This window comes from Marmoricola sp. URHA0025 HA25 (assembly GCF_054059435.1).
Genome location: NZ_JBSSCD010000001.1, coordinates 1,967,384 through 2,079,136, shown reverse-complemented (window position 1 = coordinate 2,079,136; position 111,753 = coordinate 1,967,384). Strand labels below are relative to the sequence as shown.

Here is a 111,753-nt window from a genome sequence, read left to right as displayed (position 1 = left end):
AGGCACCCTGACGTCCGAACCGTCGACCGACAACCGGGCGATGGCCCCTGCCGGGCAGCTCTGGAGCACGGTCGCTGACCTTGCCGTGTTTCTCCGGTTCCTCGCACAGGGGCATCCGCAGGTGCTCTCCGCGGAGACGTTGCGGGAGATGGCGGTGCCGCAACGACCGGCCGAGGCATATGCGCTCGGCATGCGGACCGGTCCGGTCGCCGGGCTGCAGCTGGTCGGTCACCTCGGCTCGATGCCCGGCTTCCAGGCGGTCGCGTTCGTCGACCAGGACCACGGAAGTGGCCTGGTCGCCCTGACGAACGGGACCACCGGGTTCTCCGGTGTCGAGCTCGCCCAGCGGATGTTCAGCGGTGACACCCCGCCGGTCGTGAAGCCGTGGGTCCCCTCAGCGGCTGTGCCCGAGTGGGTCGAGGAGCTGCTCGGGCAGTGGTTCTGGGGCAACTCGGCCTTCGAGCTCCGCTGGCACAACGAGCGGCTGGAGTTCCACGACGTCGCCCGGGGCGCGCTGGCGGAGCAGTTCCGCAGGACCGACTCCGGCGACCGGATCGTGGGGACCGCGGGCTACCACCACGGCGAGACGCTGCACGTCGTACGCCGTCGTGACGGGTCCGTCGGCCACCTCGAGTGCGCGACCTTCGTGTACACGCGCATCCCGTACGACCCGGCGGCGCCGATCCCCGGCCGCTAGAGGGCCTGCGACACCGAGCTCATGTTGAAGTCCGGGACCCGCAGTGCCGGCGTGGCGGTGCGCGAGAAGTAGTCGTCGCCCCACTCGCGGGAGAAGCTCGGGACGGTGGCCCCGGCCGCCGTGAACCGGCGCAGCAGGTCGACGGGGCTCTCGTTGAACCGGAAGTTGTTGACCGCGCCGGTGATCTCGCCGCCCTCGACCCGGTAGACGCCGTCGCGGGTCAGGCCGGTGAGCAACAGGGTCTGCGGGTCGACCTCGCGGATGTACCACAGGCAGGTGAGCAGCAGCCCGTCGTCGAGCCCCGCGACGAGGTCCAGGTCGGAGCCGGCGCCGCCGGCGACGTCCAGCACCAGGTTGTCGATGCCCGGTGTGCACGGCTGCCCGGTCAGCCCGGCGGTCTGCCGCGTCTGGATCAGCGACGTCAGGGTGCCCGCCTCGATCCACGGGGTGCGGCTCAGCGGCAGCCCGTTGTCGTAGACGCTGCTGGAGTTCGACGAGCCGCTCGCCATCACGAACGGCGCACACTCCAGGCCGGCGTACGCCGGGTCGGAGAACAGAGTGACCGCCGGGTCGACGATCCGCTCGCCGATCCGGGTCCCTCCGCCCGGCCTGGAGTACACCGACTGACCCTCGTGGGCCACCCGGGCACCTGCGCTCCAGTAGGCGTCGATCATCAGGTCCGCGAGGGCCGTCGGCGGGAGCACCGTGTCGTACCGCCCCGCCGGCAGCGCGATCCGCCGGCTTGCCCATCCGAGACGGGTGGCCACGTCGGCGGCGAAACGGTGGGCGTCGACATCGGTGAAGTCGCGGGTCGCGCCGCCGACCCAGGCGCTGCCGGACAGGTCGGCGGTCTTGCCGGTGCACCCGTAGTGACCGGTCGGCTGGACGTGGCGCAACCTCAGCCCCGTGCTGGAGCCGAGGTAGGTCGTGGTCATCTCGTGGTTGACGAACCCGTAGAGGATCCGGCTCTCGCCTTCAGCCCGCTCGAGCTCCTCGCCCAGCGCTGTCGCGAACGAGCGGTAGACCTCGACGGACGTGTCCACCGGTGCCTCGGCCCAGTCAGCGGATGCGGTGGCGGTGGCGAGGTCGGCGCGGTCCTCCGCGGCGTGGGCCACCCGCGCACCCGCGTCAGCCCGCTCGACCAGGGCGGTGACCTGCTCGATCGACGCGGCGGTGGCGCTCACCGAGGCGTTGCCGGTGCCCTGGAACGCGATCACGGTGACGTCCACGCTGTGCATCACGCCGTTGGTGGTCAGGGTGTTGTTGGCCCACCTCAGGTTGGCGCTGGTGGAGTCCTCCACCATCACGATGCACTGCTCGGAGGTGCTGGCCGCGAGCGCGTGCTCGACGAGCTGTTGCGGGGTCGTCGTGGTCATCAGCGCTCGTCTCCCTCGACGTCGGGCTGTTCGCCCGCCTCGTCCGCCACGTTGAGCACCCTGACGTCACGGAACAGTGCGCTGGGACAGCCGTGGCTGACCGCGGCCACCTGGCCGGGCTGTGCCTTCCCGCAGTTGAACGCTCCGCCCAGCACGTAGGTCTGCGGACCGCCGACGTCGCTCATCGACCTCCAGAAGTCCGTCGTGGTCGCCTGGTAGGCGACGTCGCGGACCTGCCCCTTGAGCTCACCACCCTCGATCGCGTAGAAGCGCTGGCCGGTGAACTGGAAGTTGAACCGTTGCATGTCGATCGACCACGACTTGTCGCCGACGACGTAGATCCCGCGATCGACCCGCGCGATCAGCCCGGCCGTGTCCGGGCCGCCGGGATCGGGCTGCAGCGAGACGTTGGCCATCCGCTGGATCGGGATGTGGCCCGGCGAGTCGGCGTACGCGCAGCCGTTTGACCGGCCGTCGTTGAGCGCTGCGCCGAAGGTGTGCGCCATCGCTCGGTCGAGCTGGTAGCCGACGAGGACGCCGTCGCGGACGATGTCCCACGACTGCGAGCCGACTCCTTCGTCGTCGTACCCGACCGTGGACAGCCCGTGCTCGGCCGTGCGGTCGCCGGTGACGTGCATGAGCGGCGAGCCGTACTGCAGCCGGTCGAGCTGGTCGGGAGTGGCGAACGACGTGCCGGCGTAGTTGGCCTCGTAGCCCAGTGCCCGGTCGAGCTCCGTCGCGTGACCGATCGACTCGTGGATGGTGAGCCACAGGTTGGACGGGTCGATGACCAGGTCGTAGCGCCCTGCCTCGACGCTGGGTGCGGCCAGCTTCTCGGCCAGGAGGTCAGGCAGCTCGGCGATCTCGCCGTCGAAGTCCCAGCCGTCGTCGCCGACGACGGACTCCCAGCCGCGGCCGACCGGCGGGGCCAGCGAGGACATCGAGTCGAACCGGTCGCCGCGCGACCCGAACGCCTCGACCGAGGGCTGGAGCCTGATCCGCTGCTGGGTGGTCGACGTGCCGGCCAGGTCGGCGTAGAACTTGTTCTCCTGCACCTGCTGGAGCGAGGCGCGCGCGTGCTCGACGGCGTCCGCGGCAACGAGTCGCCCGGTCCAGTCCTCGAGGAGCACCGCCTTGTCCTCGAGCGCGACGTCGAACGGGTTGACCACGTAGGACGAGACCCAGGCGACGTCGTCGTGGACCGACTCGGGAGCCAGCTCGACGGGCGAGCGGGTCATCGCAGCGGCCACCATCGCCACGTTGACGGCCTGCTCGGCGACCTTCACCGCCTCGTCGGTGGTCAGCGCGACCCCGGAGGCGAAGCCCCAGGCGCCGTGGTGCACGACCCGGACCGCGAAGCCGAGGTCCTCGGCGTCCTCGGCGCCCTGGAGGTGCCCGTCACGCACGGACACGTGCTGGTAGCGCACCCGCTCGAAGCGGAAGTCGGCGTGGCTGACCCCGAAGTCACGAGCCCGCGACAGCGCAGCGGCGGCCAGCCTGCGGTAGGGGAGTGCGGTGAACGACGGGTCGATCCGGTCGTGTTCGGACGTCACCGTCCGACCCTATCGAGCGCTGTCGAGCCGATTGTCCTCGCGGCTCGCGTGTCGTCACCCAGCGGCCAGCACCGGACGCAGCGTCGACCCGTTGCGGCCCTTGAGCACCTCGAGCTGGGTGGTGATCCGGCTGCGCAGCTCGGGCACGTGGCTGACCAGGCCGACCACCCGGCCACCGTCGCGCAGCGAGTCGAGGGTGTCCATGACGTCCTCGAGCGTGTCGGTGTCGAGCGAGCCGAAGCCCTCGTCGATGAACAGGGTGTCGATGTCGGTGCCGCCGGCCTCGTGGGCGACCGTGTCGGCCAGGCCGAGTGCGAGCGCGAGCGAGACCACGAACGTCTCTCCGCCGGAGAGCGTCGCCGGGTCGCGGGAGACGCCGTTCCAGTCGTCGCGCACCCGCAGGCTGAGGCCACCGCGCTGCTCGCCGGCGCCGCGGTCGTCGGTGTGCTCGAGGGAGTAGCGCTGGCCGGTCATCCCCGCGAGCCGCTCGTTGGCGGCGGCGACCACCTGGCGGAGCCGTTCGGAGAGCACGTAGGCAGCGAGCCTGATCCGCAGCGGGTTGTCGGGTCCCTTGCCCTCGACCAGCTGGGAGAGCTGTGCCGCGAGGGCGTGCTGGTCGCGCAGCGGCGCCCAGGCCTCGAGCCGGCGGCCGAGCTGCTCCGCGAGGATCCGCAGTCGACGTGCCCGGGCGGTCGCGGCGTCGTGGGCGGACGCGGCGGCCTGGACGCCCTCGGCCGCCAGCCGTTGCCGCACGACCAGGACGGCGAGGTCAGGACGTGGCTGGGAGGCGGCTGCGCGCTTCGCGGGATCGGCAAGCGCCTGCTCCGCGGCGAGCCGGGTCGCCTCCGCCTCGGCCAGGACGGTCTCCACCTCGCGGGCCGACTCGTCCGACATCAGCGCTGCGGCGGCAGCCTCGGCGCCGGCGAAACCCGCTGCCCGGCTCGCCTCCTCCAGCGCCCGGTCGGCCTCGGACGCAGCGCGGCCGGCCTCGTCGTACGCCGCCCAGGCCGCGATCGCGACGGCGAGCGCATCGCAGCGCGCCGCTCGCCGGGCGACCAGGCTGTCGAGGTCGGGCGCTTCGTCGCCCAGAAGGGCGTCGAGCTCCGCCGAGAGCATGTCGACCAGCATGTGGGCCGCCTCGTGCCGCTGTCGGGCGGCCGCCTGGTCGACGAGGGCGCGGTCGCGCGCGGTGCGGGCGCGCTCGAGGCTCGCGTGCACGGCCTGCAGACGGGCGGCTCGCGCGTCGAGGTCGGCGATCAAGGAGCGTGCATCGCGCAGGCGGTCGCGCGCGGACGCGAGCTCGGCAGGCAGCTCCCCCCGCTCGGCCCCGGCGAGCCGGTCGTCGAGGGTCACCCGCTCGGCGGTGAGGGTCGCCACGCGCACCTCCTGGGCCTGCTGGACGAATCCGGCGTCCTCATGGGCCTTGCGGGCCGCCTCCTCCTCGGCCCTGCCGACCGCCGACCCCGTGGAGTGGGCGGGCTGCGGGTGGGAGGCGCTGCCGCACACCGGGCAGGCGCAGCCGGCGGCCAGGCTGCCGGCCAGCTCGGCCGCCATCCCTTCGATGCGCGCCTCCCGGACCGTCAAGTAGGTGTCGTACGCCGTCAGGGTCGCGTGCCTCGCTGCGCTCAGGTCTTCGATCGCGGTGTCGAGCTCCTCGACGACTGCGGCGTGACGCCGGCTCGCGAGGACGAGCGCTTCGAGAGCGGCCACTCGCTGCTCGAGCACCGGCCGCTGGGACGTCGCCTCCTTCGCGTCGTCGAGGTCGGCCTGGGCTGCGGACAACCGGGCCGGGTGGTCCGCGATCGCCGCGTCCAGCGCCGCCACGCTCTCGGCTACCGCGTCGAGTCGGTGCTCGAGCCCGGCGCGGCGGCTGCGGGTGGCGGCGAGCTCGTCGGCCCGGGGGCGGAAGGCCTCTGCGTGGGCTCGCGCCGAGACGGCCTCCTCGTGGAGCGAGGCCAGGGTCGTCCGGGACGGAGGCTCGGTCAGGAGCGGACCGACCGCGCGCTCGGTGTCCTGCCAGCGAGCAAGCGCGCGCTCGGCCGTGCGCCGGCAATCACGGGCGCGGGCGGCGAGCGGAGCGACGGGGGCCGAGCGTCGGTGACCCGAGAGCCGCTCGGCGAGACCCGCCAGCTCGTCGGCACGACGGGCGAGGTTGACGAGCTGGTGAGCCGCAGAGCCGGCCTGCTCCTGCAGGTCGTGGAGCCGTCTCGCTTCCTCGACGACCCGCTCGGCCTCGGCCAGCGCCTCGCGGGCGCCGTCGCGCGCCGCCCCGGCCGCGGTCAGCTCGGCATCCGCGGAGGAGGCGAGCTCTCTCGACCACGAGGCGACCTGGCCGGTCTTCGCAGGACCGGCCAGATCGACGGTCCATGCCTCCGGGAGCGGGACGCCGGCGGCCTCCTGGATCCGGTGGAGCACTTCGTGCACCTGTTGCGCAGCCGCCTCACTGGCACGCCGTGCCTCGCCGCGCCGGTCGACCAGCCAGCGCTCGACCTGCTCGAACCTGTCGGTGCGGAACAGCTTCTGCAGGACCGCGTGGCGCTCGCTGGAGGTCGCCCGCAGGAACGCCTGGAAGCGTCCCTGGGGCAGCATCGCGACCTGCGTGAACTGCCCGGCGGTCATCCCGAGGAGGTCGCCGACCAGCAACCCGGCCTCGTCGAGGCGGTTGGTGAGGCCCACCCACGCACCACCCTGGTGCTCCTCGACGAGGACGTGCGCCTGGACACGGGTCTCTCCGGCGCCACGCTGCTTGGGCCGGGTCCACGCGGGTGACCGGGTGAACCGGAAGCTGCGGTCGCCGATGCTCACCTCGAGCACGACGCACGGCGCCACCGCGCGCGCCGCGTGGTCGCTGCGGAGGTGGCGCGCGCCGGAGCGGTCGCCCGGGACCTGCCCGTAGAGGGCGAAGCAGACGGCGTCGAGCACGCTCGTCTTGCCGGCGCCCGTCGCCCCGGTCAGCAGGAACAGCCCGCCTGCGGAGAGCTCGTCGAAGTCGACCGACACAGTGCCGGCGAACGGGCCGAACGCGGTGATCTCGAGCCGGTGCAGCCTCACCGCGCCTTCACCGCCGTGTCGGCGTCCCGGTCGTCGACGCAGGCGTCACAGGCGTCGCGGAGCAGCGCGCTCTCGGCCGCGGTGGCTGCCGTGCCGCGCACGGCCGCAACGAAGTCGGCGGCGATCTCGTGGTCGCTGCGACCTTCGAGCGGCACACGCGCCGGCACCACGCCGCCACCCTCGGGTGCGAAGACGAGGGCGACCGTCTCCGGAAAGCGCTCCTGGAGGCGCGCCATCGCCTGCGTGGGGCGGACCGGGTCGGTGAGCGTTGCCTGGACCCAGGCCCGTTCGGCGGAGGAGTGCCGCGGATCGGTCAGCAGCGACTCGAGCGTGCCGGTCAGCCGGGCCAGGCGGCGTGGCACCGGCGCCTCGACGAACTGGGCGGTCACCGACCCGCGCGCGTGGAGGTCGACCAGCCAGCTGCCCTTGACGTGGTCGGCCTCGGAGAACGAGTAGGCGAGCGGCGACCCGGAGTAGCGGACCCTGTCCGTGATCGTCTGCCGGCCGTGGAGGTGGCCGAGCGCGACGTAGTCGAAGTCGTCGAAGGTGGCCGCGGACACGACCGAGACGCCACCGACGGAGATGTCCCGCTCGCTGTCGGATCCGTGCCCGCCGGCCACGAACGCGTGCGCCAGGACGAGCGAGCGCGTGCCCGTCGGGCGCGTGGCGAGATCGGCGCGGATGCGCGCCACCGCCTCGGCCATGGCGGCCTGGTGCGAGCGTGCCGGCAGCTGCCAGGTGTGCTTGAGCAGGTCTGGCTCGAGGTAGGGGATGCCGTAGACGGCGACCGGCCCGCCGTCGTCGTCGAGGACCACCGGAGTGGCGAGCGTGTCGGCGACCGTGCGGAGGTGGAAGCCGGCGGCGTCGATCAGCCGCGCGTTGAAGCCGAGCCGCCGCGGCGAGTCGTGGTTGCCGCTGGTCATGACCACACGCGCACGCGACGCTGCGAGCCGGGCGAAGGTGTCGTCGGCCAGCTGAACCGCGTCGACCGGCGGCAGCGCCCGGTCGTAGATGTCACCCGCGACGACCACGAGGTCGACCTGCTCGGACTCGACCGTGGCGATCAGGTGGTCGGCGTACGCCGCCTGGTGCGTGAGCATCCCCTGACCGTGGAAGTGCCGACCGAGATGCCAGTCGGACGTGTGGAGGATGCGCACGTCACCACGCTAGGAGAGCGCGCCGACAACACCCGGCTCACACGCCGAGCCGGTGGTCCCCCGCGTAGACGACGCAGCGATCGGGCCGGGTGAAGCCGACGAGGCCGAGGCCCGACTCCTGGGCGAGAGCGACGGCCAGGGACGACGGCGCGCCGACCGCGACGACCAGCCCGATGCCCGAGACCAGGGCCTTCTGGACGAGCTCGAACCCGATCCTGCCGCTCAGGACCAGGATCGGCGGCATGGACCCCGGGCGGTGACCGCCTGCGCTGCCGAGCAGGACCGCGCCGGCGACCTTGTCGACGGCGTTGTGCCGCCCGACGTCCTCGCGTACGACGACCCGGGTGCCGTCCCGATCGAAGAGGCCGGCTGCGTGCAGACCGCCGGTGCGGTCGAAGCCGGCCTGCTCCTCGCGCAGACGGTCCGGGAGGGCCCGGACCAGGTCGAGCGGCACCTCGAAGTCGGCCACCTCGCGGCGCACCCCGGCCAGGACGTCGCCGATGGACTCCTTGCCGCAGACCCCGCAGGCCGAGCTCACCTCGCGGGCCTCCGGGAGCCGGAGTGGCGGCGAGGACGACTCCACCGTGACGACGTTGAACTGCTCGAGCGGGTCGAGGTCGGTGTCCGTGCAGTACCGGACGACGGCGATCTGCGAGGCGTCGAGCACGCGCTCGTGGACCAGCCAGCCGGCGGCGAGCTCGAAGTCGTGCCCCGGCGTGCGCATGGTCACTGCGATCCGCCGTGCAGGCGCTCCGGGCCAGGCCAGCCGGATCTCGAGGGGCTCCTCGGTGGCGAGGCGGTCCTCGTGCTCCCGCCGGGTGTCGCCGACGTACTCGACGACCCGGGTGCGGACCGACGGTCCGGGTCGCCGGTCGCGGCCGGTCAGCCCGCTGGTCATCGGGAGTAGCTCCGACGACACTCGAGCCGGCAGCGCAGCTCGTCACCGGCGTCGACGAGCACTCGGCGCAGGCTCGGGTCCAGACCGGGGTCGGCGAGGACCGCCTCGGTGCGGGCCAGGGTCTCCGGTGTCGCTGCCGTGATCGGGTAGAACGCCTGCGCCGCGCTCGCGAGCGCCCAACCGGTGCGGACGGTCGCGGTCGCGGGCAGGTCCTCGAAGTAGCGACCGGCGTAGGTCGCCAGGAGGTCGTCGCGACCCGACTGCCACATCCCGTTGCCCGCGGCCTCGATCTCGTAGTTCGACGCGTCGGCCTCTCCGGTGAACCGCTGCCAGGCCCAGGCCTTCGCCTCCGCTTCGGGCAGGCGGGCGCGGCACCATGCGTGCGCGAGCTCGGTCTTCGCGTCGGTCTCGTCGGCCAGGGCCTTGTCGAGCTCGTCGAGGTCGGTGGCGCCGAGCGACGTGAGCCGCTTGAGGACGCGCCATCGCAGGCCCGAGTCGAGGGCGACCCCTGCGGGCAGGTCGCCGTCGAGCAGCCGCCGCAGCCCGTCAGGCGCGGCGGCGGTCGAGATCCCGGCGTGGAGCGCGGCAAGCTGCACGTCCGAGCCGGGTGCGGCCGAACGGGCGCGTGTCGTGAAGGCGTCGTGCAGACGCGCGCGGGACTCACCCGGGTCGGCGACCACCGCGAGCAGCTTCTCGTGAGCCACCCCGCGGGTGCCCTCGCCGTCGTCGCCCACCCAGACGCCGAGCGCAGAGACCGCGGTGTCCTGCTCCTCGTCGGGAATGCCGGCGGCGAGGATGTCGACGGCACGTGCCGGGTCCAGGCGGGCGTGGTGGACGCCGTTGCGCAAGGTGATCCAGATGGTCGCCCGCAACAGGGGATCCGTCGTCCTGGACATCAGCCCGGGGAGCGCCGCGGTGGTGAGGTCGTCCAGCGTCAGGTCGGCCCAGGCGGTGCACTCGGGATCGAGCACGACCGGCGACTGCACGTCGAGGTCGACCGGTAGGCGTGCCGCGTCGACTCGTACGCCGGACCGCTGCCAGGTGGTGCCGTCCCACGCCGCGGTGCCGAGGTCGTGCTCGCGCGCGGAATCGGATTGGCCGGCCGGGGGAGTGCGCACGAGGTCCACCGTGCCGTTGCGGTGCAGGTCGATCCGGTCGATGCCGGCGGTCCGTAGCCAGGCCGACGTCCAGGTGTCGAGGTCGCTGGCCCCGGCTCGCTCCCAGGAGCCGAACAGGTCACGCATGGTGGCGTTGCCGAAGCGGTGCCGGTCGAAGTGGTCACGGACGCCGTCGAGGAAGACGTCCTCACCGATCCTCATCGCCAGCTGGGTGAGCACGGAGTGGCCCTTGGCGTAGGAGATGCCGTCGAAGTCCTGGAGCGCGGCGTCGGCGTCCGCGGCGCCGGTGCCGGCCACCGGATGGGTCGACGGCCGGGCATCGGCGGTCAGCCCCCAGTTCTTGCGGGTGAGAGCCGCCCACACCAGCGCCTCGGAGAACTCCGTCACCTCGGCCGTGACCCGGTTGCCCATGTACTCGGCGAACGCCTCGTTGAGCCACAGGTCGTCCCACCACTTGGGGCTCACCAGGTTGCCGAACCACTGGTGCGCCATCTCGTGGGCGACCGTCGCCGCACGCTGCACCCGCAACGACCGCGGCACCCGGCTGGAGAACAGGAGGCCTTCACGGACCGTAACGCAGCCGGGGTTCTCCATCGCGAGGGCGTTGAAGTCGGGCACGAACGCCTGGTCGTACTTCCCGAACGCGTAGCGGATCCCGAACAGCCTGTGGAGCTCGTCGAAGCACTGACGCGTCACGGTGAACAGCTCGTCCGCGTCCTGGTCCAGAGCGCCGGCCATCGAGGACCGGCACAGCAGACCGAGCGGGATCCCGTCGTGCTCGTCGGTGATCCGGTGGTACGGGCCCGCGACGAGGCTCACGAAGTACGTCGACAGGGGGCGGCTCTGCTCGAACTCCCATCGTCCGGGCTCGACGCACGCACCGGCCGCGTTCGCGATCACCGTCCAGTCCTGTGGCGCCGTCACGTGGAGCGTGTAGAGGGCCTTGAGGTCCGGTTGGTCGAAGCAGGCGAACACCGACGGCGCGGCGCTCATGAAGCTCATCTGGTAGAGGTAGGCGCGTCCGTCCGCCGGGTCGACGGCCCGGTGCAGGCCCTCGCCGTCGTTGCGGAAGGCCATCACTGCCTCGACCTCGATCCGGTGCTCGCCGGCCGGGAGCTCCAATGGGTAGCGGCCGTCGGCCCAGGCGTCGAGGGCGAGATCGAGGCCGTCGAGCCGGATCCTGCCGAGCGAGCGCGCCTGCAGGTCGAGGAAGGTGCGGCCACCGCGGGACACCAGGTCGATCACCGTGGTGCTGTCGAAGGTCGTCTCACCACGCAGGTCGAGCGTGACGTCGTACGACGTGACGGTGAGGAACTCGAAGCGGGTGCGCGCTTCCTCGAGCTGCAGGCTTGGCACATCCACACGTTAGTCGCCGCGGCTACGTTGGGCACATGGTGGAACTACTCGGGTTCGCCACGCGTCCCACGGGCATGAGAGCGTTCGTCCTCGCAGCCCTGCTGGCCGTCGTCCTGGGCGGCTGCGGTGACCAGCGTGCCGACCCGAAGGCGCAGGCGCCGTCGACGCCGACGAGCAGTTGGTGTCGCAGCGAGCCCGACGCCGCGCCAGTGGCTGTCGCGGCCGATCTCGACGGGGACGGGAAGACCGAAGAGGTGACGTACGCGGCTGCCGGGAAGCAGTGTCCCGGCGCAGGCTCGCTGAGCGCCAGGGTCTCCGGTCACGACGTCGTGGCGGTGGTCGAGGAAGAGCTGCCGGTCACCGCCGGAGAGCTCGAGGCCCTTCGCATCGCAGGCCACCAGGGCGACGTCGTCCTGATGACGCCGCGTCATCCTCGAGGTGGCTTCGACGTGCACCTGTTCGGCTACGCGGACGGCAAGCTCGCCGAGCTGCGTGTCGACGGCAAGCCGGTCGTCCCGTTCGTCGCGACCGACACCATGACGACCCCGCTGGCCGCCACCTGCACCGCTGACGGGTTCGACATCACCGAGGGTCGCGCACATCAGCCGATCGGCATTGCTCCCGCGTGGGACGTGTACCGCACGAGCTACACGGTGCACGGTCTCACGGTGGCGAAGGGACCCACCACCGAGGTCGCCGACAACGTCCTGGACGAGCAGCTCCGGTCGAAGTACCGCGGCCTGGTCGACCACTCCCTGTTCGAGAACTGTCGCGCCGGCTCGAAGTAGCCGGTCGTGGCAGGCTGAGGACATGACCGCCGTACCTGCTGACCCTGCCGACAGGAGCGACTCGCTGCGCTCCGTCAAGCTCACCCGCATCGGTGAGCACCGCTTCAAGGCGACCAACGAGCGCGGGGGAGTGCTGCCCATCGGCGAGGGCGACGACCCCGACTTCACGCCGGTGGAGCTGCTGCTCGCCGCCATCGCGGGGTGCGCCGCGATCGACGTCGACTACATCACCGGCAAGCGCGCCGGGCCCGACTCCTTCGACGTGCACGTCGAGGGCGAGAAGGTCCGCGACGAGAACGGCAACCACCTGGCGAACCTCCGGGTGGTGTTCGACGTGGCCTTCCCCGACGGAGAGGCGGGCGACGCGGCCCGCAGCGTCCTGCAGAGCGCGATCGAGAGGTCACGCGACCGGATCTGCACGGTGAGCCGGACCGTGGCACTGCCCACGCCGGTCGAGATGGTCCGCCGCGAGGATGCCTAGCCGGTCTTCGTGCCGGTGATGGTGACCGGCACCTTCGGCGCGCCGTCGGTGGTCCCGGTGGCGGGGTCGACGCCGTTGGCCGCGATCTCGTTGACCACCTTGAGGCCGGCCGCGTCGAGGTGGCCGAGCACCGTGTAGTCCGGCGGGAACCTCGAGTTGCCGTAGACGAGGAAGAACTGCGATCCGTTGGTGTCGGGCCCCGCGTTCGCCATCGCGACGGTGCCGACGTTGTAGGTGCAGTACGCCTGGCCCGCCTCGGTGCTGCACGGCTGCAGCCGCGGGTCGTCGGGCACCAGCTCGTCGGCGAACGCGTAACCGGGTCCGCCGCGGCCCGTGCCCGTGGGGTCACCGCACTGGAGGACGAAGGCGCCCTGCGTGGTGAGGCGGTGGCACCTCGTGCCGTCGAAGTACCCCTGGTCGGCCAAGGACACCAGCGAGTTGACCGCGCACGGCGCCTGCTCGGGCTCGAGCGTCACCCGGATCTGTCCGGCACTCGTGTCGAACCTCAGCGTGCCCGGAAGGTCGGCGGGCGGGTTGCTCGGTGGCAGCTTGACCTTCCTGGCGGCCGCTGCGCCGGAGTCGTGGTAGCTGCACTGCCCGTTCGGCGTACCGGTCGTGCCGCCGGAGCCACCCGAGCCGCAGGCTGCGGCGAGGAGGAGGAACGGGAGAAGCGGGAGGAGCGGCCAGACGCGGGAGCTCACATCTCGTAGTGCTCGTCGGGGTCGCCGTCGAAGAGGCGACCGTCCGGACGACCGAGCCCGGTGATCGCGGCCATCTCGTCGTCGGACAGCTCGAAGTCGAAGATGTCGCCGTTGGTGAGCTGGTGCTCGCTGACGCTCGACTTCGGGATGGGGACGGCGCCGAGCTGGAAGTGCCACCGCAGCACGACCTGTGCGGGCGAGACCCCGTGTGCCGCCGCTGCACTGCGCACCGGCTCCTCCTCGAAGAGCGCCTTCGCCTTGGCCAGCGGGCTCCAGGCGACCGTGCGGATCCCGAGCGAGTCATGGACCGCGCGGAGCTCCTCCTGCGGGAAGTAGGGGTGCATCTCGATCTGGTTGACCGCGGGCACCACACCGCTGGTGTCCATGATCCGGTCGAGGTGCTCGGCGGTGAAGTTGGAGACGCCGATCGTGGTGACCTGCCCGTCTCGCTGGAGGTCGACCAGTGCGCGCCACGCCTCGGTGTACTCGCCGCGCTTGGGGTTGGGCCAGTGGATCAGGTGCAGGTCGATGTGGTCGAGCCCGAGCCGGCCCAGCGACTCCCGGGTGGAGGCGATCGCGTCGTCGTACGCGTGGTGGCGCCCGGGCAGCTTGCTGGTCACCCGGAACTCCGCACGAGGTACGCCGGAGCGCCGGACCGCCTCGCCGACGGTCATCTCGTTGCCGTAGTTCACCGCCGTGTCCAGGAGGCGGTAGCCCGCCCCGACTGCGCTCAGGATCGCCTCGAGGCCGTCCGCACCCTGCAGGCCGACCGTGCCGAAGCCCACGGTCGGCAGCTCGGTGCCGTCGTTGAGGTCGTAGACAGGGATCTCCATGGGGGCGACCTTATCGAGAAATGCGCGCGTCGAGTGGGCAGACACCGGAACCTCCCCGGGTGCGGTTTGCGCGGGTTGCCTCTCAGGTGGATTCGGGGACGGTCCCGGTGAGGTCGCGGACCGAGCGAGCGAGGCTCCGCGCGCGGGCCTCGGCGGAAGGGGCCACCAGCAGGGCGTGGATGACGCGGTAGCGCGCGGACCGGTTCAGGGCCTCGAACCTGGTCGCGGCGCGGGGCTCGGCGACGAGTGCGGCGGCGAGGTCGTCGGGCACGGACGCCTCCCGCTGCGACTCGTACGCCGCGTTCCAGCGGCCGTCGGCCTGCGCCGCGCGCACCTCGGCGAGCCCGGCGGGGCGCATCCGTCCGGCAGCGGAGAGGGCGGCGACCTTGCGCACGTTGACGAGGGACCAGCGGCTGCGGGCGCGCCGGGGGACGTACTTCTGCAGGTAGTACTCATCGTCGAGGGACTTGCGCTGGCCCGAGATCCAGCCGAAGCACAGGCCGACGTCGACGGCCTGGTCACTGCTCAGCGACGCGATACCGGTGCCGGCCTTCGCGAGCTTGAGCCACACACCGGCCTGGTGGTCGACGTGGTGCTCGAGCCAGTCCTCGAACGACTCGGGGTCGGCGAAGGCGACGACCTCGGCCTCAGGCCTGGTCACGGTGGTAGACCTTGTTGGCGATCCGCCAGCCGCCGTCGTCCCGCACGAGGACGAACATGTCGGTGAAGGTGCTCGCGCCGTGGTGCAGCCTCATCGTGGCGGCCGCGATCGTGCCGGTGACCTGTGCGGACTCGACGACGCGAGAGCGAGCGGCCTCGTCCTCGGCCGGTCCGTCGAAGAACGCGCAGTAGGTCTCCAGGTCCCAGGAGGCGAAGCCGTCGTCGCGGATGCCCTCGATGTGGGCCGTCGGGCGGAACGCGCGCCGGAAGTGCTCCGGCGAGCCGGTCGCGTGGCCCAGTGCGTAGGCGTGCAGTGGCGCCAGCACCTCGTCGGGAGCCTCGACGTCGTCGGCGACGCTCAGCCGTGCGTCCGGGAAGCGGGGGGAAGCCGGGGTCATGGCGCCAGCATCCAGCGACGACGCGGAGCGCCACAACGCATTTCCTCGACACGCCGAATGCTCATGCAACCAAAGGTTGCGTCTGACGCGGACGTGGGCTAGCGTATGCGCAACCAAACGTTGCAGGAGGATGAGATGGACTTCGGAAAGCTCGAGCGGCAGATCCACGTGGACGCATCGCCGGAGGTGGTCTTCGACGTGGTCAGCAGTCCCGAGCACCTCAAGGAGTGGTGGCCCGACGATGCCGCGGTGGAGGCGACCGCCGGCGCGACCGGGCGGCTCGTCTTCCAGCGTCCGGCGCCGGAGGAGGCGATGGTGGTCCCGATCACCGTCGTCGACGCCGTGCCGCCGAGGCTGTTCTCCTTCCGCTGGGTCTACGAGGACGGGCAGGTGCCGGGGCCGTCGAACTCGCTGCTGGTGACCTTCGAGCTCGAGCCCTCGGGGGAGGGCACCCGGGTGCGGATGACCGAGTCGGGCTTCCGCGAGCGGGGCTGGGAGGTGGCCGTCCTCGAGGAGGCCTACCAGGAGCACGTCGAGGGCTGGGACCACTTCATCCCGCGTCTCGGCGCGTACGTCGCCCGGCTGGTGGCACCGTGACGTCCGCCGTCGACGACGCGCTGTGGTCGGCGATCGGCGACCCGATGCGGCGCCGGATGGTCGACCTGCTGCTCGCGGACGGGTTCGGCACGGCGACGACGCTGAGCGAGCGGCTGCCTGTCACCCGACAGGCGGTCTCGAAGCATCTCGGCGTGCTCGACCGGGTCGGGCTGGTCCATGCCACCCCGGCTGGTCGGGAAAGGCGGTACCAGGTGGACGAACAGGAGCTTGCCCGCGCGGCAGCCCAGCTCGCGGAGGTGGGCTCGGCCTGGGACGGCCGGCTGCAGCGGATCAAGAGGATCGCCGAGGCGATCCAGCGGGGACAGGACAGCTCATCGGAGCACGAACAGGAAAGAGGACAGTAGAGATGGTGGACATTCTGCATCGCGTCGGGGTCAGGACGGGCTCGCCCGAGAAGGTGTACGAGGCGCTCACGACGATCGACGGGCTCGCCGGCTGGTGGACCGACGACACGAAGGGGCGCGCCGAGCCCGGTGGCGTCATCGAGTTCCGGTTCCCTCCGGGTGGCTTCGACATGGAGGTCACCGAGCAGGTGCCGTCCGAGCGCGTCTCGTGGACGGTCGTCGGCGGACCCGACGAGTGGATCGGTACGACGATCGACTGGGACCTGCGCCACGAGGATGACATGACGATCGTCATGTTCAAGCACGCCGGCTGGAAGGAGCCGGTCGAGTTCATGCACCACTGCAGCACCAAGTGGGCGACGTACCTGATGAGCATGAAGCAGCTCGTCGAGACCGGGGAGGGCGCACCGTCGCCGCGGGACCTTCGGGTGGCCGAGTTCGACTGAGCCGCGGATCTCCCGGGGAGTGCCCGTCCACGGATATTGACATAATGTCCATTATCGGCGATCTTGCAGGGGTGCAGCAGATCTGGGCCCTTGCAAGGACCTCGACGTCGCCGCCATCGGTGCGACGATGGCGCCATGAGCCAGGTTTCGGCGTTCTACAGCGGCCCCGGGGACCTCGTGGAGGCCATCGGTTCCGCCTTGGACGCGGCCGGTCTGGACCGTAGAGCTCTGCGACCGGCCGAGCTTGCTCCGGTCGACGAGTTCCACATCCGCGGCCGTGCCGCAACCCTGGAGATCGTCGAGGCACTCGGGCTCACTGAGGACTCTCGTGTGCTGGACCTGGGAAGCGGACTGGGTGGGCCGGCACGGACGCTCGCCGAGGTGACCGGATGCACCGTCACCGGGGTCGACCTCACGGCGGAGTTCTGCGAGGTGGCGACGGCACTCTCGGAGTGGACGGGTCTCTCAGACCGCACCCGATTCCGGGTCGGCGACGCAACGGCGACCGGGCTTCCCGACGCAGCCGTGGACGCGGTGCTGACGGTGCACGTGGCCATGAACATCCCCGACAAGCGCGCTCTCTACGCCGAGGCCTTTCGGGTGCTGCGACCCGGCGGCAGGTTCGTGGTCTACGACGTCCTGCAGGGTGAAGGCGGCGACGTCCACTATCCGGTGCCCTGGGCCAACGACTCCTCGACCAGCTTTCTGGCAACCCCCGACGAGATGCGCGAACTGCTCCCAGGGGCAGGCTTCGACGTCATCTCCGAAGTCGACTCGTCGGACGAGAGCCTGATCTGGTTCCAGCAGATGCACGCCCGGATCCAGCGCGATGGGCCCCCGCCGGTCACCTTCGCGGCCTTCCTCGGCGACGCGTTCGGGCAGATGGCGGCCAACCAGGTGGCCAACCTCTCCGAGCGGCGCATTCGCACCGTCATGTTCACGTGCGCGCGACCGTCCTGATCACGCGCCGACGTACTCCGCGAGGTGCTGGCCGGTCAGCGTCTTCTTCCTGGCCGACACCAGCGCGGCCGGCGTCCCCTCGAACACGATCCGCCCGCCGTCGTGGCCGGCGCCGGGGCCCAGGTCGATGATCCAGTCGGCGTGCGCCATCACGGCCTGGTGGTGCTCGATCACGATCACCGACCTGCCGGCGTCGACGAGCCGGTCGAGCAGTGCCAGCAGGTTCGCGACGTCTGCCAGGTGCAGGCCGGTCGTGGGCTCGTCGAGGACGTAGACGTCGCCCTTGTCGGCCATCTGGGTGGCCAGCTTGAGCCGCTGGCGCTCGCCGCCGGACAGCGTGGTCAGCGGCTGTCCCAGACTGACATAACCGAGCCCCACGTCGAGGAGCCGCTCCAGCACCTTGTGCGCGGCCGGGGTCTTCGCCTCGCCGGCGCCGAAGAACTCGACGGCCTCGGTCACCGACATCGCGAGCACCTCGGCGATGTTGCGGCCGCCGAAGGTGTACTCGAGGACCTGCGCCTGGAACCGCCGTCCCTCGCACTCCTCGCAGGGCGACTCGACGGTGGCCATCACGCCCAGCTCGGTGAAGATCACGCCGGCGCCGTTGCAGGTCGAGCAGGCGCCCTCGGAGTTGGCGCTGAACAGCGCCGGCTTGACGCCGTTGGCCTTGGCGAACGCCTTGCGGATCGGCTCGAGCAGGCCGGTGTACGTCGCCGGGTTGCTTCGTCGCGAGCCCTTGATGGCGCCCTGGTCGACGACCACGACGCCCTCGCGACCGGCCACCGAGCCGTGGATCAGTGAGCTCTTCCCGGACCCGGCGACACCGGTGACCACGCAGAGCACGCCGAGCGGGATGTCGACGTCCACGTCCTGGAGGTTGTGGGTCGAGGCACCCCGGACCTCGAGGACGCCAGGAGACGTGCGGACGACCTCCTTGAGGGCGGCGCGGTCGTCGAGGTGACGACCGGTGGTCGTGTCGCTCGTCCGGAGACCCTCGACGTCGCCCTCGAAGCACACGGATCCCCCGGCCGTGCCGGCCCCTGGACCCAGGTCGACCACGTGGTCGGCGATCGCGATGGTCTCGGGCTTGTGCTCGACCACGAGGACGGTGTTGCCCTTGTCGCGCAGCTGGAGCAGCAGCCGGTTCATCCGCTCGATGTCGTGCGGGTGCAGGCCGATCGTCGGCTCGTCGAAGACGTAGGTGACGTCTGTGAGCGCCGAGCCGAGGTGGCGGATCATCTTGGTGCGCTGCGCCTCTCCCCCGGACAGCGTCCCGGAGGGCCGGTCCAGCGACAGGTAGCCCAGCCCGATCTCCACGAACGAGCTGAGCAAGTGCTCCAGCCCCGCCAGCAACGGCGCGACGGACGGCTCCTCGAGGTCATGGACCCAGGCGGCGAGGTCGCTGATCTGCAGGGCGCAGAGCTCCGCGATGTTCTTCCCGGCGATCTTCGAGGAGCGTGCTGCTGCCGTGAGCCGGGTGCCGTCGCACTCCGGACAGGTGTCGAAGGTGATCGCTCGCTCCACGAAGCGGCGGACATGGGGCTGCATCGCCTCCACGTCCTTGGAGAGCATCGACTTCTGGATCTTCGGGATGACTCCCTCGAAGGTCAGGTTGACGCCCTCGACCTTGATCTTGGTCGGCTCGGCGTAGAGCATCGTGTCGAGCTGCTTCTTGGTGAACGTCGCGATCGGCTTGTCCATCGGCAGCCCGACACCCTCGAAGAGCCGTCCGTACCAGCCGTCCATCGAGTAGCCCGGCACCATCAGGGCGCCGTCCGCGAGAGACCTGGTCTCGTCGTAGAGGGCGCTCAGGTCGAAGTCGCTGACCGCACCCATGCCCTCGCAGCGCGGGCACATGCCGCCGAGGTAGACCGCGTCGCGCACGACCTTCTTCTCGATCCGCCCGGCCCGCTCCGTGCTCATCACGCCACCGGCCCGGCGGGTCGGGACGTTGAACGAGAAGGCAGTCGGCGGTCCGACGTACGGCGTGCCGAGCCTGCTGAACAGGATCCGGAGAAGTGCGTTGGCATCGGTGGCGGTGCCGACCGTGGAGCGCGGGTTGGCGCCCATCCGCTCCTGGTCGACGATGATCGCGGTGGTGATGCCCTCGAGCACGTCGACCTCGGGGCGCGCGAGTGACGGCATGAAGCCCTGCAGGAACGTCGAGTACGTCTCGTTGATCAGCCGCTGCGACTCCGCGGCGATCGTCGCGAAGACCAGGGAGCTCTTGCCCGAGCCGGAGACGCCGGTGAACACGGTCAGCCGGCGCTTCGGGATCTCCAGGGTGATGTCCTTGAGATTGTTCTCCCGGGCTCCCTGGACCCGGATCAGGTCGTGGAGGTCGGCTGGGTGGGACGCGGTGCGGGGCATGGGCATCTTCCTGTCGTCAGACCAGCCAGGTGCCGTCGCGCATGAGCGTCCGGCCGGTGATCTCGTTCGCCTCGCGCCAGGCCTGCATGCGCAACGGTCGCAGCACGAAGAACACGTAGTCGGCGCTCTCCCGCGGGTCCCAGTCGGCCTGGGCGGCGTAGGCCTCTCCGAGCGCGAGATCCGCGGCCACGTCGACCGAACGCTCGACCGTCGCGTCGATCATCACCAGGTCACGCGTCCGCCCCACTCCGAGCCGGGCGCGCCCCGACCCACCGAGGTTCCGCGCCGTGACCGACGACCTCGGGATCGCGATCACCACGCGGTCGTCCACCCATGCGAGCGAGACCGGCACCAGGTACGGCGCCCCGTCGGCCGAGGCAGTCGCCACCCACACGTCGATGGCCGGCCGGGCCAGCATGGCCAGCGAGTGGGCCTTGCGGTCCCCGAGAGTCCGAGGCCCCGCGGCGCCGCTCAGGGCCGCTCCTGGATCCGGACCTGGTTGCCCGCGGGATCGCGGAAGGCGCAGTCGCGGGCGCCGTACGGCTGCTGGGTGGGCTCCTGGACGACCTCCGCGTCACTGGCCTGGATCCGCTCGAAGGTGCCTTCGAGGTCCTTGGTCGCCAGCAGGATCCAGCCGTAGGTGCCCTTCGCCATCATCTCCTCGATGGTGCGCCGCTCGTCCTCGGTGACACCCGGGTCGGCCCCCGGCGGCGCGAGCAGGATGGAGATCTCCGGCTGGTCTGCGGGTCCCACCGTGATCCAGCGCATCTTGCCCTGGCCGAAGTCGGTGCGGACCTCGAAGCCGAGGACGTCGCGGTAGAAGGCGACCGAGGCGTCCGGATCGTCGTGCGGCAGGACAGTGGTGTGGATGCTCAGGCTCATAACGCTCACGCTAGTTGCCGCGCCTCGGCGGGCGCTTCTCCATTCCTGACCGATCTTGCCCTGACCGGTCGGGTCACCTGCTTCGCCACGCACGGCGGCATCCCCTCCGTGGAGTGCACGCCCTCGCGCCGGTAGACGCTCGGCGGGACGCCGACCAGCTCGGTGAAGCGGGTGCTGAACGTGCCGAGCGAGGAGCACCCCACCTCGAAGCACACGTCGGTGACGCTGAGGTCGCCGCGCCGCAGCAGCGCCATCGCGCGCTCGATGCGACGCGTCATCAGGTAGGAGTACGGCGACTCGCCGTACGCGAGCCGGAACTGCCGGCTGAGGTGCCCCGCCGACAGGTGCACGCCGCGTGCGAGGGCCTCCACGTCGAGCGGCTGGGCGTACTCGCGGTCGATCCGGTCGCGCACCCGCCTCAGCAGCGCGAGCGTCCGCAGGCGGTCGGCGTTCGCGACCTCATCCGGTGTGGGGCGATCGGCGGGCACGTGCCCATCCTCCCCAGCTGGTTCCGGCTCGTCCATCGAGTAGGTGGCAGCTCGCGCCAAAACGGGCATAACGCACCACAAACCCCATCGTTTCGCTACCGTGAGCACACCAGGATCTCGGCGTCACGTCGACTACCAGGGTGGGTGGGGGATGACCTTCTTGGACTGCATGCTTCCGCGAGACCATCGCGCGGCTGCGCGCACGGTCTCGACACTGTGCGCGGTGGCTGCGCTCGTCAGCGTCGCCTTCGCGCCGTTCCAGCCTGCGGACCGCAAGGCCGGTCCGACCGCGCTGCTGATCGGGTCCGGGGTGATCGCGCTGGTCATCCTGCTCGCCGTGTTCGCGCGTTACTTCCACGAGGCGAACGTCCTCGCCTGGACGGTGAGTCCGCTGCTCGCCATCGCCGCCATCGCCGTCGTGGACATGCTGACCCACGACTCGTCGGTCTCGGCACAGATCTTCTTCGTCTTCCCGACCCTGTACGCCGCCTCGCAGCTGCGCGTCGTGGGCTCGGTGGTGGTGACGACCGCGTCGCTGATCGGCGAGCTCTTCGTGGTCGGCGCCCAGCTCCCCGCACGCGAGGCCGCCGTCGACGCCGGCTACGTCGCTGCCGCGCTCGTGACCACGGCTGTGCTCCTGACCGTCGCGACCGAGCGCCAGGCGCAGCTGATTGCCCGGCTCGAGGAGATGGCCGCGATCGACCCGCTCACCGGACTCGTCACCAGGCGCGTCCTGGACGAGGCTGCCAGCTCCGCGCTCTCCGGGGCCAACAGCGACGAGGGCACGACGCTGATCCTGCTCGACGTGGACAACTTCAAGACGATCAACGACCAGTACGGCCATCCCGCCGGTGACGCGGTGCTGGTGGAGCTGGCGGACCTGATCGTCCGACGGGCCCGCGGCTCCGACGTCGTCTGCCGGCTCGGCGGGGACGAGATCGCCGTGCTGCTCCCGGCGTGCTCGCGCGAGATCGGCTGGCGTCGCGCCGAGGAGATGGTCACCGACGTCCGCAAGCACGCGTTCACCGTCGACGGCCTCGGCCGCACGCTGTCGGTGTCGATCAGCCTGGGACTCGCGCACGCACCCAGCGACGCCTACGACCTGCGCACCCTCTACGGCGCAGCAGACGCAGCGCTCTACGAGGCGAAGCGGTCGGGCCGCGGACGCTTGGTCCTGGCTGCGGGCGCCGCCTGACCCCTCACCCGAGCGGCTTCAGCGGGTCGTGCCCGATCGACATCAACCGGTGCCGCCAGTGATCGTCACCGGCCTTGGGCTCCGGCTCCTCGCCGCGCTCGTCGCGGACGACCGTGACGACCTTCTTCATCGCGCCCACGTCGTCGTCGGTCAGGTCCACCTGCCGCTTCCCGAGGATCGCGACCACTCTCTGGCCCAGCGAGCGGCCCGCCTGGTCGGGCAGCTCCTCGGTGTCCTCTCCCGCGGATTGCACGCGCAGCCAGTCGGAGAGCTCGCGGGACGTCATGTTGACGACGCGGTGGAACTCCTGCCAGAGCTCCTCGGAGACCTTCGTCTCAGCCATGGATCGGGTCCTCCTCGACGTTGTGGTGGTGGTCAGGGACCGGGCCGCTCGTCCGGGGTCGACGTCTGGGTCGACTCACGGCCGGTCTCCTCGGGGCGGGCGGTCCTCTCGTCGGACTCCTGGAGGATCTCCTCCGCCTGGCGCCGTGGGTCGTCGCTGCCGGCTGCCTTCTCCTCGGGCAGCAGGTCCGCTCGGCCGGCGATGCGGTCGTCGTCCTCCGGTGTGTCCGTCATGGGCCCGGCGTACCCGCTCGCGCGGAACGTACGCGGCCGATGTCGATCCACGGGCGGCTCGATCGTTCCCTTGTCATGACGACCGAGCCCGGAGAAGGATCGACGGAGATGAACCGACAGCGCACCCTCCTGGACGGACGGGGGCTCCTCGAGTCGCCGCGCTGGCACGGCAACAGGCTCCATGTCTCGGACTGGTCGGCCGGCGAGGTCCTGGCCGTGGATCTCGAAGGACGCCACGAGGTGGTCGCGCGGGTCGACTCCCTGCCGCTGTGCACCGCCTGGCTCCCGGACGGGCGGATGCTGGTCGTCTCCTCGGCCGACGGCCTGCTGCTCCGCCGTGAGCACGACGGCACGCTGACGACGTACGCCGATCTCGGCCGGCCCGGATGGAACGACATCGTCGTGGACGGGCGTGGCAACGCCTACGTGAACGGCGCCGGGTTCGACCCGATGGCCGGCGAGGAGTTCAGCCCGGGAGCGGTCTTCCTGGTGACCCCCGAGCGCGCCGTGGTGGAGGTCGCCGACGACGTCGCGTTCCCCAACGGCATGGCCGTGACGGCCGACAACGCCACGCTCCTGGTTGCCGACTCCTACCGGCACTGTCTGGTCGGGTTCGACATCGCGGCCGACGGCACCCTGGCCGGACGACGCACCTGGGCCGACCTGGGCGACGGCACGCCGGACGGGATCTGCGTCGACGCCGACGGCGCCGCCTGGTACGCCGACGTGCCGCACCAACGCTGCGTCCGCGTGGGGCCCGGCGGTGCGGTCCTGGACACCGTCGAGCTGGATCGCGGTGGCTTCGCCTGCGCGTTGGGCGGGCCCGAGGGTCGCACGCTCTTCATCGCGGCAGCGGTGTGGGAGGGCATGCAGAGCGATGACCTCGTCAGGCCGGGCAGCGGGCAGCTGCTGGCCGTCGAGGTCGACGTGCCGGGTGCCGGCTGGCCGTGAGGCTCAGTGCCGGGCGTGCGGCTCGGTCGCGGAGCTCCTGGGGTCGATCAGGATCTTGGCGTGCAGCTCCGGATCGGCGAGCGCGTCGAACGCCCCGGCGACCCCGTCGAGCCCGACGGTGCCGGTGATCATCGGTTCCGCGTCCACCTTGCCGTCGGCGAGGAGGTGCAGCGCGTCGCGGAACTCCAGCGGCGTGTAACCGAGCACGAAGCGGAGGTCGACCTCCTTGTTGATCGCCATCGCCGGCCGGAAGCGGTCCGCCTCCATGCAGACTCCGACGACCACCACGCGGGAGTAGATCGGCGCGCTGCTGATGATCTCCTCGATGACCCCGGGCACGCCGACGCACTCGAACACCACCGGATGCTTCGGCGTTGCCGCGCCGAGCTTGTCGGCCACGCGCCACACCTGGTGCCAGGGCACCAGCGGCAACCGGCGCAGCTTCTCGACCGTGCTCACGCCGAGCTCGAAGACCTCGGGACCGGTGGTCAGGTGACCGTGTCCGGTGGCGGCGGAGTACGGCGACTCGGTGGCCGGGTCGACCACGAGATCCGCGCCCAGGGTCGACGCGAGCGCGCGCCGTCCCGGGGAGAAGTCGCTCGCCACCACGGTCTTCACGCCGGACGCCTTCAGCATGGCGATGACGGCAAGCCCGACCGGTCCGCAGCCGATCACGATCGCCACCTGCCCCTTGCCGACCTCGCCTCGCCGGACTGCGTGCAGGCCGACAGCCAGCGGCTCGGTCAGGGCCGCGACCTCGGGATCGAGCCCGTTCGGGACGGGCAGGCTGAGGGCGTCCTCGACAAGCACCTGCTCGGCGTACGCTCCGGGCGCGTGCGCGGAGAGGCCGGTCGGGTGCACGCCCCCGCTGCCGCGGAGCAGCGGGAAGGACACGACCGGCGTCCCCTCAGCGATCCGGCTGCCCCTCCCCTGCGCCGTCACCACGCCGGAGAACTCGTGTCCGAGCACGATCCGCTCGTCGGAGCGCATCAACGCGTCGTAGCCGACCTCGGCCGCCACGTCGGCGACCGCGTCCGCGTGCCGGCGCGCGTGCAGGTCGGAGCCGCAGATGCCGCAGCGGACCACGTCGAGCACCAGCTGGCCGGCGGCCGGTGCGGGCACGGGGACCTCGGAGACGTCGAGCGCGGCGTTGCGGCACACCACCGCCTTCATGCGCTCACGCCCTCGGCGATCCCCTTGATCCGCTCGAGGGTCTGCCGCATGCCGCGCTCGTTCGTACGGCCCCGCAGCGGGCCCAGGATCGCCCAGTAGAGCTTGAGGAAGCCCTTCGGAGGCAGCTCGAACGACTCGGTGACCTCGGTACCGCCCTCGACCTCGCGGAGCTGGTAGCGCCAGTGGTTCAGGTCGGCGTCGTTCATTACCACGACGAACCCGAAGTCGCGCTCGGGCACGCACTCCGTGACGCGGCAGAGCGTCCAGTACACCGGGCCGATGCCGTTGCGCTTCACGTGTCCCTTGAAGTGCGCGCCGACCTCCGGCCCCGACGATCCACGCGTCCAGCGCGCCTCGAAGGTCTCGGGGCTGAACTCGCCGATGCGGGTCACGTCCGAGACCAGGTCCCAGACGACGCGCGGGCTGGCTGCGATCGTGACGGTGACGGATCCACGCATGCCCGGGAACCTAGCAGTGCACGCGCGTGCCGATCAGCGGGGACGCCAGCGCTTCCACAGGGCGACGACCTCGGCGCGCGGCTTGCCGTGCCACTCGAGCCAGACACGTGCCGTCATCTCGGACTCGCTCGCCGCGGTCACCTCGGCGAACAGGGACACCTCCTCCTGCAGCGGGGCCGGGCGCAGGTAGCGGACCTCGAGCCCCGCAGTCACGTACGGCAGGGCTGCGCCGGGTAGCGGGGGCCAGCCGCGGCTGAACGCCTCGTGGGTCACGGCCGCCGCGCTGTGGCAGTCCAGGACGGTGGCGATGATGCCGCCGTTGAGGTAGCCCAGTCCGTTGTCGTGCTCGGGCCAGGGCATGAAGCGCGCGGTCACCAGGCCGTCGTCGGCCGGGTAGCTGCGCAGCCGAAGGCCGTTCTCGTTGGCAGGTCCGCAGCCGAAGCACGGCAGGTCCGGGAAGTAGCGCTCCTGCAGGCTCTGTGTTCCGGGGCTCACGTCAGGCGCAGGACCGTCTCGATGATCTCCACGAGATCACGCATGCTGCCGCCCTTGACGACGTACCGGTCCGCTCCCGCGGCAAGGGCCTCCTGCTCGAGCGTGCCCTGGTTGAACCCGGACAGCACGATCACCCGCACGTCGGGCACGGCCTGCCGGATCAGGGGTAGCGCCTGCAGCCCGTCCATCCGCGGCATCGCCATGTCGAGCAGCACGAGGTGTGGCCGCAGCTCACGAGCCTGGTCGACGGCGTCCATCCCGTCCACGGCCTCGCCGACCACGTCGAGCTCGGAGTGCTGGGCGAGCTTCATCCGCAGGAGCATCCGGATGTCCTCCGCGTCGTCCACGATCAGCACCCGGTGGAGCTGATCGTCGACGTCGTCGCCGGGGCGCCGGGGCGAGGTCTCGTCCTTCGCCGTGGCGTGCTCGAGGTTGGCAGCAGAGCTCCGCACGAGGTCGCCGGGGTGCAGCTCGTCACCACTGGGCTCCAGGAGGTCGTCCATCATGTTCCGCGCAGCCGACAGCGTGCGCGCGATGTAGGAGCCGGCGCGGCCGGTGTCGCCCTGCTCCAGCGAGTACACCGCCGAGGTGAGCCCCTGGACGACGTTGTCGTTGATCTCCAGTGCCTGGCGGCGACGCTGGTGCGACTCGCCGAGCCGGGTGGCCATCGCCTCGCGCTCGAGCCGGGGCGTCGCGTCCTGGAGGAACACGGCGGTCCGGCCCTGGTGGCTGGACTCGGTGAGCTCGGCCGTGGTGACGTCCAGCACGAGCGGCTGTCCGTCGAAGGTCTTCGCGTCGACTCCCTGGCCGCCTGTCCAGGTCTCCGGCGGCAGGATCTCGTCGAGGGCGTGTCCGGCGGGGTCGGCGCCCAGCAGGGCTGCCGCCCGGCCGTTCGCCTGGAGGATCGTCGAGCGCGAGTCCAGCACCAGGATGGCGTCGGGCGAGGACTCGACGAGTCCGCGGAACCGCTCGGCGGCCCGCTCCGTCTCGTGCTCGGCCAGCACCCGCTCGGTGATGTCGATGCACGTGCCACGCATCCGCACCGGGACCCCGTCGGCGTCCATCAGGACCTCGCCGTTCGAGGAGAGGTACCGGACCTCGCCGTCGGGGCGGACGATCCTCTCGATCATCTGGTAGGGCTCGCCGGTGGCGTATGCCTGCTGGTGGATCGCCTGGATCCGCTCCCGGTCGTCGGGGTGGATGTTGCCCAGGAACCTCTCGTACGTCGCGTTGAAGCTCTGCGGCTCGTACCCGTAGATCCGGTAGAGCTGGTCGGACCACCGGTTGGTGTCGGTCGCGATGTGCCAGTCGTAGTCACCCATGCCGGCGAGGTGCTGGGCGCTGTCGACGCGCTGCGCCAGGTCGGTCAGGCGCTCCTCGGCGTCGAGCCGCGCGAGCGCCCCGTCGACGATCCCGACCGCGGCCTCCAGCACGCGACGGTCGTCGGTCGGCTCACCGGTCCACGCGAGGTACAGCGTGCCGGAGTGCCCGGGAAGCACCTGGGCGAGCGTCGTGCCGACGCCGACCGCGTCCCAGGCCTTCGGCACGTCGACCGTGGCCAGGCCGTTGCGCCCGTCGGGCAGCACGAGCCCGTCGATCGGGAGGCCCTGGCCGGCGAGCCCCGTCACGACGGGGCCGTCGGCCGACTGCGTCGCGACCAGCGCCGTCGTGGCCGCGGCTACCTCCAGGAGCGTGGGAAGCGCGGCCTCGATCAAGGCGCCCGGCCGGGTCGCGCTCGCGCCCAGCTGGGTCAGGACAACCAGGTGGCCTGGTTCTCGCACTGCCGCCATCCGCTGCCGCTCTCCCTTCTGCCCGGGCCACACGGTCGGCACGCCGACACGCCTGACCCACAGAACCTCCCCGCTCTCCTGCATCGTAGGCCCCACAGGGCCCGAGGGAGCCGGATTCGGCAGACCGTTCTCAGCGGTCCGTGCGGGCGCTGTCGGCGCCCCTCAGGAGCCGCTGTCGCGCCCCCAGCGGGCCAGCCAGTCGGAGGAGACGCGAGCCAGTGCCATCTGCCACAGCGGCCCGAAGCTGATCCGTCCGACCCCGGCGCGCCGGTACGTCGCCAGGTCGTCGACGTCGGGCCGGGCGATGGCGTTCACCGGCAGCGGGAGGGCTGCGGTCAGCCGAGCGAGGGTCGGCTCGTCGTGGAAGGCGACGGGGTAGAGGGAGTCCGCGCCGGCGTCGGCGCAGAGCCGCATCCGCTCGATGGCCAGGTCCACGCGCTCGTCGTCGGCGCCGAGCCTGTGCTTGAAGGCGTCGGTGCGCGCATTGATCACGACGTGCACCCCCTCGGCGTCGGCTGCCTGCCTGAGCCGGCCGACCAGCTCCGCATGCTCTGCCGCGGTCCGCAGCCGGCCACCTTCGCCGTGCACGGTGTCCTCGATGTTGAGGCCGACGGCTCCGCACGCGAGCAGGCCGCCGATCAGGGCGTCCGGCGCGAGCCCGTAGCCCGACTCGACGTCGACCGAGACGGGTACGTCGACCGCTCCGGTGATCTGGGCGACCCGGTCGGTGAGCTCGGTGAAGGCCATCTTCTCCCCGTCCTCCCGCCCGATGGATTCGGCGGCGGGATGGCTGCCGACGGTCAGCCCCTGGAAGCCGGCTGCGACCGCGACCCTGGCCGACCAGGCATCCCACACGGTCGGGAGCACGCCGGGATCTCCAGGGCGGTGCAGGGCGAGCAGCGCCTGCGCCCTGCCGGCGAGCGCGTCGGTCGTGCTCATGGCTGGAGGAGGACCTTGATCGCCGTGCGCTCGTCCATCGCCTTGTAGCCGGCGGAGACCTCCGACAGCGGGAGCACCGTGTCGAAGACGAGGCCCGGGTTCACTGCTCCGCTGGTGACCACGTCGAGGAGCTCGGGCAGGTAGCGGCGTACGGGTGCGACTCCCCCGGCAAGGCCCACGTTCTTGGAGAACATCCGGCTGACCGGCAGCTCCACGCCGTGCGGCACGCCCACGAAACCGACCATCGAGCCGGGCCGGGCGACCGCGAAAGCCTGCTGGATCGCGTCGTTGGTGCCGACGCACTCGAGCACGGCGTCTGCCCCCACTCCGCCGGTCAGGTCCTTGATCGCAGCGGCACCCTCCCTGCCGCGCTCCGCCACCACGTGGGTGGCACCGAACTCGCGGGCGATCGCCTGGCGTGGCTCATGGCGCGACATCGCGATCACCCGTTCGGCGCCCATCTGGGATGCGGCCAGCACGCCGCAGAGGCCCACCGCGCCGTCCCCGACCACCACGACGGTGTCGCCCTTCTTGACGCCGGCCGACACCGCGCAGTGCCACCCGGTCGGAAAGACGTCCGAGAGGGTGAGGAGCGAGGCGATCATCTCCGGGTCGGGCATCGACTCGGTCTTGACGAGGCTGCCCTCGGCCTGGGTCACCAGGCCGTACTCCCCCTGGCCCCCGGTGGTGAAGCCGCCGTTGCGGCACGCTGAATGAGCCCCGTTCTGGCAGTGCGGACAGGTGTTGTCGCAGGTGCAGAAGGGCACGATCACGAAGTCCCCGGGAGCGAACGACGTCACGTCGGAGCCGACCTCCTCGACCACGCCGACCATCTCGTGCCCGATCGTGTCGCCGGGGGTGATCGCGTTGGCTCCTCGATAGGGCCACAGGTCCGAGCCGCAGATGCAGCCTGCGGTGATCTTGATGACGGCGTCGGTCGAGGCCCTGACCTCGGGCTGCGGCCGGTCCTCGAGGCGGATGTCTCCGGGTCCATGGATCGTCGTCACGCGCATCCCCCGATCCTGCCAGCGGCGCGGTTGTTGGCCGCATCTCATATCTGAGATATCGTCAGGGCGTGACGGACTACCTCACCCAGATCGGCACCCTGATCCGCAGCGCCCGCCAGCACCGCGGGTGGACCCAGCAGCAGCTCGCCGACGTGCTGAACACCAGCCAGAGCGCGGTGAACCGGATCGAGCGGGGCCACCAGAACGTCTCGCTGGAGATGCTCGCCCGGATCGGCGAGGCGCTCGACGAGCCGCTGGTGAGCATCGGCGGTGGTCCGATGCACCTGCGGGTTTCCGGCCCGACGACGCTCTCGGGCAGCATCGACGTGAAGACCTCGAAGAACGCCGGCGTCGCACTGCTGTGCGCGTCGCTGCTCAACCGCGGCCGGACCACGCTCCGCCGGGTGGCTCGCATCGAGGAGGTCAACCGGCTCCTCGAGGTGCTCGACAGCATCGGGGTCAAGACGCGCTGGCTCAACTCCGACAACGACCTGGAGATCACGCCGCCGCCCAACCTCGACCTCGCCGGCATCAACGCCGACGCGGCCCGGCGTACCCGCTCGATCATCATGTTCCTCGGGCCGCTCCTGCACCGCAGCAGCACCTTCCAGCTCCCGTACGCCGGCGGCTGCGACCTGGGCACGCGCACGGTCGAGCCGCACCTGAGCGCTCTTCGTCCGTTCGGCCTCGAGGTCAAGGCCACCGAGGGCAGCTACCACGCCAGTGTCGTCGCGTCCGCTGCGCCGACCCGCCCGATCGTCCTGACCGAGCGCGGTGACACCGTCACCGAGAACGCCCTGATGGCGGCGGCGCTCCACGACGGCGTGACCGTGATCCGCAACGCGAGCCCCAACTACATGGTCCAGGACCTCTGCTTCTACCTCCAGGAGCTCGGGGTCGGCGTCGAGGGCATCGGGACCACGACGCTCACCGTCACCGGCAGGGCGCGGATCGAGGTCGACGTCGAGTACTTCCCCAGCGAGGACCCGATCGAGGCGATGTCACTGCTGGCCGCGGCGATCGTCACCGACTCGGAGATCACGATCTGCCGGGTCCCGATCGAGTTCCTGGAGATCGAGCTCGCGCTGCTGGAGGAGATGGGCCTGCGCTACGACCGCTCCGAGGAGTACGTCGCGGCGAACGGCCGCACCCGGCTGGTCGACCTGACCACGCGTCACTCCGTCCTGCAGGCGCCGCTGGACAAGATCCACCCGATGCCGTTCCCCGGGTTGAACATCGACAACCTGCCGTTCTTCGCGGTGATCGCCGCGGTCGCGACCGGCAAGACGATGCTGCACGACTGGGTCTACGAGAACCGCGCGATCTACCTGACCGAGCTCAACAAGCTGGGCGGCCGCGTGACGCTGCTGGACCCGCACCGGGTGATGATCGACGGGCCGACGCACTGGTCGGGAGCCGAGGTGGTCTGCCCGCCGGCGCTGCGTCCGGCGGTGGTGATCCTGCTCGCGATGCTCGCCTCGAAGGGCACCTCGGTGCTGCGCTCGGTCTACGTGATCAACCGGGGCTACGAGGACCTCGCCGAGCGGCTCAACCTGCTGGGCGCGCGCATCGAGACGTTCCGCGACCTCGGCTGACCTCCGGGTCTCGACGGGCTCGACCACCGGTTGTCGAGGCCCCGCCGGGTCTCGACTGGCTCGACCACCGGCTGAGTTCAGCCCCGGAAGAGGGTCTCCACGAAGGCCCGGCTCCGCGGCTGCGGGTCCGGCGGCGAGGCCATCTCGGGGGTGATCCGCGGCAGCGCGGCGGTGTTCGCCGACTGGTGGGCGTGCCAGTCGTTCTCGGCCTCGATGAGGCCCCCGAGAGCGGAGCTCTCCAGGAACACCGAGCCGCATCCGTCGCAACGGCGTACCGCGACGTGCCCGAACGCCCTGGGCACCATCGATCCGTCGCACTTGGGGCAGGTCAGCTCGTCCACGACACCGACCGTACCTCCGTTCCGGCGAGCCCGGGCGGACCTTGGCACGGGTCCTGTTGCCGTGTCGGCCACGGACCGACCCCCAGCGGTGAATACTGCCTTGCATGGGAGTGGAGGCTGCACGGCCGGTGACCGGTCATGCCTATCTGGACTCGGTCGTCGAACGACCGGGCTCGGTGATCGCCATGGCGCACCGTGGTGGAGCGCTGCACCCCGATCTCCTTGGCCTGGAGAACACGCTGTTCGCCTTCCGGCATGCTGCTGCTCTGGGATACCGCTACCTCGAGACCGACGTGCACGTGACCCGTGACGGACACCTGGTCGCGTTCCACGACCCGGTGCTGGACCGGATGACCGGGACGCCGGGCGAGGTCGGCGCGGTGCTGGCCGAGGAGCTCGCCCAGGTCAGGATCGCCGGGGAGCACGCGGTCCCGTCGATGGCCGAGCTGCTCGAGGAGCTCCCGGACTGCCGGTTCAACATCGACCTGAAGTCCCCCGGCTCGGTGGCGGCCCTGGTCGAGATCGTTGAGCGCACCGGCTGCCACGACCGGATCTGCGTCGGCTCGTTCTCGTTCCGCCACCTCCAGGAGTTCCGGCGGCTCACCGCCGGACGCGTGGCGACCGGCGCCACCCCGCGCGAGGTGGCCGTGTTCCTCGCGACGTCGTGGCGGCGCACGCCTCGCGCGGTCGGCCATGAGCGGTTCGGGGTGCTCCAGGTGCCGCGGCGTCGCGGTCGGGTGCCGCTGGTCACGGCCGCGCTCGTACGCCGCGCGCACGCGGCCGGTGTCCAGGTGCACGTCTGGACCGTCGACGAGCCGGCCGAGATGGAGGAGCTGCTCGACCTCGGCGTCGACGGCCTGATCAGCGACCGCACCGATCTCCTCAAGGACGTCCTGGTCGCCCGTGGGATCTGGTGGGAGGGATGACGCCATGACGATCCCCGACCCGGCCATCGCCGACCTCGCGCCGCTGGACCGGCTGCGCCAGCAGAACGCGTGGAACTGGTACGACTGGGCGAACTCGGCGTTCTTCACCACGGTGCTCTCGGTGATGTTCGCGCCGTACATGATCACGGTCGCCGGCAAGGCCGCCGGCTGCGTGGACGCGGACGAGAGCTGCAAGAAGACCGTCGACCTGCTCGGTCTCCATGTCGCGGCCGGCTCGCTGCCCAGCTACCTCACCAGCTTCGCCACGATCGCGAGCGCCTTCCTGCTGCCGGTCGTCGGCGCCTTCGTGGACCGTTCGCCGCGCAAGAAGCTGCACATGGCGGCGTACGCCTGGGCCGGCTCCGCGTTCGGAGCGCTGCTGTTCTTCCTCCACGGCGACCACTGGCAGCTCGGGGCGTTCGCCGTGGTGGTGGCCAGCATGCTCGGCGGCTGCTCGCTGGTCAGCTACTCCGCGATCCTCGTCGACATCTCCACCGAGGAGGAGCGGGACCGCGCTTCCTCGCGCGGCTGGGCCTGGGGCTACCTCGGCGGCGGGGTCCTGCTCGCCGTCAACCTGGTGATGTTCCTGGCGCACGACACCTTCGGCCTCACCGAGGCGATGTCGGTCAGGCTCTCGCTGCTGTCGGCGGCACTGTGGTGGGCGGCGTTCACGATCATCCCGTTCGTCCGGCTGCGCGACTACGCACCGCGCAACGTGGTGGCCGAGACGGGCGGACTGCTGCAGCGCAGCTTCGGCCAGCTGTTCACGACGCTGCGGGGACTGCCGCAGTACCCGATGACGATGACGTTCCTGATCGCCTACCTGTTCTACAACGACGGCATCCAGACCGTCATCTACACGGCGTCGACGTACGGCGAGAAGCAGCTGGGCTTCGGCACCTCGGTGCTGATCGCGACCATCCTGCTCATCCAGTTCGTCGCGTTCGGAGGAGCGCTCGCGTTCGGCCGCCTCGCCGAGCGCTACGGGTCGTACCGCTCGATCCTGTGGGGCACGTTCGCGTGGATGGGCATCGTGGTGGCGGCGATGCTGCTGCCACGGCACAACGTCGCCCTCTTCATGCTGGTGGCCGTCGGGATCGGCGTGGTCATGGGCGGCACCCAGGCGCTCTCCCGGTCGTTCTACAGCCTGCTGATCCCGCGGGGCCGCGAGGGCGAGTACTTCAGCCTCTACCAGGCCGCGGAGCGCGGTACCTCGTGGTTCGGGACCCTGACCTTCGGCCTGGTCTTCCAGCTCACCGGGTCCTACCGGCCGGCCGTGCTCGCCCTGATCGCGTTCTTCGTGCTCGGGGCGTTCTTCCTGCTCCGGGTCGATCCCGAGCGTGGCGTCGAGGAGGCGGGCAACCGGCCGCCCTCCGTGCTCTGAGGTCGTGCGTACGCCCCGCGGGGCCCTCGGGCCGCTGTCCGCGGGTGTGAGCCACGTCTCCCCGGGACCGGCGGGGAATCCTGCACGGGCCCCGTACGTTCTTCTCCACGACGGGGGTCACGTGGCCGATTGACGTCATGATCGTCTTGCCTGCGCGTCCCTGAGGTTGTACGCATGAAGGTGAGGCCACGACCTGGCCCACCAAGGACTGGAGGATGCCATGGGAGACCGAACGCTACGCGGAGCGCGTCTGGGCGGCCAGAGCTTCGAGGACGAGCGCGGCATCGAGTTCGCGGCCCGTCAGCAGGTCGGCTACAAGTGCACCCGGGGGCACACCTTCGAGATCACGATGTCGGTCGAGGCCGAGGTGCCGGCGACCTGGGAGTGCCCGCGATGCGGCGCCGAGGGCCTGAGCATCGACGGCATCCTGCCCGAGCAGAAGGTCGAGAAGCCCGCGCGCACGCACTGGGACATGCTGCTGGAGCGGCGCTCGATCAGCGAGCTGGAGGACATCCTCACCGAGCGGCTCGAGCTGCTGCGCGGCGGAGAGATCGGCCCCGCCCACCTCCACCGGCCGGCGGCTCGCTCCGGCAAGAAGAAGAAGGCATCCGCCTGATCCCGCTCCTACGGATCGACGACCTCGCCCCGGACCACGTCATCTGATGGTCCGGGGCGACGTACGTCCCGGACCACGACGGTCAGCCGACGCGAGACCACCGCGGTGAGCACCCGCCTGGCGAGCGGCCGGGTGAAGGGCAGGATCGCGACCAGGCCGACCGCGTCGGTCACGAACCCGGGGGTGATCATCAGCGTGCCGCCGAACACGATCAGCGCAGCGTCGGCGAGCTCCCGGGCCGGCATCCTGCCCTCGGTGAGCGCCGTCTGGAGCGCCCGCCAAGCACGCGTTCCCTCGCGCCTGAGCAGCCACGAACCGAAGATGCTGTCGGCGATCAGCAGCAGGACGGTCCACCACGCGCCGATCACCTGCCCGACCTGGATCAGCACGTAGATCTCGATGATCGGGACCAGCAGGAAGGCGATGAACACGAGCGCCCAGGGCGAGCGCCGGCGGCGGGTGCTCACTCCCCCACCTCGCCGTCGATCGACTCCCGCAGCAGGTCGGCGTGGCCGTTGTGGCGGGCGTACTCCTCGACCATGTGCAGCAGGATCCAGCGAAGGCTGAACTGTCCCGCGTCGTCGCCGCGGGAGTGCCTCACCGACAGCGTGTCCAGGCCGTCGCGGCCGAGTGCGGCCGCGATGTTGGCGTCCATTCGCGCGACCGTCTGCTCGTACGCCGGTATCAGCGCATCGGGCCCGTCCGTCGCACCGGTGCGCCACTCCCAGTCCGGGTCGGCCTTCCAGTCGACGGTGGCCCAGGGCTCCGAGTAGGGGACGCCGTCGAGCACCCGGGAGAACCAGTCCTCCTCGACCAACGTGAGGTGCTTGACCATGCCGCCGAGCGTCATCGTCGACGGCGCCAGCCTGCGGCCGAGCTGCTCGCGGTCGAGTCCGGCGACCTTCCCGCGGAACGTGTCGCGGTGGTAGTCGAGGAACGCCAGCAGCGTCTCGGCCTCGCCCCCGCGCAGCGGCGGGTCGACGCGGGCACCGTCGCGTTCGCTCATGGCCACACGCTAGCCCGGAGGGTCAACCGTGCCGAGTCCGGCCGAAGCGCTGCGACAGCCCCCAGCGCGTGATCCTGGCGAGTGACTCCCGCGCCACCTCCGGAGTCATCTTGGAGTCGCCGCGGACCCGTTCCACGAACTCGATCGGGACCTCGCGGACCCGCAGGCCTGCCTGCAGGGTGCGGTGGACGAGCTCGACCTGGAAGACGTAGCCCAGGGACTGGACCTCGGGGAGGTGGACGGCCTCGAGGGTCTCCCTGCGGAACACCCGGAAGCCGGCGGTGGCGTCACGGACGCCGATGCCGAGGAGCAGACGCGTGTACAGGTTGCCGCCACGGGACAGCGCGCGTCGGTGCCAGGGCCAGTTCACGACGCTTCCACCAGGCACCCAACGCGAGCCGATGACCAGATCGGCGTCGGCCGTGGCGTCCAGCAGGCGCGGGAGCTGCTCGGGCTGGTGCGAACCGTCCGCGTCCATCTCGCCGATGAGCTCGTAGCCGGCGTCGAGGGCCACCCGGAAGCCCTCGCCGTACGCCGCCCCGAGGCCCTGCTTCTCGGGCCGGTGGATGACCCGTACCTGCGGGTCAGCGGCCGCGAGCCTGTCGGCGAGGGCGCCGGTGCCGTCCGGTGAGCCGTCGTCGACGACGATCACGTCGACGTCCGGGGTGGTGCGCCGCAGCCGCTCGAGCACATCGCCGAGGTTGTCCACCTCGTTGTAGGTCGGGATGACCATCACGACCCGTGCCACTCCGACCTCCCACCGCTGTGCGTGCGCGCGAGCGCCAACCTAGCCCGTGGGTGGCTGACGCTCCTCGCGAGGGTGCGCGGCGAAAGACGGCGGCGGGGGGAGGAACGAGACCTTCGGACCGCTCGAGCGACGACTGGCTGCCACCGGACGAACGTTGTCTACTGGTGCCGCACTCCCCCCGTGTTCTCCCGTCAGGTCGACGCGCGCTCGACGCTGCCGTCGGGGTTCACCCGCACCGCGGCGGTCGGTGAGGTTCTACCCGTTATGTCGAGCCGTGTGGACGAGACGATCTGCCTGGAGGAACCAGCGCATACCAACGCAATGCGCGGCTCCTGTCAAGCACTCACTGACCTGCGGGGATTCGACGAAAGTGCTGGTCAGGGCCATGACGGTCCGGCGAACAACGGGTGAAAGAATTCTTGGGTCGCGCGGCGTGTCGCGGTCGACACGCCGCCGTGGTCCAGACCAGTCAGGCCGGCACGACGCAGGTGCCGGTGGCGGTCGTCGCGACGACGGGATCGGCCAGCATCCGGGCCGCGGACGCACCTCCGCCGGCGACGCCCCGGCCGACCACCGTCGCGGTGAACTCGATGACCCGGGACCGGTTGCCGACGGTGAGGAGGACGGCCGTCACCTCGAGGACGTCGCCGGCACGCACCGGGCTGAGGAACTGCACGTCGGAGTAGGACGCGAACAGGCCCTCGTCCTCGTCCGTCGTGATGCAGAGCTCGGTGGCGACGTCGCCGAACAGGCCCAGGGTGTACGCCCCGTCGACCAGGTTGCCCGCGTAGTGGGCGTGGGAGTACGGCACGTAGCGCCGGTGGGTGATGCGGAGCCCCGGGGCGCAGGCGGCGGTGCGGCTCATCGGGCGTCCTCCTTCTGGGTGACGAGGCGGTGAACGAGGTAGCTGGCCACCTCGCCCGGGGTCGCTCCTCGCGTGAAGATCCGGTCGACGCCCAGCTCGGCTGCCATCTTCTCGTCGAAGCGTGGCCCGCCGACCACCATCAGGGGACGACGCTCGGCCGGGAACGCCTCGCGGAACGCGGCGGACATCTCCCGGGTGTTGAGGAGGTGCGCCTCCCGCTGGGTGACCACCTGGGACACGAGGACGGCGTCGGCCCGCTCCTGGACCGCGCGCGCGACGAGGTCGGGCACCGAGACCTGGGCGCCGAGGTTGACCACCTTGATCTCGCGGTAGTACTCCAGCCCCTTCTCCCCGGCGAAGCCCTTGATGTTGAGGATCGCGTCGATGCCGACCGTGTGGGCGTCGGTGCCGATGCAGCCGCCCACGACGACCAGCCTGCGGCGCAGCGCGCGCTTGATCGCCGCGTTGGCCTCCTTGGGCGTCAGGAGCGGGTAGTCGCGCTCCACCACCTCGACGACCGACGGGTCGACGAGGTGGTGGACCCGGCCGTAGACGACGAAGAAGGTGAAGTCCGGGCCCATCGGCTTGGCATGCACGACCAGGGCCGGGTCGATGCCCATCTTGTTGGCGAGCTGTGCGGCTGCGCCCTCGGCGATCTTGGAGTGCGCCATCGGCAGGGTGAACGAGACCTGGACCATCCCGTCACCGGTCGTGTCGCCGTACGGACGCAGGAGCCGCTTCTCGCCGGTGCTCGTCGCCATCACGCGCCCTCCAGGATCTCGGTGGCCGGGTTGTAGTAGCCCGCCGCCTTCCGGGCAACGCCGTCGAGCCCCCGACCGGCATCCGCCGGACGCTTCATCAGTCCGAAGGTGCCGTCGGCGATCGCGTCCAGGAGCCCACGGTCGTGGTCGAGGATCTTCTCCAGGAGGTCGATGCTCTCGTTGAGGACCTGCTCGGCGCGCAGGTGGATGAAGCCTCCTGGCGCGGGCCTGAAGTCCTCGTGGAGGTTGCCGGCGGCGTTCATCACGTAGCGCACGTTCTGCAGGGCCAGGTCGCGGTCGGAGAGCCACGGCGTTACGACCGCCTCGGTCATCATCCCGACCAGCAGGATCCCCTGTCCGGTGAGCGCGCCGACGAGGTTGAAGAAGCCGTCGAGGAGGTAGCCACCGAAGATGTCGCCGGTCATGTGCCGCGTCGGCGGCATCCACTTCAGCGGGGCCCCGGGGAACAGCTCGCGGGCGAGCATCGCGTGGGCGAGCTCGATCCGGAACGAGTCGGGGATGTCGGGATCGATCTCGAAGGCATGCCCGAGGCCGAGCTGCCAGTCCTCGAGCCCTGCCTCCTTGGCGAAGTACTCGTTGAGCAGCTGGCTGGTGGTGACCGTGTGCGCCGCCTCGATGGCGTCGTCGGTGGTCAGGTAGTTGTCCTCGCCGGTGTTGATGATGATGCCGGCGCGGGCGTGCACCTGCCGGCTGAACCGCTGGTCGACGAAGGTGCGTACCGGGTTGATGTCGCGGAAGAGGATCCCGTACATCGAGTCGTTGAGCATCATGTCCAGCCGCTCGAGGCCCGCGAGGGTGGCGATCTCCGGCATGCACAGCCCGGAGGCGTAGTTGGTCAGCCGCACGTAGCGGCCGAGCTCGCGGCTGGTCTCGTCGAGGGCGGCACGCATCAGCCGGAAGTTCTCCTGGGTGGCGTAGGTGCCGGCGAAGCCCTCGCGCGTCGCGCCCTCCGGGACGTAGTCGAGCAGGGACTGTCCGGTGGACCGGATCACGGCAATGACGTCGGCACCCTCGCGGGCCGCGGCCTGCGCCTGCGGGATGTCCTCGTGGATGTCGCCGGTCGCCACGATCAGGTAGATCCACGGGGTGCGCGGCGCGTCGCCGACCCTTTTGACCAGCCGCTCGCGCTCCCGCCTGCGGGCATCGATGCGGCGTACGCCGGCGCCCACCTGCTTGCGTGCCGCGGCCCCTGCGCGGATCGCGTCTCGTCCCTCCGGCAGCCGGAAGGTGATCGAGCCGGCGGCGGCCTTCTGGGCGAGCGTGGCCAGGTCCTCGGCCTCGCCGCGCACCAGCGCGTCCCAGACGGGCAGCGCCGTGCCGTGCTCGAGCCCGACGTCGGCGCGGACCACGTCGAGGAGGCGGTTGACCCAGGGCGTCCCCTCGGAGTCGGCACCGGCGAGCCCCGCCATCCGCAGCGTCGCACGCTCGACCGAGACGGTCGTGTGCTGTTGAGCGAGCTTCACGATCGGCCTGCCGACCTTGCGGGCGAGGCTCCGCGCCCGACGTACGTCGGAGGCGGCCAGGCCGAGCCGCCCGGTCATCCCAGCCGCCTCTCGAAGAGGGCCCGGACACCGGCTTCGGAGCGGAGCAGGTCGAGTGCGTAGTCGGCGTGCCCGGGCACGTAGCCGTTGCCGATCAGCATGGTGAGGTCGGCGGCGAGCCCCTCGGCGCCGAGCGCCGCCGCACTGAAGGAGGTCGCCATCGAGAAGAAGACGACGGTCCCGGCGGGCGCCGTCGTCAGGATGGCCCCGGCCTCGCAGCCGGGGACGTCGACGCAGACCACCGTCACGTCCGCGGGTGCGCCGGTGGCGAGCACCCCGTCGCGCAGCGCGATCGGGTTGCGCGCATCGGCGACCACCACGTCGTCGGCGAGGCCGGACGCACGCAGCAGCTCGGCCTCGTGCTCATGGGGCACGACACCGATGGTCCGCTGCGCACCCGCGCGGCGGGCCGCGGCGAGGCTGAGCGCGCCGGACTTGCCGGCTCCCCCGATGACCACCACGACTGGTTGCTCGTAGGTCGTCACCACCCGATGCGTGAGAGCCGGAGCCCCGCACACGTCCATCACCGCGAGCCCGAGGTCGGCCGGTAGGTCGTCGGGCAGCCCGGCGGCGATGCTGCGTCCGAAGAGGATCGCGTAGCCGGTCGCGGGCACCTGCTCCGAACGACCGTCCCAGTCCGCGAGGTCGTCCTCGATGACGAGCGGGGTGAGCGTCAGCGAGACCAGGGTCGCCACCCGCTCCCCCTCGCGCAGGCCGAGCGTCGACTCGGGCCCGACCTCCTCCACGGTGCCGATCAGCATCCCGCCGGAGCCGGTGACGGGGTTCTGCATCTTGCCGCGCTCCCGGACGATCGCGAGCACCTCGCGGCGGACGGCGTCGCCGTCGCCGCCGTGCTTCTCGGCCAGCTGCCGGAACGACGCGGCATCGAGGTTGAGCCGCTCGACGCGCACCCGGACCTCGTCGGGCCACAGCTCGCGGCGCGTGTCCAGCCGCTCGGCTGCCTGTGGCAGCGCCCCGGCAGGGCTGAGGACGCGGTGGGTGCCCACCGGATCGGCTACGGTCTGCACGAGCGACACCGGGATCCTTTCCATGGATTGCCACGCGCGCAGGAGGATTTCCCGTGTCGAGGTGGCATTGCCGAATAGGTTCTCCTACTCTGGCACCACAGGCGCGGCTCACACAACCGGACGCGCGGCACGGCGACGCCGACCCACGGCGAGGAGAGGACTGGCGGATGAGCATCGAGACTGCGGTCGGACTCGAGACGGATCAGCCCTACCCCTACCGGCGCACCGAGCTGGTCGAGCCGGACTGGCGACGGTTCCCGGGCTGGCGCGAGGTCACCGAGACCGACTGGGCCAGCGCCCAGTGGCAGCGCGCGCACTGCGTGAAGAACGTCAAGCAGCTGCGTGAGCTGCTCGGCGACCTCGTCGACGACCGGTTCTACGCCGACCTCGAGCGCGACCAGGCGGAGCGCGCCACCATGTCGATGCTGGTGCCGCCCCAGATGCTCAACACGACGGTGCCGACCGCCCCGGTGGGAGGAGCCGGCTCCCTGACCGAGGCGTTCTACGCCGACCCGGTACGCCGGTACATGCTGCCGGTGCTCTCGGACCGGCGTACCGACTGGCCCTCGCACCCGCACGCGACCCGTGACTCGCTCCACGAGCACGACATGTGGGCAGCCGAGGGCCTGACCCACCGCTACCCCACGAAGGTGCTCGCCGAGCTGTTGCCCACCTGCCCGCAGTACTGCGGCCACTGCACCCGCATGGACCTCGTGGGCAACTCGACGCCGCAGATCGAGAAGCTGAAGTTCGAGCTCAAGCCGGTGGACCGGCTCGAGGCGATGCTGGACTACCTGCGGCGCACTCCGCAGGTGCGCGACGTGGTGGTGTCCGGCGGTGACGTGGCCAACATGCCGATCGCGCGCCTGGAGGACTTCCTGACCAGGCTGCTCGACATCGAGAACATCCGCGACATCCGGCTCGCGACGAAGGCGCTGATGGGTCTGCCCCAGCACTGGCTCCAGGACGACGTCCGGGCCGGCATCGGCCGGGTCGCGAGGCTGGCCCGGTCCCGTGGCGTGTCCCTGGCGATCCACACGCACGTCAACCACGCCAACTCGGTCACTCCCCTGGTCGCCCGGGCGACCGCGGCGATGTTCGAGGAGGGTGTGCGCGACGTCCGCAACCAGGGCGTCATCCTCAACGGCGTCAACGCCGACCCGCACGTGCTCCTCGACCTGTGCTTCCGGCTGCTCGACGGCGCCCAGATCATGCCGTACTACTTCTACATGTGCGACCTGATCCCGTACTCGGAGCACTGGCGGATCTCGGTCGCGGACGCCCAGCGCCTGCAGCACCAGATCATGGGCTACCTGCCCGGCTTCGCGACGCCGCGGATCGTCTGCGACGTGCCGTTCGTGGGCAAGCGGTGGGTCCACCAGATCTCGTCCTACGACACCGAGCGCGGGATCTCCTACTGGACGAAGAACTACCGCACCTCGATCGAGGCCGACGACGCCGAGGCCCTCTCGCGGGTCTACGAGTACTACGACCCGATCCACACGCTGCCCGAGGCCGGCCAGGACTGGTGGCGCCGGCACGGCTCCCTGGACGACGCCGCGCTCAAGGCCGCCGAGATGGCCGAGGCGTCGCGCCGGACGGCGGCACTCCAGGCCCACTGATCGGGGCGGTCCCGCCCTCCGGTGGTTGAGCCTGTCGAAACCTCCGCGCGTACCTCACCAGGTCTCGACTGATCGCTCGCTGGCGCTCGCTGCTCGACCACCCTGCGGTTGAGCCTGTCGAAACCCCGGTGGTTGAGCCTGTCGAAACCCCCGCGCGTACCTCACCAGGTCTCGACTGATCGCTCGCTGGCGCTCGCTGCTCGACCACCCTGCGGTTGAGCCTGTCGAACCCCGGTGGTTGAGCGTGTCGAAACCCCCGTGGTTGGGCTCGGACGCCTCAACCGGCGGTGTGCAGGTCGGTGAGCGTCTCCACGAGGCGCGCGATCGGGCTGGAGAGGCCCCAGCGCTCGGCGAGCTCCTTGAGCGCCTCGGGGTCCGCCGGGGTCCGGGGCAACCGGAGGTCGGGGCCACCGAGGTCGAGGTCGCGGGCGACGGCCACCACGGTGGGCGCGACCGCCAGGTAGTCGGTCGCGTCGATGATCTTGCGGCGCGGCCCGGGGGCCAGGTCCGCGGCCGGGTCGAGTGCCGCCTCCCGGAGCGCCGGCACCGAGCCGAAGCGGCCGAGCAGCGTGGCGGCGGTCTTCTCCCCCACGCCGGCCACTCCGGGAAGCCCGTCGGAGGTGTCGCCGCGGAGCGTGGCGAAGTCGGCGTACTGGTGGGCCTCCACGCCGTACTTCTCGCGTACGACCGCCTCGGTGATGCGTTCGTGCCGGCCGACACCGCGAGCCGTGTAGAGGACCTGCACCCCGGCGCTGTCGTCGACGAGCTGGAACAGGTCGCGGTCGCCGGTGACGATCTCGACCGGCATCCCGGCACCGGTCGCGAGCGTGCCGATGACGTCGTCGGCCTCGTACCCGTCGGCCCCGACGATCGCGATCCCGAAGGCCTTGAGGACCGAGACGATGACCGGGATCTGCGTCTCGAGCGGATCGGGCACCTGCTCGACGTCAGAGCCCCCCGGCACGACGTACTCGACCCGATGGGCCTTGTAGCTGGGGATCAGGTCCACCCGCCACTGCGGTCGCCAGTCGTTGTCCCAGCAGCAGGCCAGGTGGGTCGGCCGGTACTCCTCGGTGAGTCGGCTGATGAAGTCCAGCAGCCCGCGGACGGCGTTCACCGGCGTGCCGTCGGGTGCCGTGATCGTGTCGGGGACCCCGTAGTAGGCGCGGAAGTACAGCGATGCCGTGTCGAGGAGCATCAGTCGGTCCGAGGTCACGGGCCAAGGCTAGGGCCAACGACCGCCCGGTCAGTGGCTGAGGTAGGTCGCCGCCATGTCCAGGTCGCCGTGGCCGTCGGCCAGGGCACGCTCGAAGTGGCGGCGTGCGGCCGCTATGACCGCGAGGTCGACGCCGGCGCCGCGGCCTGCCTCCTCGATCAGCCGGGTGTCCTTGGCCGCACCCCAGAGCGGGAACTGGGCGTCGTAGTCCTCGTTGATCATCGCGGCACCCTTGAGCTGGACGTACGGCGAGTCGACCGCGCCGCCCTTCACCGCGTCGAGGAACTGCTGCGGGTCGAGGCCGAGTGCGCCGGCGAGCGCGAGCGACTCCGCGACTCCCTCGACGACCGTGAGGACCCACGCGTTGGCGACCAGCTTGAGCCGGGAGCCCTTGCCGGCCGGGCCGAGCCAGAGCGTCGTCGCCCCGATCGCGTCGAACACGGGCGTCGCCGCGTCGCGCGCCTCGTCGGGTCCGGACGCCAGGACCGTCAGCTGTCCTGCCTCGGCAGGGCCCTTGGTGCCCAGCACGGGCGCGTCGACGTACACCAGGCCGAGCTCGGCGGCGACCGCAGCCAGCCGGTCGTTGCCGTCCACGCCCACCGTCGACTGCTGCAGCCAGAGCGTGCCGGGCTCGGGAGCGGCACTGCGGATGACGTCCTCGACCACGGGTGCGTCCGGCAGGATCGTGATCACGACCGTGGCGCCCTGGACCGCAGTCTTGGGGTCGTCGGCGACCTCGGCGCCGAGCCCGGTCGCCTTCTCACGGGTGCGGTTCCAGACGGTGAGCGGGATGCCCGCCTTGACGATGTTGAGGGCCATGCCGCGGCCCATGATCCCGGTGCCGAGCAGTGCGACGGATGAGGTGGTCATGCCGTTCACGCTGCCCCTTCGTTCGATGCTTTTCAAACCTGCACCGGGAACGGCTCAGCTCTCGAGCGGCTCCAGCGCACCTTCCGAGCGGTCAGCGGGCTCGTCGGCGGGAAAGGTTCTCGGCGGCAGCCGTCGTTGACAGTAGGCTCAGCGCCGTGGAGAAGATCGACCGACAGATCCTGCGCCTGCTGGCCGGCGACGGGCGGATGTCCTACACCGATCTCGGCAAGGCCACCGGTCTGTCCACCTCGGCCGTCCACCAGCGGGTGAAGCGGCTCGAGGAGCGCGGCCTGATCACCGGGTACGGCGCCTCCATCGACCACGCGAAGGCCGGCCGCCCGCTGACCGCGTTCATCTCGATCACGCCCGTGGACGCCGCAGCTGCCGACGACTACCCCGAGCGCCTGTCGGGCATCGAGGAGATCGAGAGCTGCTGGTCGGTGGCCGGCGACGAGTCGTACATCCTCAAGGTGCGCGTCGCGGTCCCGGCCGACCTCGAGGAGCTGCTCGCCCGGATCCGTGCGGCCGCCAACGTCTCGACCCGCACGACCATCGTGCTCTCGACCGCGTTCGAGAACCGGCCCATCGACTGACGTCCTGCGCTGGATCAGCGCTCAGTCGGTCACCGAGGAGTAGGCCACGACGCCGCGCCGGATCCGGTCCACGGTCTCGCGTGCGGTCTCCCGCAGCTTTCCACCGGCCACGTCGCCGACCTGTCCGGCGAGGTCGAGCAGCTGCTTCATCCAGCGCACGAAGTCGCCGGCCGCCAGCTCGGTCGCCTCCAGCAGCTCGTCGAGGTCGTCGCCCTCGGCCCAGCGGAACGCCGCCCAGCAGAACCCGAAGTCGGGCTCGCGCAGCTGGTCGAGCTTGTGCTGCTTCTCGAGCTCGTCGAGGTCGGCCCACAGCGAGGTCATCTCCTTGAGCACGTCGCGCACCCGGCCACCCGGGATCCGCGGCGCGGCGGCATCGTCGGCCCGGCGGGACTCGAAGACCAGTGCGGAGAGCACCGCTGCGAGCTGGCTGGCATCCAGGTCGTCCCAGAGCCCCGTCCGAAGCGCCTCGGCGGTCACGAGGTCCATCTCGTTGTAGATCCGCATGAGGGCACGTCCCCGCGGCGTGACCGTGTCGCCGTCGAGGTAGTCCAGGGCGTCGAGGACCTCGCAGACCCGGTCGAACTGCCGCGCGATCGTGTTCGTGCGCTGCTCGATCCGCCGGCGCAGCGTGCGTGCATCCCGGTCGAGCTTGAACCAGCGCTCCGACCAGCGGGCGTGGTCCTCGCGGTCGGGGCAGCCGTGGCACGGGTGGGCGCGCAGCTCGCGCCGGAGCTGCTCGATCCGCTCGGAGCCCGGCACCCCCGGGGTGCCCGACCCGGCGCCTCGTCGCGGCGGCGGCGGGGTCAGCCCGTGGGTGCGCTCGCGCAGCATCGAGGCGAGGTCACGGCGCGACTGGGGGTTCCGCCCGTTGAAGCTCTTCGGGATCCGGATCCTGGTGAACGCGGACACCGGCGTCGGGAAGTCGACCATGCTGAGCCGGCGGGCCTGCCGGTCGGCGGTCAGCACGTAGGGGCGGGGACCGTCGCGGTCGGCCTGGTTGCCCGGGTCGATCACCACTGCCATGCCGGAGTAGCGACCTGAGGGCACCTCGATGACGTCTCCCGGCCGGAGCTGCTCGAGCGAGCCGATCACCTCCGCGCGCCGGTCGACTCGGCGGGCCTTCGCCAGGCCGGCCTCGGCGTCGCTCAGCGCGCGGCGCAGGCCGGCGTACTCCATGAAGTCGCCGCGGTCGCACGCTGCTGCCTCGGCGTACCCCGCGAGGGCGTCCTCGCTCTTGCGCAGCTGCCGGGCGAGGCCGACGACCGCCTTGTCGGCCTGGAACTGGGCGAACGAGGACTCCAGGAGCTGGCGGGCACGCTCGCGGCCGAACTCGTGGACCAGGTTCACCGCCATGTTGTACGTCGGCCGGAACGACGACTTCAGCGGGTAGGTGCGAGTCGACGCGAGCCCGGCGACCTGCTTCGGCTCGAGACCGGGCTGCCAGAGCACGACCCCGTGTCCCTCGACGTCGATGCCGCGGCGTCCGGCTCGCCCGGTCAGCTGGGTGTATTCCCCCGGCGTGATGTCGGCGTGGGTCTCGCCGTTCCACTTCGTGAGCTTCTCGATCACCACTGACCGGGCGGGCATGTTGATGCCGAGGGCGAGCGTCTCGGTGGCGAAGACGACCCGGCACAGGCCGCGCAGGAACAGCTCCTCGACGCACTCCTTGAACGTGGGCAGCATGCCGGCGTGGTGGGCGGCGATGCCGCGGGTGAGCCCGTCGAGGAACTCGTGGTAGCCCAGGACGTGCAGGTCCTCGTCGGGAAGGTTGGAGCAGCGCTCCTGGACGAAGGCGAAGATCTCGTCGCGCTCCTCCGGCGTGGTCAGCCGGAGGTTCGCGTTGAGGCACTGCTGCACCGCGGCGTCGCAGCCGACCCGGCTGAAGACGAACACGATCGCGGGCAGCATCCCGGCGGCGTCCAGGCGCTCGACCACCTCCGCGCGGCTCGGGATCCACACGCGGCGCCCGTTGCCGACGTTGCGCCGGTGCTTGGAGGTGCCCTTCGCGTTGCGGTCGCGCGGCGAGCGTCGGTCACGCACCCGGGAGCTCGCGAAGTCGTCGCGGGCCACCCTCATCAGCTCGGGATTGACCTTCTCCTCCCCCGGCGCAGCCGGTCCGGCCGCGAAGAGGTCGTACATCCTCCTGCCCACCAGGACGTGCTGGAAGAGCGGCACCGGGCGGCGCTCCTCGACGATCGTCACGGTCTCGCCACGGACGGTGCCCAGCCACTCGCCGAACTCCTCGGCGTTGCTCACGGTCGCGGACAGGGACACCAGCGCCACCGATTCGGGCAGGTGGATGATCACCTCCTCCCAGACCGCGCCCCGGGAGCGGTCGGCGAGGTAGTGCACCTCGTCCATCACGACGTAGCCCAGACCGGAGAGGGTCCGCGAGCCGGCGTACAGCATGTTGCGGAGCACCTCGGTGGTCATCACGACGACCGGTGCCTCGCCGTTGATGGTGTTGTCCCCGGTGAGCAGGCCGACGTTGTCCGGGCCGTGGCGGGCCACGAGGTCGTTGTACTTCTGGTTCGAGAGTGCCTTGATCGGCGTCGTGTAGAACGCCTTCCTCCCGGTCGCGAGGGCCAGGTGCACGGCGAACTCGCCGACGACCGTCTTCCCGGACCCGGTCGGCGCCGCGACCAGCACCGAGTGGCCGTCCTCGAGCGCGCGGCAGGCGCGCACCTGGAAGTCGTCGAGCCCGAACTCGTAGTGCGAGCCGAACTCGGCGAGCGCAGGATGCTGCCGACTGCGTTGGTACCGGGCGTACTGCTCGGCGGGCCCGGGTGTCGAGGCGCTCACGGCACCAGCACGCGCAAGGCGAGAGGGACGACCTCGACGGTCAGGGGAAGTGCGCCGATCCGCTCACCGTCGGCGTACGCGACCACCCCGGGGGCAGCGACCGTCACCGTGCGCGCCGGGTAGTGCCGGTACTCCGGGTGATGGACGTGGGTGCCCTTGAAGAGCTTCGGGTACGTGCGGACGAGCCCAGTCTTGCTCATCGGCAGGATGGCGACGACGTCGAGGAGCCCGTCGTCGAGGAGCGCTCCCTCGGTGATCCGGAGGCCTCCGCCGAACGACGGGCCGTTGCCGACGGCGACCATCATCGCGTCGAAGCGATGCTCCACGCCGTCGAGCTCGAGCACGTACGGGATCGGCTCGAAGGTCCGCAGCTCCGCGAGGGTGGCGAGGTTGTAGCGCATCTGCCCGCGCGGCCAGGTCATCTGGTTGGCGCGCTCGTTGACCTTGGCGTCGAAGCCGGCGGCGAGCACCGTGACGAAGTACTTCGCGCCTACCCGGGCCAGGTCGATGGTGCGCTCCCGGCCACCGATCAGGATGTCGGTCGCGGCCAGCGCATCCTTGCGGGGAAGGTCGAGGTAGCGGGCCACGTCGTTGCCGGTACCCGCGGGAACCAGGCCCAGTCGGGTCTGCGAGCCGGCCAGCGCCTGGACGGCGAGGTGCACCATCCCGTCGCCGCCCACCACGGCGAGCGTCTCGACTCCGTCTGCGACTGCCGTGCGCGCGAGGTCGAGCGCCTCGTCGGCGTCGCGCCCGGTCAGCTCGCGGACGGCGAGCCCGGCGTCGCGCAGGCGGGCGGCGACCGTGCCGCTCACCCGCCCCCCTCGCCCCTTCCCGGAGGTCGGGTTCGTGAGGAGGGCGATCTGCTCGGGCACGTCGCGAGCCTAGACGAACGGGTGCTCGACGGGCGGTCAGCCCGCCGTGTGCGTGGGAGGAAGCGTGGAGGTCTCGTCGTCGGCCCACTCCTCGCCCGACGTACGGCCTCGTCGCCTGTCGACGAGCCGGGCGATGATCTCGGAGAGCAGGAAGAGCGCCAGCATCGGGATCGCCAGCAGCAGCATCGAGATCGGGTCGGTCGACGGCGTCGCGACCGCCGCGAACACGAAGGTGCCCAGGATGATCCACGGGCGGTAGCGCCCCAGCGCCTTGCCCGACACGATCCCGGCGAGGTTCAGGAGCACGACGAAGAACGGGATCTCCAGGGAGATGCCGAAGACGAGGAGCATCCGCACCATGAACGAGAAGAAGTCGTTGAAGTCGTTCAGGTTCGTCATGTCGGCCGGCGTGAAGGAGATCAGCACCTGCAGGCCCTTGGGCAGCACGTAGTAGCCGAGTGCGACCCCGGCCGCGAACAGCGGGCCGGCGATCGCGACGAACAGCACCGTCCAGCGCCGCTCGTTGCGGTGGAGGCCCGGGAGCACGAACGCCCAGATCTGGTACAGCCAGACGGGGCTGCTGAGGATCACCCCGCTCAGGGCGCACAGCTTCAGCTGGATCATCAGACCGCCGCCGACGCCCGACACGTAGATGACCGTGTGCGTGCTCGAGGGGAGCTTGTCGCGGGCGTCGTTGAAGGGTCCGGTGACCAGGTCGAGCAGCTGGTTGTAGATGAAGAAGCTGGCGACGGTCGCGACGACGAGCGCGAGCACCGACTTCATCAGCCGGGCACGCAGCTCCCGGAAGTGGTCGGCGAGGGACATCTTCCCGCCCTCGCCCACGGGGCCGTTCGGCCTGACCCGGAACAGGTCCAGGACGCCGGTGAGCGCCACCGGGTATCAGTCAGTCGGGTTCGGGCGCTCAGACTCGTCGCGACGCTCGATCTCGAGCTGCTCGGGAGTCTTCGTCTCGTCCGACATCAGGCCCTTGGTCTCGGCCTTGAAGATCCGCAGGGCGCGGCCACTGTTGCGCGCGAGATCGGGGAGCTTGGAGGCGCCGAAGAGGAGCACCACCACCGCGAGGATGATCAGCAGCTCGGGGGTGCCGAGACCGGCGATGAGGGGGATGGTCATGGAGTCCTCTTCATTGACGAGTGGTGCAACGTGCTCATGCTACGCCGTGGCCCCGTGCAAACGGAGCGCATCACGCGCCACGGTCGCCACGCGATCGCGCAGCGAGGCGGGCTCCAGAACCGTCAGACCCGGCCCGAAGCGCAGCGCCAGGCGCAGCAGCCAGCGTTCGTCGCTCACCGCGAGGGTGGCCTCGAGGCAACCGTCCGCCGCCTCGCGCGTGCTGGTCACCGGGTAGTACTCGGCGAACCACCGCATCTGGGGGCCCAGCCGGACACTGGCCTGCAGGTCGCCCGGGCCCGCGGCGAAGAGCCCTTCGGACAGGTCGCGCGGCTCGAGGTCGTGTGCGACACGTCGTGAGTCGAGGATCTCCAGCGCGGTGATCCGGTCGATCCGGAACAGCCGGCGGTCCTCGGCGAGGTGGCACCAGGCGTCCAGGTAGGTGCGGCCCTGGCTGCGCGTGACCGCGATCGGGTCGACGACGCGCTGGGTGGTCTCGTCACGGGTCGGCACGTAGTAGTCGAGCCGGGCCTGGCGGTTGTCGGCGATCGCGCCGGCGAGCGCCTTGCTCGCGCCCTCGACAGCGGGCCGCTGCGGCGGCAGGTGTACGTCGACCAGGGGCGTCGAGCCCTCCGCGGCCGCGTCCTCGAGCTTCGCGAGGGTGCGCTCGACCACCTCGCGCGACCCCGACGGGCTCGCGTCCAGGAGGGCGTGCAGCGCCACGATCAGCGCCGAGGCCTCGTTGCTGCCCAGGCGCAGGGGCCGGGCGAGGAAGTCGGCGTTGTCCACGCTGACCAGCCCGTCGGGGTCGTCCTCGAGCGCCTCGACGTTGATGTCGATGAGCTCACCGGGACCGTAGCCCGGCAGGCCGCACATGTAGAGCACGCGCAGGTCCTTGAGCATCTGGGTCGGCGTCACGCCGAAGTCCGAGGCGACCTCCTTGAGCGGTACCTCGCCACGGGTCTGGAGATACGGCGCCAGCGCGAGCAGGCGGGTGACCTGCTCCTTGGACCCACCACTCATGCCGTCGTCCCGCTCAGCAGGGCGAGCCGTTCGGTGACCAGCTCCCGCAGCGCAGGAGGTTCGACCGCCACGACGTCACCCAGGTGGGCCAGCACGTCCTCGGCGAGGTCCTCGAGCGAGTACGTCGTGACCGTCAACCGGTCCCACGGGCTGTCCTCGTCGGGCCCGTCGACGGACTCCTCCAGCTGCCGTGCCTGCCGGCGCAGCAGCGCGGCGCTGCCCTTGCGGGCCAGGACCGTCGCGCTCACCGGCGGCCGTCGCGGCTCCAGGCTCGCGGTCAGCGCGCGGACATCGGTCCCGGCGGGCACCTCGAAGGACCCGGCCTCTCCGTCGGGGGCGACCTCGCCGACGATCCGGCTCAGCCGGAACATCCGCGGCTCGCCGCGGTCACGATCGTGGCCGACGACGTACCAGCGCTCGCGCGAGGTCACCACACCCCAGGGGGCGAGGTGTCGCTCGACCACTTCGGTGGCTCCCGCGCGTCGGTAGCCGAAGCGCACCGGAGTCCGGCTGATCGTCATCTCCCACATGTCGTTGAAGGCAGGCTCGTCGGCCACGACGCGCGGCTGCAGGGCGTCGAGGGCATCACGATCGACGTCGAGGCCCGCGGCCTTGAGCTTGACCAGGGCCGAGGAGGTGGCGGACGCGAGGCCCGCGTGCTGCCACACCCGGGCTGCGAGGCCGAGCACCGCGGCCTCGTCGGGCCTGAAGTCGATGTCCGGCAGCTCGAACGCGTCCCGCTTGATCCGGTAGCCCTGCTCGTCCTCGAAGAACTTGTCGACGTGGCCGAGCTCGATCGGGATCCCCAGGGCGCGGAGCTCCTCCTTGTCGCGCTCGAACATCTTCTCGAAGGCCTCGTCGTTGTCCTTGTCGTAGCCCTCGATGACCTCGCGGATGCGCTCCTTGGTCACGTACGTGCGCGCGACCAGGAGCATGATCACGAGGTTCAGCAGGCGCTCGGACTTCCAGGCGGTCACGGAGCGAGTCTCACATGCCCTCGATGAGGCGCTCCACCCGCTCGTCGTGGGAGCGGAACGGATCCTTGCAGAGCACGGTTCGCTGGGCCTGGTCGTTGAGCTTGAGGTGCACCCAGTCGACCGTGAAGTCACGGCGGCGCTCCTGGGCCCGCTTGATGAAGTTGCCCCGCAGCCGGGCGCGGGTCGTCTGCGGCGGGATCGACTTGGCGGCGAAGATCGCGAGGTCGTTGGTGACCCGCGCGACGGCTCCGCGCTTCTCGAGCAGGTAGTACAGGCCGCGGCCGCGGTGGATGTCGTGGTAGGCCAGGTCGAGCTGGGCGACCCTCGGGTGGCCCAGGGAGAGGTCGTGCTGGGCGCGGTAGCGCTCGATCAGCTTCCACTTGATCACCCAGTCGATCTCGCGCTCGACCAGCGAGAAGTCCTCGGACTCGACCGCCTTGAGGCCGCGCTCCCACAGGTCCAGCGAGCGCTCGATCACCGGCGTGTGCAGCCCGCGACTGTCGACGAAGTCGCGGCACCGGCTGAGGTACTCGCCCTGGATGTCGAGCACGCTCGCCTCGCGGCCGTTGGCGAGCCGCACCTTGCGGCGCCCGGTCATGTCGTGCGCGATCTCGCGGATCGCCCGGATCGGGTTCTCCATCGTGAGGTCGCGCATCACCACGCCCTCCTCGATCATCTGCAGCACCAGGTCGCAGGTGGCGACCTTGAGCATGGTCGTCGTCTCGCTCATGTTCGAGTCGCCGACGATCACGTGCAGGCGGCGGAAGCGCTCGGCGTCGGCGTGCGGCTCGTCGCGGGTGTTGATGATCGGGCGGGACCGCGTCGTCGCGCTCGAGACGCCTTCCCAGATGTGCTCGGCCCGCTGGCTCAGGGAGTACGACGCACCGCGCGGCGTCTGGATCACCTTGCCGGCTCCGCAGATGACCTGGCGGGTGACCAGGAAGGGGATCAGCACGTCGGCCAGCTTGCTGAACTCACCGTTGCGGCTGACCAGGTAGTTCTCGTGGCACCCGTAGGAGTTGCCGGCCGAGTCGGTGTTGTTCTTGAACAGGTAGACGTCGCCGGAGATGCCCTCGTCGTGGAGTCGGCGCTCGGCGTCGATCAGCAGTCCCTCGAGGATCCGCTCCCCCGCCTTGTCATGCGCGACGAGGTCGACGATGTCGTCGCACTCCGGCGTGGCGTACTCCGGGTGGCTGCCGACGTCCAGGTAGAGCCGGGCGCCGTTGCGCAGGAAGACGTTGCTGCTGCGCCCCCAGCTGACGACCTTGCGGAACAGGTAGCGGGCGACCTCGTCGGGCGAGAGCCGGCGCTGTCCCTTGAACGTGCACGTGACGCCGTACTCGTTCTCGATCCCGAAGATCCGGCGGTCCACGTCTCCACCCTATGTCGCGCTGAGGATCCCGGAGAGCGAATCGCCGTCCAGTCGGCGGAACTTGCGCTGCTGGGGCCGGGTGCGGTCCAGCCAGGCGACCTCCAGCTCGTCGACCGGGATGGTGCGGTCGCCGCCCTCGGTGTGACCGAGGGCCTTGACGGCGAGCCGGATCGCCTCCTCCAGCGTGAGGCTCGGGCTGAAGTGCTCCTTGAGGTACGTCGCGACCGACTCGGCGTCCCCGCCCATGGCCGCGTAGTCGTGCTCGTCGGCGACCTGGCCGTCGTAGGTCAGCCGGTAGATCTGGTCGTCCTCGGCGGTGTCGCCGACCTCGGCGACGAAGATCTCGACCTCGTAGGGCTTCTCGCCGCCGGAGGAGAAGATCGTGCCGAGCGTCTGGGCGTAGGCGTTGGCCAGTCCGCGGCCGGTGACGTCGCGCCGGTCGTAGGAGTAGCCGCGAAGGTCGGCGAGCCGCACACCGGCGATCCGGAGGTTCTCGAACTCGTTGTAGCGGCCGACCGCAGCGAAGGCGATCCGGTCGTAGATCTCACTGACCTTGTGCAGCGCCTGCGAGGCGTTCTCCGAGACGAACAGGATCCCGTCGGCGTACTGGACGATCGCGACCGAGCGTCCGCGCGCGATGCCCTTGCGCGCGAAGTCGGCCCGGTCCTTCATCAGCTGCTCGGGCGACACATAGAACGGCATGCTCATGAGCGGGCTCCGCCCGCACATGAGCATGCCAAGGCATGGCTGTGTTGAATTGCTGAGCGGGCTCCGCCCGCACATGCGCATGCCAGGGCATGGCTGTGTTGAATTGCTCGCTCGCTTCGCTCGCTCACGGGGCGCGGCCTCGCTTCGTTCGACATGGGTGGGGCGTCTTCAGTTACGTCAGGGCCGCGGCCGGGCCGTCGGGGCGCTGCATCCGGGCGCCGATCACGCGGTCGGCGACCGCCGCGACGTCGGTGTCGGCCATCCGGCGGTGGCCCTGGCGGGTCACCACGCTCACGACCGGGAAGATCCGCCGGGCGATGTCCGGTCCGCCGGTGGCCGAGTCGTCGTCGGCGGCGTCGTACAGAGCCTGGAGCGCCGCGGTGACGCACTCCTCCTCGGACAGGTCGTCGCGGTAGAGCTTCTTGAGCGCACCCTTGGCGAACATCGAGCCGGATCCCACGGAGTGGAACGCGGTCTCCTCGTAGCGGCCGCCGGTCACGTCGTAGCTGAAGATGCGGCCCTGGTCGCTGCGCAGGTCGAAGCCGGCGAAGAGCGGGACGACCGCGAGGCCCTGCATCGCGAGTCCGAGGTTGTTGCGGATCAGTGCCGAGAGCCGGTTGGCCTTGCCGTCCAGCGACAGCGTCGAGCCCTCGATCTTCTCGTAGTGCTCGAGCTCGGTCTGGAACAGGCGGACCATCTCGACGGCGAGACCGGCGCTGCCGGCGATGCCGACGCAGGAGTACTCGTCGGCGGGGAAGACCTTCTCGATGTCGCGCTGGGCGATGATGTTGCCCATCGTGGCGCGGCGGTCGCCGGCCATGACGACGCCGCCCGGGAAGGTCGCGGCCACGATGGTCGTGCCGTGCGGCGCGAGCTCCGCGGCCGTGCCCTGGGGAAGGGTCCGACGGGCCGGCAGCAGCTCGGGCGACACCTCGCCCAGGAAGTCAGCGAACGAGGCGCTGCCGGGCGCGAGGAACGCGTCCGGCAGCCGGGCGTCACGCGCCGGTCCTCCGGCCATCCTCACTGGCCACCCTTCTGGATGAACGACTTCACGAAGTCCTCGGCGTTGGTCTCGAGCACGTCGTCGATCTCGTCGAGGATCGCGTCGATGTCCTCGTCGAGCTGCTCCTTGCGCTCGGCAACGGCGTCGGTCGACGCGGTGGCGTCCTCGGCCTGCTCGTCGGCCTCCGAGGACTTGCGCGGCTGCTTGTGCTCCTGCGCCATCGGCCTCTCCTTCCACACTGCCCCGCCAAGAGGCGGGGATACAGCGACCCTATCGAGTCAGGGCTGAGAACAAGGCCAGAGCGGTGTCACTGTTGTCGATCAATTCGCCCACGTGCGCCTTCGTGCCGCGGCGCGGGTCGATCGTCGGCACCCGCTGGAGCGAGTCGTGGCCCGGCAGGTCGAAGATCACCGAGTCCCACGAGGCGGCGGCGATGCTGTCGGGGTACTTGTCGAGGCATCGTCCGCGGAAGTACGCCCGGGTGTCGTCGGGAGGCTCGTGCATGGCCGAGGTCACCGCGGCGTCGTCGAGCAGTCGCTCCATGCGGCCGAGGCGGACCAGCCGGTGGTACAGCCCCTTGTCGGGCCGGATGTCGGCGTACTGGAGGTCGATCAGGTGCAGCTTGGCGTCGTCCCACTCGAGGCCGTCGCGGTCGCGGTAGGACTGCAGCAGCTTGAGCTTCGCCACCCAGTCGAGCTCCTGGGCGCACTCCATCGGGTCGCGCTCCAGCCGGTTGAGCACCGACTCCCACCGGTCCAACACGTCCTGGGTCTGGTCGTCGAGGTCGTCGCCGTAGCGCTGGTCGACGTACTTCTTGGCCAGGTTGAAGTACTCCCACTGGAGCTCGACGGCCGTCAGGGTCTGTCCGTCCGGCCGTTCGAGCAGATGGGTGAGCGTCGGGTCGTGGGAGACCGCGCGCAAGGACGCCACCGGCCGCGCCACGGAGAGGTCGGTCTGGATGAACCGGTCCTCGATCATCTCCAGGACGATGGCGGTGGTGCCGGCCTTGAGGTAGCAGGAGACCTCGGAGAGGTTCGCGTCGCCGATGATCACGTGCAGCCGGCGGTACTTCTCCGGATCGGCGTGCGGCTCGTCGCGGGTGTTGATGATCGGTCGCTTGAGGGTCGTCTCGAGGCCGACCTCGACCTCGAAGTAGTCCGCGCGCTGGGAGATCTGGAACCCGTGCTCGCGACCGTCCTGGCCGATACCGACCCGGCCGGCGCCGCAGACCACCTGGCGCGAGACGAAGAACGGCGTCAGGTGGCGGACGATCTCGCCGAACGGCGTCGAACGGTTCATCAGGTAGTTCTCGTGGGCGCCGTACGACGCACCCTTGTTGTCGGTGTTGTTCTTGTACAGCACGATGTCCGGCTCGCCGGCGACCGAGGCGAACCGGCACGCGTCCAGGGCGACCTGCTCCCCTGCCTTGTCCCAGCGGACCACGTCGAGCGGGTTGGTGCACTCGGGCGTGGAGTACTCCGGGTGCGCGTGGTCGACGTAGAGACGGGCGCCGTTGGTGAGGATCACGTTGGCCAGGCCCATGTCCTCGTCGGTGAGCTGGCTGGCGTCGGCGACCTCGCGGCTCATGTCGAACCCGCGCGCGTCGCGCAGCGGCGACTCCTCCTCGAAGTCCCAGCGCGCCCGGCGCACGTGGAGTGCCGCGCTGGCGTAGGCATTGACCAGCCGGGTGCTCGCGACCATCGGATTGGCATGGGGCTGTCCCTGGACGGAGATCCCGAACTCCGTCTCGGTGCCCATGATCCGGCGAACGCTCATGTGTCGAGCGTACGGCGAACCGCAATCGCCCGGCCGACCCCCCGCCGCCGACGAGACCCGTGAGCACTGCATCGGCGCAGGCGCGCAGACAGGGCCGATCCGCCCGATCTGCGCACCCTGGCGTGTTATCGTCCTGTCGCTTTCTGGGACGGAAGTTCCAGGTGTTCAGTTCCAAGGGGGACCACTTGCTCCGCACGCACAAGGCCCGGCCCTTCGGCGGCGCGTCGGTCCCGTTGATGGTCGTCGTGATGGCCCTGGTGACGGGCCTGCTGGCGGCGTCCGCCCAGGCCGACGACGCGGGCACGCCGGCCGAGCCCGCCCAGTCGGGTGCAGCCCAGCCGTCGACGGGTGCGACGTCGCTGCTCGCGGTGCTCGGCGGGCCACCTGCGGTCCAGAACGACTCGCTCGTGCTCAAGCGGGGCCTGACCGACTCCTTGAGCCTCGGGGCCAACGACGACTGCCACGGCCAGGGATGCGTCTACACGGCGGCCACGCCTCCGGCCGGCTGGGGCGCAGGCATCGCGCCGGGCACGGACACGATGACGATCTGGGTGCCCAAGAGCACGGTGCCCGGGATGTACCAGGTCGGCTACACCGCCCAGGAGAACGGCGGCTCGGCGGTCCAGGCCGTGGTGAACGTCGCGGTCACCCCTGACGACTACAACCCGCCGGCCGGGATGATCTTCTCCCACCCCTACCGCAAGGGCTACCGGTACACGATCCGCGACCACGTCCTGCGCACGATCAACAGCACCCCGCCCGGCGCGAGCATCCAGGTTGCGTCCTGGTCGTTCGCCAGCAGGACCTACCGGACGGCCCTGCAGGCGGCCCGGGCGCGCGGCGTGAAGGTGCAGATCGTGCTGGCCCAGCGCAACAAGCCGAAGAACTCCGACTTCGGGCGCCTGCTGCGCAACTTCGGCAGCAACGTGACCGCGGACGGGTCCTGGGTCAAGAAGTGCTGGTACTCGTGCCGGGGTGTCTCCGGCACGATGCACTCGAAGATCTTCCTCTTCAGCCAGGCCTACCGGACGCCGTACGTGATGATCAGCGGCTCCGCGAACCTGACCGACTTCGCGGTGACCAACCAGTGGAACCAGATGAACACGGTCACCGGCGAGCAGGGGATCTACCAGGAGGCGGTCAACGTCTTCACCCAGATGTACCAGGACACCCCCGCGCCGTACATCGAGACGCACTTCCCGACGCTCACCAGCTACTACTACCCGCGCGGCAAAGCGACCCCCGCGAACGACTTCATGATGCAGGCGCTCGCGCCGGTGCGCTGCACGGGCGCGGTCAACGCCGCCAAGGGCGGCCGCACGATCGTGAAGATCGCGATGTACGCCTGGTACCAGGACCGGGGGAAGTGGCTGGCGAAGCGGGTGCGCCAGCTGTGGCAGCAGGGCTGCCAGGTGCAGATCGTCTACGCGATCTCCAGCAACCCGGTCAAGACCATCCTGTACTCCCCCGCGGGTCGCGGGCGGATCCCGATGCGACAGATCCTGCTGACGAACAAGAACCACGTGCCGATCTACTACCTGCACGACAAGTGGGTCTCGATCACGGGCAACTACGCCGGCGTGCCCAACAACTCGGTGTCCTTCCAGGGGTCGTTCAACTTCTCCGACCTCGGCTTCATCTCCGACGAGCAGTTCCAGATGATTCCCGGTCGGGCGGCGTACAACCGGTTCGCCCGGGACTTCACGCTGTTGTGGAAGGACCGCCAGGCGCGCGCGCCGTCGCCGGTGAGCAAGATCCCGACGATCGAGGGTCGTTACACCCAGAACGACCTGCGGCTGGGCACCGGCGTCTACCGCTACATGGACGCCGACTGATGCTCGGTCCGGCTGCTCGGGCGCACACGCGCGCCACCAGAGCCCTGCTCACGGTCGTCGTGACCGCCTTGTGCGCCAGCCTGCTGCTCGCCGAGCCGTCCAGCGCACTGCGCGAGACCCCGGACGCGACCGCCGGCACGGCCGCTGTCTCGCCGGCGCGCACGGCCACCACCCTGCTGCCGCTGCGCGCACCGTCGCGCTACGTGCCCCCCGAGGGCGTGAAGTTCAACCACTGGAACATCAAGAAGTACCGCTACACGATCCGCCGGCACATGCTGGCCACGATCAACTCCGTGCCGCGCGGCGGCACGATCCGCTGGATGGTCTACTCCTTCGGCGACTGGGGCATCGAGCACGCGCTGGTCCGGGCGCGCAACCGCGGCGTCAGCGTGCAGGTGCTCGGCAACTACATCAACCAGGACACCTGGGCCCCCTGGCGCAAGCTCGTGGCCACGATCGGCGCGAAGATGACGAAGCCGGGTCGTGACCCGGAGCGGCTCAGCTGGGCTCGGCAGTGCAAGCGCTCCTGCCGGGGGCACGGCGGCAACCTGCACGTGAAGCTCTACCTCTTCAGCCAGGTGGCCTCGGTCCCGGACGTGACCATGTACGGCTCGTGGAACCCGACCTGGGTGGCCAACCAGCGGCAGTGGAACCACCTGGACACCCGCTGGGACCCCGCGACGTACCAGCAGTACCTGCAGGTCTTCGCCCAGGCCAAGCAGGACCGGTTCTTCGGCTACGCCCACTGGGACTCCGGCGGCATGGAGCACATGGTGTTCCCCAAGCCGGGCACGCGGGCCGCCACCGACCCCGTGAACCAGGAGCTCGCCAAGGTCTCCTGCGTGAGCCCCCCTGACGCGGGTGGCACGACGCACGCCACGGTGATCAGGATCGGGATGTACGTGTTCGGCGGCAGCCGCGGCACCTGGATGGCCAAGCGGATCCGGTCGCTGTGGAACCAGGGCTGCGACGTGGCGATCGTCTACGGGTTCATGAGCGACCGCGCGCTTTCGATCCTCTACTCACCGTCCGGTCGCGGGCGGATCCCGATGAAGCAGGCGGTCTCGATCGAGAACGGCAAGCCCTACCGCTACCTGCACTCCAAGTACGTCGCCATCAGCGGCGTGTACGACGGGGTCCCCGGATCCAGCGTCGTGTGGGCCGGCTCGACGAACTTCTCCAACCTCGGGTTCTCGGCCGACGACATGACGGTGCGCACCCCGGGCAGCGCGGCGCTCGTCGAGGCCTACTTCCGCGACTGGGGCATCACCTGGAACGGCCCGAACACCCGTCGCCCGCACTCCGGTGGATCGGCGCCCGAGGCACGCGGCGCCGAGCCGTCGCAGAAGCTGCGCGACCCGCTCGGCCAGGGCTACTACTCCGAGGTCGAGGCGGACTGATCGGCAGGAAGGTGGTTGAGGAGGTCGCGCAGCGACCGTCTCGAAACCACCGAACCCGACCTGCGAGCCCGCTCGGGGCCGGTCCCTGCGCGACCTCACCAGGTCTCGACTGATCGCTCGCTGGCGCTCGCTGCTCGACCACCTGTGGTTGAGCACGGTGGTCGAGCCTGGTGAAACCTCGACCAGGAGTGGTTGAGCGCTCCGGTGGTCGAGCCTGGCGAAACCTCGACCAGGAGTGGTTGAGCACCCGGTGGTCGAGCCGCCTCGGTGCCGTTACAAGTACTGGCCGGTGTTGGACACCGTGTCGATCGAGCGGCCGGGCTCGGTGCCCTGCTTGCCGGTGATGAGCGTGCGGATGAAGACGATCCGCTCGCCCTTCTTGCCGGAGATGCGTGCCCAGTCGTCGGGGTTCGTGGTGTTCGGGAGGTCCTCGTTCTCCTTGAACTCGTCCACGCATGCCTGCAGCATGTGCTGGACCCGCAGGCCCTTCTGGTCGTTGTCGAGGAGGTCCTTGATCGCCATCTTCTTGGCCCGGTCGACGATGTTCTGGATCATCGCGCCGGAGTTGAAGTCCTTGAAGTACAGGACCTCCTTGTCGCCGTTGGCGTAGGTGACCTCCAGGAAGCGGTTCTCCTCGGACTCGGTGTACATCCGCTCCACGGTCGCGGTGATCATGCCGGCCACGGTCGCGGCGCGGTCGCCGCCGAACTCGGCGAGGTCGTCGGCGTGGAGCGGCAGCTCGGGGACCAGGTACTTGGAGAAGATGTCGCGGGCCGACTCGGCGTCCGGGCGCTCGATCTTGATCTTCACGTCGAGGCGACCCGGGCGCAGGATCGCCGGGTCGATCATGTCCTCGCGGTTGGAGGCGCCGATGACCAGGACGTTCTCCAGCGCCTCGACCCCGTCGATCTCGCTGAGCAGCTGCGGCACGATCGTGTTCTCGACGTCGGAGGACACCCCCGAGCCGCGGGTGCGGAAGAGCGAGTCCATCTCGTCGAAGAACACGATGACCGGGGTGCCCATGCTGGCCTTCTCACGCGCCCGCTGGAAGACGAGCCGGATGTGGCGCTCGGTCTCGCCGACGTACTTGTTGAGCAGCTCGGGACCCTTGATGTTCAGGAAGTAGGACTTGCCCTCCTGGCCGGTCTTCTCCGCAACCTTCTTCGCCAGGGAGTTCGCCACCGCCTTCGCGATCAGCGTCTTGCCGCAGCCTGGAGGGCCGTAGAGCAGCACGCCCTTGGGTGGCTTGAGCTGGTGCTCGCGGAACAGGTCCGGGTGGAGGTACGGGAGCTCGACCGCGTCGCGGATCTGGTCGATCTGGCCGGCCAGGCCACCGATCTGGGTGTAGTCGATGTCGGGGACCTCTTCGAGGACCAGCTCCTCGACCTCTGACTTCGGCACCTTCTCGTAGACGTAGCCCGCACGGGCGTCGAGCAGCAGTGAGTCGCCGGCCCGGAGCGTCTCCGAGCGCAGCGGCTCGGCGATCCGGACGACGCGCTCCTCGTCGGCGTTCGCGATCACCAGCACCCGGTCGCCGTCGGCGAGGATCTCCTTGAGCATGACGACCTCGCCGACCTGCTCGAAGTCCAGTGCCATGACGACGTTCAGCGCCTCGTTGAGCATGACCTCCTGGCCCCGCGTCAGGGAGTCGAGCTCGACGGCCGGGCTCACCGTGACCCGCAGCTTGCGGCCACCGGTGAACACGTCGACCGTGTCGTCCTCGTTGCGGCCGAGGAAGGTCCCGAAGCCGGTCGGCGGCTGTGCGAGCCGGTCGACCTCCTCCTTCAGCGTGGTGATCTGGTCGCGCGCCTCGCGCAGCGTCGCGGCGAGCCGCTCGTTCTGGGAGGTGACAGCAGCAAGCGAGCGCTGGGTGTCGTTGAGCCGCTGCTCGATGAGGTCCGAGCCCTCAGGTCCGTCCGCGAGCCGGCGGCGCAGCTCGGCAACCTCGGCCTCGAGGAACGCGACCTGGCTCATCAGCTGCGCGGTGTCCTGACCTTCAGCGCCGGCGCCTGTCATCGGACCTCACCTCCACGGGGAACGTTGCCTGTTTCGACCCTACCTGCGTGCATCCCTCACCGTTCAAGAGATTCATCACGTGTTGGTCACCTTGTTCGGGCCCCGGTGCGGCCCTCGTCCGGGCCGCCGCAGTCCGCAATCCGCACCGCGATTCATGTGCTTGTCCTGCCGCAGGTTGGGTACGGCGCCCGTCAGCGGCTCGGTACACAACTGTTCACCGACTCTGGTGGAGGAGAGCACCCATGTCCAGCACCATCCCGTGGCAGAAGGTCCGCGAGGCCGGCAGCAAGCTCACGACGCCGCTGCACCCGGACGACTATCTCCGGCTGGTCAACCCGCTGTGGACCTCCCGGGAGCTCCGCGGACGGGTGGAGGAGGTCGTCCCGGAGACCGACGATGCCGCGACACTGGTGATCCGGCCCGGCTGGGGCTGGCACTACCAGCACCGCCCGGGCCAGTACGTCGGCATCGGGGTCCAGGTCGACGGGAAGTTCCAGTGGCGGTCGTACTCCGTGAGCTCTCCCCCGGAACGCCACCGCCGGACGATCTCGATCACCGTGCGAGCGATGCCCGAGGGCCTGCTCTCCGCACACCTGGTGAAGGGGCTCGAGCCGGGCACGATCGTGCGCCTCGCCCTGCCCGAGGGCGACTTCGTGCTTCCCGACCCGCCGCCACCCCGGATGCTGTTCCTGGTCGGCGGCAGCGGGATCACCCCGGTGATCGCGATGCTGCGCACCCTCGACCGGCGAGGCTCGATGCCCGACGTCGTCCTCCACTACTCCTCCCCCACGCCCGAGCGGATGATCTTCCGCGACGAGCTCCAGGCGATGGCCGACCGGCACGCCGGTCTCGAGCTGCACTCGCTGCACACCGACATCGACGGCATGCTCGACCTCGGCGACCTCGACGCGATCTGCCCCGACTGGCGGGAGCGGGAGACCTGGGCCTGCGGCCCCGGCCCGATGCTCGACGCCGTGGAGCAGCACTTCGAGCAGGCCGGGTGCGAGGACCGGCTCCACCTCGAGCGCTTCTCGCTCGAGCTCGGCGCCAACGGTGGGGAGGGCGGCACGATCACCTTCCGCAACTCCGGCAAGCAGATCGAGGTGGACGGCGCGACCACCATCCTCGAGGCCGGGGAGCAGGCAGGGGTCGGGATGCCGTTCGGCTGCCGCATGGGGATCTGCCACACCTGCACGCTGCGGATGGTCGACGGGACCATCCGGGACCTGCGCAACGGCGACGAGTTCGGGCAGCCGAACGAGCCCGTCCAGACCTGCGTGACCGCCGCCGTCGGCGACTGCACCTTCGACATCTGAGCACCGCAAGGAAGGAACCACCTCATGGCCATCGCGGACGTCAAGGACTACACCCACCTCACCGAGGACGAGGTCGAGCAGATCGGACGTGAGCTCGACGCGATCCGGGCGGAGATCGAGGAGTCCAGGAGCGCCAAGGACGCGGCGTACATCAACAGGCTCATCAAGATCCAGCGCGGGCTGGCGGCAGCGGGACGCGTCACGCTCCTCGCCGGCACGCAGTCGAAGCGTGCCCGCAAGCCCGCCTGGGTGGCCGGAGCTGCCCTGCTCGGGCTGGCCAAGATCCTGGAGAACATGGAGATCGGGCACAACGTGATGCACGGTCAGTGGGACTGGATGAACGACCCCGAGATCCACTCCAGCAACTGGGAGTGGGACACCGCACAGCCGGCCGAGCAGTGGAAGCACTCGCACAACTACATCCACCACCAGTTCACCAACGTGCTCGGCTACGACAACGACATCGGGTACGGCATCCTGCGGATGGCGCGGGAGCAGAGGTGGCACCCGTACTACCTCGCCCAGCCGGTCTACAACGGCCTGCTCGCGGCGCTGTTCCAGTGGGGCGTCGCGCTGCACGACCTCGACCTGGAGCGGATCCGCAAGGGCGAGAAGGACCCGAAGGAGATGAAGCGCCAGCTCCGCCAGATCATGCGGAAGGGTCGCAACCAGATCCTCAAGGACTACGTCGTCTACCCGGCGCTCTCGGGGCGGAACTGGAAGGCGACGATGACGGCGAACGCGACGGCGAACTTCGCGCGCAACCTGTGGTCGTACGTGATCATCTTCTGCGGTCACTTCCCGGACGGGGCGATGCACTTCACCGAGGAGGAGCTCGACGGGGAGACCCGGGCCGAGTGGTACCTGCGCCAGATCCTCGGTGCGGCCAACTTCGAGGGCGGACCGCTGTTGCACATCCTCAGCGGCAACCTCGGCTTCCAGATCGAGCACCACCTGTTCCCCGACCTGCCCAGCAACCGGTACGCCGAGATCGCCGTGCGGGTGCGGGCCCTGTGCGAGAAGTACGACATCCCCTACACGGTCGGGCCGCTGCACCGGCAGTACGGCCAGGCGCTCCGCACGATCATCAAGCTGTCGCTCCCGAACCACATGACCAGGAGCGACGACCCGGCCCCGCCGGAGCGGTCCGACACCGCCGACGCCCAGTCGCGCGACCGGCGGCGCAAGTCCGACGAAGAGCGCCCGCCGCGTCGGGTCGAGCTCGGGGTGTGGACACGGAGCCCGCGCGAGCGGAGCCACGACTGATGGACGCGGCGCCTCGCGAGCTCCGCGAGCTGCCGATGGACGCGGAGCTCGGCGTGCCGGTGCCGTTCGCGTGCGGCACGGCGTCGTACGGGGCGCCCCGCGACGGCAACCCGCCGACCGTACGGCGGCTGGACGGCCGGCGCGTGACGCAGTGCGCGCTGAGCCGGGTCTGCGGTGTCTGCGGGGCCGGGCTCGGCCGGCCGATCGCCTTCCTCGGCAGCGCCGAGGAGGCCGATCGCAACGCCTTCCACTTCCCGCCGTGCCACCTGGAGTGCGCGCGGGTGATGCTCGACGCGGTCGCCGACCTGGACGTGCCGGTGCTCGGTCAGGTGGTGGCGACGACGTCCTGGGTGCTGACGACGACGGCAGCGTTCGAGTTCGTGCGTCCGTTGCGGGGCGACGCGGACCTGCGACCGACGTTCCAGCCGCACGAGGTGCTCACCGAGACCCGGTGAGCCGCGGTCAGCCGACGCCGTCCTCGCCGATGTCGCTCGGCCGGGGCCCGGTGTAGTCCTCGCCGTACGCGCCGGGGGCCGGACGCCGCTTCTTGCGCGGCGCGGCGTTTCCCGGAGCCATCCGGCGCGAGGTCACCAGGAAGCCCGTGTGGCCGTTCATCTTGTGGCTCGGCCGGACCGCGAGGCCCTCGACGTGCCACTCGCGGACCAGCGTCTCCCAGGGGTGTGGCTCGGTGAACTCGCCGTGGGCCCGCAGGGTCTCCACCGTGCGGGCGAGCTGGGTGGTCGTCGCGACGTACGCCACCACCACGCCGCCTGGCGCGAGTGCGTCGGCGACGACGTCGACGCACTCCCAGGGCGCCAGCATGTCGAGCACCACCCGGTCGACCGTGCCCGGCGGGTCGCCCTCCGGAAGGGCCTCGACGAGGTCGCCGACGGTCAGGTGCCATGCCGGGTGGTCGCCGCCGAAGAACTGGTCGACGTTGCGGCGAGCGACCTCGGCGAACTCCTCCCGGCGCTCGTACGACGAGACGCGACCCGTCGGACCCACCGCCCGGAGCAGCGAGCAGGTGAGAGCGCCGGAGCCCACACCGGCCTCGACGACGCGGGCGCCGGGGAAGATGTCGGCCATGGCGACGATCTGCGCCGCGTCCTTCGGGTAGACGACCGCCGCACCCCGGGGCATCGACACGACGAACTCGCTGAGCAGCGGCCGGAAGACGAGGTACTCGCCGCCCGAGGACGACGTCACGCTGAAGCCCTCGTCGCGGCCGATCAGCTCGTCGTGCAGGATCGCGCCGCGGTTGGTGTGGAAGGCGACGCCGGCCTGGAGGCAGATGTTGTGCCGACGACCCTTGGCGTCGATCAGCCGCACCCACTCCCCCGCCACCAGCGGCCCGCGCCGGACCCCGGAGAAGGAGTCGTCGCCCGCCGACCCCTCGCTCACCGGGCTCATCGGCGCGCTCCGGCCTCGAAGGCGGCGTCGACGTCCGTGGTGGCGAGCAGTCCGAAGACGGAGCCGTCACTCTCCACCAGGACGTACTCGGATGCGGGCGCGCGCGACATCGCCCGGACGAGGTCCTCCCCGGCGATGTCGGCCGGGAGCACCAGCCCCTCGGTGAGGGTGCGGGCGACGGCGGACGCGGGCAGCCAGGGCCGGCGATCCTCGGGGGTCGCGAGCAGCGCTGCCTCGCTGACGACGCCGGCGAGCCTGCCGTCGCTGGCCTGGAGCACGATCCCGCCGGCCGCGGCGCCCTGGGCGCGGCGTACGGCCTCGCTCACCGGGAGGTCCTCGGGCACCGTCACCACGCGCCGGGCGAGCGGACGGGCCTTCAGCGCCGGCAGCCGCCGGCGGATGTGGGCGCTGACCATCGACGACGTGGCGCCCGACCAGAGGAACCCCGCGATCATGGCCGCGAAGAGGTAGTCGAACAGGTCCGGCTGCACGTCCAGGGCGATCTGGGCGAACACCGGCCAGAGAAGGGCGAGCAGGGCGACCGCCCGGCCGGTCCATCCCGCGACGATCGTGCCGCGGTGCATGTTGCCGGCGAGCTGCCAGACCGCCGCGCGCAGCACGCGGCCGCCGTCGAGCGGGAGACCCGGCACGAGGTTGAGGACGCCGACGACCAGGTTGGACAGGGCCAGGCCCTGGAGCGCCATCCGGGTCAGGCCGTCGGGCAGCGCGAGGACGACGAGGAGCGCGGCGATGCCGACCGCGAGCGAGGTGAGCGGCCCGACCACGGCGATCTTGAACTCCTGCCCCGGCGTGGCCGCCTCGCCCTCGATCTCCGTCATCCCGCCGAGGAAGTGCAGCGTGATCGAGCGCACCGGCAGCCCGAACCGGCGCGCCATGAGGGCGTGGGACATCTCGTGGAGCAGCACCGAGAGGTAGAGCAGCACGGCGAACGCCAGGCCGGCGAGGTACTTCAGGACGCCCAGCCCGGGCTCCTCCTGCTCGACCCGGGGAGCCACCAGCACCGCGATGGCGACGGCGATGATCAGCCAGGACGCGCGCACGTAGACGTCGACCCCGCCGACCGATCCGATCCGGTAGCTGCCCGGGGGACGGCTGGCCGGGACATCGGGCGGGGATGCGTCGTCGTGGGCCACGGAGAAACCCTAGACGAGCGCACCCTTGTCGGTGCCGACGCCTACGCTCGGCGGCATGGCGGAGTTCGGCGAGGAGCAGCTGCGCGTCGCCACAGTGGTCGACGGCGTCGACGTGCTCGGTGCCCTGTCGCCGAGCCGGGCCGGCGACTTCAAGACGTGCGCGCTGAAGTACCGCCTGCGGATGATCGACGGCCTGCACGAGCGCCCCTCACCCGACGCGCTGCGCGGGACGGTGGTGCACAAGGTCCTCGAGGACCTCTTCGACCTGCCCGCCCCGGAGCGCACGCCTGCACGCGCCGGGGCGATGGTGGCGGCCGCGTGGGCCGGCGTACGCGAGCTCGAGCCCGAGGTCGACGAGGCCTTCGAGGAGGTCACCGGGCCGGTCTTCGAGGCCTGGCTCGACTCCTGCCGCAGGGTCCTGCTGCGCTACTTCGAGCTCGAGGACCCCCGGCGTCTCGAGCCCGCCGACCGCGAGCTGTACGTCGAGACGCTGCTGGACAGCAAGCTCCTGCTGCGGGGCGTCATCGACCGGCTCGACGTGGCGCCCGACGGTGCGATCCGGGTGATCGACTACAAGACCGGCCGAGCTGCGGCGCCCGGGTTCGAGGCCGGGGCGCTGTTCCAGATGAGGTTCTACGCGCTGGTGCTCTGGCGCACGCGCGGAGCCCTGCCGGCGATGCTGCGCCTGATCTACCTCGGTGACGGGACCACGATCAGCTACGTCCCGGACGAGGACGACCTCCGCGCCACCGAGCGGCAGCTGGGCGCACTGTGGAAGGCGATCTCGCTGGCCCAGGAGACCGGGGAGTGGCTCCCGCGACGAGGCCGGCACTGCTCGTGGTGCAGCTTCCAGGACCTGTGCCCGGAGTTCGGGGGCACTCCCCCGCCGCTGCCCGACGTCGTCGAGCGCTCAGCCGTGGTCGCGGCCGCCGACCTCCTCGACGAGGTCACGCAGCTTCGCGAGGTCCAGACCGACCAGTGAGTCACGGAACGCGCGGCGGTCACCGTCGAGCACCGGCACGTGGTTGGGGACCACCAGCACGGCGCATCCCGCGGCTTCGGCGGACCTGGCCCCGGTGTTCGAGTCCTCGATCGCCAGGCAGTCCTGAGCCTCGACGCCGAGGAGGGAGGCCGCGGTGAGATAGGGCTCCGGATGCGGCTTGCCGACGGTGACCTCGTCGCCCGTGACGACGGCTGCGAACGACCCGTCGGGCAGGGCCTCGAGCACCGGGGCGACGAAGCGTGCGTAGGACATCGTCACCAGGCCGCAGGGCACGCCCTCGGCCTGGAGGTGCGCCAGCAGCTCCACGGCGCCCGGGCGCCAAGGCACCCGGTCCTGGATCCGTGCGATGACCCCGTCGAGCAGCCGCTCGACGATCTCGGCCGGCTCGAGGTCCACGCCGCCGTGCTCGCGGATGTACGCCGCCGACACGAGCAGGTCGTTCCCGACCAGGTTGAGCGCGTGCTCGTCGCTCCACGTGCCCCCGTGCTCGGCGACGAGCGCGTACTCCACGTCGATCCAGTACGGCTCGGTGTCGACCAGGGTGCCGTCCATGTCCCAGAGCACTGCGGCGGGCAGCTCAGTCCTCAGGGTTGTAGCCCAGGTTCGGGGACAGCCAGCGCTCGGCCTCCTTGAGCGTCCAGCCCTTGCGCGCCGCGTAGTCGGCGACCTGGTCCTGGCCCAGGCGCCCGACCACGAAGTACTGCGACTGCGGGTGCGAGAAGTACCAGCCGCTGACGGCCGCCCCCGGCCACATCGCCATCGAGTCCGTGAGCTCGATCCCGGTGGTCGCCTGCACGTCGAGCAGGTCCCACAGCGTCTGCTTCTCGGTGTGCTCGGGGCACGCGGGGTAGCCCGGAGCCGGTCGGATGCCGACGTACCGCTCACCGATCAGCGACTCGTTGTCGAGCTCCTCGTCGGCGACGTAGCCCCAGAACTCCTTGCGGACGCGCTCGTGCATCCGCTCCGCGAACGCCTCGGCGAGCCGGTCGGCGAGGGACTCCAGGAGGATCGCGCTGTAGTCGTCGATGTCGGCCTTGAACTCGAGGATCTTGTCCTGGCTGCCCAGGCCCGCCGTGACCGCGAACGCCCCGACGAAGTCGGCCAGCCCGGTGTCCTTCGGGGCGACGAAGTCACCCAGGGAGCGGTTGGGGACGCCCTCGCGGTGCTCGCCCTGCTGACGCAGGTTGCGCAGGGTGACCCGTACCTCCGAGCGCGTGTCGTCGGTGTAGACCTCGATGTCGTCGCCGACGGCGTTCGCGGGGAACAGGCCGATGACGCCGTTGGCGGTGAGCCACTTCTCCTTGATCAGCCGGTCGAGCATGTCCTGGGCGTCGTCGTACAGCTTGCGGGCAGCCTCGCCGGTCGTCGGGTTGTTGAGGATGTCGGGAAACTTGCCCTTCATCTCCCAGGCATTGAAGAACGGCTGCCAGTCGATGTACTCGCGCAGCTCGGCGACGTCGTAGTCGGTGAAGACCCGGACACCGGTGCCGTCCGCAGGTGCCGGAGGGGTGTAGCCGTCCCACGAGATCGGGGTGCGGTTCGCGCGGGCCTTCTCCAGGGTCAGCATCGGCCGCTCGTTCTTCTGGGCGTGCCGCTCGCGGAGGCTGGCGTAGTCCGCCTCAGTCGCCTCGAGGAGCGCCGGCCGCTGCTTGTCGTCAAGCAGCGCCGCGGCGACCGGGACCGATCGCGAGGCGTCCTTGACCCACACCACCGGTCCGTTGCGCCGTGGCGAGACCTTCACCGCCGTGTGAGCACGTGAGGTGGTGGCACCCCCGATCAGCAGCGGGATCTCCAGGCCCTGGCGCTCCATCTCGACCGCGAAGTTGACCATCTCGTCCAGCGACGGCGTGATCAGGCCGGAGAGCCCGATGATGTCGGCGTCGTGCTCCTTCGCCGCGTCGAGGATCTTCTGGGCAGGCACCATCACCCCGAGGTCGATGACGGTGTAGTTGTTGCACTGCAGCACCACGCCGACGATGTTCTTGCCGATGTCGTGCACGTCGCCCTTCACGGTCGCCATCACGATGGTGCCGTTCGTCGTCTCGGCGTCACCCGGCTGCTTCTCGGCCTCGATGTAGGGCAGCAGGTAGGCGACCGCCTTCTTCATCACGCGCGCCGACTTCACCACCTGGGGAAGGAACATCTTGCCGGCGCCGAACAGGTCGCCGACCACGTTCATGCCGTCCATCAGCGGTCCCTCGATCACCTCGATGGGCCGGCCGCCGGCGGCGGCGATCTCGGCGCGCAGCTCCTCGGTGTCGGTCTCGACATCGGCGTCGATGCCCTTCACCAGGGCGTGGGTGATCCGCTCGCGGACCGGCAGACTCCGCCACTCGGCTGCCTTCGGGTCCTCCGTCTCGCCCTTGGTGTTGAATCTCTCGGCGATCTCCAGCAGCCGCTCGGCCGCGTCCTCGCGGCGGTTCAGGACGACGTCCTCGATGCGGTCGCGCAGCTCCGGGTCGATCTCGTCGTACGGCACGAGGGCGCCGGCGTTGACGATGCCCATGTCCAGGCCCGCCTTGATCGCGTGGAACAGGAAGACCGCGTGGATCGCCTCGCGCACCGGGTTGTTGCCCCGGAACGAGAACGACACGTTGGAGATGCCACCAGAGATGTGCACGCCCGGGAGGTTCTCCTTGATCCAGGCGCACGCCTCGATGAAGTCGATGCCGTAGGTGGCGTGCTCCTCGATGCCGGTGGCCAGCGCGAAGCAGTTCGGGTCGAAGATGATGTCCTCGGGCGGGAACCCGACCTCGTCGACCAGGATCCGGTAGGCGCGCGCGCAGATCTCCTTGCGGCGCTCGAGGTTGTCGGCCTGGCCCTGCTCGTCGAACGCCATCACGACGACGGCGGCGCCGTACTTGCGGCACAGCCTCGCCTCGCGGACGAACTTCTCCTCGCCCTCCTTCATGGAGATCGAGTTGACGATCGGCTTGCCCTGCACGTTCTTCAGGCCGGCCTCGATGACCTCCCACTTGGAGGAGTCGATCATCACCGGGACGCGGCTGATGTCGGGCTCGGCCGCGATCAGCTTGGTGAACCGGTCCATCGCGGCGACGCCGTCGATCATGCCCTCGTCCATGTTGATGTCGATGACCTGGGCGCCTACCTCGACCTGCTGCAGGGCGACCGACAGTGCGGTGTCGTAGTCCTCCGCCTTGATCAGGTTCCGGAAGCGCGCGGACCCGGTGATGTTGGTCCTCTCACCGATGTTCACGAACAGCGAGTCGTCGGTGATGTTCAGCGGCTCCAGGCCCGAGAGGCGGGTGGCCACCGCGATCTCCGGCAGTTCACGCCGCTTCTTGCCCTCGACCACCCCGGCGATCGCGGCGATGTGCGCGGGGGTGGTGCCGCAGCAGCCACCGACCAGGTTGACCAGACCCGCCTCGGCGAACTCGGCGAGGTAGGAGGCCTGACGCTCCGGGGACTCGTCGTACTCCCCGAAGGCGTTCGGCAGCCCGGCGTTCGGGTACGCCGAGACGAAGGTGTCCGAGATGCGCGACATCTCGGCGAGGTAGGGCCGCATCTCCGGTGCCCCCAGGGCACAGTTGAGGCCCACGGCGAGCGGCTTCACGTGCCGCATGGCGTTCCAGAAGGCCTCCGTCGTCTGGCCCGAGAGCGTGCGCCCGGACGCGTCGGTGATCGTCCCCGACACGATCACCGGCCACTGGCGCCCGCGCTCCTCGAAGAGCGTCTCGACCGCGAAGATCGCCGCCTTCGCGTTCAGAGAGTCGAAGATCGTCTCGATGAGCAGCAGGTCGGCACCGCCGTCGACGAGGCCGTTGGCCGCCTCCAGGTACGCCGCGACCAGCTGGTCGTAGGAGATGTTGCGCGCACCCGGGTCGTTGACGTCCGGGGAGATGGTCGCCGTGCGCGTGGTCGGACCGATGGCTCCGGCGACGTAGCGCGGGCGCTCGGGCGTCGCGTAGGCGTCCGCGGCCGCACGGGCCAGGCGCGCGGACTCGTAGTTCAGCTCGAAGGACAGGTCCTCCATGGCGTAGTCGGCCATCGAGACCCGGTTCGCGCTGAACGTGTTCGTCTCGATGATGTCGGCGCCGGCCTCGAGATACTCCCGGTGGATCCCGGTGATGATGTCGGGGCGCGTGAGCGTGAGCAGCTCGTTGTTGCCCTGCACGTCGATGGGCCAGTCGGCGAAGCGCTCGCCGCGGTAGCCGGCCTCGTCCGGCCGGTCGCGCTGGATCGCCGTGCCCATCGCGCCGTCGATGACCAGGATCCGCTGCTTCAGGAGCTCCGTGAGCTCGGCAGCGGCATCCGGACGAACGTGCGATTCGGTTGCTTTCGCTTTCGCGCTGGCATCCATGTGCACGGGGCTCCTTCCGACTCGGAAGGCGTCCTTGGATCCCGCCGAGCGTGGCGGATCCGCTCCGGACCCGTTGCAACGCCTCTCGACCGGCCAAGTCTAAGGGGTGGGTGGGCGTGGCCGGGGGTCATTTCGCTCTGAGGACATCGTCCTTACCCGCCCGTCCTGGGTTCGGGCGTGGCTAGGCTGAACAGGTGATCGAGATCGACGACGTGCATCCGCTCACCCGGCCGGTGATGATCTGCGCGTTCGAGGGCTGGAACGACGCAGCCGGAGCCGCGACCGGGGTGATCGAGCACCTGATCGAGGTGTGGGGCGCGCAGCTGGTCGCCGCAGTCGATCCCGAGGACTTCTACGACTTCCAGGTCAACCGTCCGGTCGTCAGCACCGACGACGACGGGATGCGTCGGCTCACCTGGCCTTCGACGCAGCTGTTCGTCGCGCGGCCCCCGGGATCGCACCGCGACGTCGTGCTCCTGCGCGGCATCGAGCCCAACATGCGCTGGCGCCAGTTCTGTGCCGAGGTGCTCGCCGCGGCCGACGACCTCGGCGTCGAGCTGGTGGTGACCCTGGGTGCGCTGCTGGCCGAGACCCCGCACACGCGACCGATCCCCGTGACCGGGACCGCGACCGAGCTCGACCTCGACGACCGGCTACGACTGGAGCCGTCGACCTACGAGGGGCCCACCGGGATCGTCGGCGTACTGCAGGACGCGTGCGCACGGCTCGATCTCCCGGCAGTGTCCTTCTGGGCCGCCGTGCCGCACTACCTCCCGCAGGCGCCGTGCCCCAAGGGGACCCTGGCCCTGCTCACCCAGGTCGAGGACGTCCTCGAGGTGTCCGTCCCGCTGGGCGACCTCCCCGAGGAGACCCGGGCCTGGGAGCGCGGCGTCGAGGAGCTGGCCGAGGAGGACGAGGACGTCGCGGAGTACGTCCGCAGCCTCGAGGAGTCCAAGGACACCGCCGACCTTCCCGAGGCGAGCGGCGAGGCGATCGCGCGCGAGTTCGAGCGCTACCTCAAGCGCCGGGAGGACCCCGGCGAGCTGGGTGGGGCCGGGTAGCTCAGAGCGCCAGGCCGAGCGACGCGTCGAGCAGCCGCCGCACGACCTCACCCGCCGCCGGCTCGGACGCGTCCCCGGCGAGCGTCGCGTCCGCCCACTGCGAGACCAGGCCCATGGCCCGCGGGGCATCGAGGTCTTCGGCCATCGCCGTGAGGATGGCCGTCGCCAGTGCGGCCGTTTCGGCGCCGGCGCCGCCTCGGACCGCGAGCCGGATCCGTTCCAGCAGCGCGACCGACTCGTCGAGGTCGGCCTGGGTCCACTCCCAGTCGGACCGGTAGTGGTGACGAAGCAGGGTCAGCCGGATCGCCATCGGGTCGACGCCCTGACCCCGCAGCCGTGAGACCAGCTCGAGATTGCCCTTGGACTTCGACATCTTCTCGCCGTCGAGGGCGACCATCCCGGCGTGGACGTACGCGCGCGCGAACCGGTGGCCGGGGTCCGCCACCTGCGCCTCGGCCGCGCTCATCTCGTGGTGGGGGAAGACGAGGTCGCTGCCGCCGCCCTGCACGTCGAACTCCGCGCCGAGGTGCTCGCGGGCGATCGCCGAGCACTCGACGTGCCAGCCGGGCCGACCGCGGCCGAGCGAGGACGACCACGCCGGGTCGTCGGGGCGCTCCGCCTGCCAGAGCAGACAGTCGAGCGGATCCTTCTTCCCCGGTCGTTCCGGGTCTCCCCCGCGGTCGCCGAAGACCGCGAGCATCTGCTCGCGGTCCCACCCGGACACCGCGCCGAAGGAGGGGTCGCTGGCGACGGAGAAGTACAGGTCGCCGTCGCCCTCCTCGTTCGACACCGTGTAGACAGCGCCGCTCTCCCGCAGCCGCTCGATCATCGCGACCACCAGCGGGATCGACTCGACCGCGCCGATGTACTCGTCCGGCGGGAGCACCCGGAGCGACTCCATGTCGGTGCGGAACAGCTCGGTCTCCCTCTCGGCGAGCTCGGTCCAGTCCTGGCCGGTCTCGACCGCGCGCTCCAGAAGCGGGTCGTCGACGTCGGTGACGTTCTGGACGTAGCGCACGGGGTGGCCGGCGCTTCGCCAGGCGCGGTTCAACAGGTCGAAGGCGACGTACGTCGCGGCGTGGCCCATGTGCGTCGCGTCGTACGGCGTGATCCCGCAGACGTACATCCGAGCGGTGCCGTCCGGCGGGACGAGCTCGACCAGTGCACCCGACGAGGAGTCGTGCACCCGCACCTGCGGGCCCCGTCCAGGCACGGAGGGGACATCTGGAGCAGGCCACGCACGCATGCGAGGAACACTAGACGAGCGGGACGAACGCGCCGCATCGGATGTCCGGGTGACGACGGCTCAGAACGCCGGCCACGGGATAGAGGGCCAGCCCGCGCCGGGCTGCGGGTAGCGGCCGCCCGCGACCAGTCGTGCCAGCCGTCGGCGCGTCGCGCGGATCTCGCCCGGCGTGAGGAGGTCGCCGAGCCGCTCGCCGAGGTCGCTGTCGAGCCTCTCGGCCAGGCAGCGCAGGGCCTCGAGGTCGTCCACGGCGACGGGCTCGCCGTGCCAGCCCCACAGGACCGTGCGGAGCTTGTCGTCGACGTGGAAGCACACCCCGTGGTCGACGCCGTAGCGATGGCCGTCCGGCATCGCCAGGACGTGGCCACCCTTGCGGTCGGTGTTGTTGACCACGACGTCGAACAACGCCATCCGGCGCAGCGACGGGGTGTCCTCGTGGACGAGCATCACCGGCCGGTCGCGGTCGTCGAAGGCGTCGAGCACGTGCAGGACACCGGGCGGCACCGGTCCGTCGGGGAGCAGGTCCACGGGTGCCTGCGCCGGGTCGGGCTCGCACCAGAGCTGCACCATGCCGGGCCCGGCGCTCCCATCGCGCAGCAGCGTCGGCGGTACGACGGACCAGTCGAGCGCCTCGGAGACCAGCCAGGCGGCGTACTCCCGGTTCGCCAGCGTCCCGTCCTCGAAGTCCCACAGCGGCCGCTCCCCCGACACCGGCTTGTAGACCGCGCGCACGCCGGCCTCCTCGGGTCCGAGACGGCAGAAGAAGGTGGAGTTCGATGCCGGCAGGATCCGGCCGAGCACGGTCATCTCGCCGTGCTGCAGCAGGCCGTCGGCGTCGGCACTCGGCGTGGCGCTCATCTCCGGGTCACCCAAGGCCGCGCCGGAAGCCGTTCGCACGCGGACACAGATGGCCGGTCGGATCGACCGGGCCACCGCAGAACTGGCAGGGGGGTCGCCCTGCCGACACCACGGATGCGGCCCGGGAGGCGAACACGCGGGCCTGGGTCGGCGTGAGTCGCACGATGAACAGCTCTTCCGGCTCCGGTTCGTCGATCGGGAGGTCGACCAGGTCGTCCTCGTCGGCCTCGATCGGGATCACCACCTCGACCACGGGGAACACCTCGACCACGATGCGTTCGTCCTCGGCGTCCCAGGAGAGGGTGATGGTGCCGGCCCGGAACTCCTCGACGATCGGCTGGTCCAGCGGCCCGGCATCGACCTGCTCGACCGGGGTGATCGCCGGGATCAGGCTGGCGATGCCACCGGCCGCGATCAGCTCGTCGAGCAGCTCGTCGATGCGCTCCCCGAGGATCTGCACCTGCTGCTTCTCCAGCGCCACGCTGGTGATCCGGAGCCCGTCGCGTGCCTGGAGGAAGAACGTGCGCTGCCCCGGCTCGCCGACGGTGCCCGCGACGAACCGCTCCGGCGGGTCGAACCGGTGCACGACTGGTGGCATGCGTCGAGCCTACGGGCTGGCGGATGCCGCCGCGGAGGGGCTCGAGGCTGCCGGACCGGCTCCGCCGCCGACCTTCTGGTCCGGGTGCTCCTGCTGCCTGGCCAGGTGCGCAAGCGAGCCGTCGGTGGTGTTGACCGCCAGCACGTAGGAGCGCTGCGGGGTGTAGCGGACCACCGACAGGCTGGCCGGGTCGACGACGATGCGCTGGAAGGCGTCGAGGTGCATGCCGAGAGCGTCCGCGAGGACGGACTTGATCACGTCGCCGTGGGCGACGGCGAGCCACACGGCGTCGTCACCCGACACCTCGGCAACCCGCGCGTCCCACGCGCGCACGGCTCGGATCGCGCGTGCCGACATCTCGGCCATCGCCTCGCCCCCCGGGAACCGCACACCGGCCGGGTGCGCCTGGACCACCTTCCAGAGGTCCTCCTTGGCCAGGTCCTTCATCGGTCGCCCGGTCCAGTCGCCGTAGTCGCACTCGGTCAGCCCGCGCTCGACACGGGCCCGGAGACCGGTCCCCCGCAGCATGATCGCGGCGGTCTCCTTGCAGCGCTCGAGGGGGCTGGACACGGCCGCTGCCAGAGGTACGCCGTCGAGCCGTCGCGCCGCTGCCTCGGCCTGCCGGACCCCGACCTCGTCGAGTCGGATGCCGGGCGAGCGTCCGGCCAGCACCCCGGTCGCGTTCGCGACGGTGCGGCCGTGTCGCGCAAGGATCACCGTGGACACGCGCGGAGCCTATCGAGTGCCCGACGAGCATGCCCGTCGCGACGCAGTGCTGATCGAAACCCCGCTCAGCATGCTCGTCGAGGCCCAGTGGGCGACGTCGCGTTGACGAGCGAAGCGAGGAACATGGGGGCGAGCCTACGCAGGCGGGCCGCTCGGAATGCCTACCCTGACGACTGTGATCGTCGACAACGCGCTCTACCGCAGCGGCGTTCGCGTCGACTGCGGCACCGAGGCCTCCGACCTCGCCGGCGTTCGCACCCGTGCGACCGGTCCCGACGACTTCGTCTGGGTGGGGCTGCACGAGCCGACGCCGGAAGAGCTCGAGGCGGTTGCCGACCTCTACGACCTGCACCCTCTCGCCGTGGAGGACGCCCTGTCCGCGCACCAGCGGCCGAAGCTCGAGCGGTACGCCGACTCGCTGTTCATGGCGCTCAAGACGCTCTGGTACGTCGACGAGCACGACGCCGTCGAGACGGGCGAGATCAACATCTTCGTCGGCGAGAAGTTCGTCGTGACCGTCCGTCACGGTGAAGGGGGCGGGCTCCACCAGGCGCGGCTGTCGCTCGAGGGGATGCAGAAGCTGCTGGCCCACGGTCCTTCCGCCGTCGTCTACGCGGTCTGCGACCAGGTGGTCGACCGTTACGAGGACGTCGCCGAATCGCTCGTGGTCGACGTCGACGAGGTGGAGGCATCGGTCTTCGCTGCCGAGCGCACCAACGACTCGGCCCGCATCTACGTCCTGAAGCGTGAGCTGGCCGAGATGCGCCGTGCGGTGCTGCCGCTGCGCGACCCGGTCAACCGGTTCGCGACCGGCGCGGTGCGTGGAGTCGACGCCGAGGCCGCGCCCTACTTCCGCGACGTCGCCGACCACCTGGCCCGGGTGGCGGAGACCATCGACGACCTCGAGACGTTGCTGACCGCTGCGTTCGAGGCACACCTGGCGCAGATCACGATCCAGCAGAACGACGACATGCGCCGGATCTCAGCGGCCGTCGGGCTCGTCGCCGCCCCGACGCTCGTCGCCGGCATCTACGGGATGAACTTCGACCACATGCCAGAGCTCGGCTGGGTGCTGGGCTACCCGATGTCGTTGGTGATGATGCTCGGCAGCTCGCTGGCGATCTGGATCATCGCGCGGCGCGCCGGGTGGCTGTGAGGCCCTGGCTCAGGTTGCGCTGATCACGCCACCGGTGAGCAGGCCGAGCAGGACCACGCCGAGGACGACCCGGTAGGGCACGAACCACGCGATGGAGTGGTGCGCGACGAAGCGCAGCAGCCACGCCACCGCGGCGTACGCGACCACGAAGCTCACCGCGGTGCCGACGACGGTCTGCCCGACGCCGATCCCCGAGCCGGACACGTCCTTGAGCTCGTAGAGGCCGGCGGCGGTCAGCGCCGGGATGGACAGGAAGAAGCTGAGCCGGGTCGCGGCGACACGGTCCAGGCCGCGGAACAGGCCGGCCGAGATCGTCGCACCGGAGCGCGAGACGCCGGGCACCAGCGACACGCACTGCACGGCACCGACGACGAGAGCGTCGAGCATGGTCAGGTCCCGCTCGCCGCGCGCCTGGGCGGGATTGCGCTCGGCGAGCCACATGACGACGCTCCACGCGACGAGAGCGCTGCCGACCCACCACAACGAGCGCAGCGACCCGGAGACCAGGTCCTTGCCGAGGAAGCCGACGATCCCGATCGGGATCGAGCCGGCGATGATGTACCACCCGAAGCGGTGCTCGAACGATCCCCGGTGCTCGGGGCGGACGAGGCCGCGCAGCCAGGCAACGGCGATGCGCCCGATGTCGACGCGGAAGTACAGCAGGACCGCGAGGATCGCGCCCATCTGGATCACCGCCGTGTACGCCGTGATCGCCGGGTCGTCGATCTTGAAGCCCATGATCTTCTCGGTGATCGTCAGGTGGCCGGTGCTCGACACCGGCAGGAACTCGGTGAGCCCCTCGACGACGCCGAGGATGACCGCTTGGAGGTAGTCCACGGGGCGTGAGCCTACGGCCCGGGACCTGTCAGTCCGCTGACCGGTCCGGCGAGCCGGGCGTCGAGTCCGGGTGCCGCTGGCTAACCTTTCGCCATGCAGCAGCGCCACGTCGGCAGCACCGGGTTGAAGGTCTCCCGGCTGGGCCTCGGCACGATGACGTGGGGCCGCGACACCGACGAGCACGAGGCACGCGACCAGCTCGTCGCGTTCGTCGAGGCCGGCGGCACGCTCCTGGACACCGCCGCCGGCTACGCCAACGGCGACTCCGAGAGGGTGATCGGCTCTCTCCTGGGCGACGTGGTGCCGCGCGACGAGGTGGTGCTGGCGACCAAGGCCGGGATCGGCCGCGTCCGGGGCGAGCGGGAGAACAACGCGTCGCGGGGTTACCTGCTGCGGTCGCTGGACGCCTCGCTGAAGCGCCTGCGGGTCGACCACGTCGACCTCTGGCAGGTGCACACGTGGGTCGACGACGTACCGCTCGAGGAGACGCTCAGTGCCCTCGACCAGGCCGTCTCCTCGGGCCGCGCGTCGTACGTCGGCATCTCGAACTACAACGGCTGGCAGTCCGCGCAGGCCGCGACCTGGCAGCGCGCCGTGCCGGGCAGGGCGACGATCGCGTCGAACCAGGTGGAGTACTCCCTGCTCGCGCGCGCCGTGGAGGCCGAGACGATCCCGGCCGCCGAGGCGCTCGGCATGGGCATCCTGCCGTGGTCGCCGCTGGGCCGAGGAGTGCTCACCGCCAAGTACCGCACCGGCACCCCGGCCGACTCGCGCGCCGCGTCGGCGCACTTCGCCAGCTTCGTGGGGCGGCACCTGACCGAGAGAGCGCACCGGATCGTCGAGGCAGTGGTCCGTGCCGGCGAGGGCCTGGCCTGGAGCCCGCTCGAGGTGGCACTCGCCTGGGTCCGCGACCGCCCCGGCGTGACCGCGCCGATCGTGGGCGCCCGCACCGCCGAGCAGCTGAAGGCGGCGCTGAGCGTCGAGGAGTGCGAGCTGCCGGCAGAGATCGTCACGGCCCTCGACGACGTGTCAGGACCGGACCCAGTGGGAACGGAGGTGTCGTGAGCGAGACGTTGGAACGGCGCGGCCGGGGGCGGGCGCTGAGACCGGGGGTCGAGTACGAGTTCGACAAGCTGGTGATCCCCCGCGACCACTCGCGCAGCTTCGTCACCCGGTTGCTCGTCGACCGTGCCGAGCACGGTGGCTGGGAGCTCGACCGGGTCCGGATCGCCGCCGACGGGACCCGTCGCGTCGTGCTGCGGCGCAAGATCATCCGGCAGCCCCGGCTGGACTGGTACCTCGCCTAGGGCTCAGAGCAGCCCGAGGAACCGGTCGAAGACGCGGGCCCCGAACTCCAGCGAGTCCACCGGCACGCGCTCGTCGACACCGTGGAAGAGCGCCGTGAAGTCCAGGTCCTCGGGCAGGCGCAGGGGCGTGAACCCGAAGCAGCGCATGCCGATGCTCTCCCAGTGCTTGCCGTCGGTGCCGGCGCTGAGCAGGTACGGCGCCACGATCGCGTCCGGGTCCTCGGAGAGGAGCGCGGCGTTCATGGCCTCGACCACCGGGCCGTCGTACGACGTCTCGAAGCCACCCAGGTGGACGTCGCGGGTCAGCTCCACGTCGGGACCGACCAGGGTCGCGAGCGTGGCCCAGAACTCGTCCTCGTAGCCCGGCAGGAACCGGCCGTCGACCCGTGCGGTGGCCGTCCCCGGCACGACGTTGACCTTGTAGCCGGCCTCGAGCATCGTCGGGTTCGCCGAGCTGCGGAGCCCGGCGCCGATCATCCTCGCGGCGCTGCCGAACTCGTCGATCAGGCTCTCGGCGTTCGCCGGGGTCGCCTCGGTGCCGGCCAGCTCCGCGACGGTGGCGAGCAGCACCTCCATCGCCGGGGTCAGCCGGATCGGCCACTGGTGCTGCCCGATCCGGGCGACCGCGGCGGCGAGCCTCGTCACGGCGTTGTCGGGGTGCCGCATCGAGCCGTGGCCCGCGGTGCCGTGGGCGGTCAGGCGCAGCCAGGCCATCCCTCGCTCGGCGGCCTGCACGAGGTAGATGCGCCGCCCGCGGGCAGTCGTGCTGAAGCCGCCGACCTCGCCGATCGCCACCGTGCAGTCCTCGAGCAGGTCACGGTGCTGGCGCACGAGATGGCCGGCGCCCTTGGCGCCACCGGCCTCCTCGTCGGCCGTGAAGCACAGGACGACCGGCCGGGTCGGCACCACGCCGGCCCGGGCACGCGCACGCACCGAGGAGAGCAGCATGGCGTCGAAGTCCTTCATGTCGACAGCGCCGCGGCCCCAGACGACGCCGTCGCGGACCTCACCGGAGAACGGATGCACGCTCCAGTCGTCGGCCTCTGCCGGTACGACGTCTAGGTGGCCGTGCAGCAGCACCGGCTCGCCGTGGTCGCCGCCCCAGCGGGCCACCAGGGACGTGCGTCCGGGCTCCGACTCGAGGATCTCCGCGGTGATGCCGACCTCGTCGAGCAGCTGTGCCACGTGCTCGGCAGCCTTCCGCTCGCCGGGCCCGGGCTGGTCGCCGTAATTGGAGGTGTCGAGGGCGATCAGGTCGCTGCAGATGCCGACGACCTCTGCGGCGGGGTCGTAGCCGGCGCTCGTCGTCATGGAGCCATCCTGCCGCAGCGACCCGCAGGGCCCCAGCACCCGGATCGGCGCGGTCCGGGGCCGACCGGTCCAGACCACTGAGCGGCCGACCTGATTCGGAGTCGAACCCGTCCCTTTGCTAGGGTTGCGGCGCTCGTCCGGGTGGCGGAATAGGCAGACGCGCTAGCTTGAGGTGCTAGTGCCCTTTATCGGGCGTGGGGGTTCAAGTCCCCCCTCGGACACCACGACATGGACCAGGTCTTCGCGCCTGGTCCTTCGTCGTTCCCGGGGCCGTGCGAGCCCTGTCACGGGCCCTTCAGGGTCCCCTCGAGCCATCGTCGATATGGACGTCCTTGCGGCGCTCCGCGCCGGATTGTCCGCTCTGCTCGGGCGTGCACCGATAAGCGATCTTCGAGGCGAAGATCCTCTTGACAGAACTCATATGTTCACCCCGAGGACAACGGAAGTCTCGGAAGACGCTGCCCTCCTCCGCAAGTGGGGCTCGGAGGCTGCTGCACCGCAGCCAGGGGGTGAGTGTCATGCTCAGTAGGCATCTCGTGCGCGCAGCAGTGGCCGTCGCGGCAGCAGCTGCGATGGTCGCCGTCACGGCGCCGGCGCACGCGTCGACCATCGACGTCGGCGTCTCGGTGTCGGTCAGCGTGCCGACCAGCACACCGAACCCGGACGACGGCCTCGACGGCGCGTTCCGCGGATCGCCGGCAGCCTTGCTGCAGGGCATTCTCTGCCCGGTGGTGACAGCGGTCAGCGGCGCCACGTCGGGTGTTCCCGGTGTCGGGCCGATCCTCGACCAGCTGCCGGGCATCGTCTGCGCGATCAGCGTGGCGGGCTACGTGTACCGCACGACGTACCTGCCACCGAGCGGTCCTCCCGTGGTCAGGTACACCCGCGCACTCCTCGGGATCCCGACACCCATCGACGTCGACGGAGCGGGCCTTCCCGACTACCTCGGCACCGTCGGCCTCGCGCTCCCGGGTCTGAGCCTGCAGGTGTCTCGCTTCGCGTGGTTCCCCGCGTCGGCTCGCGTGAGCATCGAAGCAGTCGCCATCGTCCCCGGCGCTGCGAACACCTACGTCGGCTTCGGCGAGGACGGCACCGCAGCCGGCACCGCGAACAACTGGAACGCCACCCTGACTGTTGCCGGCCTCTCCTCGACGACCGCCGACCTCAACCTGAACATCGGCACGAACCAGGCGCCGTCGTCACTCGGGGTACTGGGCGAGCTGTTCTCCGGCACCGACCCGGACGCACCGGACCACGTCTACCGCGGCAACGCCGGCTTCACCCCGGTGCCGGCCTCGTTCAACACCCGTCTGGTGGCCTCGCAGGACCGGCAGGAGGTCATCGTCTCCAGCACGCCCACCACGTTGAACGCCAAGGTCGACGTCCTCTCCCCCGGCCGCGCCCAGAAGATCAACGCAGTTGCCGACCAGCTGCCTTCGTCGATCGACGTCGTGCACGCGACTGCCGGGACCACCGACACGACGACCTACGACGCAAACGCTCCGATCGCCAAGGTCACGGGCTCCTACCGGGACACGGTCAACGGCAACCTCGTGACCGCGGCGGCACTCGACGCGTGGGGCGTCCCGCAGCACATCAAGTTCGAGCAGGCCTCGGAGAAGACCACGGTGGGTGCGACGAGCGGCAAGATCGACCGGATCCAGGCGCGGTTCGCGCGGGGCTCCGACGTCGGTCCGCTCGATCCGGGCACGGCCCCGTTCGCGCGGTTCCACCGCACGACGGCCTCGAACTTCACCGCGGGGCTCCAGGTCTCCAACCTGAAGTCCGTCTCGATCAACCAGTCCGCGCCGTACGGCGGTGAGCTGGTCTTCGCGAACGCGCCGGGGCTGTTCCCGTTCACCGCGGACGACGACACCAGCTCGCTGCACCTGGAAGGCTCCCTCTCGAACCTCCCGCTGGACACCACCGTGGGCGTCGACCTGGCCAACGGCGTGGTGTCGTTCGACGGCCATGGCACCGGGATCGACAAGATCGCGGTCAAGGCGACCCGTCCGGCGCCGTTCTTCACGCGGGTCACCCGGCTCGATGCGACGCTGGAGAACCTGCCTGCGTCCGAGGTCATCAACGTCGCTCAGGCCGCTGGCACCATGTCGGCGACCGCCAGCAACCCGCTGGGTGCGATCACATTGCTCGCCAGCGACGGCTCCGCCGCCCCGGCGATCTCCGGCTCCGGCGCGTCGTACGACGACACTCCGGGTCTGTACCGCGCCTTCCTGCGGCTCAGCGGACTCAAGTCCGTGAGCTTCCAGGGCGACCCGGTGATCGGTGACGTCCAGACCTCGCAGTCGCAGTTCTTCACCGTGAAGGGCAACACCAGCGGGATCGCGTTCGACGGCACGATCTCCAACCTGCCCGCACACATGACCTTCGCCATGAAGCCCGGTGCAGCCGGTGCGAAGGTCGTCGACTTCGACAGCCACGGCGAGTCGATCACCAAGATCACGGCGAACGGCACCGGCCTCCCGGCGCCGGCAGGCATGCCGAACTTCGAGGCAGTCGTCGAGAACCTGCCGAGCCACCTGACCGTCACCCTCCCGGCGGCCAACGGCAACGTCGTCTTCGACGCGCACGGCAGCCACGTCGGACGGGTGTACGCGCAGGCTTGGGGTGGCTCGAAGGCGAGCATCCCCGCCGGCGAGCAGAAGCTGGAGTACGTCGACGGGCAGCACGTGGCCGCGAACCTCCTGCAGATCGGCAGCGCCGAGGTGAGCACCTCTGCCTCTCCCTTCCGGATCAAGTACGACATCGCGGCGCAGCCCCTGGACTTCCTGGTCAAGGTGCCCGACGTCGACCTCACCGGATCGGTGGTGAACCCGCAGCCGGCAACGGTGAGGTTCCAGCCGTTCGACAAGGACACCGACGGGGAGGGTGGCGTGAAGATCAACTACAACGTCGACCCGGCCAACCACACCGGCGACGGGTCGATCGACCACATCTCGGTCGTCGCCACCATCGGGTCGGCCTTCATCCACGCCAACGTCGCGAACATCCCCGCCAACCTCGACATCTGCCTGCAGACCGACGACGGCACGCTCTGCAAGCCGTCGTGGACCCCAGGAGTGCAGGGGTACACCGTGGTGCCGCCGAGCTTCGCGGCGCACTTCTTCCCGACCGACCTCACCGGACACGTCCCGGCGACGCCGGTGGTGGTCAACGGCCGGATCTGCCCGGACATCCCGACAGAGGGTGCCTGCAACGGCGCCGGTCAGCGCGACAAACACGTGGTCATCGACGACCTCAAGTTCAAGACGCTCGAGGCAGCGTTCGGGTCGCACGACGAGGGCTGTGACATCGCCTGCGGAACGGTCTGGGCCGAGGCGAGCACGTTCGGGCCGGGGTCGCCGAGCGAGGGCGACCACGTCAACGGCCGGGTGCAGTACTACGACGGCGGCGACAACGGTGACACCTCCCTCGTCGACCTCGACCTGAAGCCCGACGCGAGCTTCATCGCCCTGAACAGACTGTTCTTCTTCCTGCACTACGACGCGTTCTCGACCGACCCGCTCGACTGGGCCAGCAGCGGAACGCTGGCCTGTGGCGACGACCCGAACCTGACGATCGGGCTGAACAACCTGCCCGACCCCGACATCCTCAACGGCACGTTCGGCGTCTGCTGACGCTGTCGAGCAGACGAGAAGGGGCCCCGTCCGCGCGGGGTCCCTTCTCGTCACCGGAGGGTGCCTCCGGAGGGTTACGCTGCGAGGAAAGTACGCCGGTCGCCCGGGCCGGCGGTCCTCCTGGCCTTCTTCTTCGGACCTTCTTCTTCGGGGAGCATCCATGACGTCCTCCACGCCCACCGCCGGCGGGCCGGCTCCGGCAGCCGACCATCCCGACCACATCGACGCGGCGGTGCTCCGGGTCGCCGGTGTCGTGGTGCTCGGCGCGATCATGTCGATCCTCGACATCACGGTGGTCAACGTCGCGCTGCCGACGTTCCAGAGCGAGTTCGGCAGCCACGGGCACGAGATCGCCTACTCGCACGTCGCCTGGTCGGTCACGGCGTACACGCTCGCGCTCGCGACCGTCATCCCGCTGACCGGCTGGGCAGCCGACCGGTTCGGCACCAAGCGGCTCTACATGTCGGCGATCTTCCTGTTCACCGCCGGCTCCGCACTGTGCGCGACCGCGTGGGACATCAACGTCCTGATCGGCTTTCGCGTCCTGCAGGGCCTCGGCGGCGGCATGCTGATGCCGCTCGGCATGACGATCATGACGCGCGCCGCGGGCCCGCACCGGATGGGTCGCCTGATGGCGATCCTAGGCGTCCCGATGCTGCTCGGTCCGATCATGGGCCCGATCCTCGGCGGCTGGCTCATCCAGATAGCCAGCTGGCACTGGATCTTCCTGATCAACCTGCCGCTCGGCATGATCGCGCTCGTCTACGCCTCGCGCGTGCTCGCCAAGGACTCCCCCGAACCGTCGGAGTCCTTCGACTTCCTCGGCATGGCGCTGATGTCGCCCGGCCTGGCGCTCTTCCTGTTCGGGGTGTCCTCCCTGCCGCAGGAGGGCGGTGACTTCTCGGCGCCTCGGGTGTGGGTCTCGATGCTGGCTGGAGTCCTGCTGATGGCCGCGTTCGTGTGGCACTCCTTCCGTCCCGCGCACCCGCTGCTCGACCTGCGGCTGTTCCGCAACCGCAACCTGACCGTCGCGATCATCACCATGTTCATGTTCGCCGCTGCCTTCTTCGGCGGCCTGCTGCTGGTGCCGACGTACTTCCAGGAGATCCGCGGCGAGTCGACGTTGCACGCGGGCCTCCTGGTCGCACCACAGGGCCTCGGCGCGATGGTGACGATGCCGATCGCGGGTCGGCTCGTGGACAAGATGCCCATCGGCCGGATCACCCCCTTCGGGATCGGGTTGATCGTCATCGGCATGTTCGGGCTGACCCAGGTCAGCGAGTCCACGCCGTACGGCGTGATCATCCCGATGTTGTTCGTGATGGGCCTGGGCATGGGCGCCACGATGATGCCGCTGTTCACGTCGGCCCTGAAGACCCTGACCGCACACGAGGTGGCGCGTGGTTCGACGCTGCTGAACATCACCCAGCAGGTCTCCAGCTCGGTCGGCGTGGCCCTGATGTCGGTGATCCTGACCAACCAGCTCAACGACTCCCCCGTCATCCCCGGCACCGAGAAGGTCCCGCAGCTGCACGGCGGGCTCACCGAGACAGGCGCCGCGATCCAGTCCAACCTGCGGCCCGGACAGATCGCCCCGTTGCACCTGGACCCGGGAGCACTGGCGCGCGGACTGACCGATGCCGCGTCCTCGTTCGCGCACACCTACTGGGTCGCGTGGTCGCTGGTCCTGCTCACCCTGGTGCCGGCGCTCTTCCTGCCGCGGCGCCGCGAAGTGACGCACCTGGTCGACGACGAAGGACAGCCGCCGGTCGTCGTGTCCTGAACCGCGCCGGTTGGACCCGATTTGTGCCCGCAGAACCGTCGCTGGGACCAGAGACAGCGCGTCGGTGCGCGGATACCGTCGTCGCATGAGACTTCATCGCGACGCGAAGGTGGACCTGATCCGGACGATTCCGCTCTTCGCTGCGTGCACTCCCGCCGAGCTGCACCGGGTGTCCGCGATCGCCGACGAGCTCGACTTCGCCGAGGGTCGCCCGCTCACCAAGGAGAGCACGCTCGGGCAGGAGTTCGTGGTCCTGGTCGAAGGCACCGCAGAGGTGCGCCAGAACGACGAGGTGGTCAACCGGATCGGCCCGGGCGAGTTCGTCGGGGAGATCGCCTTGATGACGGGTCAGCGAAGGACCGCGACGGTGGTCACCACCTCGCCGGTCCACGCGCTCGTCATCGAGGGACACGCGTTCCAGCAGCTGCTCGGCGAAGCACCCGACATCAAGGCCAAGGTCGAGCAGGCTGCGTGGGAGCACCTGCAGCACGACTCCACGCCGGTCGACAGCGCGCCTGCCGACTCCTGACCCGCTCACGTCAGGGCTGCAGTCCCTGCGTCCGCAACCACCGCAACGGATCGACGGGGTCGCCGCCACCGGGGTGCACCTCGAGGTGGAGGTGCGGGCCGGTGACGTTGCCGGTCGACCCGATCGCACCGATGACCTGACCGACCCGCACGCGCTCCCCGACGCGCACGAAGACGCTGCTCTGGTGGCAGAACCACAGCTCGGTGCCGTCGGCGAGCCTGAGCACGGTCTTGTTGCCGAACGGGCCGTCGTACCCCGTCGACACGACCCGCCCCGCCGCGACGCTGCGGATGGCTGTGCCGGACGGTGCGGCGAAGTCGAGCCCGGTGTGCACCGAGGACCACAGGCTGCTCCGATCGCCGAACCGGCCGGTGAGCCGGTAGCCGACGACCGGCAGGACCAGCCGCGGGGGCAGGGGCTGCAGGACGGTCCCCGCGACTACCCGGTACGCCGGGAGCGGCTGCTTCACGGCCTGGGCCGAGGAGCCGGGGAAGGCGATCGCAGAGGCGGCGAGCAGCCCGGTGACCGTCGCGCGGGTGAGCGCGGGTCGTCGTAGGACGGCGAGCATGGGACGTGCCTTTCGAGGGCCTGGAGCGGCACCCGGTCGGACACGGCCGGACCATCGGAGCCGGTGCTTGCAGGTGCAAGCACGCGCACCAGTGGGCCACGAACGCCGCGGAGGGCTCAAATCGCGGGGTGACCCCCGTCACCGCGGATCGCCGGTCCCCCGCTCGGCGCGAGAGGGACGTCACAGGGCCGGTGCGACCCCGGTCACTCGGGCAGGACTCAGCTGGCCATGAACAGGATCTCGTCGCGCTCGTACATCCGGCCGGGGTGCTCGGCCTCGAGGTGCGCCTGGACGAGGCGGACGAGCTCGTCCTCGTCGGGCGCGGTTATGTACTCGCCGCACGGGCAGTTCAGCCGGGTCTTCATGGCCCCAGCCTAGGGCAGCGGTCCTGGTCGGTCAGGCTTCGCGCGACTCCGCCTGAGACGACGGGACGGCGGCGACCGCGGCCGGAAGCTGGCGCGTCTCCACCAGCCGGTCGGCGACGACGCGCAGCTTCATGTTGTTGTCCTGCGAGTAGCGCAGCAGCACCGCAAACGCCTGGTCGGCGGTGAGGTCGAAGCGCTCCATCAGGATCCCCTGCGCCTGACCGATCCGCTTGCGCGCGTCCACGGCCAGCCAGAGGTTCTCGATCTTCCGGGCGTTGCCCAGCGCAACGGCGGCGTGCCGGGCAAGGACGTGGGCGACGGCCTGGTCGTCGACGTCGAACGCATCGGCGTGCTGCGAGTAGGCGTTCAGCGTGCCGATCGTCTCGTCGTCGGTGTACATGCGCACGCTGATCAGGCTGCGGATGCCCGCGTCGTACACGCGCGCGGCCCAGTTCGGCCACCGACTCTCCGTCTGGGTGTCGCCGACGATGACACCCAGCCGGTCGGCGATCACCGAGACGTCCGGGCCCTCTCCGAGCTCCATCTGCATCGCATCGAGCTTCGCGACGATCGGATCGGTCGCTGCGGCCGTCTCGATGTGGTGCTTTCCGTGCACGAAGATGACCCCGGCGTAGTCGCAGCCGATCGCCTTCAGGGTGAACTCGAGCACCTTCTCGACCGTCTCCTCGACGGTCTCGTCGTGCAGCGCGAGTGCGAGCTCCGCGAACTCCTCCGCGTAACGGTCCCGCTCCGTGCCCACCACCGGTCTCCTCACTGCAGCCCGACTTGGATTCGGCCCCGCCGACAGGCGGGAGCCCCGCCAGGGAACGCCGAAGCTCTCGCGGACATTCTAGGCCCGCTGCGGATGAGTTGGGGCACCTCGGGTATCGCGATCACATGGTCGAAGCCCAGCGAGATCCCCGGGCGATCCAGGGCGATGCCGAGGACGTCACCCGCGTGCTCAGCGTGCTGCACCATGCCGGCCCCCTTCCCCTGCGTGAGCTGGCCGACGAGCCTGAGCTCGCCGAGTGGACCCACGAGCGCATCGAGCACGCCGTCGTCTCGGCGTGGTCGCGCGCCCTCATCTTCGTCGACACCCGCGACCTGCTCGTCGCCCTCTGACGGCAGTGCGGGCGACCGCCGGCGCGCCGCACGGGCGCGCCGACGGCCCAGCTCAGCTCGCTTGGGCGATCTCGGGCACCTCGCCCACCTCGCCGCGGAGCGTCTCGAAGATCCGGGAGAGGATCCTGGACACCTGCATCTGGGTGACGCCGATCTCCTCGCCGACCTCACGCTGGGTGAGTCCGTCGACGAACCGCAGCTTCAGCACGGTGCGGTCGCGGTCCTCCAGCCTGGCCAGGAGCGGCCGCAGCAGGACCCGGGCCTCGCAGCTGGCGAAGTCAGGGTCCTCCGAACCGAGCACCGAACCCAGCGTCCGAGCGCCGGCCTCCCCGTCGGACTCGCCCCCGACCGGCCGGTCGAGCGAGGCCGGCGTGTAGCACCCGTCGGCCGACAGCGCCTCGATCACGGTCTCCTCGTCGAGGTCGAGCGACTCGGCCAGCTCGCTGACGCGCGGCTCGCGTCCGAGCTGCTGGAGCAGGTCGGAGCGGCACTGGTTGATGGACTGCTGCGCCTCCTGGATGCGGCGGGGCGGGCGCACCGTCCAGCCACTGTCCCGGAACTGCTTGCGCAGGGCTCCGAGGATGCTCGGGACGGCGTACGACAAGAAGTCGTGGCCGTACTCCGGGCGGAAGGACTCCACGACGCGCACCAGCGCGAGTCGTGCCTCCTGGACCAGGTCCTCGAGGGCCAGCCCACGCGCCGAGTAGCGCTGGGCCAACGAGTCCGCGACCGGGAGGTTCAGCGTGACCAGCTCGTCGAGCAGCCGGCTCCGTTCCTCGGGGTCCTTGGTCGACGAACGCTCCTCGAAGAGCTCCTTGGTGCGCGCGGAGCGGGTGCGGTCGTCGATCTCGTGGCGGGATGGGGAAAGGGTGGAAGTGTTCATCGAGAGCATCGTGATGCTCCTGTCGAACCAGGGGTCAGAGCGGCCGGGCTGTGTGACCAGTGACCCATCTCTACTGTTGTACTCCCTGAGGCGGTCCGGAATCAACCGCGACACCTGTCTCGCGGCGTGGACACCGAACGCATGCTCGGGTAAGCAGTCGGGTAGGCAGGCGGCAAGGAGGGCGTGGTGGACCGGGGAGACACGGGCGAGGACGACCACGGCTGGCGCGCGGCGGAGGATCCCCTCCTCCGTGCCGAGATCGACCAGGTGCTCGATCGCAACTGGACCGAGCTCCTCCAGGAGCTGCGGGTTGCCCAGACGGGCACCCAGATCCTCACCGGGTTCCTCCTGACGCTGCCGTTCACGAGCACCTTCCCCAAGCTCGGGGACGACCAGAAGACCCTCTACCTCGTGGTCCTGCTCGGCTCCGTCGTGGCGACGGGCCTCAACGTCGCGCCCGTGGCCTACCACCGCATCCTGTTCCGGCGCCGCAAGCGAAGGTGGCTGGTGTCCGCCGCCAACATCGTCGCGCGCGCCGCCCTGGTCATGCTGGCTCTCGACAGTGCAGGTGTCGTGCTGCTCGTGTTCGACGTGGTGGTCGGCCGCCTCGCTGCGGTGATCGCGGCGGCCTCGGTGCTGTTGTTCCTGCTGCTCCTGTGGGGAGCGGTGGCGTTCGCCGAGCGGGCCTTCGGCAAGGACGCGGGTCACCCGCAACGGGAGCGCCAGCCCCGCGACCGGTAGCGCATGGCGTCCAGACCGGTCGGGTACGACCGGGGTCCCGCCGTCCCCCGCAGACGAGGAGCATCCGCCGTGGCCGCACGTCTGGAAGTCGTCCGATGAGCACGGGTTCGACGACACCGCTCTGGGAGGACGCCCCGCGTCCCGCGTTCCCGGACCCGTTGCCGCCCTCGGGCTCGGTCCAGGCCGTGGTCGTCGGCGGCGGTCTCACCGGCCTGACGACGGCCCTCCTGCTCACCCGCGCCGGGATGGAGGTCGCCGTCCTCGAGGCGCGCAGCCTCGGTAGCGGAACGACCGGGTCGAGCACCGCGAAGGTCTCCGTCGTCCAGGGCACGAAGCTGTCGAGGATCTCCCAGCGGCACCCGTTGCGCGTCGTCCAGGCCTACGTCGACGCCAACCGGGAGGGCCAGGAGTGGCTCAGGGAGTTCTGCGCCGAGCACGACGTGCCCTTCGCGGTCCGGCCGTCCGGCACCTACGCCGCGACCGCGCAGGAGGTGGGCGCGGTGCGGGACGAGTACGCCGCGCTCGAGGCCGTGGGTCTGCCGGTCCGCTGGAGCGACGCGCTCGACGTCCCGTTCGAGATGCACGGCGCAGCGATGCTGGACGACCAGCTCCAGCTCGACCCGACCGACGTCGTGCACGCGCTCGCCGAGCAGGTGCGAGCACACGGCGGGACGATCCACGAGGGCCACCGCGTCCGGACCACCGACCACGGCGACCGGATCACGGTGCGGCTCGCCGGTGGCAGCACCTTGCAGACCGACCACCTGGTGATCGCGACCGGTGCCGCCACGCTGAGCGCCTGGCTGTGGGCCGCGAAGACGAGCGCGTCGCGGTCGTACCTCGTCGCTCTCGAGGGTGCGGCCCAGGTGCCCGCGATGCTGGTCTCGGCCGGCTCGCCGACACGCTCGGTCCGGACGGGTGCACCCCGGACGGGACCCGAGGTCCTGCTGGTCGGCGGCTCGGGACACGAGGTGGGGCGCGCACGCTCGGAGGCAGAGCACCTCGACGACCTGCGTCGGTGGGCGCAGCGGCACTTCCCGGGTGCCGTGGAGACGCACGCGTGGTCGGCCCAGGACTACAGCACTCCCGACGAGCTCCCGATCTACGGGCCGGTCCCCGGGACCGACAACCGCATCCTGGTCGCCAGCGGCTACGACAAGTGGGGCATGACGAACGCGGTGGCTGCCGCGCGCGCGATGTCCGCCGAGATCCTCGGCCGGCCCGCGAGCTGGTCCGAGCGCCTGCGCGAGCGCCCGTTCTCGGCGCGGTCGGTCGCGAGCCTGGCGCGACAGGGACTGTTCGCCGGCGTCGTGCAGGCCAAGGGGCTGGCCTCGGCAGAGCTGCACTCGCTGCCGCCCGACCTCCCCGAGGGCGAGGGCACCGTGGGGCGCTCCGGGCTACGGCCGACGGGCCTGAGCCACGTCGGCGGGTCGTCGTGCGCCGTGTCGGCGCTGTGCACGCACATGGGCGGCGTCCTGAACTGGAACGACCAGGAGCAGAGCTGGGACTGCCCGTTGCACGGCTCGCGGTTCGACGCCGACGGAGAGGTGATCGAGGGACCCGCCACCAAGCCGCTCGCCAAGGTCGCCCGGGGCTCTCACCAGCCCGCAGGCAGCGGCCGACCCTCCGCGTAGCCGGCCGCCGACTGGACGCCGACGACCGCCCGGTCGGCGAGCTCACGCAGGTCGTGGGCGCCGGCGTACGTGCAGGCCGATCGCACACCTGAGCAGATCTCGTCCACGAGGTCCTCGACTCCCGGTCGGGCCGGGTCGAGGAACATCCGCGACGACGAGATGCCTTCCTCGTAGAGCCCCTTGCGGGCACGCTCGAAGTGGTCGTCGCTCGCGGTGCGACCCGCGACAGCGCGGGCCGACGCCATCCCGAAGCTCTCCTTGTACGCGCGGCCGTCCGCGCTCCGCTGCAGGTCACCGGGCGACTCGTGGGTGCCCGCGAACCACGACCCGATCATCACCTGCGACGCGCCTGCCGCAAGGGCCAGGGCGACGTCCCGCGGATGGCGGACGCCTCCGTCGGCCCACACGTGCCTGCCGTGCTCCGCGGCCGCCTCCGCACACTCGAGCACGGCGCTGAACTGCGGGCGGCCGACGCCGGTCATCATCCGGGTGGTGCACATCGCGCCCGGGCCGACACCGACCTTGACGATGTCGGCGCCTGCCTCGATCAGGTCGTGCACCCCCTCGGCCGCAACGACGTTGCCTGCGACCACGGGGATGTCGGGGTCGATGCCGCGGACCGCGCGCAGGGCCTCGATCATCCGCTCCTGGTGGCCGTGCGCAGTGTCCACGACGAGGGTGTCGACGCCGCTCTTCACCAGCTGTGCCGTCTTCGCGGCCACGTCGCCGTTGACCCCGATCGCGGCTGCGACGCGCAGCGACCCGTCCGCGTCCAGCGCGGGTGCGTAGATCGTGGAGCGCAGTGCACCGGTGCGGGTGAGCAGGCCGACGAGGTCACCGTCGGTGTCGACGACGGGGGCCAAGCGGTGCCTGGACGCCGCGAGCACGTCGAAGGCGGCGCGTGCGTCGACGTCGTCGCTCAGCGTGACCATCTCCGTGGTCATCACCTGGCCCACCTGCGTGAACCGGTCGACTCCGAGACAGTCGGCCTCGGTGATGATGCCCACGGGCTTGCCGTCGTCGACGACCACGGCTGCCAGGTGCGCCCGCTTGGGCAGGAGCGCGAGCGCGTCGCTCACCGTCTCGTGGGGACTGAGCGTGATCGGCGTCTCGAACACCGGGTGCCTGCTCTTCACCCAGGCGACGACCTCGGCCACGATGTCGAGCGGGATGTCCTGCGGGAGCACCGCCAGGCCGCCCCGGCGCGCCATCGTCTCGGCCATGCGCCGTCCGGACACCGCGGTCATGTTCGCGACGACAAGCGGGATCGTCGTACCGGTGCCGTCGAGGGTGGAGAGGTCCACGTCGTACCGGGACGCGACGCCGGACCTTCGCGGGACCATGAAGACGTCGTCGTAGGTCAGGTCGTGGCCGGAGGTGGCGTCATTGAGGAATCGCACCGGCCGAATCTACTCCGGTCGCTGCGTGCATGATTCTTCCCGTGGACCACGTCACCGCCAGCGCACCGGGCCGGGTGAACCTCATCGGGGAGCACCTCGACTACAACGGGGGCCGCTGCCTGCCGATCGCGATCCCCCAGCGCACCACTGCCACGGTCGGCCCGGCTGACGAGGGCGTCACCGTGCGCAGCGGCGACCTCGCCTGGACGGGCGCGGTCGGTGAGAGGCCGGCCGGCTGGGCGGCGTACGTCGTCGGAGTGCTCGACGTCCTCGGCGTCCGCGCGTCCCTCCAGATCGACATCTCCTCCGACGTGCCTGTCGGCGCCGGGCTCTCGAGCTCGGCCGCGCTCGAGTGCAGTGTCGCCGTCGGCGTCGATGCGCTGCTCGGGCTGGGGCTCACCCGCGACGACATCACCGCGGCCTGCATCCGCGCCGAGACCGAGTACGTCGGCGCTCCCACGGGGGGCCTCGACCAGACTGCGTCGATGCATGCCGAGGCGGGCCAGGCGGTGCTGCTGGACTTCGCGGACGGATCGCGTGCGCTGGTCGGCTTCGATCCCGCGTCGGCCGGGCTCAGCCTGCTGGTCGTGGACACCCGGGTCGCCCACGAGCACGTCGACGGCGGCTACACCGCCCGTCGCGCAGACTGCGAGCAGGCGGCCCGGACACTAGGCGTGCGCTTCCTCACCGACGTGCGGGACCCGGTGTCGGCCCTCACCACGCTGACCGACGAACGGCTGCGGCGTCGGGCTGCGCACGTGTTCTCCGAGCAGCAGCGGGTCGGCGAGTTCGTGCGCGCGCTCGACCTCGGCGACTGGGCCGAGGCGGGGGCCCTGATGACGTCCTCCCACGAGTCGCTGCGCGACGACTTCGAGGTTTCCTGCGCGGAGCTCGACACGGTCGTGGACGTGTCTCTGGGAGCCGGCGCGATCGGCGCGCGGATGACCGGTGGCGGCTTCGGCGGCTCGGCGATCGTGCTGCTCGACACCGCCCTCGTCGACCCTGCCCGCGAGGCGATCGACCGCGCGTTCTCCGCTCGCGGCTGGGGCGCGCCGGCGCACCTCGAGGCGCCGCCGTCGGACGGCGCCCGGGTGGACGCGCCTCCCGCTCAGTAGCTCCGCGCGCCTCGGCTACTTGAGCTCGGCACTGCTCAGACCCAGGATCCGGCGGGCCACGATGAGCTGCTGGATCTGCTGGGTGCCCTCGAAGATGTCGAGGATCTTCGAGTCGCGGCCCCACTTCTCGAGGAGCTCGGCCTCGGAGTACCCGAGGGTGCCGCACAGCTCGACGCAGCGCAGCGTGACGTCCGTGCCCATCCGGCCGGCCTTGGCCTTCGCCATCGAGGCCTCCATCGAGTTCGGCTTGCGGTTGTCCGCCATCCAGGCCGACTGGAGCGTGAGCAGGTACGCCGCCTCCCAGTCCGCCTCGAGCTGGAGGAAGGTCGCGACTGCCGCCGGCTGCGAGAACGCGGGCCGGTCGTAGTCGATGGTGACCCCGGCCTTGAGGAGGATGTCCCGGGTCAGGTCCAGCGACGCGCGCGCACAGCCGACGGCCATCGCGGCCACGAGCGGACGGGTGTTGTCGAACGTCGCCATCGCACCCGCGAAGCCCTGCTTGGTGTCGATCTCCGGGGAGCCGAGCAGGTTCGCAGCAGGCACCCGGCAGTCGGTGAAGGTGATCACCGCGGTGTCCGACGCCCGGATGCCGAGCTTGTGCTCGAGGCGCTCGACGTTCATCCCGGGCGTCCCCTTCTGCACGACGAACGACTTGATCGCCGCGCGACCCATGGACTTGTCGAGCGTGGCCCAGACGACCACGCTGTCGGCGCGCTCACCGGAGGTGACGAAGATCTTCTCGCCGTTGAGGACGTACTCGTCGCCGTCCTTGCGTGCGGTCGTCGACAGGTTCGCCGAGTCCGAGCCGATCCCCGGCTCCGTGATCGCCATCGCCGCCCAGGTGCCCTCGAAGCGCTTCAGCTGCTCGTCGTTGGCGACGGAGGCGATCGCGGAGTTGCCGAGTCCCTGGCGGGGCATCGAGAGCAGCAGCCCGACGTCGCCCCAGCACATCTCCATGATCGAGAGCACCGAGGCCAGGTTGGCGCCATTCTTGTTGCCGGCTTCGTCGTCGGTCGCCTCGTCGCGGCGTACGCCGGTCGCTCCGGCACCGCCCGACGCGCCCGACTCGGCGAGCCCGTCGATCATCGCGGCGAGCATGTCGAGCTCCTTGGGGTACTCGTGCTCCGCGACGTCGTACTTGCGCGAGATCGGCCGCAGCATGTTCATCGCGACCTGGTGGGCCTGCTCGACGAGCGGGCGGACCTTCTTGGGGGTTTCGAGATTGATCATCGTCGTCTCCTTGGTGGTCGAGTGAGCCGAGGCTCAGACGAGCACCGCTCCTTCCATGAGGCCGATGGCACGCAGGTCGCGGTACCACCGCTCGACCGGGTGCTCCTTGACGTAGCCGTGGCCACCGAGCAGCTGGACGCCGTCCAGACCGATCTGCATGCCCTTCTCCGCGCACAGCCGCCGCGCCAGCGCGATCTCGCGGGAGGCGTCCTTGCCCTGGGCGACGCGGCCTGCCGCCTTGTAGGTCAGCAGGCGCATCCCCTGCAGCTCGATCGCGATGTTCGCCACCATGAAGGCCACCGACTGGCGGTGGGCCACCGGCTCACCGAACGCGTGTCGTTCCTTCACGTACGGCGTGACGTAGTCGAGCACGGCCTGAGCGGTGCCGAGCGCCAGGGCGCACCACGCGAGCCGGGAGTTCTGCACGACCTCCCGGTAGGTCGCCGCGTCACCGAGCACCGCGACCGGCTCGACCTCGACGTCATGCAGGACCAGGCGGGAGAGCCCGGCCGCGCGGACGCCCATCGACGGGTCGGCCTCGATGGTGATGCCGGGTGTCCTCGACTCGACGAGGAAGAGCTGGGGTGCACCGTCGAGCTCTGCGCCGACGACGAACAGCTCCGACTCGGCACCGCGCACGACGGCCGACTTCACGCCGTTGAGGACGAACGCGTCACCCTTGCGGGTCGCGGTGGTCGCGGGCGCGAGCGGGTCGAACAGTGCTGTCGGCTCGGCCAGTGCGAGCGCAGCCGCCGGGACCTCGTCGCCGGTGAACGCCGGCAGGTAGGTCGACTGCTGCTCGTCGGTGCCGTACAGCGAGAGCGCGGTCGCGACGGCACCCGGGGCGAGCGCAGCCACAGCGAGCCCGAGGTCACCGTGGGCGAGCGCCTCGTGCACCAGCACTCCTCCGACGGCGGAGCGCTCGGTCGCGATGCCGCCGAGGTCCTCGGCCACCCCGAGGATCGGCAGGCCGATCTCGAGGGTGGCCTTGAGCAGGTCGACGGGCGCCTGGCAGGTCTCGTTCGCCTCGGGGGCGGCCGGGCGGACCACCTCGGCGGCGAACTCCGTGACGACGTCGACGAGCATCTGCTCGTCCTCGGTCGGGGTGAGGTCGAAGAGGCCCTTCGCCTTCGCCGACGGCACGCGCTTGCCCGCCGTCGCCTTGCCGGCGCGTGCGAACGCACGTCCGGCGGCTCCTGCGGTGCGGAAGCCCGCGCTGGTCACCCGGTACACGGTCTGCTCGCTGGTCCGGCGGATGCCGAGCCGGTCGATCAGCTCGCTCCGGGCCAGCCGGTTCAGGGCCGCGACCGCGAGCCCGATCGGGTCACGCGTCTCGGTGTCCGCGAGTCCGTGCCGGCCGCCTGGGGACAACATGCTCTTGACGGGATAGAAGGCCATGCGACAACTGTAACTCCGAGTTACACCAACCGCTACGGCAGGCGACGTGGTGCCCGTCACGCGGTGGCCGGCCACGAGCCAGCTGCACGGCGTCAGGCATGATGCGGGCCATGTCCGACGCCGTTGACGCCGCTCTTCCCCAGGGCGGCACCGCTCGCCCGATGACCCGCTGGGGCGACCCCGTGATGCATCGGCCGGCTCGAGCGGTCACCGGGTTCGACGACGAGCTGCGGGCCCTGGCCGCCGACATGGTGGCGACGATGTACGCGGCCGACGGCGTCGGGCTGGCCGCCTGCCAGATCGGCGTCGACCTCGGCGTGTTCGTCTTCGACTGCATGGACGACGACGGCGTCCCCCACCGCGGCGTCGTCTGCAACCCCGTGCTCGAGGTGCCCGAGGGCAAGGACCGCCTGCTCGACGACAGCGAGGAGGGCTGCCTGTCCTACCCCGGCGCCTTCGTCCCGTGCGCACGCCCCGACTACGCCCGGGTGTCCGGGCAGGACCTGGCCGGCGAGCCGGTCGAGTACGCCGGCACGGGACTGCTCGCCCGCTGCCTGCAGCACGAGACCGACCACACGCGCGGCGTGGTCTTCGGCGACCGGCTCTCCACCAGGATGCGCAAGAAGCTGCGCAAGCAGATGGAGGCGGAGTCCGAGCACTACCCGGAGGGTTGGCCGGCCGGCGACTGAGGTCTCGACAGGCTCAACCACCGGTGGTGATCCTGTCGACAGCTCACCTGCGCGCAGCCACGTAGCAGGCGACCGCGGTGGCCGCAGCCACGTTGAGCGAGTCGATCCCGGCGGCCATCGGGATGATCGCCAGCCGGTCGGAGGACTCCTGCCAGCGCGGCGACAGCCCGTGTCCCTCCGAGCCGAGCACGAGGGCGAGGCGGTCGATGCCGGCCACCGCCTCCTCGATCGGGAGCGCTCCCTCGGCCAGGGTGAGCGCGACGGTGGTGAATCCGGCCGCCGAGACGGTCTGCAGCGCGTCGTACCAGTCGGGAAGGCGGGTCCAGGGAGTCGCGAACACCGCGCCCATCCCGACCTTGATGGAGCGGCGGTACAGCGGGTCTGCGCAGCGGGGGGCGACGAGCACTGCGTCGAAGCCGAGGGCCGTGCCCGAGCGGAAGATCGCACCGACGTTGGTGTGGTCGACGATGTCCTCGAGGACGAGGACGGAGCGCGCTCCCGCGAGCACCTCGTCGACCGAGGGCAACGGGTTGCGGTGCAGCGACGCGAGTGCGCCGCGGTGGACGTGGAACCCGGTCACCTCCTCGGCGAGGGCCTCCGACACGACGTACACCGGAGCGTCCGATCGCGACAGGACGTCGGCGAGGCCGTCGAGCCAGCGCGGCGCCATCAGGAAGGAGCGCGGCTGGTGGCCGGCCTCGACGGCCCTTCGGACGACCTTCTCGCCCTCGGCGAGGAAGAGACCGTGCTCCGCCTCGAAGTGCTGGCGCAGCTGCACGTCGCGCAGGTCCCGGTAGTCGGCCAGCCTGGGGTCCTCGGCCGAGTCGATCTCGACGAGGTGTGGCCCGGCGCCCGGTGTCGACAAGCTCAGCCGCCGGCCGGGTCCGTGAACGCGTCGGGATGTGCCACCCGGACGACCTCGCCGACGACGATCACTGCCGGAGCCGTCACGGCGTGGCGGGTCAGGTCCGCGGCCAGTGAACCCAGGGTGCTCAGCACGGTCCTCTCGGTCGGCATCGTGCCGTCGCAGACGACAGCGACCGGGGTCTGCTCGTCCCGGCCCCGCGCGAGCAGGCCCTTGGCGATCGCCGGCGCGTTCTCGACCGCCATCATCAGCACCAGGGTGCCGCGCAGGCGGGCCACGCCGTCCCAGTCCACCAGCGACTCGGCATGGTCCGGCGGCAGGTGGCCCGAGACCACCGTGAACTCGTGGGTGACGCCGCGGTGCGTCACCGGGATGCCCGCGATCGCAGGCACTGCGAGCGGGCTGCTGAGCCCCGGGATGACCGTCACGGGCACGCCGGCCTCGCGACAGGCGATGACCTCCTCGTAGCCCCGGCCGAACACGAAGCTGTCGCCGCCCTTGAAGCGCGCCACCCGCTTTCCGGCGAGCGCGCGGTCGACGATGAGCCGGTTGATCTCGTCCTGCTGGGCCGACCGACCGCGGGGCAGCTTCGCGACGTCGATGAGCTCGACGTCAGCGCTGAGCTCGCCGAGCAGCTCGCGCGGCGCCAGCCGGTCGGCGACGACCACGTCCGCCTCCATGAGCGCCTTGCGGCCGGCCACGGTGATCAGGGCCGGGTCACCGGGTCCTCCCCCGATCAGTACCACGCCGGCCGGCCGGGGAGAGGAGCCCGTCTCGAGCCTTCCGGTTTGCAGTCCGTCGATGATCTCGTCGCGAAGTGCGGCGGTCCTGCGCGGGTCCCGGTTCTCGCGCTGGTCGCCGAGGACCGCGACGGTGACCTCACCGTGACGGCCGACGGCGGGCGTCCAGGCGCTGCCCTCCGACGCGTCGTCGGAGCGCACGCAGAACGTGTGCCGACTCTCCGCCGACCTTCCGACGGCGGCATTCACGTCGGCGTCGTCGGTCGCGGCCATCACGTACCAGGCGCCCTCGAGATCGGTGTCCTCGAACCGGCGCCGCAGCCAGGTGATCTCTCCGGAGTCCGCCAGGCCCTCGAGCGCCGGGGTGACCTGCGGCGACACGACGTACACCTGGGCGCCGGAGGCGATGAGGCCCGGCACTCGGCGCTGCGCGACGTGACCGCCACCGACGACGACCACCTTGCGGCCGTCGAGCCGCAGGCCGGACGGGTAGGTGGGCCTGGATCGATCGGCGGGGGCGTCGCTCACCCCGCCATTCTGCGCGGCAGGTGTGTCAGGGGCATGACGGAGGTTCACCCACCGGACTAGGTTGACGGCTATGAGTATCGAACGCCCCGTCTCCCCCGATCCCTATCCCCTGCTTCCCGAGGTGGCGTCGTTCACGGTCACCAGCACGGACATCACCCACGAGCAGCCGCTCAAGGACGACCACGTCGCCGCGCTCGGCAACACCTCCCCGCAGCTGTCCTGGAGCGGTGCCCCGGAGGGCACGAAGAGCTACACCGTGACCTGCTTCGACCCGGACGCGCCGACGCCCTCCGGGTTCTGGCACTGGGTGCTCGTCGACCTTCCCGCTGAGGTGACGTCGCTCGACACCGGAGCCGGTGCGGAGGGAGCTGACCTCCCGGGCAACGCCTTCATGTGCCGCAACGACGGCGGATCGAAGGCGTTCATGGGAGCCGCTCCCCCGCCCAACGACCAGGTCCACCGCTACTTCTTCGTCGTGCACGCGGTGAAGGAGGAGTCCCTGGGTGTCGACTCGGACGCGTCGCCGGCGGTGGTCAGCTTCAACCTCGCGTTCAAGACCCTGGGTCGCGCGATCCTCCATGGCACCTACCAGCACTGAGGACGTCCTCGGGCCGCCGTACGTCGCGACGACGCTGCCGCTCCGACCCGATGACGAGGGCGAGGTCGTCGCGACCCTGGTCCACCGGCCGGCAACCGACCCGACCGGCAACGCCGTGCTCCACGTGCACGGCTTCGCCGACTACTTCTTCCAGACCGGGGCGGCCGACTTCTGGTGCGAGCGGGGCTACGACTTCTACGCGCTCGACCTGCGCAAGTACGGTCGGTCACTGCTTCCCCACCAGACGCCGAACTTCGTCACCGATCTCGCCGACTACTACGAGGAGCTCGACCGGGCGTTCGCGCTGGTGAGCGGCGACCACGACCGCATCGTGCTCTCGGCGCACTCCACGGGCGGCCTGACCGTGCCGCTGTGGGCGTCGGACCGACGTCTCGAGGTCGCCGGGATGGTGCTCAACGCACCGTGGCTCGACATGCACGGCGACGTGGTCACCCGCAACGTCGCGATGCCGGTGCTGCACCGCATCGGCGCCTACCGCGCCCGGCTGGAGATCCCCCGCAAGGTCAGCGGGATCTATGCGCGGAGCCTTCACGTCGAGCACGAGGGCGAGTGGCCCTTCGACCTCGCGTGGAAGCCGCTGCAGTCGTGGCCGGTGTACGCCGGGTGGATCCGGGCGATCCGGATGGGTCAGGCCAGGGTCGCGGCCGGGATCGACGTCCCCGCGCCGGTGCTGGTGCTGACCTCGACGCGCTCGGGCAGCCCACGGTCGATCGAGGACCCGGACGCCTTCAGCACCGACATCGTGCTCGACGTCGAGCAGATCCGCCGCCGCGCGCCGATGCTCGGGCGGCACGTCACGCTCGCGCAGGTCGAGGGCGCGATGCACGACGTGACATTGTCACGCCCGGAGGTGCGCAAGGTCGTCTTCGACGAGATCGCCAGGTTCCTCACGGCGTACGTCGACGGGTAGCCGCTAACCTCTCGCCCATGAATCCCGTCAACGGACTTGCCCTCGGCCGCATCGCCATCGGTGTCACCGCGCTCGTGTCCCCCGACCTCGCCGCGAAGCTGTTCCGGCTCGACGCCGCCCGCAACCCGCAGCTGCCCTACATGTCGCGCATGTTCGGCTCCCGGGAGGTCGCGCTCGGCGCGATCACGCTCGTGTCGAAGGGCAAGGCGCGCCGCAAGCTGGTCGCGCTCGGGATGGCCGTCGACGGCGCAGACGCCTTCGCCGGGTACGACGCGATGAGGGCCGGCCTGGTCCCCCAGCGCGTCGGGATCTTCCTCACCGCGCCCGCGCTCGGCGCGGTGCTCGCCGGAGCGGTCGGGATCGTCACCGAGCGCTAGGCCGGCTCGCCGGACTCAGAAGAGGAACGAGACCAGCGCCGCGACGCCGACCACGACGATCAGCGCGCGCAGGAAGCCCGGCGACAGCCGGCGTCCCACGGTGGCGCCCAGCTGTCCCCCGACGATCGAGCCGACCGCGACCAGGCCGGCGGCACGCCAGTCGACGTGCGCGACCACCACGAACAGGATCGCGGCGACCCCGTTCACGATCGCGGCCAGGACGTTCTTGGTCGCGTTGTGCCGCTGCAGCGTGTCGTCGACCCCGATCCCCAGGATCGCCATCAGCAGCACACCCTGCGCGGCGCCGAAGTAGCCGCCGTACACGCCGGCCCCACCGACCGCGGGCCATACCCAGGCCGCCCCGTGGTGCGGCAGCCCGCCCCTGGCCTCGGCCCGCGCGGCGACCTTGGCGGAGATCCTCGGCCCGAGGACGACCAGCACCAGTCCGAGCCCGATCAGGACCGGCACGATCGCGTCGAAGGCCGAGGACGGCAGCACGAGCAGCAGGACGCCCCCGGCGAGGCCGCCGATCAGCGAGGCGGACGCCAGCCTGACCAGCCGCGATCGCTGACCTGCCAGCTCGGCCCGGTAGCCCCACGCCCCGGACACCGACCCGAACACCAGCCCGACCGTGTTCGACACGTTCGCCGTGACCGGCGACAGGCCGACGGCCAGCAGGGCGGGGAACGTGATCAGCGTCCCCGACCCCACCACGGTGTTGATCGTCCCGGCGGCGACCCCGGCGAGGAGGACCGCGATCGCCTCGAGCAGCGTCACTGCGTGGGAGGCACCTCGGGCGAGGGCGGGGCGGGCGCCTCGGGCGGCTCCGCCGCGGGCGGTGCCGTCGCCGCGGCCTCGCCAGACGATGCCTGTGCGTCGGCGATCGCCTTCTGGACGTCCTCGTGGGCCTTGGACAGCATCGCCTCGCTGCCGCCGACCTCCACGCGCTCCATCGAGCCCATGTCGACGCGCGTGCGCGGGCCGCCGGTGTGCTTCGGGATGCCGGAGACCTCGTGCACCGCCGAACCGAGGCCCTCGAGGGCCTTGGTGATCTCGGAGGGCACCACCCAGACCTTGTTGGCGTCGCCCTCGGCGATCTTCGGCATCATCTGCAGGTACTGGTAGGCGAGCAGCGCCTGGTCAGGCTGCCCGTCGTGGATCGCCTGGAAGACGGTCTGGATGGCCTGCCCCTCGCCCTGGGCGCGCAGGATCGCGGCCTCGCGCTCGGCCTGCGCACGCAGGATCCGCGCCTCCCGGTCGCCCTCCGCGTTGAGGATGGCGGCCTGCTTGTTGCCCTCCGCGGTGAGGATGGACGACTGGCGCTGACCCTCGGCAGTGAGGATGACCGCGCGCTTGTCGCGGTCGGCGCGCATCTGCTTCTCCATCGAGTCCTTGATCGACGGCGGCGGGTCGATGCCCTTGATCTCGACGCGTCCGACCCGGACGCCCCAGCGGCCGGTGGCCTCGTCGAGGACTCCGGACAGCCCGCGGTTGATGTCCTCGCGCGAGGTCAGCGTCTGCTCGAGGTCCATGCCGCCGACGATGTTGCGCAGCGTGGTCATCGTGAGCTGCTCGATCGCGGAGATGTAGTTGGCGATCTCGTAGGTCGCGGCCACCGGGTCGGTGACCTGGAAGTAGATGACGGTGTCGATCGAGACGACCAGGTTGTCCTCGGTGATCACCGGCTGCGGCGGGAACGACACGACCTGCTCGCGCATGTCGATGACGTAGCGCACCCGGTCGACGAACGGCGTCACGATGTTCAACCCGGGCGAGAGCGTCGCGCGGTACTTGCCGAACCTCTCGACGATGCCGGCGCGTGCCTGCGGAACGATCCGGACGGTCTTGGCGAGCACGAGGATCGCGAAGAGCACCAGCACGACGAAGAACGCGAACACGAACGTCATGGAAGCTGCCTCTGGTCGGGGAGTCCTCGGTCAGGACCCCAGTTGGTGACTGCGGAGAACGTACGCCGTCGCACCCTTGATCGACACCACGTCGACGGTCACGCCGGGCTCGATCTGGTCGTCCTCGTCATAGGGCTTCGCCGTCCAGACGTCGCCGCCGATCTTCACCCGTCCCGCCGCGTGGTGGGAGAGGTGCTCGAGCACGATCGCCCGCTCGCCGATCAGCGCCTCGGCGCCGGTGCGCAGGGTCGGCCCGGCGTGCAGCCGGCGCACCATGCTCGGTCGGAGGAGCGCGAGCAGGCCGAGTGCCGTGCACAGCGCGAGCACGATCTGGACCCCACTCGGCACACCCAGGAGGGCCACCACCATGCCGACGAGCGCGCCGCCCGCGAGCATGATCAGGATCAGGTCGGTGCTGATCAGCTCCAGGACCCCGAGGGCGACGGCGATCATCAGCCAGGTCTCCCAGAGATGGTCACGGAACCAGTCCATGCATCGACACTATCCAAGTCACCCCACGTGGCGGCGCGATCTGCGCCGAGCGGCGTACCGGCCGTCCTCGTGGGTCAGCAGCAGGCTCATCCCGAAGGTCGCGGTGAGGTTCTCGGCCGTCATCACCGAGGCGAGGGGTCCCTGCGCGACGACGGCTCCTGCACGCAGCATCAGCGCGTGCGTGAATCCCGGTGGGACCTCCTCCGACGTGGTGCGAGACCAGCACGATCGCCGGCGACGACGCATCGTTGGCGAGCACCGACATCGTCGACACCAGGTCTTCGCGACCGCCGAGGTCGAGCCCGGCAGCGGGCTCGTCGAGGATCAGCAGCTCGGGGTCGGCCATCAGGGAGCGGGCAATCTGGACCCGCTTGCGCTCTCCCTCGCTGAGCGTGCCGAAGGTCCGGTCGAGCAGCTTGCCGGCACCCACCTCGACCAGCAGGGCCCGGGCACGCTCGTGGTCGAGCTCCTCGTAGTTCTCGCGCCACCGGCCGACGACGCCGTACGACGCCGAGACGACCACGTCGCGGACGATCTCGTCGCGCGGGATCCGCTCCGCGACCGCGGCGCTGGTGTAGCCGATCCGCGGGCGCAGCTCGAAGACATCGACGGCCCCGAGCACCTCTCCGAGGATCCCGGCCACGCCGCTGGTCGGGTGGATCTGCGCCGAGCAGAGCTGGACCAGGGTGGTCTTCCCGGCTCCGTTGGCGCCGAGCACGACCCAGCGCTCGTCCTCGTGGACGATCCAGCTCACCGAGTCGAGCAACGTCGCCTGTCCCCGCCGTACGGTGACGTCGGCGAGCTCGAGAACGGTGTTCATGTATCCCTCAGTGCATGGCAGGCAGGTGACAACTCCCGTGCCAACCTAGCGTGACTACCCTCGACGCGTGTCCCTTCCGCGGAGTGCGCTGCTGGCCGTGTGGCTCAACGCCGTCCTGCGTGGCTCCGTCGGGCCCGACGACTTCGCCGCAGCAGTGCGCGCCGACGACCCGCAGCACCTGGTCGTCGACTGGCCCGGCGACGCGTCGCTGACCCTGGAGCAGCTGCCTGCGGCGGTCCAGCGCGCCTCCGGCACGGGTGCCGCGCTCGCGCTGCCCATCGCGGGCGACCTCCTGGGGCTGCGCGGACCGAGCGCGTTCAACACGCTCGCGCTCGACGCGGGCGAGGCGATCGTGCTGAACGGCGCTGGGCTCGGCTTCGTCCCCGGCCTCGACGCCCGCACGGTGCTCTGGCAGGTCGGTCCCGCGGAGCCGGCACCAGGTCTGGACCGGGCCGAGGAGGGCCGCCAGCTGCGGCAGGTCCTGGTCACCACCACTGCAGAGCTCACCCGGCTCGACGTCGCCGCCTGGCAGCCGGAGATCCCCGACCTGCTGATGAACGTGCGACACCGGCCCGACCTGCCCCTCCCTCCCGGGGTGGGTCCGCGGGCGGTCGAGGACCTCGAGCGGGCCGTCCTGTGCCTGGACATCGTCGACCTCGCGCTGCGTGACGACGGCGGTGCCACGTCGGCGTACGAGATGGCCGAGAGGCGGCGGTGCCTCACCGAGCTCGATCGCGCGGCCCGCCGCGTGGCCGTGGCCGTCTGCTCCGATAGCCTCGCTCCGTCATGAGCGACCGAAGCGAGCCCGACGAGAGCCGGCCCCGGACCGTCCTGATCACGCTGACCGGCAAGGATCGCCCGGGCGTGACGTCCACGCTGTTCGGCACGCTCGCCCGGTTCAGCGTCGAGGTGCTCGACATCGAGCAGATCGTGCTCCGCCGGCGCCTGATCCTGGGGCTGCTGGTCAGCGAGCCGCGTGACTGGAAGGCGCTGCGGGACGCGGTCCACGAGGTGGCGGCCGAGCTGGGCATGAGCGTCGAGGTCGACAAGGGCGCGGGTGACAACCGTTCGCGTCCCGTCGGCCGCAGCCACGTCACCGTGCTGGGCTCCCCGTTGCGCTCCACCGCGGTCGCAGCGATCGCGGGACGGATCGCGGACAGCGGCGCCAACATCGACCGGATCGAGAGGATGGCCCGCTACCCGGTCACCGCGATCGACCTGCACGTCTCGGGCACGGCGCCCGACCGGCTGCGCACCCTGCTCACCGAGGAGGCCGCCCGCCAGGGCGTCGACGTGGCGGTGCAGTCCGCGGACCTGCTCCGCCGAGGCATGCGCCTGATCGTGATGGACGTGGACTCGACGCTGATCCAGGGCGAGGTCATCGAGATGCTCGCGGCCCACGCCGGCTGCGAGGCCGAGGTGGCCCGGGTCACCGAGCTGGCCATGAGCGGTCAGCTCGACTTCGCCGACAGCTTGCGAGAGCGGGTGGCGCTGCTGGCCGGGCTCGACGCCTCGTGCCTGGACCGGGTGTACGAGGACCTGGTGCTCGCGCCGGGTGCCCGCACCACGGTGCGCACCCTCAAGCGCCTGGGCTACCGGTTCGCGATCGTCTCCGGCGGCTTCACCCAGATCACCGACCGGCTCGCCGACGACCTCGGCATCGACTTCTCCGCGGCCAACGAGCTCGAGGTCGTCGACGGCAAGCTCACCGGCAAGGTCGTCGGCGACATCGTCGACCGCGCCGGCAAGGCGGCCGCGCTGCGCCGGTTCGCCGCCGAGGCCGGCGTACCGGTGGCGGCGACGATCGCCATCGGCGACGGTGCGAACGACCTGGACATGCTGAGCGCAGCGGGGCTGGGCATCGCGTTCAACGCCAAGCCGGTCGTGCAGCAGGCCGCGCACACGGCGGTGAACGTGCCCTACCTCGACGCGGTAATGTACCTGCTCGGGATCAGCCGGGAGGAGATCGAGGCGGCGGACGCGGCTGCCGGGATCGTGACGCCGGCTCCCCCGCTGGACTGAGTGATTGAGTCCGCGCGCACCTCACCAGGTCTCGTCACGCTGCCGCGTCCTCGATCAGCCCCGGCCGACGTGGAAGGCCGTGATCCGGGCGCAGCCGATCTCGAGGCCGAACCACTCGCCCGGGACCTCGAGCACGGCGACCGCACACGTCGGCAGGCCCGCGGCGATCTCGGCGAACGTCGCCGGGTCCGCGCCGCCGTCGTCGAGCAGGTGCACCAGCTGGGCCATCGTCGGGTTGTGCCCCACGATCATCACGGTCCGCGCCGCCGCAGGGGCCGTCCGGAGGATCTCGATCGCCGCGTCGGGACCGGCCGAGTAGAGCCCGGCCTCGAGCTCGGGCACCACGTCGAGGTCCGCCGCGGCGCTGAACGCGGACCAGGTCTCGTGGGCCCGTGCAGCCGTCGACACGCACGCGTGGTCGGGCAGTACGCCGGCCGACCGTGCCCACTCCCCTGCCTCCGCGGCGTCCAGGGTGCCCCGATGCGTCAGCCGCCGGTCGTGGTCGGAAGAGGCGACCGCCTCGGCCTTGGCATGGCGCATCACGACCAGCCGGCGTGCGTCCTCCCTCACGACGACAACTCTTCCAGCGCGGAGGCCTGCTTGTCACCGGGCGGCCGCAGGCCGTACCACGACACGATGCCCCCGGCGGTGAGCAGCGCTGCGCACAGCAGCTGCCCGGAGCGGAACCCGTCGGTGAGGGCGGTCGGGTTGCGGTAGTCGGCGCCACTCAGGCCCACGATCGCAGGGAGGGCCGCAACGGCGAGCAGCGAGCCGGCCCGAGCCACGGCGTTGTTGATCCCGCTGGCCACGCCCGCATGCTCGTCCGGCGCGGCGTTCAGCACGGCGGCGGTGAGCGGCGAGACCAGCGAGGTCAGTCCGAAGGCGAACAGGACCATGCCGGGGAGGACGTGCACGACGTAGGAGGCGTCCGACCCGATGAACGCCAGCATCACCACCCCCGCCGCACACAGGATCGGCCCGATCGTCATCGGCACCCGGGGCCCGGTGCGTGCCGCGATGGTGGCCGCACGCGACGAGAACAGCAGCATCGCGATCGTCAGCGGCAGCGTCGCGAGGCCGGCGCCGAGCGGGCTGTAGCCGGCGGTGACCTGAAGCTGCAGGACGAGCAGGAAGATCACGGCCCCCAGCGCGCCGTACACGAGGAAGGTCATCAGGTTGGCGGCGGTGAACACCCGCGAGGAGAAGAGGACCACCGGCGCCATCGCGCCGGGCCGGCGCTCGAGGAGCACGAAGGCGACGATCAGGACGAGCGCAGCGGCCGCGCACCCGACGATCATGGGCGCCGACCAGCCTCGCCAGGAGGTGAGGCCGTAGGTCAGCACTCCGAGAGCCAGCACGCCGACGGCTGCGCCGCCGTAGTCGAACCTGCCGCGGGCCTCGGCGTGGTCGCACGACTCCGGGACCTGCCGGCCGAGGACCAGCACCACGAGGCAGAGCGGCACGTTGATCGCGAAGATCCACCGCCAGCCGCCGTGGTCCAGCAGGAACCCGCCGACCAGCGGCCCGATCGCGCTCGCGACACCCGAGATGCCCGCCCACGCCCCGATCGCCGCCGGCCGGTCCTCCTTGCGGAACCCTGACTCGATGATCGCCAGCGAGCCCGGCGTGAGGAGCGCCGCCGCCACCCCCTGGAGCACCCGGAACACCACGAGCTGGCTCGGTGTCTGGGCGAACGCACACAGGGCGCTCGTGGTCCCGAAGCCGGCGATGCCGACCAGGTACATCCGCCGGCGGCCGAGGCGGTCGCCCAGCGCTCCCCCGACCAGGATCAGCGACGCCATGCTCAGCAGGTAGCCGTTGAGCACCCACTGCAGGTCGGCGAGGCTGGCGTCCAGGTCGGTGCCGATGGTGCGGAGCGCGATGTTGACGACCGTGCCGTCGAGTATGGCGATGCCCGAGCCCAGGATCACCGTCGCCAGGGTCAGCCGGCCGCGCCGGGAGCGCAGCTCGAGCAGCTCATCGGTGCCCGTCACCGCTGCAACCTACCGACGATCCCGCTCTCACGACCACCGAAAAAGGATTCAGGCGCCCATCGCGTGGTAGCCGCCGTCGACGTGCACGATCTCGCCGGTCGTGGCCGGGAAGAAGTCCGAGAGCAGGGCGACCACGGCCTTCGCGGTCGGGGTCTGGTCGTTCTCGTCCCAGCCGAGCGGTGATCGCGCGGACCAGTTCTCCTCGATGGTCTCGAAGCCCTCGATGGCCTTCGCCGCGAGCGTCTTGAGCGGGCCGGCGGCCACCAGGTTGACCCGGACGCCCTGCGGACCGAGGTCGCGGGCGAGGTAGCGCGAGCACGACTCCAGGGCAGCCTTGGCCACGCCCATCCAGTCGTACGCCGGCCAGGCGACGGTCGCGTCGAAGGTCAGCCCGACCACGGAGCCGCCGCCGGGCATCAGCGGGAGGCAGGCCTTGCTCAGCGAGGCCAGCGAGTACGCGGACACCTGGACCGCCTGCGCCACGTCGGGCCACGGCCCGGTCATGAACTTGCCCCCGAGGAGCGTCTGGGGGTTGCCGTAGGCGATCGAGTGCACCACGCCGTCGAGCCCGTCGACGTGCTCGCGCACTGCGTCGGGCAGCGCGGCCAGGTGGTCCTCGTCGGTCACGTCGAGCTCGAGCACCGGCGGCAGCTGCGGCAGCCGGGCGGCGATCCGGCGGGTGATGCCGAGAGCGCGGCCGAAGTTGGAGATCAGCACGGTCGCACCCTGCTCCTGGGCCACCCGTGCGACCGCAAAGCCGATCGAGCTGTCCATGGTCACGCCGGTGACCAGGATCCGCTTGCCGTCGAGGATGCCGCTCATTCAGTGCCCCATTCCGAGTCCGCCGTCGACCGGGATGACCGCACCGGTGACGTAGCCAGCCTTCTCCGACGCGAGCCAGGTGACCGCGTCGGCGATCTCGGCCGTCGTACCCATGCGTCCCAGCGGGATCTGGTCGCGGTACGCGGCCTGTTGCTCCTCGGGCAGGCCCGAGGTCATGTCGGTCTCGATGAAGCCCGGCGCCACCACGTTCGCGGTGATGGAGCGGCTGCCGAGCTCCCGGGCGATCGACCGCGCCATCCCGACCAGTCCCGACTTGGACGCGGCGTAGTTGACCTGGCCGGGCGAGCCGAGCATGCCGACGACGCTGGAGATCAGGATGATCCGGCCCCGGCGAAGTCGCAGCATCCCCTTCGCGGCGCGCTTGGCGACGCGGTAGGACCCGGAGAGGTTCGTGTCGATGACGTCCGACCAGTCGTCGTCGCTCATCCGCAGGAGCAGCGTGTCGCGGGTGATGCCGGCGTTGGCCACCAGCACCTCGACCGGTCCCTGGCGTTCCTCGACCGCAGCGAAGGCCTCGTCGACCGAGGCCGTCTCGGTCACCTCGCACGGCACCGCGAAGGCGCCGTCGGGCGCGTCGCCCGATCGGCTGGTCACCGCGACCTGGTCGCCGAGCGCGACGAACGCCTCGGCGATGGCGCGCCCGATGCCGCGGTTGCCACCGGTGACGAGGACTGATCGGCTCACGCGTTGGACGCTAGAGATTACTTCTCGGTACGCCGAATCGGGAGCGCCTGCTCAGTCGTCCTCGAGCCGGAAGCCGACCTTGATCCCGACCTGGAAGTGCTCGACGGTCCCGTCCTTGACCTGGCCACGGACCTGGGTCACCTCGAACCAGTCGACGTGGCGCAGCGTCTCCGCAGCGCGCTCGATGCCGTTGCGGACGGCCTGGTCGATGCCTTCGGGCGAGGTGCCGACGATCTCGGTCACGCGATAGGTGCGATTCGACATGGCCCAAGGATGCCACTCCGGTCGACGGCCCGGTCGAAGGCCCCGTCGCCCGTCGTGGGACGGCCCGAGCCCCGACGTAGGATCGATGGATGGTCTCGCTTCGGAGGGGGCACGGTGCGGACGTCGTCCGGATCACCACGGCGCCCGAAAGCCCCGAACGGGACATGGCCCACCGGCAGAAGCGCTACATGATCTCCATGGGCATCCGGACCCTGT

General features: G+C 70.7%; 110 protein-coding genes, 1 tRNA gene and 1 pseudogene (2 of these 112 only partly in view). 40 read left to right on the top strand and 72 right to left on the bottom strand.

All coding sequences use genetic code 11. The annotated features are described in order from the left end of the window. Positions 1-697: the 3' portion of a serine hydrolase domain-containing protein gene (locus ACVW00_RS10155; RefSeq protein ID WP_457110783.1), read on the top strand. 611 nt of this gene lie to the left of the window's left edge; 697 of the gene's 1,308 nt are visible here — the last part of the coding sequence; the start codon falls outside the window, past its left edge; it ends in the stop codon at positions 695-697. Here the strand turns inward: ACVW00_RS10155 and ACVW00_RS10150 are convergent. Genes ACVW00_RS10150 through pepN form a run of 6 tightly spaced genes read right to left on the bottom strand, consistent with a single transcriptional unit; the run spans position 694 to position 11,206 of the window. Continuing rightward, complete coding sequence (locus tag ACVW00_RS10150; RefSeq protein ID WP_457110782.1) at positions 694-2,073, bottom strand: metallopeptidase TldD-related protein; 1,380 nt, start codon at positions 2,071-2,073, stop codon at positions 694-696. The two genes, ACVW00_RS10155 and ACVW00_RS10150, sit on opposite strands and share 4 nt — an antisense overlap. Next, complete coding sequence (locus ACVW00_RS10145) at positions 2,073-3,626, bottom strand: TldD/PmbA family protein (protein WP_457110781.1); 1,554 nt, start codon at positions 3,624-3,626, stop codon at positions 2,073-2,075. Before ACVW00_RS10145 ends, ACVW00_RS10150 begins: the two co-directional genes overlap by 1 nt. A gap of 54 nt (positions 3,627-3,680) precedes the next feature. Further along, positions 3,681-6,677 carry an AAA family ATPase gene (locus tag ACVW00_RS10140; RefSeq protein ID WP_457110780.1) on the bottom strand — a complete coding sequence of 999 codons (2,997 nt, stop codon included), beginning with the start codon at positions 6,675-6,677 and terminating at the stop codon, positions 3,681-3,683. Beyond that, complete coding sequence (locus ACVW00_RS10135; protein ID WP_457110779.1) at positions 6,674-7,834, bottom strand: exonuclease SbcCD subunit D; 1,161 nt, start codon at positions 7,832-7,834, stop codon at positions 6,674-6,676. Before ACVW00_RS10135 ends, ACVW00_RS10140 begins: the two co-directional genes overlap by 4 nt. A gap of 37 nt (positions 7,835-7,871) precedes the next feature. Next, positions 7,872-8,732 (bottom strand): formate dehydrogenase accessory sulfurtransferase FdhD, encoded by an 861-nt coding sequence (locus tag ACVW00_RS10130; RefSeq protein ID WP_457110778.1) that lies wholly within the window; start codon positions 8,730-8,732, stop codon positions 7,872-7,874. After that, a complete protein-coding gene (gene pepN / locus ACVW00_RS10125) occupies positions 8,729-11,206 on the bottom strand; it encodes an aminopeptidase N (RefSeq protein WP_457110777.1) in 2,478 nt (825 codons plus the stop codon). Before pepN ends, ACVW00_RS10130 begins: the two co-directional genes overlap by 4 nt. Positions 11,207-11,241: 35 nt before the next feature. Between pepN and ACVW00_RS10120 the strand changes: the two genes are divergently transcribed. Together ACVW00_RS10120 and ACVW00_RS10115 are read left to right on the top strand one after the other, a co-directional pair. Beyond that, positions 11,242-11,994, top strand: coding sequence for a hypothetical protein (locus tag ACVW00_RS10120; protein ID WP_457110776.1), 753 nt, complete (start codon positions 11,242-11,244; stop codon positions 11,992-11,994). A gap of 22 nt (positions 11,995-12,016) precedes the next feature. Continuing rightward, positions 12,017-12,475: an OsmC family protein gene (locus tag ACVW00_RS10115; RefSeq protein WP_457110775.1), complete on the top strand. Its 459-nt coding sequence runs from the start codon at positions 12,017-12,019 to the stop codon at positions 12,473-12,475. Here the strand turns inward: ACVW00_RS10115 and ACVW00_RS10110 are convergent. The 4 genes from ACVW00_RS10110 to ACVW00_RS10095 form a co-directional block, all read right to left on the bottom strand. After that, complete coding sequence (locus ACVW00_RS10110; protein ID WP_457110774.1) at positions 12,472-13,176, bottom strand: peptidylprolyl isomerase; 705 nt, start codon at positions 13,174-13,176, stop codon at positions 12,472-12,474. The two genes, ACVW00_RS10115 and ACVW00_RS10110, sit on opposite strands and share 4 nt — an antisense overlap. Beyond that, positions 13,173-14,009: an aldo/keto reductase gene (locus tag ACVW00_RS10105; protein ID WP_457110773.1), complete on the bottom strand. Its 837-nt coding sequence runs from the start codon at positions 14,007-14,009 to the stop codon at positions 13,173-13,175. Before ACVW00_RS10105 ends, ACVW00_RS10110 begins: the two co-directional genes overlap by 4 nt. A gap of 82 nt (positions 14,010-14,091) precedes the next feature. Next, entirely contained in the window at positions 14,092-14,670 is a 579-nt protein-coding gene (locus tag ACVW00_RS10100; RefSeq protein ID WP_457110772.1) for a YdeI/OmpD-associated family protein, read from the bottom strand. Beyond that, entirely contained in the window at positions 14,657-15,067 is a 411-nt protein-coding gene (locus ACVW00_RS10095; protein ID WP_457110771.1) for a nuclear transport factor 2 family protein, read from the bottom strand. The genes ACVW00_RS10100 and ACVW00_RS10095 overlap by 14 nt, the downstream gene beginning before the upstream one ends. Positions 15,068-15,202: 135 nt before the next feature. On the opposite strand from ACVW00_RS10095, the gene ACVW00_RS10090 reads away from it, so the two are divergent. The 4 genes from ACVW00_RS10090 to ACVW00_RS10075 all read left to right on the top strand — a co-directional run bounded on the left by ACVW00_RS10090 (position 15,203) and on the right by ACVW00_RS10075 (position 17,435). After that, the gene (locus ACVW00_RS10090; protein WP_457110770.1) at positions 15,203-15,664 is read left to right on the top strand and encodes an SRPBCC domain-containing protein; all 462 of its coding nucleotides are present in this window, start codon (positions 15,203-15,205) and stop codon (positions 15,662-15,664) included. Then, positions 15,661-16,029, top strand: a complete 369-nt coding sequence (locus ACVW00_RS10085; protein ID WP_457110769.1) for an ArsR/SmtB family transcription factor — start codon at positions 15,661-15,663, stop codon at positions 16,027-16,029. Before ACVW00_RS10090 ends, ACVW00_RS10085 begins: the two co-directional genes overlap by 4 nt. A gap of 2 nt (positions 16,030-16,031) precedes the next feature. Next, positions 16,032-16,475: an SRPBCC family protein gene (locus tag ACVW00_RS10080; RefSeq protein WP_457110768.1), complete on the top strand. Its 444-nt coding sequence runs from the start codon at positions 16,032-16,034 to the stop codon at positions 16,473-16,475. 135 nt (positions 16,476-16,610) lie between these two features. Beyond that, positions 16,611-17,435, top strand: a complete 825-nt coding sequence (locus ACVW00_RS10075; protein ID WP_457110767.1) for a class I SAM-dependent methyltransferase — start codon at positions 16,611-16,613, stop codon at positions 17,433-17,435. On the opposite strand, the gene ACVW00_RS10070 is transcribed toward ACVW00_RS10075, so the two are convergent. The 4 genes from ACVW00_RS10070 to ACVW00_RS10055 are packed head-to-tail and all read right to left on the bottom strand — an operon-like array spanning position 17,436 to position 21,175. Beyond that, on the bottom strand, positions 17,436-19,805 hold the full coding sequence (locus ACVW00_RS10070; protein ID WP_457110766.1) for an ATP-binding cassette domain-containing protein: 2,370 nt from the start codon (positions 19,803-19,805) through the stop codon (positions 17,436-17,438). A gap of 16 nt (positions 19,806-19,821) precedes the next feature. Further along, the gene (locus ACVW00_RS10065) at positions 19,822-20,223 is read right to left on the bottom strand and encodes a pyridoxamine 5'-phosphate oxidase family protein (protein WP_457110765.1); all 402 of its coding nucleotides are present in this window, start codon (positions 20,221-20,223) and stop codon (positions 19,822-19,824) included. A 53-nt stretch (positions 20,224-20,276) separates the two neighbouring features. Next, positions 20,277-20,687 (bottom strand): VOC family protein, encoded by a 411-nt coding sequence (locus tag ACVW00_RS10060; RefSeq protein WP_457110764.1) that lies wholly within the window; start codon positions 20,685-20,687, stop codon positions 20,277-20,279. A 5-nt stretch (positions 20,688-20,692) separates the two neighbouring features. Then, on the bottom strand, positions 20,693-21,175 hold the full coding sequence (locus ACVW00_RS10055; protein WP_457110763.1) for a helix-turn-helix transcriptional regulator: 483 nt from the start codon (positions 21,173-21,175) through the stop codon (positions 20,693-20,695). A gap of 223 nt (positions 21,176-21,398) precedes the next feature. On the opposite strand from ACVW00_RS10055, the gene ACVW00_RS10050 reads away from it, so the two are divergent. Further along, entirely contained in the window at positions 21,399-22,370 is a 972-nt protein-coding gene (locus ACVW00_RS10050; protein WP_457110762.1) for a GGDEF domain-containing protein, read from the top strand. A gap of 4 nt (positions 22,371-22,374) precedes the next feature. Here ACVW00_RS10050 and ACVW00_RS10045 read toward each other — a convergent pair whose 3' ends face one another. Both ACVW00_RS10045 and ACVW00_RS10040 read right to left on the bottom strand, forming a co-directional pair. Then, on the bottom strand, positions 22,375-22,713 hold the full coding sequence (locus tag ACVW00_RS10045) for a DUF3140 domain-containing protein (RefSeq protein ID WP_457110761.1): 339 nt from the start codon (positions 22,711-22,713) through the stop codon (positions 22,375-22,377). Between the two features lie 32 nt (positions 22,714-22,745). After that, positions 22,746-22,946, bottom strand: a complete 201-nt coding sequence (locus ACVW00_RS10040) for a hypothetical protein (protein WP_457110760.1) — start codon at positions 22,944-22,946, stop codon at positions 22,746-22,748. A 108-nt stretch (positions 22,947-23,054) separates the two neighbouring features. Here ACVW00_RS10040 and ACVW00_RS10035 point away from each other — a divergent pair, with 108 nt between their 5' ends. Then, the gene (locus tag ACVW00_RS10035; RefSeq protein WP_457110759.1) at positions 23,055-23,897 is read left to right on the top strand and encodes an SMP-30/gluconolactonase/LRE family protein; all 843 of its coding nucleotides are present in this window, start codon (positions 23,055-23,057) and stop codon (positions 23,895-23,897) included. 3 nt (positions 23,898-23,900) lie between these two features. On the opposite strand, the gene ACVW00_RS10030 is transcribed toward ACVW00_RS10035, so the two are convergent. From ACVW00_RS10030 to ACVW00_RS10005, 6 genes are all read right to left on the bottom strand, one after another. Further along, positions 23,901-25,070: a zinc-binding dehydrogenase gene (locus ACVW00_RS10030; protein WP_457110758.1), complete on the bottom strand. Its 1,170-nt coding sequence runs from the start codon at positions 25,068-25,070 to the stop codon at positions 23,901-23,903. Further along, positions 25,067-25,528, bottom strand: coding sequence for an SRPBCC family protein (locus tag ACVW00_RS10025; RefSeq protein ID WP_457110757.1), 462 nt, complete (start codon positions 25,526-25,528; stop codon positions 25,067-25,069). The genes ACVW00_RS10030 and ACVW00_RS10025 overlap by 4 nt, the downstream gene beginning before the upstream one ends. Positions 25,529-25,561: 33 nt before the next feature. Continuing rightward, positions 25,562-26,023, bottom strand: coding sequence for a PaaI family thioesterase (locus tag ACVW00_RS10020; protein ID WP_457110756.1), 462 nt, complete (start codon positions 26,021-26,023; stop codon positions 25,562-25,564). Beyond that, a complete protein-coding gene (locus ACVW00_RS10015; RefSeq protein WP_457110755.1) occupies positions 26,020-27,855 on the bottom strand; it encodes a response regulator in 1,836 nt (611 codons plus the stop codon). The genes ACVW00_RS10020 and ACVW00_RS10015 overlap by 4 nt, the downstream gene beginning before the upstream one ends. Positions 27,856-27,975: 120 nt before the next feature. After that, positions 27,976-28,752 carry an isocitrate lyase/PEP mutase family protein gene (locus tag ACVW00_RS10010; RefSeq protein WP_457110754.1) on the bottom strand — a complete coding sequence of 259 codons (777 nt, stop codon included), beginning with the start codon at positions 28,750-28,752 and terminating at the stop codon, positions 27,976-27,978. Beyond that, a complete protein-coding gene (locus ACVW00_RS10005) occupies positions 28,749-29,765 on the bottom strand; it encodes a zinc-dependent alcohol dehydrogenase family protein (RefSeq protein ID WP_457110753.1) in 1,017 nt (338 codons plus the stop codon). Before ACVW00_RS10005 ends, ACVW00_RS10010 begins: the two co-directional genes overlap by 4 nt. 62 nt (positions 29,766-29,827) lie before the next feature. On the opposite strand from ACVW00_RS10005, the gene ACVW00_RS10000 reads away from it, so the two are divergent. After that, entirely contained in the window at positions 29,828-31,354 is a 1,527-nt protein-coding gene (locus tag ACVW00_RS10000; RefSeq protein WP_457110752.1) for a helix-turn-helix domain-containing protein, read from the top strand. 77 nt (positions 31,355-31,431) lie between these two features. Here the strand turns inward: ACVW00_RS10000 and ACVW00_RS09995 are convergent, their stop codons facing one another. Continuing rightward, positions 31,432-31,695: a zf-TFIIB domain-containing protein gene (locus ACVW00_RS09995; protein ID WP_457110751.1), complete on the bottom strand. Its 264-nt coding sequence runs from the start codon at positions 31,693-31,695 to the stop codon at positions 31,432-31,434. Positions 31,696-31,799: 104 nt separating this feature from the next. Between ACVW00_RS09995 and ACVW00_RS09990 the strand changes: the two genes are divergently transcribed. The 3 genes from ACVW00_RS09990 to ACVW00_RS09980 all read left to right on the top strand — a co-directional run bounded on the left by ACVW00_RS09990 (position 31,800) and on the right by ACVW00_RS09980 (position 34,621). Continuing rightward, positions 31,800-32,621, top strand: coding sequence for a glycerophosphodiester phosphodiesterase (locus ACVW00_RS09990; protein WP_457110750.1), 822 nt, complete (start codon positions 31,800-31,802; stop codon positions 32,619-32,621). Positions 32,622-32,625: 4 nt separating this feature from the next. Further along, on the top strand, positions 32,626-34,005 hold the full coding sequence (locus tag ACVW00_RS09985) for an MFS transporter (protein ID WP_457110749.1): 1,380 nt from the start codon (positions 32,626-32,628) through the stop codon (positions 34,003-34,005). Between the two features lie 220 nt (positions 34,006-34,225). Beyond that, positions 34,226-34,621, top strand: coding sequence for an RNA polymerase-binding protein RbpA (locus tag ACVW00_RS09980; RefSeq protein WP_457110748.1), 396 nt, complete (start codon positions 34,226-34,228; stop codon positions 34,619-34,621). Between the two features lie 8 nt (positions 34,622-34,629). Here the strand turns inward: ACVW00_RS09980 and ACVW00_RS09975 are convergent, their stop codons facing one another. From ACVW00_RS09975 to kdd, 7 genes are all read right to left on the bottom strand, one after another. Beyond that, a complete protein-coding gene (locus ACVW00_RS09975) occupies positions 34,630-35,088 on the bottom strand; it encodes an FxsA family protein (RefSeq protein WP_457110747.1) in 459 nt (152 codons plus the stop codon). Next, a complete protein-coding gene (locus tag ACVW00_RS09970) occupies positions 35,085-35,627 on the bottom strand; it encodes a DinB family protein (protein ID WP_457110746.1) in 543 nt (180 codons plus the stop codon). The genes ACVW00_RS09975 and ACVW00_RS09970 overlap by 4 nt, the downstream gene beginning before the upstream one ends. A 22-nt stretch (positions 35,628-35,649) precedes the next feature. After that, a complete protein-coding gene (locus ACVW00_RS09965; protein ID WP_457110745.1) occupies positions 35,650-36,375 on the bottom strand; it encodes a polyprenol monophosphomannose synthase in 726 nt (241 codons plus the stop codon). A gap of 469 nt (positions 36,376-36,844) precedes the next feature. Further along, positions 36,845-37,240 carry a 3-aminobutyryl-CoA ammonia lyase gene (kal, locus tag ACVW00_RS09960; RefSeq protein WP_457110744.1) on the bottom strand — a complete coding sequence of 132 codons (396 nt, stop codon included), beginning with the start codon at positions 37,238-37,240 and terminating at the stop codon, positions 36,845-36,847. Then, a complete protein-coding gene (gene kamE / locus ACVW00_RS09955) occupies positions 37,237-38,001 on the bottom strand; it encodes a lysine 5,6-aminomutase subunit beta (protein ID WP_457110743.1) in 765 nt (254 codons plus the stop codon). The genes kal and kamE overlap by 4 nt, the downstream gene beginning before the upstream one ends. Beyond that, positions 38,001-39,563, bottom strand: coding sequence for a lysine 5,6-aminomutase subunit alpha (kamD, locus tag ACVW00_RS09950; protein WP_457110742.1), 1,563 nt, complete (start codon positions 39,561-39,563; stop codon positions 38,001-38,003). Before kamD ends, kamE begins: the two co-directional genes overlap by 1 nt. Continuing rightward, a complete protein-coding gene (kdd, locus tag ACVW00_RS09945; protein ID WP_457110741.1) occupies positions 39,560-40,600 on the bottom strand; it encodes an L-erythro-3,5-diaminohexanoate dehydrogenase in 1,041 nt (346 codons plus the stop codon). Before kdd ends, kamD begins: the two co-directional genes overlap by 4 nt. A 158-nt stretch (positions 40,601-40,758) precedes the next feature. Here kdd and ACVW00_RS09940 point away from each other — a divergent pair, with 158 nt between their 5' ends. Then, positions 40,759-42,213, top strand: a complete 1,455-nt coding sequence (locus tag ACVW00_RS09940) for a KamA family radical SAM protein (protein ID WP_457110740.1) — start codon at positions 40,759-40,761, stop codon at positions 42,211-42,213. 277 nt (positions 42,214-42,490) lie between these two features. Here the strand turns inward: ACVW00_RS09940 and ACVW00_RS09935 are convergent, their stop codons facing one another. Together ACVW00_RS09935 and ACVW00_RS09930 are read right to left on the bottom strand one after the other, a co-directional pair. Next, complete coding sequence (locus ACVW00_RS09935) at positions 42,491-43,429, bottom strand: 5'-3' exonuclease (RefSeq protein ID WP_457110739.1); 939 nt, start codon at positions 43,427-43,429, stop codon at positions 42,491-42,493. Positions 43,430-43,459: 30 nt separating this feature from the next. Further along, positions 43,460-44,299, bottom strand: coding sequence for an NAD(P)-dependent oxidoreductase (locus ACVW00_RS09930; protein WP_457110738.1), 840 nt, complete (start codon positions 44,297-44,299; stop codon positions 43,460-43,462). 155 nt (positions 44,300-44,454) lie between these two features. Here ACVW00_RS09930 and ACVW00_RS09925 point away from each other — a divergent pair, with 155 nt between their 5' ends. Then, positions 44,455-44,892, top strand: coding sequence for an Lrp/AsnC family transcriptional regulator (locus ACVW00_RS09925; RefSeq protein WP_457110737.1), 438 nt, complete (start codon positions 44,455-44,457; stop codon positions 44,890-44,892). A 21-nt stretch (positions 44,893-44,913) separates the two neighbouring features. Here ACVW00_RS09925 and ACVW00_RS09920 read toward each other — a convergent pair whose 3' ends face one another. From ACVW00_RS09920 to dop, 11 genes are all read right to left on the bottom strand, one after another. Then, positions 44,914-47,694, bottom strand: coding sequence for a DEAD/DEAH box helicase (locus tag ACVW00_RS09920; RefSeq protein ID WP_457110736.1), 2,781 nt, complete (start codon positions 47,692-47,694; stop codon positions 44,914-44,916). Further along, the gene (locus ACVW00_RS09915) at positions 47,691-48,566 is read right to left on the bottom strand and encodes a diacylglycerol kinase (RefSeq protein WP_457110735.1); all 876 of its coding nucleotides are present in this window, start codon (positions 48,564-48,566) and stop codon (positions 47,691-47,693) included. The genes ACVW00_RS09920 and ACVW00_RS09915 overlap by 4 nt, the downstream gene beginning before the upstream one ends. Positions 48,567-48,602: 36 nt before the next feature. Beyond that, positions 48,603-49,460: a twin-arginine translocase subunit TatC gene (tatC, locus tag ACVW00_RS09910; protein WP_457110734.1), complete on the bottom strand. Its 858-nt coding sequence runs from the start codon at positions 49,458-49,460 to the stop codon at positions 48,603-48,605. Between the two features lie 6 nt (positions 49,461-49,466). After that, positions 49,467-49,700 carry a Sec-independent protein translocase subunit TatA gene (locus ACVW00_RS09905; RefSeq protein WP_457110733.1) on the bottom strand — a complete coding sequence of 78 codons (234 nt, stop codon included), beginning with the start codon at positions 49,698-49,700 and terminating at the stop codon, positions 49,467-49,469. A 39-nt stretch (positions 49,701-49,739) separates the two neighbouring features. Beyond that, complete coding sequence (locus tag ACVW00_RS09900) at positions 49,740-50,720, bottom strand: helix-turn-helix transcriptional regulator (protein WP_457110732.1); 981 nt, start codon at positions 50,718-50,720, stop codon at positions 49,740-49,742. Next, complete coding sequence (locus ACVW00_RS09895) at positions 50,717-51,697, bottom strand: helix-turn-helix transcriptional regulator (protein WP_457110731.1); 981 nt, start codon at positions 51,695-51,697, stop codon at positions 50,717-50,719. Before ACVW00_RS09895 ends, ACVW00_RS09900 begins: the two co-directional genes overlap by 4 nt. 10 nt (positions 51,698-51,707) lie before the next feature. After that, positions 51,708-53,069 (bottom strand): Pup--protein ligase, encoded by a 1,362-nt coding sequence (gene pafA / locus ACVW00_RS09890; RefSeq protein ID WP_457110730.1) that lies wholly within the window; start codon positions 53,067-53,069, stop codon positions 51,708-51,710. A gap of 9 nt (positions 53,070-53,078) precedes the next feature. After that, positions 53,079-53,777: a proteasome subunit alpha gene (gene prcA / locus ACVW00_RS09885; protein WP_457110729.1), complete on the bottom strand. Its 699-nt coding sequence runs from the start codon at positions 53,775-53,777 to the stop codon at positions 53,079-53,081. 172 nt (positions 53,778-53,949) lie between these two features. After that, positions 53,950-54,795, bottom strand: coding sequence for a proteasome subunit beta (prcB, locus tag ACVW00_RS09880; RefSeq protein ID WP_457110728.1), 846 nt, complete (start codon positions 54,793-54,795; stop codon positions 53,950-53,952). Positions 54,796-54,797: 2 nt separating this feature from the next. Further along, positions 54,798-55,001: a ubiquitin-like protein Pup gene (locus tag ACVW00_RS09875; protein WP_457110727.1), complete on the bottom strand. Its 204-nt coding sequence runs from the start codon at positions 54,999-55,001 to the stop codon at positions 54,798-54,800. 49 nt (positions 55,002-55,050) lie between these two features. Next, on the bottom strand, positions 55,051-56,556 hold the full coding sequence (dop, locus tag ACVW00_RS09870; protein ID WP_457110726.1) for a depupylase/deamidase Dop: 1,506 nt from the start codon (positions 56,554-56,556) through the stop codon (positions 55,051-55,053). A 185-nt stretch (positions 56,557-56,741) separates the two neighbouring features. Between dop and ACVW00_RS09865 the strand changes: the two genes are divergently transcribed. Both ACVW00_RS09865 and ACVW00_RS09860 read left to right on the top strand, forming a co-directional pair. Beyond that, on the top strand, positions 56,742-58,391 hold the full coding sequence (locus ACVW00_RS09865; protein WP_457110725.1) for a phospholipase D-like domain-containing protein: 1,650 nt from the start codon (positions 56,742-56,744) through the stop codon (positions 58,389-58,391). Next, positions 58,391-59,791 carry a phospholipase D-like domain-containing protein gene (locus ACVW00_RS09860; protein WP_457110724.1) on the top strand — a complete coding sequence of 467 codons (1,401 nt, stop codon included), beginning with the start codon at positions 58,391-58,393 and terminating at the stop codon, positions 59,789-59,791. Before ACVW00_RS09865 ends, ACVW00_RS09860 begins: the two co-directional genes overlap by 1 nt. A 273-nt stretch (positions 59,792-60,064) precedes the next feature. On the opposite strand, the gene arc is transcribed toward ACVW00_RS09860, so the two are convergent. Continuing rightward, complete coding sequence (arc, locus tag ACVW00_RS09855; protein WP_457110723.1) at positions 60,065-61,807, bottom strand: proteasome ATPase; 1,743 nt, start codon at positions 61,805-61,807, stop codon at positions 60,065-60,067. A 242-nt stretch (positions 61,808-62,049) separates the two neighbouring features. On the opposite strand from arc, the gene ACVW00_RS09850 reads away from it, so the two are divergent. Genes ACVW00_RS09850 through ACVW00_RS09840 form a run of 3 tightly spaced genes read left to right on the top strand, consistent with a single transcriptional unit; the run spans position 62,050 to position 64,844 of the window. After that, positions 62,050-63,123, top strand: a complete 1,074-nt coding sequence (locus ACVW00_RS09850) for a ferredoxin reductase (RefSeq protein ID WP_457110722.1) — start codon at positions 62,050-62,052, stop codon at positions 63,121-63,123. A gap of 24 nt (positions 63,124-63,147) precedes the next feature. Next, positions 63,148-64,389, top strand: a complete 1,242-nt coding sequence (locus ACVW00_RS09845) for a fatty acid desaturase family protein (RefSeq protein WP_457110721.1) — start codon at positions 63,148-63,150, stop codon at positions 64,387-64,389. Beyond that, positions 64,389-64,844, top strand: coding sequence for a hypothetical protein (locus ACVW00_RS09840; protein WP_457110720.1), 456 nt, complete (start codon positions 64,389-64,391; stop codon positions 64,842-64,844). The genes ACVW00_RS09845 and ACVW00_RS09840 overlap by 1 nt, the downstream gene beginning before the upstream one ends. A 7-nt stretch (positions 64,845-64,851) precedes the next feature. Here ACVW00_RS09840 and ACVW00_RS09835 read toward each other — a convergent pair whose 3' ends face one another. Together ACVW00_RS09835 and ACVW00_RS09830 are read right to left on the bottom strand one after the other, a co-directional pair. Next, positions 64,852-65,799 carry a tRNA (adenine-N1)-methyltransferase gene (locus ACVW00_RS09835; protein WP_457110719.1) on the bottom strand — a complete coding sequence of 316 codons (948 nt, stop codon included), beginning with the start codon at positions 65,797-65,799 and terminating at the stop codon, positions 64,852-64,854. Next, the gene (locus tag ACVW00_RS09830) at positions 65,796-66,953 is read right to left on the bottom strand and encodes a M50 family metallopeptidase (protein ID WP_457110718.1); all 1,158 of its coding nucleotides are present in this window, start codon (positions 66,951-66,953) and stop codon (positions 65,796-65,798) included. Before ACVW00_RS09830 ends, ACVW00_RS09835 begins: the two co-directional genes overlap by 4 nt. Before the next feature lie 55 nt (positions 66,954-67,008). Between ACVW00_RS09830 and ACVW00_RS09825 the strand changes: the two genes are divergently transcribed. Next, positions 67,009-67,935 (top strand): RecB family exonuclease, encoded by a 927-nt coding sequence (locus tag ACVW00_RS09825; protein ID WP_457110717.1) that lies wholly within the window; start codon positions 67,009-67,011, stop codon positions 67,933-67,935. On the opposite strand, the gene ACVW00_RS09820 is transcribed toward ACVW00_RS09825, so the two are convergent. Then, the gene (locus tag ACVW00_RS09820) at positions 67,864-68,520 is read right to left on the bottom strand and encodes an HAD family hydrolase (protein WP_457110716.1); all 657 of its coding nucleotides are present in this window, start codon (positions 68,518-68,520) and stop codon (positions 67,864-67,866) included. The genes ACVW00_RS09825 and ACVW00_RS09820 overlap by 72 nt on opposite strands. Before the next feature lie 13 nt (positions 68,521-68,533). Next, positions 68,534-72,277, bottom strand: coding sequence for a methionine synthase (gene metH / locus ACVW00_RS09815; protein WP_457110715.1), 3,744 nt, complete (start codon positions 72,275-72,277; stop codon positions 68,534-68,536). A 194-nt stretch (positions 72,278-72,471) separates the two neighbouring features. Here metH and ACVW00_RS09810 point away from each other — a divergent pair, with 194 nt between their 5' ends. Further along, positions 72,472-73,338, top strand: coding sequence for a PAC2 family protein (locus ACVW00_RS09810; RefSeq protein ID WP_457110714.1), 867 nt, complete (start codon positions 72,472-72,474; stop codon positions 73,336-73,338). Between the two features lies 1 nt (position 73,339). Here ACVW00_RS09810 and mshC read toward each other — a convergent pair whose 3' ends face one another. Genes mshC through ACVW00_RS09790 form a run of 4 tightly spaced genes read right to left on the bottom strand, consistent with a single transcriptional unit; the run spans position 73,340 to position 76,766 of the window. After that, the gene (gene mshC, locus ACVW00_RS09805; protein WP_457110713.1) at positions 73,340-74,584 is read right to left on the bottom strand and encodes a cysteine--1-D-myo-inosityl 2-amino-2-deoxy-alpha-D-glucopyranoside ligase; all 1,245 of its coding nucleotides are present in this window, start codon (positions 74,582-74,584) and stop codon (positions 73,340-73,342) included. Positions 74,585-74,644: 60 nt separating this feature from the next. Then, positions 74,645-75,442, bottom strand: coding sequence for an SCO1664 family protein (locus tag ACVW00_RS09800; protein WP_457110712.1), 798 nt, complete (start codon positions 75,440-75,442; stop codon positions 74,645-74,647). Positions 75,443-75,449: 7 nt separating this feature from the next. Then, complete coding sequence (locus ACVW00_RS09795) at positions 75,450-76,040, bottom strand: DUF3090 family protein (protein WP_457110711.1); 591 nt, start codon at positions 76,038-76,040, stop codon at positions 75,450-75,452. Between the two features lie 9 nt (positions 76,041-76,049). Next, the gene (locus tag ACVW00_RS09790) at positions 76,050-76,766 is read right to left on the bottom strand and encodes a histidine phosphatase family protein (RefSeq protein WP_457110710.1); all 717 of its coding nucleotides are present in this window, start codon (positions 76,764-76,766) and stop codon (positions 76,050-76,052) included. A gap of 175 nt (positions 76,767-76,941) precedes the next feature. Here ACVW00_RS09790 and ACVW00_RS09785 point away from each other — a divergent pair, with 175 nt between their 5' ends. Then, positions 76,942-77,922 (top strand): magnesium and cobalt transport protein CorA, encoded by a 981-nt coding sequence (locus ACVW00_RS09785; RefSeq protein WP_457110709.1) that lies wholly within the window; start codon positions 76,942-76,944, stop codon positions 77,920-77,922. Positions 77,923-77,931: 9 nt separating this feature from the next. On the opposite strand, the gene ACVW00_RS09780 is transcribed toward ACVW00_RS09785, so the two are convergent. After that, complete coding sequence (locus tag ACVW00_RS09780) at positions 77,932-78,759, bottom strand: undecaprenyl-diphosphate phosphatase (protein ID WP_457110708.1); 828 nt, start codon at positions 78,757-78,759, stop codon at positions 77,932-77,934. Positions 78,760-78,852: 93 nt separating this feature from the next. On the opposite strand from ACVW00_RS09780, the gene ACVW00_RS09775 reads away from it, so the two are divergent. Both ACVW00_RS09775 and ACVW00_RS09770 read left to right on the top strand, forming a co-directional pair. Then, complete coding sequence (locus tag ACVW00_RS09775) at positions 78,853-79,824, top strand: aldo/keto reductase (RefSeq protein ID WP_457110707.1); 972 nt, start codon at positions 78,853-78,855, stop codon at positions 79,822-79,824. Beyond that, complete coding sequence (locus tag ACVW00_RS09770) at positions 79,821-80,066, top strand: DUF5703 family protein (protein WP_457110706.1); 246 nt, start codon at positions 79,821-79,823, stop codon at positions 80,064-80,066. Before ACVW00_RS09775 ends, ACVW00_RS09770 begins: the two co-directional genes overlap by 4 nt. 3 nt (positions 80,067-80,069) lie before the next feature. Here ACVW00_RS09770 and ACVW00_RS09765 read toward each other — a convergent pair whose 3' ends face one another. Then, positions 80,070-81,377 carry a M20/M25/M40 family metallo-hydrolase gene (locus ACVW00_RS09765; RefSeq protein ID WP_457110705.1) on the bottom strand — a complete coding sequence of 436 codons (1,308 nt, stop codon included), beginning with the start codon at positions 81,375-81,377 and terminating at the stop codon, positions 80,070-80,072. 135 nt (positions 81,378-81,512) lie between these two features. Here ACVW00_RS09765 and ACVW00_RS09760 point away from each other — a divergent pair. The 4 genes from ACVW00_RS09760 to ACVW00_RS09745 all read left to right on the top strand — a co-directional run bounded on the left by ACVW00_RS09760 (position 81,513) and on the right by ACVW00_RS09745 (position 87,327). Further along, positions 81,513-81,601 (top strand) — tRNA-Leu (locus tag ACVW00_RS09760). A 294-nt stretch (positions 81,602-81,895) separates the two neighbouring features. Further along, positions 81,896-85,015 (top strand): hypothetical protein, encoded by a 3,120-nt coding sequence (locus tag ACVW00_RS09755; RefSeq protein ID WP_457110704.1) that lies wholly within the window; start codon positions 81,896-81,898, stop codon positions 85,013-85,015. 160 nt (positions 85,016-85,175) lie between these two features. Then, positions 85,176-86,798: a DHA2 family efflux MFS transporter permease subunit gene (locus tag ACVW00_RS09750; protein ID WP_457110703.1), complete on the top strand. Its 1,623-nt coding sequence runs from the start codon at positions 85,176-85,178 to the stop codon at positions 86,796-86,798. An 85-nt stretch (positions 86,799-86,883) separates the two neighbouring features. Then, positions 86,884-87,327: a cyclic nucleotide-binding domain-containing protein gene (locus tag ACVW00_RS09745; RefSeq protein WP_457110702.1), complete on the top strand. Its 444-nt coding sequence runs from the start codon at positions 86,884-86,886 to the stop codon at positions 87,325-87,327. A 10-nt stretch (positions 87,328-87,337) separates the two neighbouring features. Here ACVW00_RS09745 and ACVW00_RS09740 read toward each other — a convergent pair whose 3' ends face one another. From ACVW00_RS09740 to ACVW00_RS09730, 3 genes are all read right to left on the bottom strand, one after another. Further along, positions 87,338-87,895, bottom strand: a complete 558-nt coding sequence (locus tag ACVW00_RS09740; protein WP_457110701.1) for a M23 family metallopeptidase — start codon at positions 87,893-87,895, stop codon at positions 87,338-87,340. A 218-nt stretch (positions 87,896-88,113) separates the two neighbouring features. Beyond that, on the bottom strand, positions 88,114-88,260 hold the full coding sequence (locus ACVW00_RS09735) for a DUF1059 domain-containing protein (protein ID WP_457110700.1): 147 nt from the start codon (positions 88,258-88,260) through the stop codon (positions 88,114-88,116). 31 nt (positions 88,261-88,291) lie between these two features. Continuing rightward, positions 88,292-89,020, bottom strand: a complete 729-nt coding sequence (locus ACVW00_RS09730) for a GAF and ANTAR domain-containing protein (RefSeq protein WP_457110699.1) — start codon at positions 89,018-89,020, stop codon at positions 88,292-88,294. A gap of 137 nt (positions 89,021-89,157) precedes the next feature. On the opposite strand from ACVW00_RS09730, the gene ACVW00_RS09725 reads away from it, so the two are divergent. Then, positions 89,158-89,382, top strand: a complete 225-nt coding sequence (locus ACVW00_RS09725; RefSeq protein ID WP_457110698.1) for a hypothetical protein — start codon at positions 89,158-89,160, stop codon at positions 89,380-89,382. A gap of 52 nt (positions 89,383-89,434) precedes the next feature. Here the strand turns inward: ACVW00_RS09725 and ACVW00_RS09720 are convergent, their stop codons facing one another. Next, positions 89,435-90,265: a sigma-70 family RNA polymerase sigma factor gene (locus ACVW00_RS09720; protein WP_457110697.1), complete on the bottom strand. Its 831-nt coding sequence runs from the start codon at positions 90,263-90,265 to the stop codon at positions 89,435-89,437. A 186-nt stretch (positions 90,266-90,451) separates the two neighbouring features. Between ACVW00_RS09720 and ACVW00_RS09715 the strand changes: the two genes are divergently transcribed. Beyond that, positions 90,452-91,006, top strand: a complete 555-nt coding sequence (locus ACVW00_RS09715) for a DUF6328 family protein (protein WP_457110696.1) — start codon at positions 90,452-90,454, stop codon at positions 91,004-91,006. Positions 91,007-91,101: 95 nt separating this feature from the next. Next, positions 91,102-92,640 (top strand): FAD-dependent oxidoreductase, encoded by a 1,539-nt coding sequence (locus tag ACVW00_RS09710; protein WP_457110695.1) that lies wholly within the window; start codon positions 91,102-91,104, stop codon positions 92,638-92,640. Here ACVW00_RS09710 and ACVW00_RS09705 read toward each other — a convergent pair. Next, the gene (locus ACVW00_RS09705; RefSeq protein ID WP_457110694.1) at positions 92,604-94,040 is read right to left on the bottom strand and encodes a GuaB1 family IMP dehydrogenase-related protein; all 1,437 of its coding nucleotides are present in this window, start codon (positions 94,038-94,040) and stop codon (positions 92,604-92,606) included. The genes ACVW00_RS09710 and ACVW00_RS09705 overlap by 37 nt on opposite strands. Before the next feature lie 41 nt (positions 94,041-94,081). Between ACVW00_RS09705 and ACVW00_RS09700 the strand changes: the two genes are divergently transcribed. Continuing rightward, entirely contained in the window at positions 94,082-95,155 is a 1,074-nt protein-coding gene (locus ACVW00_RS09700; RefSeq protein WP_457110693.1) for a galactokinase, read from the top strand. A gap of 15 nt (positions 95,156-95,170) precedes the next feature. On the opposite strand, the gene ACVW00_RS09695 is transcribed toward ACVW00_RS09700, so the two are convergent. Further along, positions 95,171-96,385 carry an acyl-CoA dehydrogenase family protein gene (locus ACVW00_RS09695; RefSeq protein WP_457110692.1) on the bottom strand — a complete coding sequence of 405 codons (1,215 nt, stop codon included), beginning with the start codon at positions 96,383-96,385 and terminating at the stop codon, positions 95,171-95,173. Between the two features lie 33 nt (positions 96,386-96,418). After that, complete coding sequence (locus ACVW00_RS09690) at positions 96,419-97,783, bottom strand: acyl-CoA dehydrogenase family protein (RefSeq protein ID WP_457110691.1); 1,365 nt, start codon at positions 97,781-97,783, stop codon at positions 96,419-96,421. A gap of 110 nt (positions 97,784-97,893) precedes the next feature. On the opposite strand from ACVW00_RS09690, the gene def reads away from it, so the two are divergent. Further along, positions 97,894-98,472, top strand: coding sequence for a peptide deformylase (gene def, locus ACVW00_RS09685; RefSeq protein ID WP_457110690.1), 579 nt, complete (start codon positions 97,894-97,896; stop codon positions 98,470-98,472). A gap of 43 nt (positions 98,473-98,515) precedes the next feature. Here the strand turns inward: def and ACVW00_RS09680 are convergent, their stop codons facing one another. Both ACVW00_RS09680 and cobA read right to left on the bottom strand, forming a co-directional pair. Beyond that, complete coding sequence (locus ACVW00_RS09680; protein ID WP_457110689.1) at positions 98,516-99,337, bottom strand: TrmH family RNA methyltransferase; 822 nt, start codon at positions 99,335-99,337, stop codon at positions 98,516-98,518. Between the two features lie 2 nt (positions 99,338-99,339). Next, complete coding sequence (cobA, locus tag ACVW00_RS09675) at positions 99,340-100,605, bottom strand: uroporphyrinogen-III C-methyltransferase (protein WP_457110688.1); 1,266 nt, start codon at positions 100,603-100,605, stop codon at positions 99,340-99,342. A 70-nt stretch (positions 100,606-100,675) separates the two neighbouring features. On the opposite strand from cobA, the gene ACVW00_RS09670 reads away from it, so the two are divergent. Genes ACVW00_RS09670 through ACVW00_RS09660 form a run of 3 tightly spaced genes read left to right on the top strand, consistent with a single transcriptional unit; the run spans position 100,676 to position 102,511 of the window. After that, positions 100,676-101,203, top strand: coding sequence for a YbhB/YbcL family Raf kinase inhibitor-like protein (locus ACVW00_RS09670; protein WP_457110687.1), 528 nt, complete (start codon positions 100,676-100,678; stop codon positions 101,201-101,203). Beyond that, positions 101,184-102,134, top strand: a complete 951-nt coding sequence (locus ACVW00_RS09665) for an alpha/beta hydrolase (protein ID WP_457110686.1) — start codon at positions 101,184-101,186, stop codon at positions 102,132-102,134. The genes ACVW00_RS09670 and ACVW00_RS09665 overlap by 20 nt, the downstream gene beginning before the upstream one ends. 17 nt (positions 102,135-102,151) lie before the next feature. After that, on the top strand, positions 102,152-102,511 hold the full coding sequence (locus ACVW00_RS09660) for a hypothetical protein (RefSeq protein ID WP_457110685.1): 360 nt from the start codon (positions 102,152-102,154) through the stop codon (positions 102,509-102,511). A 15-nt stretch (positions 102,512-102,526) separates the two neighbouring features. Here the strand turns inward: ACVW00_RS09660 and ACVW00_RS09655 are convergent, their stop codons facing one another. The 4 genes and pseudogenes from ACVW00_RS09655 to ACVW00_RS09640 form a co-directional block, all read right to left on the bottom strand. Further along, complete coding sequence (locus tag ACVW00_RS09655) at positions 102,527-103,288, bottom strand: sulfite exporter TauE/SafE family protein (RefSeq protein ID WP_457110684.1); 762 nt, start codon at positions 103,286-103,288, stop codon at positions 102,527-102,529. Next, positions 103,285-104,418 (bottom strand): SPFH domain-containing protein, encoded by a 1,134-nt coding sequence (locus tag ACVW00_RS09650; RefSeq protein WP_457110683.1) that lies wholly within the window; start codon positions 104,416-104,418, stop codon positions 103,285-103,287. Before ACVW00_RS09650 ends, ACVW00_RS09655 begins: the two co-directional genes overlap by 4 nt. Before the next feature lie 30 nt (positions 104,419-104,448). Next, complete coding sequence (locus tag ACVW00_RS09645; RefSeq protein ID WP_457110682.1) at positions 104,449-104,910, bottom strand: NfeD family protein; 462 nt, start codon at positions 104,908-104,910, stop codon at positions 104,449-104,451. An 18-nt stretch (positions 104,911-104,928) separates the two neighbouring features. Continuing rightward, positions 104,929-105,730: pseudogene (locus ACVW00_RS09640) on the bottom strand (ABC transporter ATP-binding protein). A 67-nt stretch (positions 105,731-105,797) separates the two neighbouring features. Here ACVW00_RS09640 and ACVW00_RS09635 point away from each other — a divergent pair. Both ACVW00_RS09635 and serB read left to right on the top strand, forming a co-directional pair. Next, complete coding sequence (locus ACVW00_RS09635; RefSeq protein WP_457110681.1) at positions 105,798-106,520, top strand: hypothetical protein; 723 nt, start codon at positions 105,798-105,800, stop codon at positions 106,518-106,520. Then, complete coding sequence (gene serB, locus ACVW00_RS09630) at positions 106,517-107,752, top strand: phosphoserine phosphatase SerB (protein ID WP_457110680.1); 1,236 nt, start codon at positions 106,517-106,519, stop codon at positions 107,750-107,752. The genes ACVW00_RS09635 and serB overlap by 4 nt, the downstream gene beginning before the upstream one ends. Before the next feature lie 54 nt (positions 107,753-107,806). Here the strand turns inward: serB and ACVW00_RS09625 are convergent, their stop codons facing one another. The 5 genes from ACVW00_RS09625 to ACVW00_RS09605 are packed head-to-tail and all read right to left on the bottom strand — an operon-like array spanning position 107,807 to position 111,537. Next, a complete protein-coding gene (locus ACVW00_RS09625) occupies positions 107,807-108,322 on the bottom strand; it encodes a SixA phosphatase family protein (RefSeq protein WP_457110679.1) in 516 nt (171 codons plus the stop codon). Beyond that, positions 108,319-109,746 carry an MFS transporter gene (locus tag ACVW00_RS09620; protein ID WP_457110678.1) on the bottom strand — a complete coding sequence of 476 codons (1,428 nt, stop codon included), beginning with the start codon at positions 109,744-109,746 and terminating at the stop codon, positions 108,319-108,321. Before ACVW00_RS09620 ends, ACVW00_RS09625 begins: the two co-directional genes overlap by 4 nt. Positions 109,747-109,794: 48 nt before the next feature. Further along, complete coding sequence (fabI, locus tag ACVW00_RS09615) at positions 109,795-110,568, bottom strand: enoyl-ACP reductase FabI (protein WP_457110677.1); 774 nt, start codon at positions 110,566-110,568, stop codon at positions 109,795-109,797. After that, positions 110,569-111,273 carry a beta-ketoacyl-ACP reductase gene (locus ACVW00_RS09610; protein ID WP_457110676.1) on the bottom strand — a complete coding sequence of 235 codons (705 nt, stop codon included), beginning with the start codon at positions 111,271-111,273 and terminating at the stop codon, positions 110,569-110,571. A 51-nt stretch (positions 111,274-111,324) separates the two neighbouring features. Then, a complete protein-coding gene (locus ACVW00_RS09605; RefSeq protein WP_457110675.1) occupies positions 111,325-111,537 on the bottom strand; it encodes a dodecin in 213 nt (70 codons plus the stop codon). Between the two features lie 89 nt (positions 111,538-111,626). On the opposite strand from ACVW00_RS09605, the gene ACVW00_RS09600 reads away from it, so the two are divergent. After that, positions 111,627-111,753, top strand: partial view of a DUF3099 domain-containing protein gene (locus ACVW00_RS09600; RefSeq protein WP_457110674.1) — the 5' end (the start) only. It continues 179 nt past the right edge of the window; the window shows 127 of its 306 coding nt (coding positions 1-127); the start codon lies at positions 111,627-111,629; the stop codon falls past the right edge of the window.

Excerpts from the sequence above, each read along its gene's own strand:
- ACVW00_RS10150 (WP_457110782.1), bottom strand. The coding sequence starts at position 2,073 with ATGACCACGACGACCCCGCAACAGCTCGTCGAGCACGCGCTCGCGGCC.
- ACVW00_RS10130 (WP_457110778.1), bottom strand. The coding sequence starts at position 8,732 with ATGACCAGCGGGCTGACCGGCCGCGACCGGCGACCCGGACCGTCGGTC.
- ACVW00_RS10120 (WP_457110776.1), top strand. The coding sequence starts at position 11,242 with ATGGTGGAACTACTCGGGTTCGCCACGCGTCCCACGGGCATGAGAGCG.
- ACVW00_RS10115 (WP_457110775.1), top strand. The coding sequence starts at position 12,017 with ATGACCGCCGTACCTGCTGACCCTGCCGACAGGAGCGACTCGCTGCGC.
- ACVW00_RS10105 (WP_457110773.1), bottom strand. The coding sequence starts at position 14,009 with ATGGAGATCCCTGTCTACGACCTCAACGACGGCACCGAGCTGCCGACC.
- ACVW00_RS10095 (WP_457110771.1), bottom strand. The coding sequence starts at position 15,067 with ATGACCCCGGCTTCCCCCCGCTTCCCGGACGCACGGCTGAGCGTCGCC.
- ACVW00_RS10090 (WP_457110770.1), top strand. The coding sequence starts at position 15,203 with ATGGACTTCGGAAAGCTCGAGCGGCAGATCCACGTGGACGCATCGCCG.
- ACVW00_RS10080 (WP_457110768.1), top strand. The coding sequence starts at position 16,032 with ATGGTGGACATTCTGCATCGCGTCGGGGTCAGGACGGGCTCGCCCGAG.
- ACVW00_RS10075 (WP_457110767.1), top strand. The coding sequence starts at position 16,611 with ATGAGCCAGGTTTCGGCGTTCTACAGCGGCCCCGGGGACCTCGTGGAG.
- ACVW00_RS10070 (WP_457110766.1), bottom strand. The coding sequence starts at position 19,805 with ATGCCCCGCACCGCGTCCCACCCAGCCGACCTCCACGACCTGATCCGG.
- ACVW00_RS10065 (WP_457110765.1), bottom strand. The coding sequence starts at position 20,223 with ATGCTGGCCCGGCCGGCCATCGACGTGTGGGTGGCGACTGCCTCGGCC.
- ACVW00_RS10060 (WP_457110764.1), bottom strand. The coding sequence starts at position 20,687 with ATGAGCCTGAGCATCCACACCACTGTCCTGCCGCACGACGATCCGGAC.
- ACVW00_RS10045 (WP_457110761.1), bottom strand. The coding sequence starts at position 22,713 with ATGGCTGAGACGAAGGTCTCCGAGGAGCTCTGGCAGGAGTTCCACCGC.
- ACVW00_RS10040 (WP_457110760.1), bottom strand. The coding sequence starts at position 22,946 with ATGACGGACACACCGGAGGACGACGACCGCATCGCCGGCCGAGCGGAC.
- ACVW00_RS10035 (WP_457110759.1), top strand. The coding sequence starts at position 23,055 with ATGAACCGACAGCGCACCCTCCTGGACGGACGGGGGCTCCTCGAGTCG.
- ACVW00_RS10030 (WP_457110758.1), bottom strand. The coding sequence starts at position 25,070 with ATGAAGGCGGTGGTGTGCCGCAACGCCGCGCTCGACGTCTCCGAGGTC.
- ACVW00_RS10025 (WP_457110757.1), bottom strand. The coding sequence starts at position 25,528 with ATGCGTGGATCCGTCACCGTCACGATCGCAGCCAGCCCGCGCGTCGTC.
- ACVW00_RS10010 (WP_457110754.1), bottom strand. The coding sequence starts at position 28,752 with ATGAGCACGACCGACGCGCTCGCCGGCAGGGCGCAGGCGCTGCTCGCC.
- ACVW00_RS10005 (WP_457110753.1), bottom strand. The coding sequence starts at position 29,765 with ATGCGCGTGACGACGATCCATGGACCCGGAGACATCCGCCTCGAGGAC.
- ACVW00_RS09990 (WP_457110750.1), top strand. The coding sequence starts at position 31,800 with ATGGGAGTGGAGGCTGCACGGCCGGTGACCGGTCATGCCTATCTGGAC.
- ACVW00_RS09985 (WP_457110749.1), top strand. The coding sequence starts at position 32,626 with ATGACGATCCCCGACCCGGCCATCGCCGACCTCGCGCCGCTGGACCGG.
- ACVW00_RS09980 (WP_457110748.1), top strand. The coding sequence starts at position 34,226 with ATGGGAGACCGAACGCTACGCGGAGCGCGTCTGGGCGGCCAGAGCTTC.
- ACVW00_RS09970 (WP_457110746.1), bottom strand. The coding sequence starts at position 35,627 with ATGAGCGAACGCGACGGTGCCCGCGTCGACCCGCCGCTGCGCGGGGGC.
- kal (WP_457110744.1), bottom strand. The coding sequence starts at position 37,240 with ATGAGCCGCACCGCCGCCTGCGCCCCGGGGCTCCGCATCACCCACCGG.
- kamE (WP_457110743.1), bottom strand. The coding sequence starts at position 38,001 with ATGGCGACGAGCACCGGCGAGAAGCGGCTCCTGCGTCCGTACGGCGAC.
- kamD (WP_457110742.1), bottom strand. The coding sequence starts at position 39,563 with ATGACCGGGCGGCTCGGCCTGGCCGCCTCCGACGTACGTCGGGCGCGG.
- ACVW00_RS09940 (WP_457110740.1), top strand. The coding sequence starts at position 40,759 with ATGAGCATCGAGACTGCGGTCGGACTCGAGACGGATCAGCCCTACCCC.
- ACVW00_RS09930 (WP_457110738.1), bottom strand. The coding sequence starts at position 44,299 with ATGACCACCTCATCCGTCGCACTGCTCGGCACCGGGATCATGGGCCGC.
- ACVW00_RS09905 (WP_457110733.1), bottom strand. The coding sequence starts at position 49,700 with ATGACCATCCCCCTCATCGCCGGTCTCGGCACCCCCGAGCTGCTGATC.
- ACVW00_RS09900 (WP_457110732.1), bottom strand. The coding sequence starts at position 50,720 with ATGAGTGGTGGGTCCAAGGAGCAGGTCACCCGCCTGCTCGCGCTGGCG.
- prcA (WP_457110729.1), bottom strand. The coding sequence starts at position 53,777 with ATGAGCATGCCGTTCTATGTGTCGCCCGAGCAGCTGATGAAGGACCGG.
- prcB (WP_457110728.1), bottom strand. The coding sequence starts at position 54,795 with ATGGCCGGAGGACCGGCGCGTGACGCCCGGCTGCCGGACGCGTTCCTC.
- ACVW00_RS09875 (WP_457110727.1), bottom strand. The coding sequence starts at position 55,001 with ATGGCGCAGGAGCACAAGCAGCCGCGCAAGTCCTCGGAGGCCGACGAG.
- dop (WP_457110726.1), bottom strand. The coding sequence starts at position 56,556 with ATGAGCGTTCGCCGGATCATGGGCACCGAGACGGAGTTCGGGATCTCC.
- ACVW00_RS09860 (WP_457110724.1), top strand. The coding sequence starts at position 58,391 with ATGCTCGGTCCGGCTGCTCGGGCGCACACGCGCGCCACCAGAGCCCTG.
- arc (WP_457110723.1), bottom strand. The coding sequence starts at position 61,807 with ATGACAGGCGCCGGCGCTGAAGGTCAGGACACCGCGCAGCTGATGAGC.
- ACVW00_RS09850 (WP_457110722.1), top strand. The coding sequence starts at position 62,050 with ATGTCCAGCACCATCCCGTGGCAGAAGGTCCGCGAGGCCGGCAGCAAG.
- ACVW00_RS09845 (WP_457110721.1), top strand. The coding sequence starts at position 63,148 with ATGGCCATCGCGGACGTCAAGGACTACACCCACCTCACCGAGGACGAG.
- ACVW00_RS09840 (WP_457110720.1), top strand. The coding sequence starts at position 64,389 with ATGGACGCGGCGCCTCGCGAGCTCCGCGAGCTGCCGATGGACGCGGAG.
- ACVW00_RS09835 (WP_457110719.1), bottom strand. The coding sequence starts at position 65,799 with ATGAGCCCGGTGAGCGAGGGGTCGGCGGGCGACGACTCCTTCTCCGGG.
- ACVW00_RS09825 (WP_457110717.1), top strand. The coding sequence starts at position 67,009 with ATGGCGGAGTTCGGCGAGGAGCAGCTGCGCGTCGCCACAGTGGTCGAC.
- metH (WP_457110715.1), bottom strand. The coding sequence starts at position 72,277 with ATGGATGCCAGCGCGAAAGCGAAAGCAACCGAATCGCACGTTCGTCCG.
- mshC (WP_457110713.1), bottom strand. The coding sequence starts at position 74,584 with ATGCGTGCGTGGCCTGCTCCAGATGTCCCCTCCGTGCCTGGACGGGGC.
- ACVW00_RS09800 (WP_457110712.1), bottom strand. The coding sequence starts at position 75,442 with ATGAGCGCCACGCCGAGTGCCGACGCCGACGGCCTGCTGCAGCACGGC.
- ACVW00_RS09795 (WP_457110711.1), bottom strand. The coding sequence starts at position 76,040 with ATGCCACCAGTCGTGCACCGGTTCGACCCGCCGGAGCGGTTCGTCGCG.
- ACVW00_RS09775 (WP_457110707.1), top strand. The coding sequence starts at position 78,853 with ATGCAGCAGCGCCACGTCGGCAGCACCGGGTTGAAGGTCTCCCGGCTG.
- ACVW00_RS09765 (WP_457110705.1), bottom strand. The coding sequence starts at position 81,377 with ATGACGACGAGCGCCGGCTACGACCCCGCCGCAGAGGTCGTCGGCATC.
- ACVW00_RS09755 (WP_457110704.1), top strand. The coding sequence starts at position 81,896 with ATGCTCAGTAGGCATCTCGTGCGCGCAGCAGTGGCCGTCGCGGCAGCA.
- ACVW00_RS09750 (WP_457110703.1), top strand. The coding sequence starts at position 85,176 with ATGACGTCCTCCACGCCCACCGCCGGCGGGCCGGCTCCGGCAGCCGAC.
- ACVW00_RS09745 (WP_457110702.1), top strand. The coding sequence starts at position 86,884 with ATGAGACTTCATCGCGACGCGAAGGTGGACCTGATCCGGACGATTCCG.
- ACVW00_RS09740 (WP_457110701.1), bottom strand. The coding sequence starts at position 87,895 with ATGCTCGCCGTCCTACGACGACCCGCGCTCACCCGCGCGACGGTCACC.
- ACVW00_RS09735 (WP_457110700.1), bottom strand. The coding sequence starts at position 88,260 with ATGAAGACCCGGCTGAACTGCCCGTGCGGCGAGTACATAACCGCGCCC.
- ACVW00_RS09725 (WP_457110698.1), top strand. The coding sequence starts at position 89,158 with ATGGTCGAAGCCCAGCGAGATCCCCGGGCGATCCAGGGCGATGCCGAG.
- ACVW00_RS09720 (WP_457110697.1), bottom strand. The coding sequence starts at position 90,265 with ATGAACACTTCCACCCTTTCCCCATCCCGCCACGAGATCGACGACCGC.
- ACVW00_RS09710 (WP_457110695.1), top strand. The coding sequence starts at position 91,102 with ATGAGCACGGGTTCGACGACACCGCTCTGGGAGGACGCCCCGCGTCCC.
- ACVW00_RS09695 (WP_457110692.1), bottom strand. The coding sequence starts at position 96,385 with ATGATCAATCTCGAAACCCCCAAGAAGGTCCGCCCGCTCGTCGAGCAG.
- ACVW00_RS09690 (WP_457110691.1), bottom strand. The coding sequence starts at position 97,783 with ATGGCCTTCTATCCCGTCAAGAGCATGTTGTCCCCAGGCGGCCGGCAC.
- def (WP_457110690.1), top strand. The coding sequence starts at position 97,894 with ATGTCCGACGCCGTTGACGCCGCTCTTCCCCAGGGCGGCACCGCTCGC.
- ACVW00_RS09670 (WP_457110687.1), top strand. The coding sequence starts at position 100,676 with ATGAGTATCGAACGCCCCGTCTCCCCCGATCCCTATCCCCTGCTTCCC.
- ACVW00_RS09665 (WP_457110686.1), top strand. The coding sequence starts at position 101,184 with ATGGCACCTACCAGCACTGAGGACGTCCTCGGGCCGCCGTACGTCGCG.
- ACVW00_RS09660 (WP_457110685.1), top strand. The coding sequence starts at position 102,152 with ATGAATCCCGTCAACGGACTTGCCCTCGGCCGCATCGCCATCGGTGTC.
- ACVW00_RS09650 (WP_457110683.1), bottom strand. The coding sequence starts at position 104,418 with ATGACGTTCGTGTTCGCGTTCTTCGTCGTGCTGGTGCTCTTCGCGATC.
- ACVW00_RS09645 (WP_457110682.1), bottom strand. The coding sequence starts at position 104,910 with ATGGACTGGTTCCGTGACCATCTCTGGGAGACCTGGCTGATGATCGCC.
- serB (WP_457110680.1), top strand. The coding sequence starts at position 106,517 with ATGAGCGACCGAAGCGAGCCCGACGAGAGCCGGCCCCGGACCGTCCTG.
- fabI (WP_457110677.1), bottom strand. The coding sequence starts at position 110,568 with ATGAGCGGCATCCTCGACGGCAAGCGGATCCTGGTCACCGGCGTGACC.
- ACVW00_RS09605 (WP_457110675.1), bottom strand. The coding sequence starts at position 111,537 with ATGTCGAATCGCACCTATCGCGTGACCGAGATCGTCGGCACCTCGCCC.